The 94741-nt window shown below is 60.6% G+C and carries 80 protein-coding genes and 1 pseudogene (1 of these 81 running past the window's edge); 36 read left to right on the top strand and 45 right to left on the bottom strand.

The genetic code is table 11. The features are described 5' to 3' along the window. Positions 1–211: 211 nt before the first annotated feature. The 7 genes from AC13QY_RS13385 to AC13QY_RS13355 all read right to left on the bottom strand — a co-directional run bounded on the left by AC13QY_RS13385 (position 212) and on the right by AC13QY_RS13355 (position 7382). Positions 212–1639 carry a gamma-aminobutyraldehyde dehydrogenase gene (locus AC13QY_RS13385; protein ID WP_113330573.1) on the bottom strand — a complete coding sequence of 476 codons (1428 nt, stop codon included), beginning with the start codon at positions 1637–1639 and terminating at the stop codon, positions 212–214. Positions 1640–1652: 13 nt separating this feature from the next. Continuing rightward, positions 1653–2468, bottom strand: a complete 816-nt coding sequence (locus AC13QY_RS13380; RefSeq protein WP_113230843.1) for an ABC transporter permease — start codon at positions 2466–2468, stop codon at positions 1653–1655. Then, positions 2458–3432, bottom strand: coding sequence for an ABC transporter permease (locus AC13QY_RS13375; protein WP_269244982.1), 975 nt, complete (start codon positions 3430–3432; stop codon positions 2458–2460). Before AC13QY_RS13375 ends, AC13QY_RS13380 begins: the two co-directional genes overlap by 11 nt. After that, positions 3429–4415 carry an ABC transporter ATP-binding protein gene (locus AC13QY_RS13370; RefSeq protein WP_113330571.1) on the bottom strand — a complete coding sequence of 329 codons (987 nt, stop codon included), beginning with the start codon at positions 4413–4415 and terminating at the stop codon, positions 3429–3431. Before AC13QY_RS13370 ends, AC13QY_RS13375 begins: the two co-directional genes overlap by 4 nt. A gap of 67 nt (positions 4416–4482) precedes the next feature. Beyond that, a complete protein-coding gene (locus AC13QY_RS13365; RefSeq protein ID WP_113330570.1) occupies positions 4483–5643 on the bottom strand; it encodes an ABC transporter substrate-binding protein in 1161 nt (386 codons plus the stop codon). A 135-nt stretch (positions 5644–5778) separates the two neighbouring features. Then, positions 5779–6405 (bottom strand): 3'-5' exonuclease, encoded by a 627-nt coding sequence (locus AC13QY_RS13360; RefSeq protein ID WP_488493580.1) that lies wholly within the window; start codon positions 6403–6405, stop codon positions 5779–5781. Positions 6406–6473: 68 nt separating this feature from the next. Then, positions 6474–7382, bottom strand: a complete 909-nt coding sequence (locus AC13QY_RS13355; RefSeq protein WP_113230838.1) for a LysR family transcriptional regulator — start codon at positions 7380–7382, stop codon at positions 6474–6476. Between the two features lie 195 nt (positions 7383–7577). Between AC13QY_RS13355 and AC13QY_RS13350 the strand changes: the two genes are divergently transcribed. Continuing rightward, entirely contained in the window at positions 7578–8414 is an 837-nt protein-coding gene (locus tag AC13QY_RS13350; protein ID WP_145315959.1) for a hypothetical protein, read from the top strand. Positions 8415–8456: 42 nt separating this feature from the next. On the opposite strand, the gene AC13QY_RS13345 is transcribed toward AC13QY_RS13350, so the two are convergent. From AC13QY_RS13345 to gltX, 3 genes are read right to left on the bottom strand one after another with little or no spacing between them, the layout of a single operon-like run. Next, positions 8457–8741 (bottom strand): hypothetical protein, encoded by a 285-nt coding sequence (locus tag AC13QY_RS13345; RefSeq protein WP_488493579.1) that lies wholly within the window; start codon positions 8739–8741, stop codon positions 8457–8459. Positions 8742–8778: 37 nt separating this feature from the next. Continuing rightward, entirely contained in the window at positions 8779–10275 is a 1497-nt protein-coding gene (lysS, locus tag AC13QY_RS13340; protein WP_488493578.1) for a lysine--tRNA ligase, read from the bottom strand. A gap of 16 nt (positions 10276–10291) precedes the next feature. Beyond that, positions 10292–11749 carry a glutamate--tRNA ligase gene (gene gltX / locus AC13QY_RS13335; protein WP_069615998.1) on the bottom strand — a complete coding sequence of 486 codons (1458 nt, stop codon included), beginning with the start codon at positions 11747–11749 and terminating at the stop codon, positions 10292–10294. A gap of 360 nt (positions 11750–12109) precedes the next feature. Between gltX and AC13QY_RS13330 the strand changes: the two genes are divergently transcribed. Next, positions 12110–12520, top strand: a complete 411-nt coding sequence (locus AC13QY_RS13330) for a hypothetical protein (RefSeq protein WP_113330565.1) — start codon at positions 12110–12112, stop codon at positions 12518–12520. 45 nt (positions 12521–12565) lie between these two features. Here the strand turns inward: AC13QY_RS13330 and AC13QY_RS13325 are convergent, their stop codons facing one another. The 3 genes from AC13QY_RS13325 to AC13QY_RS13315 all read right to left on the bottom strand — a co-directional run bounded on the left by AC13QY_RS13325 (position 12566) and on the right by AC13QY_RS13315 (position 15195). Then, entirely contained in the window at positions 12566–13309 is a 744-nt protein-coding gene (locus AC13QY_RS13325) for a TerC family protein (RefSeq protein ID WP_113330564.1), read from the bottom strand. A gap of 157 nt (positions 13310–13466) precedes the next feature. Beyond that, positions 13467–14306, bottom strand: a complete 840-nt coding sequence (locus AC13QY_RS13320; RefSeq protein WP_488493577.1) for a GyrI-like domain-containing protein — start codon at positions 14304–14306, stop codon at positions 13467–13469. A gap of 208 nt (positions 14307–14514) precedes the next feature. Continuing rightward, a complete protein-coding gene (locus AC13QY_RS13315; protein WP_113354877.1) occupies positions 14515–15195 on the bottom strand; it encodes a TetR/AcrR family transcriptional regulator in 681 nt (226 codons plus the stop codon). A gap of 181 nt (positions 15196–15376) precedes the next feature. On the opposite strand from AC13QY_RS13315, the gene AC13QY_RS13310 reads away from it, so the two are divergent. From AC13QY_RS13310 to xylA, 5 genes are all read left to right on the top strand, one after another. Then, on the top strand, positions 15377–16597 hold the full coding sequence (locus tag AC13QY_RS13310; protein ID WP_113330562.1) for an HlyD family secretion protein: 1221 nt from the start codon (positions 15377–15379) through the stop codon (positions 16595–16597). A gap of 24 nt (positions 16598–16621) precedes the next feature. Continuing rightward, complete coding sequence (locus AC13QY_RS13305; protein WP_488493576.1) at positions 16622–18229, top strand: DHA2 family efflux MFS transporter permease subunit; 1608 nt, start codon at positions 16622–16624, stop codon at positions 18227–18229. Between the two features lie 146 nt (positions 18230–18375). Next, on the top strand, positions 18376–19401 hold the full coding sequence (locus AC13QY_RS13300) for a LacI family DNA-binding transcriptional regulator (protein WP_488493575.1): 1026 nt from the start codon (positions 18376–18378) through the stop codon (positions 19399–19401). Positions 19402–19438: 37 nt separating this feature from the next. Next, positions 19439–20896 carry a xylulokinase gene (xylB, locus tag AC13QY_RS13295; RefSeq protein WP_488493574.1) on the top strand — a complete coding sequence of 486 codons (1458 nt, stop codon included), beginning with the start codon at positions 19439–19441 and terminating at the stop codon, positions 20894–20896. A gap of 166 nt (positions 20897–21062) precedes the next feature. Then, positions 21063–22373 carry a xylose isomerase gene (gene xylA, locus AC13QY_RS13290; RefSeq protein WP_113354892.1) on the top strand — a complete coding sequence of 437 codons (1311 nt, stop codon included), beginning with the start codon at positions 21063–21065 and terminating at the stop codon, positions 22371–22373. Positions 22374–22411: 38 nt separating this feature from the next. Here the strand turns inward: xylA and AC13QY_RS13285 are convergent. Both AC13QY_RS13285 and AC13QY_RS13280 read right to left on the bottom strand, forming a co-directional pair. Further along, positions 22412–22767 (bottom strand): annotated as a pseudogene (locus AC13QY_RS13285) (VOC family protein). A 12-nt stretch (positions 22768–22779) separates the two neighbouring features. Continuing rightward, positions 22780–23805 carry a LacI family DNA-binding transcriptional regulator gene (locus tag AC13QY_RS13280; protein WP_113330556.1) on the bottom strand — a complete coding sequence of 342 codons (1026 nt, stop codon included), beginning with the start codon at positions 23803–23805 and terminating at the stop codon, positions 22780–22782. A 167-nt stretch (positions 23806–23972) separates the two neighbouring features. Here AC13QY_RS13280 and AC13QY_RS13275 point away from each other — a divergent pair, with 167 nt between their 5' ends. The 5 genes from AC13QY_RS13275 to AC13QY_RS13255 all read left to right on the top strand — a co-directional run bounded on the left by AC13QY_RS13275 (position 23973) and on the right by AC13QY_RS13255 (position 30384). Further along, positions 23973–25496 (top strand): sugar ABC transporter ATP-binding protein, encoded by a 1524-nt coding sequence (locus AC13QY_RS13275; protein WP_488493573.1) that lies wholly within the window; start codon positions 23973–23975, stop codon positions 25494–25496. Positions 25497–25557: 61 nt separating this feature from the next. Beyond that, positions 25558–26568: an ABC transporter permease gene (locus tag AC13QY_RS13270; protein ID WP_488493572.1), complete on the top strand. Its 1011-nt coding sequence runs from the start codon at positions 25558–25560 to the stop codon at positions 26566–26568. A 69-nt stretch (positions 26569–26637) separates the two neighbouring features. Beyond that, the gene (locus tag AC13QY_RS13265) at positions 26638–27585 is read left to right on the top strand and encodes a substrate-binding domain-containing protein (protein WP_069616012.1); all 948 of its coding nucleotides are present in this window, start codon (positions 26638–26640) and stop codon (positions 27583–27585) included. A 267-nt stretch (positions 27586–27852) separates the two neighbouring features. Next, the gene (locus tag AC13QY_RS13260; protein ID WP_488493571.1) at positions 27853–28908 is read left to right on the top strand and encodes a sugar phosphate isomerase/epimerase family protein; all 1056 of its coding nucleotides are present in this window, start codon (positions 27853–27855) and stop codon (positions 28906–28908) included. Positions 28909–29196: 288 nt separating this feature from the next. Beyond that, positions 29197–30384 (top strand): Gfo/Idh/MocA family protein, encoded by a 1188-nt coding sequence (locus tag AC13QY_RS13255; protein WP_113354915.1) that lies wholly within the window; start codon positions 29197–29199, stop codon positions 30382–30384. A 45-nt stretch (positions 30385–30429) separates the two neighbouring features. Here the strand turns inward: AC13QY_RS13255 and AC13QY_RS13250 are convergent, their stop codons facing one another. After that, the gene (locus tag AC13QY_RS13250) at positions 30430–30834 is read right to left on the bottom strand and encodes a DoxX family protein (protein WP_488493570.1); all 405 of its coding nucleotides are present in this window, start codon (positions 30832–30834) and stop codon (positions 30430–30432) included. A 258-nt stretch (positions 30835–31092) separates the two neighbouring features. Between AC13QY_RS13250 and AC13QY_RS13245 the strand changes: the two genes are divergently transcribed. The 3 genes from AC13QY_RS13245 (at position 31093) to AC13QY_RS13235 (ending at position 35605) form a co-directional block, all read left to right on the top strand. Beyond that, positions 31093–32466 (top strand): GH1 family beta-glucosidase, encoded by a 1374-nt coding sequence (locus AC13QY_RS13245; protein ID WP_488493569.1) that lies wholly within the window; start codon positions 31093–31095, stop codon positions 32464–32466. A 269-nt stretch (positions 32467–32735) separates the two neighbouring features. Further along, positions 32736–33284 (top strand): NADPH-dependent FMN reductase, encoded by a 549-nt coding sequence (locus tag AC13QY_RS13240; RefSeq protein WP_488493568.1) that lies wholly within the window; start codon positions 32736–32738, stop codon positions 33282–33284. A 110-nt stretch (positions 33285–33394) separates the two neighbouring features. Continuing rightward, positions 33395–35605 carry a putative bifunctional diguanylate cyclase/phosphodiesterase gene (locus AC13QY_RS13235; protein ID WP_488493567.1) on the top strand — a complete coding sequence of 737 codons (2211 nt, stop codon included), beginning with the start codon at positions 33395–33397 and terminating at the stop codon, positions 35603–35605. A gap of 62 nt (positions 35606–35667) precedes the next feature. Here AC13QY_RS13235 and trhO read toward each other — a convergent pair whose 3' ends face one another. Continuing rightward, positions 35668–36609, bottom strand: coding sequence for an oxygen-dependent tRNA uridine(34) hydroxylase TrhO (trhO, locus tag AC13QY_RS13230; protein ID WP_488493566.1), 942 nt, complete (start codon positions 36607–36609; stop codon positions 35668–35670). 170 nt (positions 36610–36779) lie between these two features. Then, complete coding sequence (locus AC13QY_RS13225; protein WP_113330549.1) at positions 36780–37265, bottom strand: MarR family winged helix-turn-helix transcriptional regulator; 486 nt, start codon at positions 37263–37265, stop codon at positions 36780–36782. Between the two features lie 49 nt (positions 37266–37314). Here AC13QY_RS13225 and AC13QY_RS13220 point away from each other — a divergent pair, with 49 nt between their 5' ends. Beyond that, positions 37315–38820: an FAD-dependent oxidoreductase gene (locus tag AC13QY_RS13220; protein ID WP_269245004.1), complete on the top strand. Its 1506-nt coding sequence runs from the start codon at positions 37315–37317 to the stop codon at positions 38818–38820. A 61-nt stretch (positions 38821–38881) separates the two neighbouring features. Here the strand turns inward: AC13QY_RS13220 and AC13QY_RS13215 are convergent, their stop codons facing one another. Together AC13QY_RS13215 and AC13QY_RS13210 are read right to left on the bottom strand one after the other, a co-directional pair. Further along, positions 38882–39793, bottom strand: a complete 912-nt coding sequence (locus tag AC13QY_RS13215) for a CHAD domain-containing protein (RefSeq protein WP_113354927.1) — start codon at positions 39791–39793, stop codon at positions 38882–38884. Next, positions 39771–40256, bottom strand: coding sequence for a CYTH domain-containing protein (locus tag AC13QY_RS13210; RefSeq protein WP_113330585.1), 486 nt, complete (start codon positions 40254–40256; stop codon positions 39771–39773). The genes AC13QY_RS13215 and AC13QY_RS13210 overlap by 23 nt, the downstream gene beginning before the upstream one ends. A 160-nt stretch (positions 40257–40416) precedes the next feature. On the opposite strand from AC13QY_RS13210, the gene AC13QY_RS13205 reads away from it, so the two are divergent. The 3 genes from AC13QY_RS13205 to AC13QY_RS13195 all read left to right on the top strand — a co-directional run bounded on the left by AC13QY_RS13205 (position 40417) and on the right by AC13QY_RS13195 (position 42182). Next, positions 40417–41055, top strand: coding sequence for a 2-dehydro-3-deoxy-phosphogluconate aldolase (locus AC13QY_RS13205; RefSeq protein WP_069613321.1), 639 nt, complete (start codon positions 40417–40419; stop codon positions 41053–41055). A 126-nt stretch (positions 41056–41181) separates the two neighbouring features. Further along, on the top strand, positions 41182–41877 hold the full coding sequence (locus AC13QY_RS13200) for a tellurite resistance TerB family protein (protein ID WP_113330545.1): 696 nt from the start codon (positions 41182–41184) through the stop codon (positions 41875–41877). A gap of 89 nt (positions 41878–41966) precedes the next feature. Next, complete coding sequence (locus AC13QY_RS13195) at positions 41967–42182, top strand: cytochrome c oxidase subunit II (RefSeq protein WP_269245005.1); 216 nt, start codon at positions 41967–41969, stop codon at positions 42180–42182. Between the two features lie 38 nt (positions 42183–42220). Here AC13QY_RS13195 and AC13QY_RS13190 read toward each other — a convergent pair whose 3' ends face one another. From AC13QY_RS13190 to AC13QY_RS13180, 3 genes are all read right to left on the bottom strand, one after another. After that, the gene (locus tag AC13QY_RS13190) at positions 42221–43333 is read right to left on the bottom strand and encodes a nickel/cobalt transporter (RefSeq protein WP_488493565.1); all 1113 of its coding nucleotides are present in this window, start codon (positions 43331–43333) and stop codon (positions 42221–42223) included. Next, the gene (locus AC13QY_RS13185) at positions 43327–43986 is read right to left on the bottom strand and encodes a DUF1007 family protein (RefSeq protein WP_173002426.1); all 660 of its coding nucleotides are present in this window, start codon (positions 43984–43986) and stop codon (positions 43327–43329) included. The genes AC13QY_RS13190 and AC13QY_RS13185 overlap by 7 nt, the downstream gene beginning before the upstream one ends. A gap of 90 nt (positions 43987–44076) precedes the next feature. Further along, positions 44077–44970 (bottom strand): LysR family transcriptional regulator, encoded by an 894-nt coding sequence (locus AC13QY_RS13180; RefSeq protein WP_113330541.1) that lies wholly within the window; start codon positions 44968–44970, stop codon positions 44077–44079. A 529-nt stretch (positions 44971–45499) separates the two neighbouring features. On the opposite strand from AC13QY_RS13180, the gene odc2 reads away from it, so the two are divergent. Further along, positions 45500–46633 (top strand): ornithine/lysine decarboxylase, encoded by a 1134-nt coding sequence (gene odc2, locus AC13QY_RS13175; RefSeq protein ID WP_112421581.1) that lies wholly within the window; start codon positions 45500–45502, stop codon positions 46631–46633. Between the two features lie 113 nt (positions 46634–46746). Further along, a complete protein-coding gene (locus tag AC13QY_RS13170) occupies positions 46747–47337 on the top strand; it encodes a GNAT family N-acetyltransferase (protein WP_145315998.1) in 591 nt (196 codons plus the stop codon). 57 nt (positions 47338–47394) lie between these two features. Here the strand turns inward: AC13QY_RS13170 and AC13QY_RS13165 are convergent, their stop codons facing one another. From AC13QY_RS13165 to AC13QY_RS13140, 6 genes are all read right to left on the bottom strand, one after another. Beyond that, positions 47395–48777, bottom strand: a complete 1383-nt coding sequence (locus AC13QY_RS13165) for a cytochrome-c peroxidase (protein WP_488493564.1) — start codon at positions 48775–48777, stop codon at positions 47395–47397. Positions 48778–48796: 19 nt separating this feature from the next. Further along, on the bottom strand, positions 48797–50425 hold the full coding sequence (locus AC13QY_RS13160; protein WP_113355084.1) for a phospholipase C: 1629 nt from the start codon (positions 50423–50425) through the stop codon (positions 48797–48799). Between the two features lie 331 nt (positions 50426–50756). Continuing rightward, positions 50757–51572 carry a serine O-acetyltransferase gene (gene cysE / locus AC13QY_RS13155; protein WP_488493563.1) on the bottom strand — a complete coding sequence of 272 codons (816 nt, stop codon included), beginning with the start codon at positions 51570–51572 and terminating at the stop codon, positions 50757–50759. Between the two features lie 14 nt (positions 51573–51586). Next, on the bottom strand, positions 51587–52576 hold the full coding sequence (locus tag AC13QY_RS13150; RefSeq protein WP_488493562.1) for a WD40 repeat domain-containing protein: 990 nt from the start codon (positions 52574–52576) through the stop codon (positions 51587–51589). Further along, positions 52576–53694 (bottom strand): CobW family GTP-binding protein, encoded by a 1119-nt coding sequence (locus tag AC13QY_RS13145; RefSeq protein WP_488493561.1) that lies wholly within the window; start codon positions 53692–53694, stop codon positions 52576–52578. Before AC13QY_RS13145 ends, AC13QY_RS13150 begins: the two co-directional genes overlap by 1 nt. Positions 53695–53834: 140 nt before the next feature. Then, positions 53835–54626 (bottom strand): creatininase family protein, encoded by a 792-nt coding sequence (locus AC13QY_RS13140; protein WP_488493560.1) that lies wholly within the window; start codon positions 54624–54626, stop codon positions 53835–53837. 86 nt (positions 54627–54712) lie between these two features. Here AC13QY_RS13140 and AC13QY_RS13135 point away from each other — a divergent pair, with 86 nt between their 5' ends. The 3 genes from AC13QY_RS13135 to AC13QY_RS13125 all read left to right on the top strand — a co-directional run bounded on the left by AC13QY_RS13135 (position 54713) and on the right by AC13QY_RS13125 (position 57373). Then, complete coding sequence (locus AC13QY_RS13135) at positions 54713–55225, top strand: MarR family winged helix-turn-helix transcriptional regulator (protein ID WP_113354942.1); 513 nt, start codon at positions 54713–54715, stop codon at positions 55223–55225. A gap of 118 nt (positions 55226–55343) precedes the next feature. Further along, positions 55344–56363 (top strand): LacI family DNA-binding transcriptional regulator, encoded by a 1020-nt coding sequence (locus tag AC13QY_RS13130; RefSeq protein WP_069613309.1) that lies wholly within the window; start codon positions 55344–55346, stop codon positions 56361–56363. A 41-nt stretch (positions 56364–56404) separates the two neighbouring features. Next, complete coding sequence (locus AC13QY_RS13125; RefSeq protein WP_145631869.1) at positions 56405–57373, top strand: 2-hydroxyacid dehydrogenase; 969 nt, start codon at positions 56405–56407, stop codon at positions 57371–57373. Here AC13QY_RS13125 and AC13QY_RS13120 read toward each other — a convergent pair whose 3' ends face one another. Next, complete coding sequence (locus AC13QY_RS13120; protein ID WP_113330583.1) at positions 57374–58162, bottom strand: gamma-glutamyl-gamma-aminobutyrate hydrolase family protein; 789 nt, start codon at positions 58160–58162, stop codon at positions 57374–57376. A gap of 291 nt (positions 58163–58453) precedes the next feature. Here AC13QY_RS13120 and AC13QY_RS13115 point away from each other — a divergent pair, with 291 nt between their 5' ends. The 6 genes from AC13QY_RS13115 (at position 58454) to AC13QY_RS13090 (ending at position 65638) form a co-directional block, all read left to right on the top strand. After that, positions 58454–59560 (top strand): TRAP transporter substrate-binding protein, encoded by a 1107-nt coding sequence (locus tag AC13QY_RS13115; RefSeq protein ID WP_269245012.1) that lies wholly within the window; start codon positions 58454–58456, stop codon positions 59558–59560. Positions 59561–59790: 230 nt separating this feature from the next. Then, entirely contained in the window at positions 59791–62106 is a 2316-nt protein-coding gene (locus tag AC13QY_RS13110; RefSeq protein WP_269245013.1) for a putative bifunctional diguanylate cyclase/phosphodiesterase, read from the top strand. Positions 62107–62334: 228 nt separating this feature from the next. Next, positions 62335–62559, top strand: a complete 225-nt coding sequence (locus tag AC13QY_RS13105; protein ID WP_041677669.1) for an aa3-type cytochrome c oxidase subunit IV — start codon at positions 62335–62337, stop codon at positions 62557–62559. Positions 62560–62669: 110 nt separating this feature from the next. Beyond that, positions 62670–63833: a Re/Si-specific NAD(P)(+) transhydrogenase subunit alpha gene (locus AC13QY_RS13100; RefSeq protein ID WP_113354955.1), complete on the top strand. Its 1164-nt coding sequence runs from the start codon at positions 62670–62672 to the stop codon at positions 63831–63833. Between the two features lies 1 nt (position 63834). Next, a complete protein-coding gene (locus AC13QY_RS13095) occupies positions 63835–64233 on the top strand; it encodes an NAD(P) transhydrogenase subunit alpha part 2 (RefSeq protein WP_113330529.1) in 399 nt (132 codons plus the stop codon). A gap of 10 nt (positions 64234–64243) precedes the next feature. Beyond that, entirely contained in the window at positions 64244–65638 is a 1395-nt protein-coding gene (locus tag AC13QY_RS13090; protein WP_269245131.1) for an NAD(P)(+) transhydrogenase (Re/Si-specific) subunit beta, read from the top strand. A 36-nt stretch (positions 65639–65674) separates the two neighbouring features. Here AC13QY_RS13090 and AC13QY_RS13085 read toward each other — a convergent pair whose 3' ends face one another. From AC13QY_RS13085 to rpsU, 4 genes are all read right to left on the bottom strand, one after another. After that, positions 65675–67330 carry a sensor histidine kinase gene (locus AC13QY_RS13085; RefSeq protein WP_269245014.1) on the bottom strand — a complete coding sequence of 552 codons (1656 nt, stop codon included), beginning with the start codon at positions 67328–67330 and terminating at the stop codon, positions 65675–65677. 254 nt (positions 67331–67584) lie between these two features. Continuing rightward, positions 67585–68655 carry an NAD(P)/FAD-dependent oxidoreductase gene (locus AC13QY_RS13080; RefSeq protein WP_269245015.1) on the bottom strand — a complete coding sequence of 357 codons (1071 nt, stop codon included), beginning with the start codon at positions 68653–68655 and terminating at the stop codon, positions 67585–67587. A 114-nt stretch (positions 68656–68769) separates the two neighbouring features. Continuing rightward, positions 68770–69645, bottom strand: a complete 876-nt coding sequence (locus tag AC13QY_RS13075; protein ID WP_113354963.1) for a tetratricopeptide repeat protein — start codon at positions 69643–69645, stop codon at positions 68770–68772. A 138-nt stretch (positions 69646–69783) separates the two neighbouring features. Beyond that, on the bottom strand, positions 69784–69996 hold the full coding sequence (rpsU, locus tag AC13QY_RS13070) for a 30S ribosomal protein S21 (RefSeq protein ID WP_004117638.1): 213 nt from the start codon (positions 69994–69996) through the stop codon (positions 69784–69786). Positions 69997–70347: 351 nt separating this feature from the next. On the opposite strand from rpsU, the gene AC13QY_RS13065 reads away from it, so the two are divergent. The 6 genes from AC13QY_RS13065 to AC13QY_RS13040 all read left to right on the top strand — a co-directional run bounded on the left by AC13QY_RS13065 (position 70348) and on the right by AC13QY_RS13040 (position 76376). Beyond that, entirely contained in the window at positions 70348–70626 is a 279-nt protein-coding gene (locus AC13QY_RS13065; protein WP_113330523.1) for a hypothetical protein, read from the top strand. Between the two features lie 162 nt (positions 70627–70788). After that, on the top strand, positions 70789–72042 hold the full coding sequence (locus AC13QY_RS13060) for a sarcosine oxidase subunit beta family protein (protein ID WP_113330522.1): 1254 nt from the start codon (positions 70789–70791) through the stop codon (positions 72040–72042). After that, positions 72042–72461 carry a hypothetical protein gene (locus AC13QY_RS13055; RefSeq protein WP_113330521.1) on the top strand — a complete coding sequence of 140 codons (420 nt, stop codon included), beginning with the start codon at positions 72042–72044 and terminating at the stop codon, positions 72459–72461. Before AC13QY_RS13060 ends, AC13QY_RS13055 begins: the two co-directional genes overlap by 1 nt. 15 nt (positions 72462–72476) lie before the next feature. Then, positions 72477–72842 (top strand): sarcosine oxidase subunit delta, encoded by a 366-nt coding sequence (locus AC13QY_RS13050; protein ID WP_269245016.1) that lies wholly within the window; start codon positions 72477–72479, stop codon positions 72840–72842. Continuing rightward, positions 72839–75835, top strand: a complete 2997-nt coding sequence (locus AC13QY_RS13045) for a sarcosine oxidase subunit alpha (protein WP_269245017.1) — start codon at positions 72839–72841, stop codon at positions 75833–75835. The genes AC13QY_RS13050 and AC13QY_RS13045 overlap by 4 nt, the downstream gene beginning before the upstream one ends. Then, on the top strand, positions 75828–76376 hold the full coding sequence (locus tag AC13QY_RS13040; RefSeq protein WP_113330518.1) for a sarcosine oxidase subunit gamma: 549 nt from the start codon (positions 75828–75830) through the stop codon (positions 76374–76376). The genes AC13QY_RS13045 and AC13QY_RS13040 overlap by 8 nt, the downstream gene beginning before the upstream one ends. On the opposite strand, the gene AC13QY_RS13035 is transcribed toward AC13QY_RS13040, so the two are convergent. The 11 genes from AC13QY_RS13035 to AC13QY_RS12985 all read right to left on the bottom strand — a co-directional run. Then, complete coding sequence (locus tag AC13QY_RS13035; RefSeq protein ID WP_113354973.1) at positions 76373–76861, bottom strand: MaoC family dehydratase; 489 nt, start codon at positions 76859–76861, stop codon at positions 76373–76375. The two genes, AC13QY_RS13040 and AC13QY_RS13035, sit on opposite strands and share 4 nt — an antisense overlap. Positions 76862–76928: 67 nt before the next feature. Then, the gene (gene glgX / locus AC13QY_RS13030; protein ID WP_113354977.1) at positions 76929–78899 is read right to left on the bottom strand and encodes a glycogen debranching protein GlgX; all 1971 of its coding nucleotides are present in this window, start codon (positions 78897–78899) and stop codon (positions 76929–76931) included. Between the two features lie 210 nt (positions 78900–79109). After that, positions 79110–80738, bottom strand: coding sequence for an alpha-D-glucose phosphate-specific phosphoglucomutase (locus tag AC13QY_RS13025; RefSeq protein WP_069613291.1), 1629 nt, complete (start codon positions 80736–80738; stop codon positions 79110–79112). Between the two features lie 4 nt (positions 80739–80742). Further along, entirely contained in the window at positions 80743–82185 is a 1443-nt protein-coding gene (gene glgA / locus AC13QY_RS13020; RefSeq protein WP_113330515.1) for a glycogen synthase GlgA, read from the bottom strand. A 3-nt stretch (positions 82186–82188) separates the two neighbouring features. Further along, complete coding sequence (glgC, locus tag AC13QY_RS13015; RefSeq protein WP_113330514.1) at positions 82189–83451, bottom strand: glucose-1-phosphate adenylyltransferase; 1263 nt, start codon at positions 83449–83451, stop codon at positions 82189–82191. Positions 83452–83477: 26 nt separating this feature from the next. Beyond that, entirely contained in the window at positions 83478–85685 is a 2208-nt protein-coding gene (glgB, locus tag AC13QY_RS13010; protein WP_113420206.1) for a 1,4-alpha-glucan branching protein GlgB, read from the bottom strand. After that, on the bottom strand, positions 85682–88144 hold the full coding sequence (locus AC13QY_RS13005) for a glycogen/starch/alpha-glucan phosphorylase (protein ID WP_113420207.1): 2463 nt from the start codon (positions 88142–88144) through the stop codon (positions 85682–85684). The genes glgB and AC13QY_RS13005 overlap by 4 nt, the downstream gene beginning before the upstream one ends. Before the next feature lie 296 nt (positions 88145–88440). Next, a complete protein-coding gene (locus tag AC13QY_RS13000; RefSeq protein ID WP_269245018.1) occupies positions 88441–89688 on the bottom strand; it encodes a vWA domain-containing protein in 1248 nt (415 codons plus the stop codon). 148 nt (positions 89689–89836) lie between these two features. Further along, positions 89837–90715, bottom strand: a complete 879-nt coding sequence (locus AC13QY_RS12995) for a transglutaminase family protein (RefSeq protein WP_113330511.1) — start codon at positions 90713–90715, stop codon at positions 89837–89839. A 4-nt stretch (positions 90716–90719) separates the two neighbouring features. Next, positions 90720–93137 carry a circularly permuted type 2 ATP-grasp protein gene (locus tag AC13QY_RS12990; protein WP_488493559.1) on the bottom strand — a complete coding sequence of 806 codons (2418 nt, stop codon included), beginning with the start codon at positions 93135–93137 and terminating at the stop codon, positions 90720–90722. A gap of 13 nt (positions 93138–93150) precedes the next feature. Continuing rightward, positions 93151–94741, bottom strand: the end of a protein-coding gene (locus AC13QY_RS12985) for a transglutaminase family protein (protein WP_488493558.1). 1730 nt of this gene lie beyond the right edge of the window; only the last 1591 of its 3321 coding nucleotides appear in the window; its start codon lies off the right edge, out of view; it ends in the stop codon at positions 93151–93153.

Raw genomic sequence — 94741 nt, 5'->3', positions numbered from 1 at the left:
CCCTGCCCACAAGGGGGGAGATTGGTAACCTACGGCACCGTCACCGTAAAATAATAGACCTCGTATCCGCTGAACGATGGTGCCTCATTTTGAGGAGCTGGCGATGTGCCCCAACAATCTCCCCCCTTGTGGGGGAGATGTCACGAAGTGACAGAGGGGGGTACAGCCGGGCGGCAAAATGGAGAATGCCGTTCACGTCGCGAACCCCTTCTCACCCATGATTGATCATCACATGCCGCACGGCGGTATAATCTTCGATAGCGTAGACTGACATATCCTTGCCGTAGCCGGATTGCTTCAGGCCGCCATGCGGCATTTCGTTGACCAGCATGAAATGGGTATTGATCCAGGTGCAGCCATACTGCAGGCGGGCAGCGGTCTGCATGCCGCGACTAATGTCCTTCGTCCAGACCGAGGAAGCCAGGCCGTAGTCGCTGTCGTTGGCCCAGGTGACGGCGTCGTCGGCATTGGTAAAGCGGGTTACGGAGACCACAGGGCCGAAGACTTCGCGGCGGACGATCTCGTCGTCCTGCGTGGCGCCGGCAACGACGGTCGGGGCGTAGAAGAAGCCGTGCTCGCCGGAAATCTTGCCGCCGGTAGTGATTTCCATGTGCTTATGTTCGGCGGCGCGGGTGACGAAGCTTTCGACGCGGTCGCGCTGGCGCTTGGAGATCAGCGGGCCGATTTCGTTCTCCGTGTCGTCGGCAAGGTTGAACTTGATGCTTGACACGGCCGAGGTCAGGTCGGCGACGAAATTGTCGTAGACCTTGGCGTCGGCATAAATGCGGCAGGCGGCGGTGCAATCCTGGCCGGCATTGTAATAGCCGAAGGTGCGGATGCCGGCGACCACGGCGTCGATATCGGCATCGTCGAAGACGATAACGGGGGCCTTGCCGCCAAGTTCGAGATGCGTGCGCTTGACCGTCTTGGCCGCGGCCTGCAAGACCTTCTTGCCGGTGGCAACATCGCCGGTGATGGAGACCATGCTGATCTTCGGATGGTTGATCAGCGCATTGCCGACGCTCTCGCCGCGGCCGAGGATGACGTTGACGACTCCTTCCGGCAGCACATCCGCCAGCAGCTTCGCCATCTTCAGCGCCGTCAGCGGCGTCTGTTCGGAGGGTTTGAAGACGACGGTGTTGCCGCCGGCAATGGCGGGAGCCAGCTTCCAGGCCATCATCATCAGCGGATAGTTCCAGGGCGCGATGGAGCCGACGATGCCGATCGGATCGCGGCGGATCATCGAGGTGTGGCCGGGCAGGTATTCGCCGGCGACCGGGCCGTGCAGGTTACGCACCGCGCCGGCAAAGAAGCGATAGCAGTCGACGATCGCCGGGATTTCGTCATTGAGCACGGCATTGATCGGCTTGCCGCAGTTCAGCGCTTCCAGCGCCGCAAAACCTTCGGCATCGCGCTCTATGGCGTCGGCGATCTTGAGGAGATAGGCCGAACGCTGGCTCGGCGTCGTCTGCGACCAGCTCGTGAAGGCCTTTTCTGCAGCATCGACGGCGGCGTCGATCTGCCCGAGCGAGGCCTCCGGCAAGTTGAGCACCGTCTCGCCTGTCTTCGGGTTGAGGACGCGTTCTTCCGTCTCCGTGCCGGCTTCGAAGCGGGAGCCGATCAGCATTTGGGTATCCATTATTCTCTCCCTTTCATTTGCCGCCGCCGGCGATCTGGTCGCCGTCGCGGGTAAGATAGTAGGCTGCCAGGATCGGCAGGAAGGTGACAAGCACGACGACCATGGCGACGACGTTGGTCACCGGTCGCTGGCGCGGGCGGATGAGTTCCTCCAGCATCCAGATCGGCAGGGTCATCTGCTGGCCGCCGGTGAAGGTGGTGACAATGACTTCATCGAAGGACAGCGCGAAGGCGAGCATGCCGCCGGCCAGCAGCGCCGTGCCAATATTCGGCAGGACGACATGGCGGAAGGTCTGGAAGCCATCGGCGCCAAGATCCATTGAGGCCTCGATCAGCGAGCCGGAGGTGCGGCGGAAGCGGGCGACGGCGTTGTTATAAACAACGACAACGCAGAAGGTGGCATGGCCGAGAACGATCGTCCAGACCGAGAAGGGGATATCGAACAGGCTGAAGGCGGAGCGCAGCGCAATGCCGGTGATGATGCCGGGCAGCGCGATCGGCAGGATGACCAAGAGCGAGATCGCCTCGCGGCCGAAGAACTTCGTCTGGCTGACGGCCGCGGCACAGAGCGTGCCGAGGATCAATGCGATCGCGGTTGCGATGGTCGCGACTTGCACCGAGAGTGCCAGCGCCGACCAGACATCCGGCCTGTTCCACGCGATACCGAACCATTGCAACGTCAGCCCCGGCGGCGGCCATTGATAGCTCTTCTCCTCCGTCGTGAAGGCATAGACGAAGATCAGAAGGATCGGCAGATGCAGGAAGAGCAGACCGCCCGCGGCTGCGATCTTCAGGGGGAAGGAGGCGCGTTGGCCACGATCAGAGCGCATCGAAAGCTCCCTGCTTTTTGGCGATCCAGAGATAGATGGCCATGATGACGATCGGCACGACCGAGAAGGCGGCGGCCAACGGCACGTTGCCGGCGGTTCCCTGCTGCGTATAGACGGCCTGGCCGATGAAGAGGCGCGAGGAGCCGATGATCTGCGGGATGATGTAATCACCCAGGGTCAGCGAGAAGGTAAAGATGGAGCCGGCGACGACGCCGGGCAAAGCGAGCGGCAGCAGCACGGTGCGGAAGGTCTGGTTCGGCGTTGCGCCAAGATCGGATGAGGCTTCCAGCAGATTGGCCGGCACGCGCTCAAGTGCTGCCTGCGTCGGCAGGATCATGTAGGGCAGCCAGATATAGACGAAGACGAGGAAGGTACCGATATAGCTGACCGAGAGCGAGTTGCCGCCGATGACGGGCAAGGCAAGCACGCCGTCGAGCAGCCAGCCGAGATGCAGCCTATCGAAGATCCAGGTGAGAATGCCTTCCTTGGCGAGGATCAGCTTCCAGGCATAAACTTTCACCAGATAGCTCGACCAGAGCGGCAGCATGACGCCGAGATAGAACAGCGCCTTCCATTTTCCCTGCGCATAGCGGGCCGCATAATAGGCGATGGGGAAGGCGACGAAGGCCGAGGCGATGGTGACGAGAGCGGCCATGACGACCGTGCGGACGATGATGTCGAAGTTGGCCGTATTCAGCAGCTGCGCATAGGTCGAGAGGGTAAATTCGTAATTCACCATTCCCGAGAAATCGTCGATCGAGAAGAAGCTCTGCAGCAGCAGCGCGATCAGCGAGCCGATATAAATGATGCCGAGCCAGAGCAGCGGCGGCGTCAGCATCAGGAACAGCAGCAGCTTCGGACGCCGCCAGAAGAGATCCGATAGACGGCCAAAGATGCCGCCGCGGCGCGGCAGGATCGAGGCCGGTGCCTGGCTCGACGAGGCGGGGAAGGCGGCGGCGTTCATGCGGCGTCGTCCATATAATGCACATCCGCCGGCAGCCAGGCGAGGCGGACGGAGGCGCCGGTATCAGGAGCCGACTGGCCGGCCGGCACGGTCACATGCAGGCGGGCGCCATTCGCTTCGACCGAGAGGCGGGTAGCGGCACCGAGAAAGCTCGTCGCTTTCACGGTGGCCGCCACGCCGCTCTCCTCAGTCAACCGGATGGCCTCGGGGCGCAGACTTGCCCACCGCCGTTCGCCGCCGAGCGACGACATGGTTTCGGGGGCGATGACATTGGAGGAGCCGACGAAATCCGCGACGAAACGGGTTTTCGGCCGTTGGTAGATATCGTGTGGCGTGCCTTGCTGCACGATGCGGCCGTCGTTGAAAACGGCGACGCGATCGGCCATGGACAGGGCCTCGCCCTGATCGTGGGTGACGAAGACGAAGGTGATGCCGAGCGCCCGTTGCAGGCTCTTCAACTCCTCCTGCATCTGCTCGCGCAGCTTCAGATCGAGCGCGCCAAGCGGTTCGTCGAGCAGCAGTACCTTCGGTTTGTTGACGAGGGCGCGGGCGAGCGCCACACGCTGCCGCTGGCCGCCGGAGAGCTGGCCCGGACGGCGGGCGCCATAGCCCGGCAACTTTACCAGTTCCAGCGCCTGTTCGGCAGCCCGCAGCCGCTCGGCTTTGCCGACACCCTTGACCATCAGCCCGTAGGCGACGTTGTCGAGGATGTTGAGATGCGGAAAGAGCGCATAATCCTGAAACACCGTATTGACGTTGCGCCTATAGGGTGGAACGCCTTCGGCGGTTTCGCCGAAGATTTCGATATGGCCGCCTGTGGGCTGTTCGAAGCCGGCAATCAATCTGAGGCAGGTGGTCTTGCCGGAGCCGGAAGGGCCGAGCATGGCGAAGAATTCGCCGGGCGCAATCTCCAGATCGACGCGGTCCACAGCGCGGACCTGGCCGAAATGGCGCGACACCTGCTGGAAACGAACGGCGTTCATTGGCTTCTCCAGGGAAGGGTTGTTTTTTCCTTCTCCCCGAGGGGAGAAGGTATGTTTCCCGTGAAGATCACCGCCCGCCGATCACGCCGATATAGTCGGAGACCCAGCGGTGATAGGGCACGCATTCGCCCTGCGTGCTGCATTTCGCGACGGGCGTCTTCCAGAACTTGATCTTGTCGAAGTGATCATAGCCGTTGGTGGCGCAGCCGCTGTCGGTCAGGAGTTCGTTGCCCTTGCAAGCTGCCGGAACCGAAGGCACGGCGCCGAACCAGGCGGCGGCATCGCCCTGAACCTTGGCCTGCAGCGAATGTTCCAGCCACATATAGGCGCAGTTCGGATGCTCGCTGTCGGCATGCAGCATGGTGGTGTCGGCCCAGCCCGTCGTTCCCTCATCCGGGAAGGTGGAGGCGATCTTCTGCTTGTCGGCCTGCAGCAGGTTCACCTGGAACGGCCAGGAGCCGGAGGCGACGACACCTTCGTTCTTGAAGTCGTCGGTCTGGATCATCGCGTCATGCCAGTAACGGCTGACGAGCTTGCGCTGGCCGCGCAGCAGCTCGAGGGCGGCTTTGTATTGGTCTTCGTTGAGCTCGTAGGGGTCCTTGATGCCGAGTTCAGGCTTGTGGGCCATGAGATAAAGGGCGGCATCGGCAATATAGATCGGGCCGTCATAGGCCTGCACTCGACCCTTGTTCGACTTACCATCAGGCAGCGTCGTTTCTTCGAAGACGACGTTCCAGCTTTTCGGCGCCTGACCCTTGAAGGCGTCGGTATTATACATCAGCACATTCGGGCCCCAGAGATAGGGCACGCCATAGTGAACGCCGTTGACCGTGTGCCAGGGGGCATTCTTCAGGCGGTCGTCGAGGTTTTTCCAGCTCGGGATCAGATCAGTATTGATCGGCTGGACGCGCTTGCCGGCAACGAGGCGCAGCGACGCGTCGCCGGATGCGGTCACCAGGTCGAAGCCGCCTTCGTTCATCAGCGCCACCATTTCGTCCGATGTCGCCGCGGTCTTGACGCTGACCTTGCAGCCGGTTTCCTTTTCGAAGCCGGTGACCCAATCGTAATTCTTGTCGCTTTCACCGCGCTCGATATAGCCAGCCCAGGCGACGATGCTGACCGCACCTTCACCCTTACCGAGCGTCTTCAACGGCTCGGCGGCAATGACCTGTGTGGCGAAACTTAAGGATGCGAGTGCGGCTGTGCATGATTTCAGCAGATGCTTCATCGGACTCTCCCGGTTTTTGAGCCTTGATGGCGTGGAGCCAGTGGCTGGCTTCCTGTTCCCGAAAGAAAAGGTGACGCGATTTCGCCGCATTCGCAAATTCATTTATCAGAAAGGTGATATCGGAATTTCCGATTCCTAACTGTGCGTGGCTGAGAGATCGAAAACCTCCGGCCGCAGCTTTTCGGCCCGCATGAGGTGCTGCAGCGTGTAGGAAATGGAAAGGGCATCATCGAGCGCGTCATGGCCCTTAAGCGGCGGATGCTGCACGCCATAGTAGTGGGAAAGCTCGTTGCTTGGCGTCTTCGCCAGATCTTCGACCGGCATTCCCGCCGCAAGCAGCAGCTTGACGGCATTGTCGAAACGATGCGCGGGGATCAGGGGCTGGATACCGGCGACGTAACAGCTGATCGCCATCATATTCAGCTCGTCCTTGCCCCAGGACCAGAGACGGACACCATCCGAGAAGCGATCCAGACTGGCAATGGCGTCCTGCAGGGTCATTCCTTCCGTCTCGATGTTCTCTTCGGTCACACCCGTCAATGCGGTGAAGAACGGATCGAGCGCATATCGTTTGCCAAACCGATTGACCGGGCGAACATAGGCCTTGTAGCTGTCCTGGATCGCGAAATCGTCTTCGAGGCTGAGCTTGACGGCTCCGACTTGCGCAACGACCGGATCGGGATCATGCGGCGCACACCAGGACCGGCGTTGCGACCCTTCGAGGCAAAGAAACTCACAGTCGAATATGATTGCGGTCTTCATACCTGACCCTCCATTTGCGGCAATCTTCGATTGTATTCCCCTCAGTCGGGTCGGAAGAATACTGCGTGCTACCGCTGCCGGCCCGAGCGCATGCTTTCTGCGACACCGACGAAATCGCGGGCCGCTTGCGGCAGGCTGGAGCCCTTGCGCCAGACCATGCCGACCTGCACCACAGGCAGCGAACCGGAGACGTCACGGCTTTCGATGCGATCGCCTTCCAGCGACCATGGACGATAGACGAGATCCGGCAGCAGTGCGACACCGGCGCCGGTGGCAACCAGGCTGCGCACGGCCTCGACAGAGCGGGTGCGGAACGCGACATGCGGACGGGCGCCGAGCGCGGTCAAAAGCTTGCCGGTGTTTTCCTCGATTTCGTCGATGGTCAGCATGATCAGTGGCTCGCGGGTGATGTCCGCAACACTGATGATATCGGCCGAGACGAGGGGGTGGCCCATCGGCAGCCAGAGGCGGTAGGGCGAGGTCTCTAGAATCTCGGCCTGCAGAGCCATGCGATCGCGCAAATTGGAAATGACCATGACGGCGACGTCGAGCTCGCCACCAACCAGAAGGTGTTCGAGATAGCCGCCATTGTCCTCGATGGCACTGACTTCGACCCCGGGGCAGGCGCGGCGATAGCGCGCCAGAAGATCTGACAGAACATAGCCGGCGACAAGCGATGTCACGCCGATATTCAGCGTGCCTCCGGCCTCGTTCTGCTTGCCGGAAAAGCTGGTACGCGCGTCGGAGACCGTCGCCAGGATCTTCGTTGCGTGGCGCAGAAACTGGTGGCCGTTGTGGGTGATCGACAGGCCACGCGGATGGCGCTCGAACAGCTCCACGCCGAGATCGCTTTCTAGTTCCTTGAGAGCTTCGGTGACTGAGGATTGCGAGATGGACAGGTTCTGCGCAGCACGCGTCACGGAGCCCTGTTCCGCAACGGCGACGAAGTATTGCAGCTGTCTCAAGGTGAAGGCCATGCCAAGGTTAGAGCATGTTCGCGCCACGGAAGGCAAGCGCCCGTCATAGGTGTGAAAGTTTGGACCTTTTTTGGTAACGATGTCGAGGACAGCACAAGTTTCACCTCAGTTTTAAGTATTCCGAAACGCCAATTCCCTAACGTGAGGGTTGATCATTTTTGTCGGCTTGGAGTGGTCTATGCTGGAGCAGTTGGCGTGAGCGCCTTACTGCACATTTTCCGGATACCCCGGAAGTTTGTCGTCATGATCGGCGGAGTGGCCTTTCTCATAGGCTGCTCCGGCGTATTGGCGCTTTATGTCGGCAAGGACAGGCTGCTCGGCCTTGCCTCCGCATCTCCTAACGGGCTTCAGTGCACCGACGTCAATCTTGTCACGATCCGCAAGGATAACCGTTTCTGGGTTCGCAAATATATCCGCACGGAGCCGACCGATGGGCTGACGCGTGTCAGGACTGCGCTCCGGGTTGCCAAGGCTGTCTATCAGGAACAGAAACCGGATCTCGTTCAGGTTGTGGTTCTTGACAGAAATGGGCCGACATTGCGGTCTGACTTGCGTGGCCGGGCGCTGGGGGCCGATGTCGTTTACGTGCCGCATCCAGACAAGCTTGTCGATGGCAGTTCCGAGGCACCGCTGACGGCACGCTATTATGATGGCGGTGCGAGCAATGCCGGCCTGTTTTATGGTGAGCAGATTACTATGCTGCCGCAGGATATCGATGCGGCGATCGCCGGGTTGAAGAATCTGACCGACTGCGACAACGCGCTGGCGGCAGACAATGGCGGCGACGCCAAGAAGGACAAGATGAAGGCGGCGATCGCCGCGGAAGAGAAAGCGGCCGCAAATCAAGCGGAGAGCCACGATGCCAAACCGCAGCTGCCGGAACCGAAATCGACCGGCAATGTGCAGCCGGGCTATGATGCGAATGGTGATTTCATCGGCGCCGATGCCGGGGCGAAGGAAAAAAGCCCGTCACCGGGATTGGACCCGACCATGACGGGCGCCGCCGACCGCCGCTCGCCCGTCACCAACTGATCAAAAAACGGATTTGCGCTATCGGGCGGAAAGGCTGATGCTTCATTCCGCCAGATGTTTCTCGCCGATAGCCTGGTAGAGCGCGAAGAGCGCCTCGTGGACTTCGCCGGCAAGACGGTAGAAGTCCGGATTCGCCAGAATGGCGGGGTGCTGCAGCAGCTGGTCGTCGGTCATGTCGAGCATGATCGACGCCGTGTGCATCGCCTCGTGGCAACCGAACGTTCCCGGTGCATATTGCGAGAGATCGATGTCGCCGAGCTCTGCAAGATCGGCCAGCCGCTGATGCTCGCTGTCGGCATCTGCCGCCGATATCTCTTTACCCGTCATAATACGCACCTTTGATGTTCGAGGGACGGAACCGGCCTCAATCGGCCTTGTTGCGGCGGGCCGGGAAAAGGATGATGTCGCGGATCGACGGCGAGTTGGTCAAAAGCATGATGAGGCGGTCCACACCGATGCCGAGACCGCCTGCGGGCGGCATACCCTGATCGATCGCGTCGAGGAATTCTTCGTCGAGTTCCTTCTGCTTTTCGCCGCGCGCATGCGCCTGCTCGAGCTGCTCGACCATGCGGGCGCGCTGTTCTTCCGGATCGTTGAGCTCCGAGAAAGCGTTGCCAAGTTCCCAGGCGTTGCAATAGGTCTCGAAACGTTCGACAAGGCGCGGCTCGCCCGGCACTTCCTTGGCGAAGGGCGAGATATCCTTCGGGAAATGCGTGACGTGCGCCGGCTGGATCAGCGTACCCTCAACCTTCTCCTCGAAGATGAAGGCCAGGCATTCGCCCCAGGTGGCGTCCTTCTCGACGGCAAAGCCGGCGGCCTTGGACGCGGCGCGGGCTTCCTCGTCGGTCTTGATCGCCAGGAAGTCGATGCCGGTCGCTTCCTTGACGGCATCGGGCATCGGCACGCGGCGGAACGGACCCTTGAAGGAAATCTGCTTGTCGCCGAAGGCGAATTCCGTGCTGCCGTGGATCGACATGGCGAGCGTGGAGAACAGCCGCTCGACGAGGTCCATGATGTCCTCGTAGTCGGCATAGGCCCAATAGCACTCCATCATGGTGAATTCGGGATTGTGTCGGGTGGAGACGCCTTCGTTGCGGAAGTTGCGGTTGATCTCGAAGACCTTGTCGGTGAGGCCCGAAACCAGCGTGCGCTTCAGGAACAGTTCCGGCGCGATGCGCAGGTACATGTCGAGTTTCAGCGTGTTGTGATGCGTCTTGAACGGCTCGGCGGTGGCGCCGCCATAAACCGAATGCAGCATCGGCGTCTCGACTTCCATGAAGCCGTCATCTTCCATGAAACGGCGGATGCCCGAGACGATGCGGCTGCGCTGCTGGAAGCGGAGCTTCGATTCCTCGTTGGTCATGATATCGAGATGGCGCTTGCGATAGCGCAGCTCGATATCGGAAAGGCCGTGCCACTTTTCCGGCATCGGCAGCAGCGACTTGGTCAGCATGGTGATCTGCTGAGCATTGATCGTGAGCTCACCGCGCTTGGTGCGGCGCACGACACCGGTGACGCCGATGATGTCGCCGATGTCGATCATTGGCAGCAGGGAGCGGGCCTCTTCCGAGGTCACGTCCTTGTGGCTGAAGATCTGGATCTTGCCGGAGGCGTCGTGGATATCCATGAACATGCCGGAGTTGCGCGAGGAATAGACGCGGCCGGCAACGGTGACGATATCGCCGGTTTCCGTATCCGGCTCCAGGCCCTCGTATTTCGCAGCGAGCTCGGCATTGGTCATGGTCCGGTGGAAATGCGCCGGATAGACGTCGCCGATCTGTTCGCGCAGCAGCTTCAGCTTCTGGCGGCGAACTTCCGTTGCGTCGGAGGAGAGGGCGGATGCTTCGGTCTTGTCGTTCATGGTTTTAAAGTCCGGTTCAGTTCTTTGGGCCGACGAGGGTCGCAACGGTCTGCGCGGCCAGTTTCAGCCGCTGGCGAACGACGGAGCGGCCGAGGATCGCCATGCTATCGAAAAGCGGCAGCGAGCGCGAGGAGCCCGATACGGCGACGAAAAGCGGGGCAACGATGACCTTCAGCTTCTTGCCCATGCGATCGGCAATGGCGCGCAGCTCGGCTTCGATCGTCTCGACGTTCCATTCGAGGATCTTTTCAAGGTCCGGCTGCACCGTGTTGAGGATCTCAAGCAGTTCTTCCGGCGTCGACTTGATCTTGGCGAAGGCCGAAGGATCGAGGTTGAGATCGGACTTGAACAGGAAGCCTGTGAGGTCGGGCAGCTCGCCGAGCTTGGTGATGCGGGACTGCGAGAGCTTCAGACCCTCCTTCAGGCGGTCGTTTTCCATTGCCCAGGTCAGGACGCGGTGCTGGAACTCTTCTTCCGAGAGCTTCTCGCGGATCCAGCGGCCGTTCAGCCAGTCGAGCTTCTGGATGTCGAAGATGGCCCCGGCCTTGGACAGGTTTTCCGGATCGAACTTTTCGGCAAGTTCGTCCATGGTCAAAAGCTCTTCGCCTTCGGCGATCTGGATGAAGAACAGGCCGAGGAAGTTCATCAGCGCCTCGGGGATGTAGCCGAGCGCCGTGTAATAAGAGATCGAGGTCGGGTTCTTGCGCTTCGACAGCTTCGACTTGTCGGCATTGCGCATCAGCGACAGGTGCATGAACACCGGCGGCTCCCAGCCGAGATACTGATAGATCAGAATGTGCTTCGGCACCGAGGCGAGCCATTCTTCGCCGCGCGCGACATGGGTGATCTTCATCAGATGGTCGTCGACCACGTTGGCCATGTGATAGGTCGGCATGCCGTCGGCCTTCAAAAGGACCTGCATGTCGACGGCATCCCACGGGATTTCGACATCGCCGTAAACGCCGTCATGGAACTTGCAGGAGCCTTCGGTCGGGATCTTCATGCGCACGACATGCGGCTCGCCGGCAGCAACGCGTGAGGTCACTTCCTCGGCCGAGAGGTTCAGACAGTGGCCGTCATATTTCGGCGGCAGGCCGGCGGCGCGCTGCGCCTCGCGCATCTTTTCCAGGCGCTCCGGCGTGCAGAAGCAGCGGAAGCCATGGCCGTTTGTGACGATCTGCTCGACATAGGGCTTGTAGAGGTCCTTGCGGTCGCTCTGGCGATAGGGGCCGTAGGGGCCGCCGATATCGGGACCTTCGGACCATTTCAGGCCGCACCATTTCAGAGCGTCGAGCACCTTGGTCTCGAATTCCGGGGTGGAGCGGGTTGCGTCGGTATCCTCGATGCGCAGGATGAACTCGCCGCCGTGTTTCTTGGCGAAGAGATAGTTGAACAGCGCGATATAGGCGGTACCGACATGCGGCTCGCCGGTCGGGGAGGGTGCGATGCGGACGCGAACGCCTGAAGTGGTCATCTTGTTTGCCCGTCATAAAAGGCCGGGCCGCGCTTGGGACAAGCGCCGTCCAGCCGAAAATGTCTATCTGGATCAGGAAACCGGCCGGAAAAGGGCGTCTTGCCGCTTCTATCAGCATTTTCCATAAGGCTGGCCTTAGGCCATATTCAAGGGATGACGTCAAGGGAAACTGCGCCGTAAGAGCAGGCAGAGGCACCGAGGACGCTGTGCTGCATCGAAAAGGGCCGGCCTTCCAATTTCGCTGAGCGTCTTTACTCTTCGTAAGTGTTTCAGAAGAAAAGCCTTACGCTTGCCGAATTTGATTTGCAATTTTCGCGGCAGTGGCAAAATAGGTTTTCAATCGTTCATTCCGGGGATACCATGAAGAAACTGATTTTGTGCTTGCTATTGGCTGTCTCGATGGTCGACGCAGCCGCGGCCCAATCGACTATCACGCGGGACAGTTCCGCCCGACTGATCGAGTCCTACCGCGCCTATATCGGCAATGACGATCTTTACAATTCCAAAGGCGAGCGCCTGACACTGCCCTGGCAGATCATCCGCCAGGACCGCGCCAACTATCACGCCTATCGCCGCCGCGACCGTGGCGACCAGGGCGACAGTTTCTTCTCACAGGCTTCCAATCGTCAGAATCTGGAAGCCATGCTGGCCGATGGCAATATCGCAAACGATGCCGGAAACCTCATCGTGCGCGGCAATGTCTGGATCAAGGTCGATATCTACGGACATGGCGATGTCGGCCAGTGGGTCGACATCCATGTTCAGGATTGACCGATGTGATGAAGCCGCACCTCGTTATTGGCGCGGCTTTCTCGGTCAATGGCCGCCGGATGCCTTCTTGCGGCGGTTGCGCGCCATCATGTTGAGCACTTCGACCAGGGCGGAGAAGGCCATGGCGGCGTAGATGTAGCCCTTGGGAACATGCACGCCCATGCCTTCGGCGATCAGCGTCGTGCCGATCATCAGCAGGAAGGCGAGCGCCAGCATGACGATGCTCGGGTTCTTCTCGATGAAGTTGGCGAGCGGATTTGCCGCGACGAGCATGACCGTGACTGCGGCGATGACGGCGACGAACATGATAGCCAGGTGCGGCGTCATGCCGACGGCGGTGATGATGCTGTCGATCGAGAAGACCAGGTCGAGCAGCAGGATCTGGCCGATCGCCGAGGCGAAGGTCGTGGTCGTCGATTTGGCGATGAAATCCTCGCCCTGTTCCTGCGGGTCGACGTTGTGATGGATCTCCTTCGTCGCTTTCCAGACGAGGAAGAGGCCGCCGCCGATGAGGATCATGTCCTTCCAGGAGAAGCCCTGGCCGAAGATTTCGAAGACGGGCTGGGTCAGCTGGACGATCCAGGCGACGGTTCCGAGCAGCGCAAGGCGCATGATAAGGGCGAGGCCGATGCCGATCTTGCGGGCTCTGTCACGATGCTCCGGCGGCAGCTTGTTGGTGAGGATCGAGATGAAGATCAGGTTGTCGATGCCGAGGACCACCTCCATGACGACAAGCGTGACGAGCGCCACCCACGCTCCCGGGTCCTGTATCAGCCCCATGATATCCATTGAATGTCCCCCTTTGATCAGCATTTGCCGATGCTGACCCCCAGCACGGCCGCTCCAGAATGGCCGTAATGTAAGGAGCACAACCGTCCGTACAAGCGCCGCCGCCAATTTCGTGGCGACGGCCTTGTTTCCAGGGCTCTGTTCCCAGGCTTGGTTTTCAGGCTTTCAGGGGTATCCAGATTTCCGTCACGCCCATGCCGGTGCGCGGATCGAAGCGGTCGTCATAGCGTTCCATCATGTCGGGCGTGCCGGCATGCTGTTGACCCGATTGCGGCAGCCATTCGCCGAAGATCTGATGCACCGTGGCGGAAATGCCGGAGATATGGCCGCGATGCGTGAAGATCGCATAGCGCTGCTGCGGCAGCTTCACCGTCACGAAGCCTTCTGGCAAGCCGTCGGCGGCGGAAACTTCGGCTGCCGACATATAACGGAAGCTTTCGCTACCTTCTTCCGCCTGGGTGCAGACGCCATAGGCGACATTGCCGATCTGGCCGGGAATATGGCCGAAATGCTCGTTGAATTTCTGCCAGAGCGAGGGGATGGCCTCTGTCGCCTCATAGGCATAGGTTTCCGCAAGACCGGCAAGCAGCATCGCGGGATGGGTCTCGAAGCGCGGTGCATCGAGCTTGGGAAGGCGGGTGTCGTCCATTCTGATCGGCTCCTGTAGAGCGAGGTTGCGAACGTGTCCTTGTTTGCGCAGGCTTTCCGGCGTCATGCCGAATTGCTCGCGGAAGGCACGGGTGAAAGCCTCGTGCGAGCCGTAGCCGGCATCGAGGGCAACCTGGAGAATGGAAGAGGAGCCGTCGGTCAGTGCGAGAGCCGCTTCGCTGAGGCGGCGGCTCCGGATATAGCTGCTGATCGAGTGACCGGTCGTCATGCCGAAGACGCGCGAGAGATGAAAGCGCGACAGCCCGGCCGTCTCGGCGATCTCGTCGAGCGAGATGTCGGATTTAAAATGGCTTTCGATAAACCATATCGCTCTGCCGATCGCGCTCATTTTCAACTCCCCTGGTTGCCGGGCCAGTCATAGGCCTGTGGCGGCGGCAATGCTTGATCGCCATTGCGGAGTTGAATGACTACACCGTTGCGGCCGGCGGGAGAGGCCTGTTCATCCCAGAGCAGTTCAGTTTTTCACGGAATCTCCGAACCGCTCTATTCACGCAATTCCGGACGAAAAGCCGCTGCGCACTTTCCCTGGAATTGCTCTAATCCCTGCGATCCGGACCGTAGCCCGCCAGGAAGACGCGGACGGCGCCGCGCACGACATAGTCGATCTCTTCCTTCGACGGCGGCTGCTCCATGTCGCCGAAGAGCCGCAGCTTGAAATAGCCGCCGCTGGCCATTTCCAGGAAATGGCGGGCAGCCATGTCAAAGTCGTCGATCTTGAGATGGCCCGCGGCAACCTGCCGCTCAAGGAAGCCGCGCAGCACCGTGCGCAGATTTTCGGGGCCGGTGAAGAAGCGTTGACAGAGTGAAGGCATGCGTTCGCGCACGCCGATGACCGTGCGCATTGCGCTGATGGTCTTATCCGAGGTGACGTGCGTGACGAAGACGATGCCGAAATCATAAAGCGAGGTCGTGACATCCGCTTCGTCTGAAAGGGCATTGCGCACAAGGTTGACGAAATGGGTGCGCTCGCTCTCCATCATGGCGGCGAACAGATCTTCCTTGTTGGCGAAATAGACGTAAAGAGTGCCCTTGGAAACGCCCGCCTCGCGGGTGACATCGTTCATGCTCGCCGCATCGAAGCCCATTTTCATAAAGACACGCTTGGCGCCTTCGAGAATCTGATGACGCTTGGCAGGGTCCTCGCCGGCTGCCCAGCGCCCTCCGGAGCCCGGCGCAGGCGCGTTCAATACGGCGGCATTTTGGGATTCGTGTTTCATCGGCTCTTTCACTGTCTCCTTTACGCGATACTCGATCACTTTTTCTGAATCTTAAACAGATTCGCGAAATAAATCGAACCGCTCAGTTCGATATCTCTTGATATGGCGTGAGAAAGGCTCTATGTCAATTGAACCGAACCGTTCGGTTCGATTATTTTGCCAGATTTTCGGTGGTAGGGAAATGTCGTCAAGTCATGGAAACAATGTAGCGCGCATCGTGAACGAGCCCGCTGATGCAGAAGTGGAAGCCCGGGAAACCGGTGCGCCTGCCGAGGCTCCAGCGGCCGAAACGCGCAGCAACCCTGCCCCCGCCCAGGCTGCGCCTGCTGCTCCGGCCCCTGCGGCCCCACCGCCATCGGAGAAGAAGCGGCGCAGCCTGGTTTTTCCGATCATCATCGTCGCGGCTCTCGCAGCCGGTGGCTGGTATGGCTATGACTGGTGGACGAACGGCCGCTTCATGGTCTCCACCGATGACGCCTATATCGGCGGCGACATCGCCACCATATCGCCGAAGGTAACGGGCTATGTCGCCAAGGTAAACGTCGTGGCCAACCAGCAGGTCAAGGCCGGCGACGTGCTCGCAACGCTCGACGACGGCGACTACAAGCTTGCGCTCGGCCAGGCTCAGGCCTCGCTCGACACCGAGCAGCTTTCACTCCATACCATCGATGCACAGATCGCTGCCGGCCAGGCAGCCCTTGCCCAGTCGCAGGCGCAGAAGGTTGCCCTGGAAGCCACGGTCCGCGGCGCCCAGATTACCCAGACGCGCGCTGCTGAACTGCAGTCGAAGTCGGTCGGCACCACGGCCGCTTTGGACAGCGCCAATATCGCGCTGGATCAGGCCAAGGCCAATCTGGTCGGCGGCGACGCCGCCATCGCATCCGCACAGGCCAACATCAACCTGCTGCAGGCCCAGCGCCGTCAGGCCGAAAGCACGATCAAGGGTCTCGAAGCCGCCCGTGACAAGGCTGCCCGCGACCTGTCCTTCACCGTGCTGAAGGCGCCTTATGACGGTATCGTCGGCAATCGCTCGGTGCAGGAAGGCGATCTCGTCTCCCCCGGTCAGAAGCTGATGGCGATCGTACCGACCAAGCAGCTCTATATCGATGCGAATTTCAAGGAAACGCAGATCCAGCATCTGGTTCCCGGCTCCAAGGTCAATGTTCACGTCGATGCTTTCAGCGATCATCCGATCGTCGGCACCGTAGAATCGATCTCGCCGGCCTCCGGCTCAGTCTTCTCGCTGCTGCCTCCGGAAAACGCGACAGGTAACTTCACCAAGATCATCCAACGCGTGCCTGTCCGTATCGCATTGCCGCAGGACGCGCTCAATACCGGCCGTCTGCGCGCAGGCCTCAGCGTCGTCGTCGACGTCGATACCCGCACGGCGCCGGACAAGTAAACGATCAAGCTCGGGAGAGACGAAATGTCGTCCGCCAGCACTACAGCCGGGTCGCCCCCACGCGCGGCCGGCCCCGCCGCGCCTACGGCTGATCATATCGAGCCGAGAAAGCTCATCGCCTTCCTGGCGATGGTGCTCGGCATGTTCATGTCGATCCTCGACATTCAGATCGTCTCCGCCTCGCTCAGCGAAATCCAGGCCGGCCTCAGCGCCGGCTCGGATGAAATCGGCTGGGTGCAGACCGCTTACCTGATCGCCGAAGTCATCATGATCCCCCTATCGGGAACGCTGGCGCGCATCATTTCGACGCGCTATCTGTTCGCGATCTCGGCCGCCGGCTTTACCATATCGAGCGCACTTGCCGCGACCGCCACCAATATCGATCAGATGATCATCTACCGCGCCCTGCAGGGCTTCATCGGCGGCGGCATGATCCCCTCGGTCTTTGCGGCAGCTTTCACCATCTTTCCGCCGTCCAAGCGCAACGTCGTCTCGCCGATCATCGGCCTGATCGCCACGCTCGCGCCGACGATCGGCCCGACCGTCGGCGGCTATCTGTCCAATGCCTTCTCCTGGCACTGGCTGTTCCTGGTCAACATTCCGCCGGGCATCATTGTCGCCATCGTCACCTGGAATTTTATCGACTTCGACAAGCCCGAGCTGTCGCTGATGAAGAAGTTCGACTGGTGGGGACTGATTTCGATGGGTGTTTTCCTCGGCGCGCTGGAATATGTGCTTGAGGAAGGCAATACGAATGATTGGTTCAACGACAATTACATCGTTGCGGGTGCCATCGCATCCGCTGTCGGCGCCGTGATTTTCTTTTACCGCGCCTTCACGGTCGAATTCCCCGTGGTCGATCTCAGAGCTTTCACGAACAAGAACTTCTCCTTCGGGTCGATGTTCTCCTTCGTCATGGGCATTGGCCTCTATGGCCTCACCTATATCTATCCGCTCTATCTCGCGCGCATTCGCGGCTACGATTCGCTGCAGATCGGTGAGACGATGTTTGTCTCCGGCCTCACCATGTTCTTCACGGCGCCGCTGGCCGGCTTCCTGTCGAGCAAGGTCGACCTGCGCATCCTGATGATCATCGGCTTCACCAGTTTCTCGGCCGGTACCTACATCATGATGCACCTGACGGTGGACTGGGATTTCTGGGAGTTGCTCATCCCGCAGATCCTGCGCGGTTTCGGTCTGATGCTCTGCATGGTGCCGATCAACAATATCGCGCTCGGAACCATGCCGCCCGCCCGTATGCGCGGTGCATCAGGCCTGTTCAATCTCACGCGTAATCTCGGCGGAGCCGTCGGTCTTGCGATCATCAACACGCTTCTGACGAACCGGCAGGACCAGCATTATTTCAACCTTCGCGACCATGTTCATTGGGGCAGCCATGCCGCCGTTACCCAATTGAACAACATGGCCGCCAGCTTCAATGCAGCGGGCTTGGACGGTGATCAGGCCGCCCTGAAGCAAATGGTCAATATGGCGACGCGGCAGGCGGTCGTGATGTCCTTCGGGGATATTTTCCTGATGCTGACCGTGCTGTTTCTCGCGATGATCCTCGGCGTTCTGATGCTCAGCAAGCCGAATGCGGCGGGCGGCGGCGGTGGTGGCGGAGGCCACTAATCCGGCTCTTGATAATGCTCCCAAGGCATGGCCCCTCCTCGGAGGGGCCTTTTTCATTTGGGGGTCGTTTGGAAAAATTCACCGGCCCGAAATTTTTGATTTACGTACATCAAAAATCGCAGTAAGGGTTTCCGCAGGAGGAACCCATGAGACCGACCGTGCATGACATCGCCGCTGCTGCGGGCGTCAGCCTCGCCACGGTGGACCGAGTCCTCAACCAGCGGCCAGGCGTGCGGCTGGTGACGCGGGAGAAGGTGGAAGCCGCTATCCGGCAGATCGGCTATATCCGCGATGTCGCTGCTGCCAACTTGGCCAAGAGCCGTGTCTATCCTCTTGTTTTTATTGTGCCGACCGGCGATAATTCCTTCATGCATGGGCTGCGATTCGAGGTGCATCAGGCAACCTTGCGGGCCAGCATAGAGCGCACCGATATCCGCATCGTCGAGGTGCCGCCGTTCGATGTGCCGGCGCTGGTTACGGCGCTGGACGCCTTGCAGGGGCAGGATATCGCCGGCGTCGCTCTCGTGGCGACCGATGCGCCGGAAGTGCGAGCCGCCGTCGACCGTCTCGTCTCGGAGCGTATTCCTGTCATTACGCTGGTCTCGGATCTCACTGATTCCTGCAGGCATCACTATGCGGGAATCGACAATATCGCCGCCGGACGGACCGCCGCGCGGCTGCTCGGGCGCTTCCTTGGCGGTCGTGAAGGCGATCTTACCGTTCTCGCCGGCTCGATGCTGGTGCGCGACCATCGCGAGCGCCTGCAGGGCTTTTCTGCCGTGATGGCAGAAGAGTTTCCCAAGCTGCGGCTGCTGCCTGTGCTGGAAGGACGTGACGATCCCGAACAGGCCCGATCGCTCGTTTCAAAGGCGCTCTCCGCAAATAAGAGTATCATCGGCATCTACAGCCTCGGTGCCGGCAACCGTGGTCTGATTGCGGCCCTGAAAGCCGTGCGGCCCGAGCGTGAGCTGACGGTGGTCGTGCATGAGCTGACGCAGCATACCCGGGCGGCGCTGTTGGACGGCACGATCGATGCCGTCCTCAATCAGGATGCCGGCCATGAAGTCCGCAGCGCTATCCGCGTCATGAAGGCAACAGCCGATGGCCAGGCCGTCATTGCCGATCAGGAGCGCATACGGCTCGACATTTTCTTGAAGGATAATCTGCCCTGAGCATTCGAACGCGGCAGAGCATAGGGAGTAATATCTGATGTATTTGGGTCTCGATCTCGGAACCTCCGGCGTCAAAGCGATGCTGATCGACGGCAATCAGAAGATCATCGGCTCCGCCAATGGCGGGCTTGACGTGTCGCGCCCGCATCCCGGCTGGTCCGAGCAGGAGCCGGCCCATTGGATTCGCGCGACGGAAGAAGCAGTTGCGGGGCTGAAGGCTGCGCATCCGAAGGAGCTGGCGGCTGTGCGCGGCATCGGCCTTTCCGGCCAGATGCATGGCGCGACGCTGCTCGACGCCGATGATAAGGTGCTGCGCCCCTGCATCCTCTGGAACGATACCCGTAGCTACCAGGAAGCCGCCGCCCTCGACGCCGATCCACGTTTCCGCGCGCTGACCGGCAATATCGTCTTCCCCGGCTTTACAGCACCGAAGCTCGCCTGGGTCGCCAAGCATGAGCCGGAGATTTTCGCTAGAGTGCGTTGGGTGCTGTTGCCGAAGGATTATCTGCGCCTTTGGCTGACGGGCGAGCACATGTCGGAAATGTCCGACTCCGCCGGCACGTCCTGGCTCGATACCGGCAAACGCAAATGGTCGTCCGAGCTGTTGGCGGCGACCAATCTCGATGAGAAGCAGATGCCGACGCTGGTCGAAGGCACTGAGGTCGCCGGCAAGCTGCGTGGCGAGCTGGCCTCGAAATGGGGCATTGCCGGCGATGTCGTCGTTGCCGGCGGGGCAGGCGACAATGCGGCCTCGGCCTGCGGCATGGGTACGGTGAGCCACGGCGCTGCTTTCGTTTCGCTCGGCACGTCTGGCGTGCTCTTTGCCGCCAACGGTTCCTATCTGCCGAAGCCGGAAAGCGCCGTGCATGCGTTCTGCCACGCACTGCCGAATACCTGGCATCAGATGGGCGTCATCCTCTCGGCAACCGATGCACTGAACTGGCATTCGCATGTGACGGGCAAATCCGCTGCCGAACTCACCACAGAGCTTGGTGAGACGCTGAAGGCGCCGACCAGCGTTACTTTCCTTCCCTATCTCTCGGGCGAGCGCACGCCGCACAACGACGCTACCATCCGCGGCGCCTTCATCGGTCTCGGCCATGAAAGCGGCCGCGCCGTGCTGACGCAAGCCGTGCTCGAAGGCGTGTCCTTCGCCATTCGCGACAATCTGGAAGCGCTGCGTTCGGCCGGCACCGACATCGCGCGCGTGACCGCAATCGGCGGTGGCTCGCGGTCGCGCTACTGGCTGGCCTCGATCGCGACTGCGCTCGGCGTTCCCGTCGACCTGCCGGCGGATGGGGATTTCGGCGCGGCTTTCGGTGCTGCGCGTCTCGGCCTGATTGCCGCCACCGGCGCCGATCCGGTCGCCGTCTGCACCCCACCGCAGACGGCCGGTACGATCGATCCCGTGGCGTCGCTGACGGATGCTTATGCGGATGCCTACAAGCGTTATCGGGCGGTTTATCCGGCGATCAAGCCGCTGAGCGTGGTTTGAAGGCAACCCCCTCACCCTAGCCCTCTCCCCGAGCGGGGAGGGGACGACGAAGTTTATTGCGCTCACCCATACCTTCTCCCCTCGGGGAGAAGGTGGCCCGAAGGGTCGGATGAGGGGCATCAAAGTGACAAAACAATATCGAAACACCAACCCAAGGAGATGAGACATGAGCACCGGATTTTTTGGTGACATCAGCAAGGTAAAATACGAAGGCCCGGACAGCACCAATCCGCTGGCCTTCCGCTATTACAACAAGGACGAAGTCGTTGCCGGCAAGCGCATGGAAGACCATCTGCGTTTCGCCGTCGCCTACTGGCACACCTTCACCTGGCCGGGCGGCGATCCCTTCGGCGGCCAGACCTTCCTGCGCCCCTGGTTCAACGAGACGATGGAAGCCGCCAAGCTGAAGGCCGATGTCGCCTTCGAATTCTTCACGCTGCTCGGCGCTCCCTATTACTGCTTCCACGATGCCGACGTGCGTCCGGAAGGCAAGAATTTCGCCGAGAACACCAGGAACCTCAACGAGATCGTCGACTACTTCGCCAAGAAGCAGGCCGATACCGGCGTAAAGCTGCTCTGGGGCACGGCAAACCTCTTTTCCAACCGCCGCTTCATGTCGGGCGCTGCGACCAATCCGGATCCGGATGTCTTCGCCTTCTCGGCTGCGACCGTGAAGACCTGCATGGACGCCACGCACAAGCTCAATGGCGAAAACTATGTTCTCTGGGGCGGCCGCGAAGGTTATGAGACGCTGCTCAACACCGACCTGAAGCGCGAAATGGACCAGATGGGTCGTTTCCTCAATCTCGTCGTCGAATACAAGCACAAGATCGGCTTCAAGGGCACGATCCTCATCGAGCCGAAGCCGCAGGAGCCGACCAAGCATCAGTATGACTACGATGTCGCCACGGTCTACGGCTTCCTCAAGAAGTACGGCCTGGAAAACGAAGTGAAGGTCAATATCGAGCAGGGTCATGCGATCCTTGCCGGTCATTCCTTCGAGCACGAACTGGCGCTTGCCAATGCGCTCGGCATCTTCGGTTCGATCGACATGAACCGCAACGATTATCAGTCCGGCTGGGATACCGACCAATTCCCGAACAACGTTCCGGAAATGACGCTGGCCTATTACCAGGTTCTGGCAGGCGGCGGGTTCAAGACCGGCGGCACGAACTTCGACGCCAAGCTGCGCCGTCAGTCGCTCGACCCGGAAGATCTGCTCATCGGCCACATCGGCGGCATGGATTGCTGCGCTCGCGGCCTGAAGGCGGCAGCCAAGATGATCGAGGACAAGGCGCTCTCCAAGCCGCTCGCCGACCGTTACGCCGGCTGGGATTCGGCCGAGGGCCAGAAGCTGCTGCGCGGCGAATATTCGCTCGACCAGATCGCCCAGTGGGTCGAAACCAAGGACGTCAACCCGCAGCCGAAGTCCGGCAAGCAGGAACTGCTGGAAAACATCGTCAATCGCTACGTTTGATCGATGCGTCCGGGAGGCGATCTTCATCGCCTCCCGGATTATCGCCTGAAGGCGCGGCTGGAAATGGCTATGGGATTCCCTGAGGGGTCCTTGGCATTGGCGAAAACATAGCCGTCGGCCTGATGCAAGGGGCCGAACTCCAGCCCCTCTTCAGCACACTTAGCGTGGAAAGCTTCGACATGCTCGACGTCGAAGACCAGCTTGACCAGCACCTGGCCCATTTTCTGCGCCTTACCCGCCGGATGGATCATCAGATTGGCACCGCATCCTGCGCGAGCAGTTCAACAATCCGATCGCCCTCCAGGCGGAGTGGCTTGAATCCGAAATGCTTCTCGTAAAAGCTGATCGTCGCTTCGACATCGCGGACATAGAGGGTGATTCTGCCAAGCGGCATCGTTGCGACTGCCTAGCGCCGACTGCGCGGCGGAGCTCCGACCGAGTTCCGCACGATCAGATCCGGCCGCAGCAGGATCTCCGTCTCGGCCGGCTCGCCATCCGAAAGCAGTTCCAGCAGAAGCGCCATCGCATGCTTGCCGATGGCGGTGCGGGGTTGCCGGATCGTCGTCAGCGACGGCGTCATGAAGACGGCCTGCGGCACGTCGTCGAAGCCGGTTACCGAAAAATCCTCGGGGATATCGTAGCCGCGTGCCTTCAGGCCGATCATCACGCCGATCGCGGTCTGGTCGTTGACACACATGAAGGCCGTCGGGAGCGTGTCTCGCATGAAGAGCTGCTCGACGGAGAGTCGCCCGCTCTCGATGGTGCCGTCGCCGTCCAAGACGATGCGCAGGTCCTGTCCGATGCCGGCCGCATCCAGTCCGGCCTCGTAACCCATGCGCCGGCGGCTATAGGCGAGGCGGGTGCGGGAATCGCCGATGAAGGCGATCTTGCGATGGCCCTCGGCAATCAGGAGGTCCACGGCCTTGCGCGCGCCGGCAATATCGTCGACGCCGACATAAGGGATGCCGCCGTTGAAGACCGGTTCGAAGACACCGACGCTCGGCGGCAACCGCGCTGTCATCGTCTGATGTCCGAAGGGCAGGATGCCGGTGAAGAGGATCAATCCCGCCGCCTGGTTGGAGTTCAGGAACTTCAGATATTCCAGGCCGCGCTGGGCATCGTTCTGCGTGTGGCCGATCAGGATGCCATAGCCATGCGCGCGCGCCTCGTTTTCCAGACCGATCAAAATATTCGAGAAATTGGGATCGCCGATATCGGGCGCCACGACGAGAATCATGTTCGAGCGGCCGAGTCTCAGGCTGCGCGCCATGGCATTGGTAGTATAACCGGTAACGGCGATAGCCTGATTGACTTTCAGCCGCGTCGAATTGGCGACTTTCTCCGGAGTATGGATGGCCCGCGAAACCGTTGCTATCGAAACATTGGCAATTCGGGCGACGTCTTCGATAGTTGCGGGCGTGGAATTCGACACTGCGCTCTGCCTTGGGGTCTCGTCTCGGGCTGGAGACTACACAGACTTACGTGGAGGTCAAAGGTAACCGCGAAATTTTGTACGATATCCAATGATGTAAACCTTTACACGATGTATGTAAAGGTTTACATACCGTGGAAAGCGGGTGGGACCGCAGGGAGGATTCAATGAGTTCGGAAGCCGTCGACGGTGCGGTCGTGCTGTCTGCGAGAGGGATTTCCAAGTCCTTTAACGGCGTGCAGGTGCTGTTCAGCGTCAACTTCGATCTTCGGGCCGGCGAAATCCATGCGCTGATGGGCGAAAACGGCGCCGGCAAGTCGACGCTGGTAAAAGTTCTCTCCGGTTTCGAGCAGCCGACCTCGGGCGAAATCCTCCTCGATGGCAAGCCGGTAAAGCTGCCGCCGAACGGCGCCGCGGAGGCGCTCGGCATCGTCATCATCCATCAGGAATTCAATCTTGCGGAACATCTGACCGTCACCGAGAGTCTATTTCTTGGCCGCGAAGTCACGCGCTTCGGCGTGCTCGACCGCAAGCTCATGCGCGCGGAAACGCGGCGCGTGCTCGACCTTCTCGGCTCGCATGTCGACGAGAACGCCATCATCAGCACACTCTCCATCGCCGACAAGCAGATGGTGGAAATTGCCAAGGCGATCAGCCGCGATGCGCGCATCGTCTTCATGGACGAGCCGACAGCTGTTCTCTCGCGCGAGGAGACCAATTTCCTGTTCAAGCAGGTGCGCAAGCTGCGTGACCAGGGAACGAGCTTCGTCTTCGTCTCCCATAAGCTCGATGAGGTCATGGAACTGACGGATCGGGTCACGGTGCTGCGTGACGGCCAATGGGTGAAGACATCGCCGACCTCGCTGCTCGATGGCGAATCGATCGCCCAGCTAATGGTCGGGCGCGAGCTTTCCAGTCTTTATCCGGCCAAGAACGAGCCGGATGTCGACGAGAAGGTGGTGCTCAGCGTCAGCTCGGTTTCGACGGGCTATGTCCACGATGCGAGCTTCGAGCTGCGCAAGGGTGAGATATTGGGCTTTTCCGGCATGATCGGCTCTGGGCGTACCGAGCTGATGGAAGCGATCGTCGGTCTGCGCTCGCGTGTCTCCGGCGAGGTCGTCGCCAACGGCCAAACGGTGCCGCCGCATGACGTGCATACGGCCATCGATGCCGGGCTCGCCTATATGACCAAGGACCGCAAGTCGAAGGGTCTGCTCCTGAATTCGGGCATGATCGTAAATCTAACCCTGCAGTCGCTCGACCGGCATGGCAAGTTCGGCTATCTGAGCGCCTCCAGCGAGGCCGATGCGCTGGCGAGGGCGCGCCGCCGTTTCGATATACGCGTTCGTGACGGAAACATCGTTGCCGGCCGCATGTCCGGCGGCAACCAGCAGAAGCTGCTTCTGGCGAAGATTATGGAGACCGAGCCGCAGATCATCATCATCGACGAGCCGACGCGCGGCATCGATGTGGGTACGAAGCAGCAGATCTATCATTTCATTTCCGCGCTGGCGCGCGACGGTCATTCGATCATCGTGATCTCTTCGGAAATGCCCGAGGTCATCGGGCTTTGCACACGGGTTGCCGTGATGCGCGAGGGCCGGATCGTCGGCGTGCTCGAAGGCGAAGAGATCACCGAGCAGGAAATCATGCGTTATGCGGCGGGCCTGAAGAAAAAGACGGCTGCCTGAAGGGCGGCGGCGGAGCAAGGCGAATTCCCAGCAATCATGGGACGGGAGGTTGGTTTTGGTTATGAGCGTGGGTGAAGACAGCAGCGGCAAGACAGGCCGGCGGGGGCGCTCCTGGCGGGATGTCGATCTTAGGGCCGTGGCGCCGTTTGCAGCCTTGGTGCTGCTTCTGATCGTGGGCGCGCTGGTCAATCCGAACTTCATCGGCATTACCAATCTCACCAATGTTGCGACGAGATGCGCCTTCATCGCCATCATCGCGGTTGGTGCCACCTTCGTCATTTCGGCCGGCGATCTCGATCTGTCTGTCGGCGCGATGGTTGCCTTCGTTGCGAGCCTGATGATCCTCCTGATGAATTCGGGTGTCATCGCCGATCCCGCCCTGATGCTGGCGGCGGCAATATTGTTTTCAGTCGTTACGGGTGTGCTCTGCGGCCTCGCCAACGGGCTGATCACGACCGTTGGCAAGATCGAGCCTTTCATTGCGACGCTCGGCACCATGGGTGTCTATCGCGGTTTGACGACCTGGCTGTCGCAGGGTGGTGCGATCACCTTGCGTCCGGCCAATCTGCAGGCGCTCTACAAGCCCGCCTATTATGGCACCGTGTTTGGTGTGCCGGTGCCGATCGTGGTCATTCTTGTCGTCACCGGCATTGCGGCCTTCATTCTCTACCGCACCCGCTATGGGCGGCATGTTATCGCCGTCGGTTCCAATCGCGACGTTGCGCGCTATTCCGGCGTGGCGGTCAATCGCGTGCGCACCGTCGCCTTTGTCATCCAAGGCCTGTGCGTGTCGATCGCCGTGCTTCTCTATGTGCCGCGGCTTGGTTCGACGTCGGCGACGACGGGCAGTCTCTGGGAGCTGCAGGCGATCACCGCGGTCGTCGTCGGCGGCACGGCGCTGAAGGGCGGAGCGGGCAGGGTATGGGGCACGATCTGTGGCGCCTTCATCCTGGAGCTCGTCGGCAACATCATGCTGCTTTCCAATTTCATCAGCGAGTATCTGCTGAACGCCATCCAGGGCGCGATCATCATCATCGCCATGCTGGTTCAGCGTTCACTCGCCCGCAAATAGCGAATAGCCGGGTCAGGGGGCGCCCGGTTCTTGGTGACAAGGCCCTGTCTCTATCTGGGAGGAAGAAATATGCGAAAGAGACTCATAGGCTTGGCTGTCGTGATGGCGGCTCTGGCCGGCACGGTCCATGCCGAGGACAAGAAGGTGACGATCGGCGTTTCCATTCCGGCCGCCGACCACGGCTGGACCTCGGGCGTGGTCTTCCATGCCGAGCGCGTCGCCAAGCTCTTGATGGCGGAGCATCCGGGGCTGAACGTCATCGTCAAGACCTCGCCTGACGCGGCGAGCCAGGCAAACGCCGTGCAGGACCTTGAAACACAGGGTATCGATGCGCTCGTCATCCTGCCGTCGGATCCCGATCCGCTCGTCAATGCCATCAAGGAAGTCAAGGACAAGGGCAAGTTCGTGGCGCTCGTCGACCGTGCGCCGAGCAACAACGACAATTCCGTACGTGACCTCTATGTCGCCGGCAACAATCCGGCGCTCGGCCAGGTCGCGGGCGAATACATCAAGGCCAACACGCCGGATGCCCAGGTCGTCGTCATCCGCGGCCTGCCGATCCCGATCGATCAGCAGCGCCAGGACGGCTTCGACAAGGGCATTGCCGGCTCGAACGTCAAGGTTCTTGACCGCCAGTATGGCAACTGGAACCGAGACGACGCCTTCAAGGTCATGCAGGACTACCTCACCAAGTTCCCGAAGATCGACGTCGTCTGGTGCCAGGATGACGACATGGCCGTCGGCGTTCTGCAGGCAATCGAGCAGGCCAAGCGTACCGATATCAAGTATATCATCGCCGGCGCCGGCTCGAAGGACATGATCAAGAAGGTCATGGATGGCGACAAGCTGATCCCGGTCGACGTGCTCTATCCGCCGGCAATGGTCGGCACGGCCATGGAGCTGACAGCCGCCAATTTCTACGATCAGGTTCCGGTTCGCGGCAACTACATCCTGGATGCGACGCTCGTCACCAAGGACAATGCCAAGGACTTCTACTTCCCCGATTCACCGTTCTGATCGGTTCCTCGGTTCATCTTCAAGGGCGCCCGCCGGTTTCGGCGGGCGTTTTTTAAGTGTTCCATCAGCCCTCGTTTTGTGGCGGATGGAAATTTTGCGGCACGTACCTCTTGCCGTCCGCGGCGTGCCGTGATTAGGTCGCAAGGCATTCGACTTTCAGCCCGACGACCCTATAGTTTTTGGAGGCTGCGGCACCTCAGCCGCCTCGGATATGGGTCCGAAAGGCATCGGAAACGTTTACAGAACGCGATTAGGGAGGAAATACAGATGAAGACGATCAAGGGACCAGGCCTGTTTCTCGGCCAGTTCGCCAGCGATGCCGCCCCTTTCAACTCGTGGGATTCGATCACGAAATGGGCTGCCGACGCCGGCTATATCGGCGTGCAGGTTCCGACCTGGGCAAGCCAGCTCATCGACCTGAAGAAGGCAGCCTCCTCGAAGGATTACTGCGACGAATTCGCCGGCGTCGCCCGCGCCAACGGCGTCGAGGTCACCGAACTTTCCACCCACCTCCAGGGCCAGCTCGTTGCCGTGCACCCTGCCTATGACGAAGCCTTTGATGGTTTTGCCGCTCCGGAAGTGCGGGGCAATCCGAAGGCTCGGCAGGAATGGGCGGTCGAACAGGTGAAGATGGCGCTGACGGCGTCGAAGCATCTCGGCATCAAGGCGCATGCGACCTTCTCCGGCGCGCTCGCCTGGCCCTTCATCTATCCCTGGCCGCAGCGCCCGGCTGGCCTTGTCGAGACCGCTTTCGAGGAGCTTGCCCGCCGCTGGACGCCGATCCTCAACCATGCTGACGAAAACGGCGTTGATGTCTGCTACGAAATTCATCCCGGCGAAGACCTGCATGATGGCATCACCTTCGAGATGTTCCTGGAGCGCGTGAAAAACCATCCGCGCGCCAACATGCTCTACGATCCCTCGCACTACGTCCTGCAGTGCCTCGATTATCTCGAGAACATCGACATCTACAAGGACCGCATCAAGATGTTCCACGTCAAGGATGCGGAGTTCAATCCAACCGGACGCCAGGGCGTCTATGGCGGCTATCAGGGCTGGGTCGAGCGCGCAGGCCGTTTCCGCTCGCTGGGTGACGGCCAGGTCGATTTCGGCGCCGTCTTCTCCAAGATGACCGCCAATAATTTCGACGGCTGGGCCGTGGTCGAATGGGAATGCGCGCTGAAGCATCCCGAAGACGGAGCTCGCGAAGGCTCCGAATTCGTCAAGGCGCACATCATCCGCGTCACGGAAAAGGCCTTCGATGACTTCGCCGGCAGTGGCACGGACCAGGCGGCGAACCGGCGCATGCTGGGGCTGTCGTAATTTCTCTTCTCCCCAACGGGGAGAGAATGCTGCCCAGGCCGCCTCTTCCTTCGAGGCTTCACTCCTTCGCAGAGCTCAGGAGGCTCCGCACCTCAGGATGAGGGCGGAGCGAGCTCTCGCGAAACTCCACTAGAGCCATCTTAGGCATCGCTAGTTGGAAGGATGTGATGCTGGCGCGGTAGACCAGCCTCACCCTGAGGTGGCCTGCAAGGCCCTCGAAGGGCGAGGCGGGTGGCTTGGAACGACAGGCATCCAAAATGCGAATTCTAGTTCATTCAGGAGGACAAAATGGCAATCGAAGGATCATCGGAACAGACGCGGGAGCCGCGCATCCGGCTCGGCATGGTGGGCGGCGGCGCCGGCGCTTTCATCGGCGCAGTGCATCGTATCGCCGCGCGCATTGACGACCAGTTCGACCTCGTCGCCGGCGCGCTCTCGTCTTCGCCGGAAAAGGCTCAGGCATCCGGCCGCGATCTTGGTCTCGATCCTTCACGCACCTATTCCAGCTACCGTGACATGGCGATCCGCGAAGCGAAGCTGAAGAACGGCATCGAGGCGGTTTCGATCGTCACGCCGAACCATGTCCATTATGACGCCGCCAAGGAATTCCTGCGGCGCGGCATCCATGTCATCTGCGACAAGCCGCTGACATCCAATCTTGCCGACGCCAAGAAGCTCAAGAAGGTGGCCGACGAGAGTGGAGCGCTCTTCATCCTCACGCATAATTACACCGGCTATCCGATGATCCGCCAGGCGCGCGAGATGATCGCCAATGGCGAGCTTGGTGATATCCGCGTTGTGCAGGCGGAATATCCGCAGGATTGGCTGACGGAAAATATCGAGCAGTCCGGCCAGAAGCAGGCGGCCTGGCGTACCGACCCGGCCCAGTCGGGTGTCGGCGGCTCCACCGGCGATATCGGCACGCATGCCTATAATCTCGCTTCCTTCGTGACCGGCCTCGAGCTGGACAGCCTTGCCGCGGATCTCGACAGCTTCGTTGAGGGACGTCGCCTCGATGATAACGGCCATGTGCTGCTGCGCTTCAAGGCGAAGGGCAAGGAAAAACCGGCAAAGGGCATGCTTTGGTGCAGCCAGGTGGCGCCGGGCCATGAGAATGGCCTGAAGCTCCGCGTTTACGGCACCAAGGGCGGGATCGAGTGGACGCAGGCCGATCCGAACTATCTGTGGTACACGCCGTTTGGCGAGCCGAAGCGGCTGATCACCCGCAACGGTGCCGGCTCCGGCGCTGCAGCCGCGCGCGTCTCGCGCATACCCTCGGGCCATCCGGAAGGCTATTTGGAAGCTTTCGCGACAATCTATACCGAGGCTGCGCGTGCCATCAACGCCCGTAAGAAGGGCGTGGCCATCGATCCTGCCGTGATCTATCCGACCGTCGATGACGGTGTGAAAGGTGTGGCTTTCGTCGAAGCCTGCGTCGCGTCCTCGAAGCGCAATGGCGCCTGGGTCAAGCTCTAGGTTTGGGGAGGTTCGAGGCGGTTTTGCCGCCTCGAACCTGCTTATTCAGATGGCGATGTCCTGCCTGCGCTTGGTCAGCGCGTCGACACTCAGCGGGCCACCGCCGGCGCTGGCGAGAAACAGGAAGATGAAGCAGAAGAGGATAGCAGGTGTGCCGCCGTTCTGGGCGGGATAGAAGCTCTGCGGCGCATGACGCAGGAAATAGGCAAAGGCCATCAGGCCTGACAGAATGAACGCTGCAATCCGCGTCTTGAAGCCGATCAGGGCGAGGAAGCCGAGAGTGAGTTCGAGTAGGCCGGCGATCCAGGACAGCGATCCGACAGCGGGCACATTTTCGGCCGCCGGGAAATGCAGCACCTTCTGCGTTCCATAGCTGAAGAGCACGAGCGAGGCGACAATGCGCAGGAGACTCAGCAGATGAGGGTGGAGGGCGTGGATCGCAGGGAGCATTTGTGTCCTTTCACTGTCAAGTTTGGATGCTACCCTCAATTGATCCCATACCGAAAGACAAGTCACGACTGTTGACATTGCTATTATCAAGCCGTGCGAAGAGTGTTGCTGCTGCCGGTGAAGTTTTTTCAGGCGCCTTTCGCCGGCCCGGTTTGTCGGCGCCTGCAACGTTGCAGTTTTCCCGTGCCGGCACTGTACTTTGTCATGCCGCTTGGTTAAACCGCAGCTAACGAAGCCATAACAGACGGGATTTTCACCATGATCGATCCGAAGCTTCTTGCCGATCGCTTCCCCGGCGATTTCACATTCGGTGTTGCCACCGCCGCCTTCCAGATCGAGGGTGCCACCAAGGCCGACGGTCGCAAGCCATCCATCTGGGATGCTTTCGCCAACATGCCGGGCCGCGTCTATCAGCGCAATAATGGCGACATCGCCTGCGACCACTATAACCGTCTGGAGCAGGATCTCGATCTGATCAAGGACATGGGGGTCGAGGCTTATCGCTTCTCGATCGCCTGGCCGCGTATCATCCCCGAAGGCACCGGCCCGGTGAACGAAGCCGGCCTCGATTTCTATGATCGCCTGGTGGATGGCTGCAAGGCGCGCGGCATCAAGACTTTCGCGACCCTCTACCATTGGGATCTGCCGCTGGCGCTTGCCGGCGATGGCGGCTGGACGGCGCGCTCGACGGCGCATGCCTTCCAGCGCTACACCAAGACCGTCATGGCCCGCCTCGGCGACCGCCTGGATTCTGTCGCCACCTTCAACGAGCCTTGGTGTATCGTTTGGCTGAGCCACCTCTATGGCGTCCATGCGCCCGGCGAGCGCAATATGCAGGCGGCGCTCTATGCGATGCACTATATGAACCTTGCCCACGGCCTTGGCGTCGAGGCGATCCGCTCCGTCGCGCCGAAGGTGTCTGTCGGCATCGTGCTGAACGCCGCTTCGATCCTGCCGGGCTCGGATAGCCCGGAAGATGCCGCCGCTGTCGAACGCGCGCATCAGTTCCACAATGGCGCTTTCTTCGATCCGATCTTCAAGGGTGAATATCCAAAGGAATTCGTCGAGGCGCTCGGCGATCGCATGCCCGTCATCGAGGATGGCGATCTCAAGACCATCAACCAAAAGCTCGATTGGTGGGGGCTGAACTATTATATGCCGATGCGCGTCTCCGACGACGCCTCCAAGAGCGGCGATTTCCCCTGGACGAAGGAAGCGCCGCCGGTCAGCGACGTAAGGACCGATATCGGTTGGGAGGTCTATTCGCCGGGTCTGAAGCATGTCGTCGAAGACCTTAACAGGCGCTACGACCTGCCGGAATGCTACATCACCGAAAACGGTGCTTGCTACAATATGGGCGTCGTCAACGGCGAGGTCGATGACCAGCCGCGCCTCGATTATTATATCGAGCATCTCGGTGTCGTCGCCGATCTCATCAAGGACGGCTATCCGATGCGCGGCTACTTCGCCTGGAGCCTGATGGATAATTTCGAATGGGCGGAAGGCTACCGCATGCGCTTCGGCCTCGTGCATGTCGATTACGAGACCCAGGTGCGCACGATCAAGAAGAGCGGCAAGTGGTACAGGGAGCTTGCCTCGCAGTTTCCGAAGGGCAACCACAAAGCGGTCTGACGCGGTTCGGCATTCCCCTTGAGGGGCTCGGGTTGGGTGGAACCCGAGAGTGGGCTTTAGGTCTGCAATGGTCACCCCACCCCGGACCTTCGGTCCGACCCTCCCCCTTGTGGCAGGGGTATCGCATATGAGCGGAGATCGCCGCTGTCCCCCTTCTCCCCAAGGGGAGAAGGAGCTTATGGTGCTCGTCCGCCTCCATATGCGATACCCCTGCCCTCAAGGGGAGGGTGGCTATCGCTCGAATCGGCGAGGCCTGATAGACATCGCGCATGACCCAGCGGCCGATTTTTCTTTATGCGCTTTGCGGCAGCCTGCGGCAAGCTTCGGCCAGCCGCAGGCTGCTGGAGGCGCTGCAGCTCGCCTGTCCACAAGGCATCACCATTGCGATTTGTGATCTGATCGGTGAATTGCCGATCTTCAATCCGGACAATGAAGGTGAGCGAACACCTGTTATCGTCGAGAGATTTGCGGCGGAGATCGGTAAGGCAGATGGTTTGATCGTAGCTTGTCCGGAATATGCTCATGGCATACCCGGCGGCTTGAAGAACGCGCTGGACTGGCTGGTGTCGCGCCACGAGGTGCCGTTCAAGCCGCTGATGTTTGCTCACGCATCGCATCGCGGCGATCTCGTCTTGGCACAGCTCACCGATGTCTTGAAGACCATGTCGCTGCATATTGTTGAAGACGCTTTCTTGCGCCTGCCGGTTGCAGGCAAGAGCGATGAGATGCAGGCCGCGATGCTGCTGGAGGCACGAGAAAGCGGCCTTTTATCCGCAAGTCTAAGCCGTTTCGCGCGAGCGATTGCCACTAAGGCATGAATTCTTCCGGTTTCGGCAGATATACAACTCTTTCCTGTAGGAATCTCCAATTCGCCTTAACCGTTTATTGAAGACCTGACGGCAGACTTCTCCGCCAAGGAGAAAAGGTGTTGGGAGCAATTTCCAAGTCCCTGCGGAAAAATGCACAGATCGGTCGTCATTCCATTGTGACGGCCGTTTTGATTTGCTTCGCCCTGATCGTTGCCGTCGTGACCTTGATGGTTCTTACCGCAATCGGACGCGTTGCCGATTATTCCAACAAGCTGGACGACGAGCGCTCCTGGGAAACGACCGTCGGGGCATTGAAAACCTTTCAGGGACAGCTGGAAGCGACACTGCATGACCATTCCGCCCGCAACGATGCGGCGCGAAGTGTCTATGGGACCGATAATCAAAATTGGATCGTCGGCAATTATGGCGACATTTCCTCCAACGGCGCGTTGTTCGATACTGCCATCATCGTGGACGACAACAACAAGCCGATTGTTGCTTACCACGATGGCCAGCCATTGACCGAGAATATCGAGGATGTCCTCGGTGCGGCCGTCTGGGCGCTCGTCGATCAGGCGCGAACAACGCGTGTGACTGGGGTGCCGGAAGCTGCGGGCTACATCATGACCAGAGATGGTATCGCGGCCGCCGGGGCCGCGACGATCCGCGAAAGATCCGGTCGCATTCCGGTGGCAGAAGGTCATCGGCGCTATCTGATCCTCGTCCGTTACCTTGACGCCGACCGGATCAAGATGCTCGCCAACACCTATGTCATCAGCGGTTTGATGCTGGTGCCGCCGGATACCGTCGCCCGATATGCCGTCTCCATCGTCGATCCGCTCGGCAAGTCGCTGGGACGGTTGGTGTGGAGCTCGCGCCAGCCGGGGGATATGAGCTATCAGCAGGTCCGCCCATTGGTGCTCGGCGCGCTTGGTCTGGTGGGTCTGTTCTTCGTCGTGCTGCTAATCCTGGGATCGATGGCGGGGCGCCGGCTGCGGGCGGAGGAAGTTCAGGCACGGCAGGTCTCGCTTCGCGACCGGTTGAGCGGGCTCCTCAATCGTGAGGGATTGCGGCTCGATGTGGATCGTCTGGTCGATCGGGCGCGCTCCGACGGCACCAACGTCCTACTTCTCTACCTAGATCTCGATGGTTTCAAGGAAATCAACGACGCCTACGGGCATGGCACCGGCGATCAGCTCATCCGCGCGGTAGCCGCTGGGCTCAAGGTTCTCGTGCCACCGCAGGCGGCCTTGGCGCGCCTCGGAGGTGATGAATTCGCCATCGCCTTCCCGACGAAGGAGCTTAATGACGCCCCAGCTTTGCGGTTGGCTGAGCAAATCCTGGATTTCCTTGCCGAGCCTCTGGAGATCGGCCGCCGGGTGGTCGTGGTCGGCGCCAGCATCGGCATCGCAAGCTCGCCCGAAGGCCGCATCGACCGTGAGGAACTGGTGCGCCGCGCCGATCTTGCCATGTACAAGGCCAAGGAAGCCGGCCGCGCCCGCATGACCTGCTACGAGACGGCCATGGATGCGCATCGCGAGGAACGCAATGCGCTGGAGCTCGATCTGCGTCGCGCGATCGAGATGGAGGAACTGACGCTCGCCTACCAGCCTCTGGTTGATGCCTCAAGCTGCGAGATGATCGGAGTCGAAGCGCTGGTGCGCTGGAACCGTCCCGGACATGGACCGATTTCGCCGGAGGCCTTCATTCCGATTGCCGAAACCAGCGGCCTGATCGAGGCATTGGGCCTGCTGGTTCTCCGCAAGGCCTGCCAAGCGGCACGGCACTGGCCGGATCTGCGTGTTGCCGTCAACGTTTCGCCGGGCCAGTTCCGCAATCCCGCCTTCGCCGATTACGTCCGCAGCGTGCTCAACAGTACCGAGATCGAAGCCGAGCGGGTGACGCTGGAAATCACCGAAGGCTACATCATTCAAAATCCCGAGCGCACCCGCCAGTCGATCGAGCGATTGAAGACGCTCGGCGTCAAGGTGGCGCTCGACGATTTCGGCTCCGGTTTCTCCTCCATCGGCTATCTGCGTCAGTTCGGTTTCGACCGCATCAAGATCGATCGCTCGCTGACGATGAATGTGCTGGAGGACAACCGCGCCCGCGAGATGGTGAAGGCGACCGTGGCACTGGCCCGGTCACTCGACATTCCCGTTACGGCCGAAGGTATAGAAACCGAGGAGCAGGGAAGGGCGCTGGAGGGCTTCGGCTGCGACGAGCTGCAGGGCTATTTCTATGGCAAGCCGATGCCGGAAGCCGAGATCAGCAAGCGGCTTGCGGTACAGATGGCAACCGCACTGGATGAAGAACACGCCGCCGCCTGATATGCCTGGAGCATTCGCGCATTCCTGAGGGAGGCCGGAGTGCAGTTCTTCCGAAAATGCCTTTAGCCGATATGCTCGTGACCACGCTTGCGGGCGAGCGCGATCTGCCGCTGCCTTTCGCGGTAACGTTCGCGGTCTTCTTCGCTGCGCTCATGGTAGCAATGGCTGCAGGAGACGCCGGCCTCGTAAAAGGGTGAGGTCACTTCCTCTGATGTAATGGGATTGCGGCAGGCGTGGCAGAGCTTGTGATTGCCTTCCTTCAGGCCGTGTTCGACTGAGACACGCTCGTCGAAGACGAAGCAGGCGCCTTCCCACAGGCTCTCCTCCGGCGGCACTTCCTCGAGATATTTTAGAATGCCACCCTTGAGATGATAGACCTCATCGAAGCCTTGCTGCTTCATGAAGGCGGTCGCCTTCTCGCAGCGGATGCCGCCGGTGCAGTACATGGCGATCTTCGGCTTGTTGTGCAGGCCGGTATTGTCGCGCACCCAATCGGGAAATTCGCGGAAAGTCTTCGTCTTCGGATCGACCGCGCCCTTGAAGACGCCGATGGCGGTCTCATAGTCGTTGCGGGTGTCGATGACGATGGTGTCGGGGTCGGAGATCAGTGCATTCCAATCCTTCGGCGCGACATAGGTGCCGACGACCTTGGTCGGGTCGATGTTCTCGACGCCCATGGTGACGATCTCTTTCTTGAGCTTCACCTTCATGCGCACGAACGGCATTTTCGACGCGCGGCTTTCCTTGTGTTCGAGCCCGGCAAATTCCGGCTGGGCGCGCAGGAAGGCGAGCACGGCGCCGATAGCGGCATCCGTGCCGGCGATCGTGCCGTTGATCCCTTCATGGGCCAGCAGCAGCGTGCCCTTCACGCCATTTTCCTCGCAGAGCGCAAGCAGTGGCTCGCGCAGGCTTTCGAAGCGCGGAAAGGAAACAAAATGATAGAGCGCGGCAACGAGGAATGCGCCGATCGCGTCGCGCCGTGGATCTGAAAGCATGTCGGTCATGCCGGTGAAATACAATTTTGCGGGCTTTCAGGCAATCGGGATTTGCGTCGCAGCCCGCGCCCTTGCGATCCCGCCTCTGTTGGTGCGGCGAAAGATGTGGGTTGTGCTAGCCGACGAGCTGAGATGTCCAGCGCCATACGACTTGAAAGGAAGGCATTTCGAAATGCGGCTTATCGTGCAGCTGGCGCATCATCCTTGATGTCGTCGGCAAACCTGCGCATGAGCCGCACAAGGTCCTCGATATCCTGGTCATCCCATTTGGCGAAAATGGATCGGGCGATCCTCTCGCGCGCCTCATCGATGCGATCGGTCATCGCCTTGCCCTGTTCGGTGATGACGGCCTCGCGCAGGCGTCGGTCGATCGCGTTCTCCCGCCGGCTGATCAGTCCAAGCCCCTCCATCTTCGCAACCTGACGGCTGACGGTGGTGTAGTCGCGCCCGACGCGATCGGCCAGTTCGACGACGCCGATGGGGCCGAGCCGCTCCACCAAAACCAACAGGGAAAACAGTGCGCGGTCGAGGGAGATGCCCGCCTCCTTAATCATCGCCTCATCACGCTGGGGCCGGTTCATGACGCCGACAATTTCGACCAGCGCGCTATGGAGTTCGCGTAGCTGAGCGCTGATATGTGTATTTTGCAAGCTTTTCGTTGACACCGGGCCGCCCTTCTTTTAATATGTGCATATTACACATATGGAGATGCAAATGACAGAGCAATTTACAGCCGATGTGCTGATTTGTGGTGCGGGCGCGGCCGGCCTCGCGCTGGCCATCGATTTGGCAAGGAGAGGAATTTCCTTCCGACTGATCGAAAAGATGGACGGGCCTTTCCGTGGTTCGCGCGGCAAGGGCATCCAGCCGCGAACCCAGGAAATCTTCGAGGATCTCGGCATTCTCGACCGGGTCGTTGCGGCCGGCGGCATGTATCCGCCCGTACGGCGATATCGAGACGACGGCAGTTTTACCGAGTCCGACATCGCCGAACATCAGGACCCGACACCGGCAGAACCGTACCATCTGCCGCTGATGATACCGCAATTCCTGACCGAAAAGGTTATGCGCGAGAGGTTGCTTGAGCTTGGCCATACGCCGCAATTCGGCTGCGAACTGGTTGGTTTCGAGCAAGACCCGAGTGGCGTGACAGCGCGCCTAGCGGGCAAGGCTGAAGAGGAAATTCTTCGGGTGCGCTGGCTCGTAGGCGCCGATGGCGGCCGCAGTTTCGTTCGCCACGCCCTTGGTATCGACTTTCCCGGCAAGACCCTCGGCGTTCGCGCCATCGTGGCCGATGTCATTTTGACCGGTCTCACGCGCGATGCCTGGCATCGCTTCAACGACGGCGACATGTCGCGGCAGATCATGTTCTGCCCGCTTGCCGGGACCGAGATGTTCCAGATACAGGGGCCGATCCCTCTCGACGGTGATATCGACCTCTCTGCCAAAGGGCTGGAAGCCATGGTGGCGGAGCGGACCAGGCGCGACGATATCCATATCCAATCCGTGTCGTGGTCGTCGGCCTACACCATGAATGCGCGACTTGCCGATCGATACCGTGTTGGCCGCGTGTTTCTCATCGGTGATGCCGCCCACATTCATCCGCCGACTGGCGGTCAGGGCCTCAATACCAGCGTGCAGGATGCCTATAATCTCGGATGGAAGCTGGCAGCGGCCGCCAATGGAGCCGACGACAAGCTGCTCGACAGCTATGAAGAGGAGCGTCAGCCCATCGCGGCTGCGATGCTTGGTCTGGCAACAAGGCTTCTCGATGCTCAGAAACAGGGCGACATGCGGCGCGGTCGCGAGGTGCGCCAACTCGATATAGGTTATCCTTCGTCTTCGCTTGCGCTCGAAACGCTTGGACGCAGCGGCCGCCTGTCTGCTGGCGATAGAGCCCCGGATGCGCCGATCCGTGGCGCCGCCGGCCAGCCGAAACGGCTGTTCGATCTGTTCCGAGGTGCGCATTGGACATTGCTCGGCTATGAGGTGCAGCCGGGATCGGTGCAGCCGCGCGCAGGGCTGCATATTCATACTTTCGGCCAGTCAGGCGACATGGTCGACGCCGGGGGGCATCTGCGCGACATCTACGCCCTATCCCCCGGAGAATGGGTGCTCGTGCGGCCGGACGGATATATTGGCGCGATCGCTGCCGCCGACGACATTGCGATGCTGGAAGGCTATTTCGCGCAAGTGGGGCTTGGTTCGGCGGATGCGTAGAGCGCCTAAAGCAACGCTAGGTCATGCCGATTGAACTGCCTGAGGCGGGCGCGTGACCCCGTCAGTTGGCCGCCTCCAGCCAAAGGTGCTTGATAGTCCGTGCTTCGCTCTCCGGTTTGTCGGCGAAGACCCAGCGGCCTCGCTCCAGCGCTTCCCCGCGCGCGGTCTGCTGCCGGGCAATGATCGCTTCCAGCAGGCGGGCGTGATCGTCGCTTCTGTCGAAGAGATGCGGCTCGCGGTCTGCGACATCGGCCAATATCGACATGTCGAGATAGCGGCCGAGCACGTCGACCAAGGCCTTGGCCTCCAGCTGCTTGGCATGCATGGCGGCCGGCCAGACATCGCGCAATAGCATGTGATGCATCCAGTAATCCTGGCTGCGTTTGCGCAGATCATGAAAGCTCTCGACGTGGGCCGCTTCCGCATGGCATTCGGACAGCGCCTGCATCGCCTTGCGGACATTCTTGCGCCAGCTTTTCTGAAAGAGACGGGCCGTGTCGCGTCGGCCGCAGTCGAAGGATATCTCCTTCAACGCCTCGCGCGCCTCGGCACATATCGCGACTGCTGCCTGTGCCTTGTCTTCGAGATCGGTTTGCGCCGCCGCCAAGCGGTCGCGCCGGGTGGTCAGCAGATCGCTGACGCGGGTCAGCGCGTGCAGTTCTTCTGCGGATCTGGCGGTTGCCTGCAGGTAATGACCGATCTCGATCAGTGCGGTCGCATCGCGCACGCCGGAAAGCGTGCGTGCCATATTCCGAAGGCGGTCATTTTCCCGCTGCTGAAATTCGCGCGCGACCGGAGCGATCAGCCGGTAGAGCGCGCGCACGCGCTTGATGTTCTTGCGGGCGTCGTGAACCGCTTCGTGCAGGCCCTGCGGTCTGTCCGTCAGTACGGCCATTGCCTTGCCGAGTTGATGCGCGGCTGCTTTGTGCACCTCGTCATCAAGAGCTCGGTCAGGCCGTATGCGATAGCTCATCGTACTCCTGCTCGAACTGCGTCGCGAGGGCCTGATTGGAATAGCGGTATTCGCCGGTTACCTCGCGTCCGATCCAGTCCGGCAGTTCCGGATTGTCGCTTTCGTCGTCCATTTCCACTTCAGCGATCACGAGGCCGCGATGGGCGCCGCGGAAGACATCGACTTCCCAGGTAAAGCCCTTGAACTGCACTTTGTGGCGGGTCTTCTCGATGACGAGGCCGATCGCCGTTTCCAGCAATTCCTCCGCCTCGTTGACGGGGATCTCATATTCGAATTCGTCCCTCGTCATCGACTTGCCGATCTTGATCGTCAAGGTTGCCTTGGTGTCGTTCGTCAGCCGTATGCGCACGGAACGGTCTGCCATGGAGGCAATATATCCTTGTCGCAGGATCAGCCGCTCCGAAACGGAATCACGCCAGTGATCGCCGCGCACCAGAAACTTTCGCTCGATCTCTTTTGCCATGCGTTTGACATGCTCCACCGGCACAGATTGGAACAGACTATAGCAAGTTGCCGCAATTTCCTACCCGTCGTATTTAAAGCGAGCTTTTGTCTCGACAAGCACCTTCGGGAAGGCTATTCGAAAGCCGGATTTCAATCGTTTTAAAGGGAGTGCACCGACCATGGGCGAGAAAACCGAGAAGCTTCTTTCCATCCTGAAATTGCAGCCCGTCGTTCCTGTGCTGATCGTCGACGATGCGAAATCGGCCGTGCCGCTCGCCCGTGCGCTCGTTGCGGGCGGTCTCAAGGCCATCGAGATCACGCTTCGCACCGCCGGTGCGCTGGATGCGATCCGTGCTGTCGCCGAAGAAGTCGAGGGTGCCGAAGTCGGCGCCGGCACGATCCTCAATGTCAAACAATGGGACGCGGCCGTCGAAGCCGGTTCGAAGTTCATCGTCAGCCCCGGCACGACGCAGGAACTGCTTGATGCTGCGCGCGGCTCGCATGTGCCGCTGCTGCCGGGTGCCGCAACGGCCAGCGAAGTGATGGCGCTGCGGGAAGAGGGCTATACGGTACTGAAGTTCTTCCCGGCCGAGCAGGCCGGCGGTGCTTCCTATCTGAAGGCCCTGTCATCGCCGCTCGCCGGCACGGTCTTTTGCCCGACTGGCGGCATCTCGCTGAAGAACGCCCATGACTATCTGTCGCTGCCGAACGTCATCTGTGTCGGCGGCTCCTGGGTTGCGCCGAAGGAGCTCGTTGCATCGGGCGATTGGGCCGGGATCACCAAGCTTGCCGCCGAGGCCGCCGCGCTCAAGGGCTGAGCGGCTGCCTCCCGTCGGTTTCGAAGGCGCGCAGGCTTCTGCGCGCCTTTTTGCATTCTGCGGATTGGTATTTGCGGTTGCGCTTCCTATCTCCCTGTCACCATCAAAGGACGGAGGACCATCCATATGATCGACGCCCGCAAGCTTCTTGACCAGTTCCTGGGATCGCAGGTTCCGGGAGTGCAGGGGACCGTGAGAGACAGGGCAACCCAGGCCATCAATCTTGCCAGGGACAATCCGATGGCGACGAGCGCCATCGCTGGCGTGCTGCTGGGGACGAAGACCGGACGCCAGGTCGCCGGAAATGCGCTGGCGCTCGGCGGTCTCGCAGCCATCGCAGGCCTCGGCTATCAGGCCTACAAGAACTACCGCGACGGCAATCAGCCGCAGCCAGCCCCGCAGGCCGAGCCGCAGTTCCTGCCGCCGCCGTCGGATTCCGGCTTCAGCACAGCGCCGGCCGTCGCCAGCAATGATTTTACGCTTTCCCTGGTGCGGGCCATGATTGCGGCCGCCCGCGCCGATGGCCATATCGACGATGCGGAGCGTCAGCGCATTCTCGGCAAGGTACAGGAGGCTGGTGTCGGATCGGAGGCGGAAGCCTTTTTCCAGCGAGAGCTTGCCAATCCCGTCGATCTCGATGCCATCGTCGCTTCTGCAAAGACCGAGGAACAGCGGGTGCAGGTCTATACCGCTTCGCGGCTGGCGATCGAGCCGGATTCGCGGGCTGAGCGCGGCTATCTCGATCTGCTTGCCGGCCGCCTCGGTCTGGCCGATGCGCTGGTCGATCATATCGAAGCGACCGTTGCTGGCGCTAAAGTCTGACGCGTGTGACGATAGGGCCGGTTGCCTTTCCTCGGCAGCTGGCCTAAGCCTTCGCCGGAACTCATGTCAGGGCGTCAGGGATGGCTACATTGACGGATAAGAAAAGCGAAACACGCTCGGCGGCAATCGCGGCCGGCGTTATCCTGCTGGTTGCGACAGCCATGCTTTACCTGATGCCGAACGTCATCGTCTGGCTCGGAGACATTTCGCCATGGCTAGGCACCGGTTTCGGCGTGCTCGTCATCCTGGCCTTCTTCTTCGTGTTCTGGATGCGGGCGCGCTACCAACGGCGCAACGGGCCGTAAGCTCCAACGTAAAGCTCTCCCAAACCCTCGGAAATCGCTCAGTTCTGCAGCGAGGCGCCGAGCAGGATGATGCCCGTGCAGATGACGAGCAGCGCGCCGAGGATCTCGATGCCGTTGCCCACCCAAACCGAAAGTCTCGAGCCCTTGCCGGTGAAACGCACGGCGGTGCCTTTCGCGAAGACCGCGATGATGGCAAGCAGCGAGACGGTCAGCGCCGTGCCGATCGACATGGCGAGGACAGATAGCAGGCCGCCAAGATAGAGCCCGTTCAGCATCGAGAAGGTCATGACAAGGAGCGCGCCCGAGCATGGGCGCAGCCCGACGGCGACAATGGCAGACCAGGCCTCGCGAGCACTGAACTTTTCGTTCGACAGCATCTTCGGATCGGGAAGATGGGCGTGGCCGCAGGTCTCGCAGTAAGCGCCATTGCCCGTCGTATGAGCGGGATCGTAGCATTGATAGCCGCCGGCGGCCGGCATGGCGGCGCTGCTGCGCGCAAAACCTCTTGCCGAATCCGTGCCCGTCGCGGCTCCCTCGAACAAAGAAAGGCTGATTGGCCCGGCCGACGTCGCAAGCTGCATGTCTTGATGTTGCGCCCGGCTTTGCATCATCGCCCGCAGCTTGCGGAACAGGAGCCAGCTGCCGAACAGGATGACCATGACGAAGCTTGTGATCTCCATGGCATTAGTCGCCATCGTCATGGTGATGCCAGACCCGCGCAGGACGAAATAGGCGGCGCCGACAACAAGGACGGCGACGAGGCCCTGGATGAGCGCGGAGACGAAGGAGATGCCGATGCCGCGTTTCAGCTCGATCTCATTGGCGACCATGTAGGAGGAAATCACCGCCTTGCCGTGGCCGGGGCCGGCGGCATGGAAAATGCCATAGGCGAAGGAAAGGCCGATTAGCGTCCAGAGCTGCCAGGGGTCCTGGCGCATGGCCTCGATCGACTTGGTGAGCGCACGATAGAAGGCCTGCTGCTCGTAATTCACATAGAGAAAGATTGGCGCCAGCGGGCCGCCCATCGGCTGGAAGCTCGGCTCGGCCGTGCCAATGCCGAGCGGTGAGCCAGCGGCATGGGCAAAACCGGCTGCCGCCAAAAGGGCGATAGCTACGGCTGGCACAAGCGTCCTTAGCCTCGAAATCAGCATTGCACATCTATCCGCGTTGCAAAGAGTTTCGACATGGTCGTTCCCGTCGGATCGTTGAAGAAGGCATCCGTCAATGTCGACCTGTTTTCGGCGATGACTTCATCCGGATTGGGCCGGACGACCTTATGCGTGCAGCTTTTGAAGGCATCGCCCTCCGTCACCAATTCATTGTCGCTCGGGAAATCGATCGAGGTATAGAGTGTCGGGTCGTAGATGCCGAAGCTCAGCTTGTTGCCCTTGGCGAGCGGCATCGGCTCGGCCGGTTTGACGGCGAAGAACATCAGGAGCTGGCCATCGCGGAAGTCGACATTGATGATATCGGGCTTGTCCACCTTGATCGTTTTGCCATTGAGCGTCAGGTTCGCATAATAGTCGTAATCGGCCAATGACTCGCGCACCGTCTTGCCGACTTCTTTCAGCTCGTCAGGGTCGAGCTTCAGATTGGTGTTCTTGTCGAAATCCATGAGGACGGAGGAAGAGAACACCTCGTCGAAGCGCCAGACGTTGCGCAGCTCCTGCACATTGCCATCCGCGCCGGCGAGCACTTCCAGACGGGCTTCCACGAAAATATGCGGATGCGCCGATGCTATGGCCGGCGCAAGCAACAGGCCGCCGGTCATGGCAACGGCGTGGATGATCGTGGATTTTCTCATGCGTCCGATGTGTTTCGTGAGCATTGATTCACTTCGTTTTCTGGTCAGGAAATGAGACGGAATTGGGACCGGGCGGCCAACCTTGCCCGTTCAGCCGTTCTTGCGGAACCAGTTGTGCAGGTAGTCCACAAAGATGCGCACCTTGGCCGGGAGGTAGCGGCGGTGCGGGTAGACGGCATAGATGCCGCGGTCCGTCGGCAGGTAGTCATTGAACAGCGTCAGCAACTGTCCGCTTTCGATCGCCTTACGGCCGATGAAATCCGGGACGATGGCAACGCCGAGATCGGCGAGCGCCGCACGCAGCGTTGCATGCGGGCTATTGACCTCGAGCGTGCCGTTGATGGCGACGTTGAAGGTCGTGCTGTCGGCATCGACGAACCGAATAGTGCCTTGCGAGCGGGTGTTGGTGTCGATGATGAAGGGAATGCGCGCAAGGTCAGTCGGATGTTCCAGCGTCGGATAACGATCGAGAAACGCTTGCGTCGCGCAGAGATGGACGCGGAAATCGGAAATCTTGCGGGCAATCATGCCGGAGTCTTCGAGTTTGGTGATGCGCACGGCGACATCGAAGCCTTCCTCGATCAGGTCCACGAAGCGGTCGTCGGCAGCGATTTCCAGCGCAAGATCGGGATTCTCCTTGGCGAAGTCGATCAGCGACTGCCCGACATCGGCGTCGACAAAGGTGCGCGGCACGGAAACACGCAGCCGACCTTTAAGTTGCTGGTTGTTCTCACGCACGAGGTCGGCGAGATTGTCGATCTCCTTCAGGATGTCGGAGGCGGTACGATAATAGGTATGGCCGGCCTCCGTCATGGAGAATTGACGCGTGGTGCGGTTCAACAGCAGCGCGCCGAGCTCGTCTTCCAATTCGCGGACATATTTCGACAAGAGCGCCTTGGAGCGGCCGGTCTTGCGGGCGGCTGCGGAAAATCCTTCGGCTTCAACCACGTCGATAAAGGCGCGAATCCGGGTCAAAGTGTCCATGGTGAAGCCTCCCGCTAACTGTTTCCGGATGTTGAACAAAATGCTTCGATTTGTTCAATTATTTTTTTCGGGCATGGGAGAAAAATTTTCTTGATTATGTCGGCGAATATTCCTATTTCGAGGTCAGCCCAAAGTCGCACGTGCCCGTGGGTGTCCGCCGATCCTCGATGTGGTGAGAAAATCGGTAAGGTACCTGGAATTAACCCCTCCAGTCGCTATTCCGGCCAACCGGAAAATGCGAGGACATCTGAAGCAACGACGGTGCGGGCCTTTTTGTTCTCTCCCGGCTTTCCATCAGCCGGGGTTACTGAAGAGGCACACCTTCATTGCCGGAAGTGCGGTTGGGATATTCCCTCCAATCCATGGCAGACAAAGCGAATTAGCGCCGCTTGCGGCACTGGTTCATCATCCGCGCTTCGCGCATTTGCACGGTACCGGGGTCTCCACCGGCTGGTTCCTGAGCGAGTGAGCGTCGCCCTTTGTCCTCTGGGTTTTCCCCGGAGCCTTTGGAATTTGAAAGGGAATTGACATGACCACGCAACGTATTCGCGATTTCCTCGCTGCCCGACGTCCGGACGGTCCTTGCCTGGTGGTCGATCTCGATGTCGTCCGCGACAATTTTCACGCCTTCCGTCATGCCATGCCGGACAGCGCCATCTATTATGCCGTCAAGGCCAATCCGGCTCCGGAAGTGCTGCGCCTGCTCGCAAGCCTCGGCTCCAACTTCGATTGCGCGTCCGTCGCCGAAATCGAAATGGCGCTCGATGCAGGCGCGACCGCTCAGCGTATCTCCTACGGCAACACCATCAAAAAGGAGCGCGATATCGCCCGTGCGCATGCACTCGGTATCAACCTCTTCGCCGTTGACAGCCATGAGGAAGTCGAGAAGATCTCGCGTGCCGCACCCGGCGCCCGCGTGTTCTGCCGTGTCCTGACGGATGGCGAAGGCGCGGAATGGCCGCTGTCGCGCAAGTTCGGCTGCGTCCCGCAGATGGCCGTCGACGTTCTTGTCTACGCACATCAGCTGGGCCTGGAATCCTATGGCGTGTCTTTCCACGTCGGCTCGCAGATGACCAAGGTCGATGCTTGGGACGATGCTCTTGCCGATGCCAAGCGGGTTTTCGTTTCGCTCGCCAAGCAGGGCATCCACCTGCAGATGGTCAACATGGGCGGCGGGTTCCCGACCAAGTATCTGCGCGACGTTCCCTCGGCCGAAGCCTATGGCAAGGCGATCTTTGCGTCTCTGCGCGCCCATTTCGGCAATCAGATTCCGCACACGATCATCGAGCCGGGCCGCGGCATGGTCGGCAATGCCGGCGTGATCAAGGCTGAAGTTGTTCTGATTTCGAAGAAGTCGGACAATGACGCCGCTCGCTGGGTCTTCCTCGACATCGGCAAGTTCGGCGGTCTCGCCGAAACCATGGACGAGGCGATCCGCTATCCGATCCGCACGACGCGCGACGGCGACGAGATGGAACCATGCGTCATTGCCGGCCCGACCTGCGATTCGGCCGACGTGCTCTATGAGAAGAACCTCTATCCGCTGCCGGTGTCGCTCACCATCGGTGACGAGGTTCTGATCGAAGGCACCGGCGCCTACACCACGACCTACTCGGCTGTGGCGTTCAACGGCTTCGACCCGCTGAAGGCTTACATTATCTGAGGTCCGGCAGGGATCTGAAGTTCGACAAAGCTGCCCCCGTAGCCAGCCGGGGCGGCACCCTCACAATAGTTCGTCACCACCGCTGATAACGGTATTGGGCACGGGAGGCCGAGATGGCCGCTGTTCTTGATTCTGTCCGCGCATTCTTTGCGCCGTCCACATTCACTCTCGACCTGGAAAACGCAGGCGATGTCGTTGCGCGCGAAAACCTGCTGGATCGCGCCATGGGTCCCGACCGCCGCAAGAAGTCGTCGGAAAGGCTGCGCCAGGGCCGTGTACCGGCCGAAGGTCTGGCACTCGTCGCGCGCGATCGCGCCGGCCATGTCATCGGCACGGTCCGCCTCTGGAACGTCGAAGCCGGCGTCGATCGCGAGACGCGCCCGGTCGATGCGCTGCTGCTCGGCCCGCTGGCAATCGATCCCGCCTATGAAGGCAAGGGCATCGGCTCGGCGCTGATGCGCGCCGCCATCCTGGAAGCCAAGAAGCGCGGCCATGGCGCGATCCTGCTCGTCGGCGATGCGCCTTACTACGAGCGTTTCGGCTTCTTTGCCGCAAAGACGCGCCATCTCGTCATGCCGGGGCCGTTCCAGCGCGAGCGCTTCCTGGCCCTCGAGCTCAAGGAAGGGTGGCTCGACAGCGCCGCCGGCATGATCGTCGCCAGCGGCCGCAAACTGGCCCAGCCGCCGATAGCAAAGGCTGCATAAAGGACTCGAACAGTCTCGACGTATTATAAGGTCTCCGCCGCCCGGTCGGAGGCCTTATTATTTCGCAGCCTTCACGCTGTCCTTCGCCGGATCGTATCCATCCGTCAGCGTTTTCAGGAAGGCGACGACATCGGCGATCTCGGTGTCGTTGAGCGCTGGGGCATCGCCGGGCTTGCGGTTCATCGGGGCGTCGATGACATCGATATTCGCCCGATACTGCGCTGGCAAATCATCATATTTCAGCACCTTGCCGCTTGCGTCCTTCGAATAGATCTCCTCCGGATTGGTGTCGCGCTTGACATAGAAGCGGGTGACATCCTCCAGCGTGTGGTAGACGCCGTTGTGGAAGAAGACATGGCGGGCCGCGACATTGCGCAGCGTCGGCGTCTTGAACAGCCCACAATTCTGCGGCTGGGCGGAATAGGTGTCGTTGCGCAGCGGGCCACAAATGCCGGTGTCGTAGTAATGCGCATCGGCATTGGCCGGAATGGCCGGATTGCGCGGTGCGCCGAGTGCCTCGAACTCGAAATCCGTGAAGTTGGGCATCTGCCCGTCGCCGGTCATCTTATCGAGATGGCAGGAGGCGCAATTGCCCTTGTTCGCATCGTCGAAGAGCTTCAGACCCCGCGCTTCTGCATCCGTCAGCACTGCCTTGCCGCGCAGATAGTAGTCGTACTTGCTGGTATAGGGATGAAAGGAGTTTTCCTCGATCTGATAGCGGGCGAGCGCGAAGCCGATCTCGGAGATCGTCATGTCCTGATCGCTGAGGATATTGTCGCCGAAGAGCGCCGAAATCTCCTTGCCGTAACTCTCTTTCAGCTTGGCATAGACGGTGGCCGCATCGGCATTCGCCATCTCGAAGGGTGAGATCATTGGCTGCAGGGCCTGTTCCTCCAGCGAATCGACACGCCCATCCCAGAACATGCCGCCCTGCGGCACGAGGTTTGCTGCGGCTGCCGCATCGGCCTTGACGACGGCCTGGGCGGTCATCGGGCCGGCGACGGCGGCCGGAGCATTGGCCAGAGCCACGCCCGACGCTTCGGTCATCGGCGATGCTTCCGCCGCTTCGTCGGCAGCGCTCTCTTCTCCGATCGAGAAGGATGGCGTCGACATTTTGTAGGCGAGGCTCGGCACTGCGCGGATACCCGGCTGATCGAGATGCGGGCCACCGAGCTGGACGGCACGGTCATTGGCGGGCGCATAGTGGTTGGCCGGGTTATGGCAGGTGGCGCAGGACATCTGGCCGCTGCCTGAGAGCGACGGATCGAAGAAGAGCTTCTTGCCGAGCTGGGCCACCGCGCTCAGCGGTGCCTGATCGTCATAGCCGTCAGTCGCCGTGGCGTTTATGGCCGGCTCGCTTGCCATGCCGACAGCCGCACCCGCGAGCGAAAGGCCCGCGAGTGCGAGGATCGGCAGGAGACGGCTTTTGATCGAGGGCATTTCCGTCTCCCTTTTAGTCTTACGATGCCTGGTTGCCGGTCTTTGGATCGAGGATCAGCTTCGGCGCGTCACCTTTGGACCAGTCGAACATGGTGTTCAGCGAGCCCGAGAGCACATCGAAGGAGCCGCCGCCGAGGCGGGCGCCGCCCATCCAGTTATCTTCGATGAAGCGCATGACGGAGGTCTGGTCCGTCAGCGTGTGATCGACGAAGTTGACCTTGGCATAAGGCGAGATGACGAGCAGCGGCTGGCGCGTGCCGTAGCCGCACCGTCCCTGCGCCGGCTGGCCGTTGACGCCGGGCAGGGCAGTGCCGGTGGAACAGCCGTCGCCGCTCAGAACGTCATAGCCTTTGACGGGGATTTTCGACGGATTGACGACCGCATGGGCATGATCATACCAGCCGTCGGAATCGTCGTAGAGGATAATGATGGCGGTGTCCTTCCAGTCCGGCGAATTCTGCACGGTGTTGACCACCTGTGTGACGAATTCCTGCTCGTCGAGCGGATCGGAATAGCCGGCGTGGCCATCTTGATAGGCCGGTGCCTTCAGGAAGCTGACGGCGGGCATATTGCCGTTCTTCAGGGCCGCGTAGAAATCCGTCATGTCGTACTGGTGATTTGCCGCATCGGTCGTGCCGATCGTTGCCACCGAAGACGGACGCGCATGTGTCGGGTTGGCCGTTGAGGCGTAATACTGGAACGGCTGGTGATGCGGAATATAATCGGTGTAATTGACCTTGGTGATGGCCGATGTAGTCGCGCGCTTGCAGCCGGTCGTGCCGTCCGGGTTGGTCTGCGAGAGGTCGAAGCCGCCCTCGAAGAAGCCCCAGGTGATCTTGTGCTCGTTCAACATGTCGCCGATGTTCTTGCCGTACATCAGCGCCGTCTGGCCGACCGAACAGACGTCGCCCGTCGGATCGAAATCGCTGATCGCGGTCCAGCCGCCATTGCCGTCGGGCACGATGCGGCCCTTGGAATAGGTGCCGTCGCTTTCCAGCGTATAGCCGGGCGGCAGGATGGCGCCATTGGTCTGGCCGGAGATCAGGTTCAGCGCGCCGGGGGTCGAAGGGCCGAAATTGGTGGAGAAGGAATTGTCGTTCAGCGCATAGTGCTGGGCATAATTCCAAAGGGCCGTGACGGTGTTACCGTCGTAATAGCCCATGACCTGACCCTTGGTGCCGAAGGCGCCGGCAGCACCCTTGGTGCCCTTGCCGGTATTGGCGGGGAAGAGGTCCATGGCGAAGTTGTTGTAGGCGGCCTGTTCGGCGGTATAGCCATGGTTCTGCGACTGGGTTGCGGCCTGCGTGCGGTCGAGCCGGAAGGGGGCTGCCGCATCGGCGCCGTTTGCCGTGTTGGTTTTGTTCGGATTGTTGTCCAGAAGACCGGCATTGGCGAGCGTATTGATATCGGTCGGCGTGTTGTCGGCGGCCTTGAATGCCGGTTCGCCATCGACGTTCGCTGCCTTGGGGTAGGTCGCGAAATAATGGTCGAAGGAGACATTTTCCTGGAAGATAACGACAAGATGCTTGATGGGGGTCGCGGTATTCGGTGCCGGCGCCATATCGGCGGCACCGGCGGCGGAACAGAGCAAAACAAGGGTAAGCGCGCTGCCGGCTTTAAGGGCGGCGCGACGTGAAAAACTGGTCATCGTCATATCCTCTTCGAGTGGGGGCATTGCTCCGGCGCATTTGCGCCACGCCGGGCATAGAGAACCCTTTCGAGCTATCAATGGAGCATGACAGTTCCATGAAGGGTAAGGGGAGCGTTTCCGGTGCTACCTTATGTCACGGACTGGTGGCGGGGCGCTTCCTCACCCGCCCTCGTGCTTCGAGACGGCCCTTCGGGCCTCCTCAGCATGAGGGCTGATCTGCGTGCCTCGTCACGGAACTTGCTCCACCTCATGGTGAGGTGCAGCGGCGTTAAGCGCAGCGAAAACGACGATGCCTCGAACCACGAGGTGGCCACAGTCCCAGGCGAAATCAGATATTCTGATCCATCGTCTCGGCCGGGATCTCGTCGGCGCGATGGATGCGCACGACCGCGGCGGGTACGCCTGCGACCGTGCAATGCGGCGGTACGGTTTTGACCACGACGCTGCCAGCGGCAACCTTGCTGAAGGCGCCCACCTCGATATTGCCGAGGATCTTGGCGCCGGCGCCGATCATCACGCCGTGGCGGATCTTCGGATGACGATCGCCGCTCTCCTTGCCGGTGCCGCCGAGCGTGACGTTCTGCAGGATGGAGACCTCATCCTCTATCACGGCGGTTTCGCCGATGACGATGCCGGAGCCGTGGTCGAGCATGATCGAGGTGCCGATCTTCGCGGCCGGATGGATATCCGGGCCGAAGACGAGCGAGACGAGATTGGAGAGCCAGCTTGCAATTTCCCTGCGGCCTTCCGTCCAGAGCGCATGGGCGATGCGGTGCGTCTGCAGGGCATGGAACCCCTTCAGATTGAGAAGCGCATGCAGGTAGGTGGTGCAGGCGGGGTCGCGGGTTCGCACTGCGACAAGATCCGCTTCGGTCGCCTGCAGGATGGCAGGATATCGCATCAGTACGTCGGACAGCAGCGAAAACATGTCACCGTGCTCGATCCTGACAACGCAGAGCCGGGCGGCCAATACGTTTGCAAGGCTTTCGGCCTCGGAGTTTCCGGCAAGCAATTGCGCCTGCAGCAGGGGCGCAAGCGTCGGCTCGCGCGCCGCCAGTTCGGCGGCTTCGCAACGGATCACATCCCAGACGTTTTCGGCCGGGGCAGGTGCATTTCCGGCGATTGCCGTTCCTGACTGGGGCATGATCCTGTCTTCCTCTAGGCCGAAATGTCGATGACGCCGCAATCACCGGCTTCGGAAGCGAAGGCGAGAAGCTTGCCGGACTTGCTCCAGCTCATCGATGTGATCGCACCCTTGCCAGGCCGGCGCAAGAGCGCTTCCTTGGCGTCGCCGATGCGAACCGCAAGGATCATACCATCGATGAAGCCGATGGCGAGGATATCCTCGGCGGGATGGAATTTCACGGAGGTTGCCATGATATTCGCGCGTGTGCCGAGCTCGAGCGGGGCCTTGCCCATCGGCCCGTCCTTGCCCTGGAAGGGCCAGACGATTGCGGCCGGTGCGCCGGACGAGGCAAGCCATTTGCCCTTGTTGGACCAGGAGAGCGACTTCACCTTGGCGGGATAGCCGGTCATGCGCATGTGGCGGGCTTCGGCGCCGGGCTTCGTATCCAGCTTCCAGCCGTGCAGGGCGTTTTCCTGCATTGTGGTGACGATGAACTGGCCGTCCGGCGAGAAGGTGACGCTCGTATGGGCACCCTTCCATTCCAGGTTGATCGGCTGCGCGCTCATGCCGACCCAGTGCAGGGATACGCCATTATAGCGGGCAACCGCGATGCGCAGGCCCTTGGGTGCAAAGGCTATGCCTTCGACGGTGCGTTCTTCCGGAAACTCTTTCGTCGTCCCATCGGAGAGCCGTACGAAAGTGCTCTTGCCATAGGAATAGGCGACGGAGCCCTGCGGGCCGGCTGCAAGCTGGCTGATCCATTTGCGCGGCGCTTCTGCGAGCACCGTCGTGCTGCCGTCGGCTGCGATCCTCTGAACCTTGCCGTCCTCGCCGCCGGAAATCAGGCTTTCGCTATAGGGATCGCGGATGCAGGTCAGCGTCCCCTGATGGGCTTCGGTAACCTTCTCGCCGCCTTCGAGGCGGTGGATCGCGCCGGCGGCGCTGGCGAAGAAGGGGGTGTCACCTAAAAATTCGACGGCCAGAACGTGGCCGTCGATATCAAGCGGAGCAACAGTCGGCATCAGGCAGACGCCTCGCACGCCTTGAAGCTGGCTTCCAGCTTTTCGCGGTCGAGCTCGCGGCCGATGAAGACGAGGCGGCTTTCATGCTTCTCGCCGTCCTTCCAGGGGCGCTGATGATCGCCTTCGATGATCATGTGCACGCCCTGAACGACGTAGCGCTCCGGATCGTCCTTGAAAGCGATGATCCCCTTGAGGCGCAGGATATTCGGGCCTTGCGTCTGCGTGACCTTCTGGATCCAGGGGAAGAAGCGCTCCGGGTTCATCTCGCCGCCACGCAGCGAAACCGACTGCACGGTGACGTCGTGGATCGGCGACAGGCCGTGGTGATGATGGTCGTGATCGTGGTGGTGATGATCATGATCATGATCGTGGTCATGATCATGATGATGGTGGTGATCGTGATCATGGTCGTGATGGTGATGATCGCAATCCGGGCCGCAGACGTGATCCTCGTGGCCATGCTCGAGGAAGTGCGGGTCGTTTTCCAGCGCGCGCTCCAGATTAAAGGCGCCCTGGTTCAGCACGCGGGCGAGCTCCACCCCGGAACGGGTCGTCTTGTAAACGCGGGCAGCCGGATTGATGGCGCGGACGATGTCCTCGATCTGAGCAAGCTCTTCCGGAGAGACGAGGTCGGACTTGTTGATGACGACGACGTCAGCAAAAGCGATCTGATCTTCCGCTTCGCGGCTGTCCTTCAGGCGCAGCGGCAGGTGCTTGGCATCGACGAGTGCGACGACGGCGTCGAGTTCGGTCTTGGCGCGGACATCGTCATCCATGAAGAAGGTCTGGGCGACCGGAACCGGATCAGCAAGGCCCGTCGTTTCGACGATGATGCCGTCAAAGCGGCCAGGACGGCGCATCAGGCCTTCGACGACGCGGATGAGGTCGCCGCGAACGGTGCAGCAGACGCAGCCATTGTTCATTTCGTAGATTTCTTCGTCCGACTCGACGATGAGATCATTGTCGATGCCGATCTCGCCGAATTCGTTGACGATGACGGCGTATTTCTTGCCGTGGTTTTCCGAAAGGATGCGGTTGAGCAGCGTCGTCTTGCCGGCACCGAGATAGCCGGTGAGAACGGTGACGGGAACGGGCTTTTGCGTGGCTGTTTCGGTCATGGGAGCCTCGAAATATGGAAGGTTGCCCCGGGGAGCAGACATTGGTCGGGTTCCATATAAGGAGTTGGCGACGCCAGTTCAAAGGCTTTTATATGTTATAAGATCACATTGGGTTGCGGGCAGGCGGATTGACCCTGCGCTTAAGTCAGGGTCGTCGCATCGAATTTATTGATATCCTCAAGCAGTTCGACGAGACCTTTGACGGCATGCGCAATCAATCGCTCCCCTTTTTCCGCCGTGGCCACGGCCGCGTTGCCGGCCACACCCTGGCTGCTCAGATCGGCCATTTTCCAGCCGAAGGCGTGAGGTCCATAGGCGCGCAGATGCTTGAAGCCCTTGATGAACTCTGATTGCCGTGACGGGAAGTTTGCCGCCTTCGACATGTCAACCTTCTCCGGATGGAGGGCAAGCATCACCGATGTCTCGATATCGCCGCCGTGAATATCGATGGCTTTGTCGTTGGGCGTGATCAGCCCATCCGGCATGCCGAAACGCGTCCAGCTGGTGGCGACCGCCAGCATGTCGAAGCGCACGCGCGCTTCCGTTGCGACGATGGTCATCAGCGGCGAGTTGCCGCCATGAGCATTCAGCATGACGAATTTGCGGATGCCGAGATTGTTCATCTGCTCAGCAATGCCGAGCCAGCGCCGAACAGCTTCGTCGAAGGTCAATGTCTTTGTGCCGGCGACATCCATATGTTCGATGGAATAGCCAACCGGCTCGACGGGCAGGAAGGTGACGGGTAGATTTGCCGGCAAGGCAACCTTGAGGCGTGAGACGATTCCGTCGGCGATGAGTGCGTCGGTTTCGAATGGCAAATGCGGGCCGTGTTGCTCATAGGCGCCAAGTGGCAGCACCGCGATCCATTTTGTTCGCTCTTCGGGTGTCAATGTTTCATCATTGTCATCGAAACATGGCAAAGGATGCACCATCTGAGGGTGTGCCTCTTGTTTATGTCAGTAACCTGCGCAATGTCATAGCGTGATGACTTCGCGGCGAAAAGGTCAACGGAATCACGATGGGCAAAAAGAACAAGGTCGGGAAGAAAAGTAAGTCAGGTAAGAAGAAGGATCACCGAGACTACACGCTTGCCGATCTGTCGCCGGCATTGACGCAGGCGGCGCGGTCCATGCGCACGGTGATGACGCGCAGCCTGACGGCGAGCGGCCTCTACGCCGGGCAGGACGGTGTCATTCTTGCGCTTGCGGCAAGCGATGGTCTTCCGGCCGGTACGCTGGCGCAAAAGCTCGGTGTCAAGGCGCCGACGATGACGCGCACGATCGGCCGCATGGAGGCGCAAGGCTTCGTCGAACGGCGGCCAGATGCGGACGATGCCCGTCTGACCAAGGTCTATCTGACCGAAGCAGGGCGAAACAGCGTCAGCGAAATCGAAAGTTCGGCTGCCAGCTGCGATGAGCTTGCTACCCGTGGCTTCTCGGAAAAAGATATTCGTTCACTCGTGCGCCTGCTCAAAACGATCGAGCATAATCTCCAGGCGGCCGATGGCGACGAGGATGATGACGAATTCTGAGAATCCTCAAGAATTCGTGTTGCGCGGCGTGATTAAAGCTTTTAATTAAAGATTTTAAATTCCGGAATCGTAAAACGAACGGGATATGTTACGGTTGCGTTTCACGGGGAGGGCGCGCGTGGCGCAAAAGATAAAGCTTTCTACGATTGCGGAAACGCTGGGTATTTCAACGGCAACGGTATCTCTGGCCTTACGCGACAGCCCATTGGTTGCGGTCAACACGCGCGAGAAGATCAAGGATCAGGCCCGCGCGTTGGGCTATATCTACAATCGCCGTGCGGCGAGTCTCAGGACATCGCGATCGGGCATCATCGGTGTCGTTGTTCATGACATCATGAACCCTTTCTATGGAGAAATCCTGAAGGCAATCGAAAGCGAGCTCGATCGCAGCCGTCACACCTTCATCCTTTCCAATCACTATGATTCGGTCGAAAAGCAGCGGACCTTCATCGAGACGCTGCTGCAGCTCGGCGGTGACGGTGTCATCATGTCGCCGGCGATAGGAACGCCGCCGGAGGATTTCGAGCTGGCGGAAGAAAACGGCATGCCGGCCATTCTGGTGGCACGACAGATCGAAGCGCTGGATCTGCCGACCTTTCGTGGCGACGACAGTTACGGCATCTCGCTTGCAACCAACCATCTGATCAGCCTTGGCCACCGCTCCATTGCCATGATCGGGGGCACCGATCAGACCTCGACGGGGCGCGACCGTTACCAGGGCTATGTGAATGCGCTGCGCAAGGCGGGCATCGAGGTCGATCCCAATCTGCGCATTCCCGGCGCACGCTCCAAGCAGGGCGGCTTTGAGGCGGCGGTGCACTTCCTGTCGTTGCCGCAGAAGCCGACGGCGGCCGTCTGCTGGAACGATCTGGTTGCCATCGGTCTCATGAACGGCATTTCGCGCGCCGGCCTCGTCCCGGGGCGGGACATTTCCGTCACCGGCTATGACGATCTGGAGGAGGCGGCGATCGCAACGCCGGCGCTGACCACCGTCTGGAACGGTCAGGCCGAGGTCGGAAGGCTTGCAGCGCGCGCGCTTTTGGATAGGCTGGCGGGAAGCCATGAGCCGGACGGTATTCATCTGATCAAGCCGGAAATGCGCATCCGCCAATCGACGGCGCCTTATAAAGCTCGCTAGCAGCGGTTCGGCGCCGAACTGTCTCTCAAGAGGAAAGATCCATGTCCGATAATCGCATCGCCGTCCTCGTTCCGGGGAAGATACACCCGCGTGTCCTTGAAAGGCTCGGGAAGCAGTTCGATATCGTTTCCGTCGAACGCGATGGCGGTCCGAAGGTCGATGCGGAAACCGCAGCCCGCATCCGCGGCGTTGCCGTTGCAGGCAGCTTCAATGCGAGCTGGATCAATGCCTTTCCGAATGTCGAAATCATTGCCAATTTCGGCGTCGGCTATGATGGCGTCGACGTCAAGCACGCAGCCTCCAAGGGCATCGTCGTCACCAACACGCCTGATGTCCTGAATGATGAGGTCGCCGACACCGCGATCGCCCTGCTGTTGAACACGCTGCGGCAATTTCCGAAGGCGGAGACCTGGCTGCGCGAGGGGCGCTGGGTCAAGGAAGGGGCTTTTCCGCTCTCGCCCTTTTCGATGAAGGGACGCCGCATCGGCATCAACGGTCTCGGTCGCATCGGCCTAGAGATCGCAAGAAGGCTGGAGCCGTTCAAGGTAAAGATCGGCTATCACACCCGCACGCCGCGTGATTCGCTGCCCTATGACTACTATCCGACGCTGAAGGAGATGGCGCAGTCGGTGGATACGCTGATTTCCATCGTGCCGAAGACGCCCGAGACGCACAAGGTCATCAATGCCGAGATCCTGTCGGCGCTCGGGCCGCAGGGCGTGTTCATCAATGTCGGCCGCGGCTGGTCCGTCGATGATGATGCGCTGATAACAGCCCTCGGCAACGGTACGCTGGGCGCTGCCGGCCTGGATGTCTTCTACGACGAACCGAATGTCCCGGCCGGATATCTCTCGCTGCCGAATGTTTCCCTGCTGCCGCATGTGGCCTCGGCCTCGGCGCCGACGCGCGATGCCATGGCCGATCTCGTCGTCGACAATATCATCGAATGGTTCGCCAAGGGTGAGCCTATGACGCCGGTGCCGGAAACCCCGGTTAAGCCGCGCGGCTGATCATATGGCTTTTTGCGGATACGGAGCGACCGCTGGCCGCTCCTTGCCAGCCGCATAATCGCGCACGGCATCGCCGAAGGCGGTGAAGAGCTTCAGCGACGGCGAATCCGTTTCGGCCCAATATTCCGGATGCCATTGTACGCCGACGGCAAAGGCCTTGGCGCCGATGACGGAAACGGCCTCGATCGTACCATCCTCGGCCAGCGCTTCCACCTGCAGTCTCGGCGCGGTATCGGCGATCGCCTGGCGATGCAGCGAATTGACACGCACTTCACCCGGCCCGACGACGCGGGCGATGCAGGAGCCTTCCTTGACGAAGACGCTCTGGCGGATGGAATACATCGTATCGCGATCGACATTCGGCGGCTTGCGATGGTCCCAGATGCCCGGCTGGTCCTGGATTTCGCTGGCCAGCGTGCCGCCAAGCGCGACGTTCAGTTCCTGAATGCCGCGGCAGATGGCGAGCATCGGAATGGCGCGATCGATGGCGCGGCGGATGAGCGGCAGCGAAGTCGCGTCGCGCGCCGGATCGAAAGGACCGTCGCTTTCAAGCGCTTCCTTTCCATAGAGCGATGGATGCACATTGGTCGCGGAGCCGGAAACGAGCAGCCCGTCCACCCGGTCGAGAATGGCGTCCACATCGTTGCCATCCTCAAGCGCGGGAACAATCAGCGCCATCAACCCAGCCGCTTTGACCGCTGCGCGGACATATTGCAGCTGCACCGCATGCCAGCTGGTGCCATCGAACTCGCGGATATCGGCGGGAATGGCGATGATCGGTCTGGGCATGCAAGGCTCCGAAGGCAGCAGACATTTGTTCATTGGACCTCTGGACGATCATGATGTCGATCCGAGGGCGGATTTACGCCTTACGAACTTACGCGAATACGGCCCGGCCGGCAACGCGCAGAGGTTTTCGCAAGGCTTTGTTCAGGCTCGTTACGCCGATGTACAGGAATCGCCATAATGCGGTGCAAGAGCAAACTTGAAAGACCGGGTGCGGCATGGTTAGTTCCATCGCTTGCGCCGTGACGGGGGACACGCCGTTCCCCAGCAATGCCGTCCGTATGGGAGAATTCGATGGATCGCCGTTCCTTCATCAGGCGGGCAGGAGCTGTTGGCGCAGGTGCTGCCGCTTCCGCGCTTGCGAGCCCGGCTCTTGCGCAGGAATATCCGAAGATCACCTGGAGGATGACCTCCTCCTTCCCCAGGAGCCTGGACACGATTTATGGCGGCGCGGAGGATATTGCCGCGCATGTCTCCGACGCGACCAACGGCAATTTCGTCATCCAGACCTATGAGGCCGGTGAGATCGTTTCTGGTGCGCAGGCGGCCGATGCGGTCAGCGCCGGCGCCGTCGATGCCGCGCACACCTGCTCCTATTATTTCTGGCAAAAGGATCCGACCTATGCCATCGGCACGGCGCTGCCGTTCGGCCTCAACGCCCGGCTGACCAATGCCTGGTTCTACCAGGGCGACGGCAACAAGCTGATGAACGAGTTCTACGCGACGCAGGGTATCTTGGGGCTTCCCGCAGGCAATACCGGCGCGCAGATGGGCGGCTGGTTTCGCAAGGAAATCAATACGCTCGACGATCTCAAGGGGCTGAAGATGCGCATCGCCGGCCTGGCCGGCAAGGTGATCGAGAAGATCGGTGTCGTCCCGCAACAGGATATTGCGGTCAACGGTGTCTATGATGCGCTGAGCAAGGGTACGGTCGATGCGGCCGAATGGGTCGGCCCCTATGACGACCTGAAACTCGGGCTGCAGAAGATCGCGAAGTATTATTATTATCCGGGCTGGTGGGAAGGTGGCGCCGTGGTGCATGCCTTCTTCAACCTGGAAAAATGGAATGCCTTGCCGAAGAACTATCAGGCAATCCTTGGCGACGCCTGCGCCTTCGCCAACACCAACATGCTGGCGAAATACGACGTCAAAAATCCCCAGGCGCTGAAGGATATCGTGCAGCAGGGGGTGACGCTCAGACCTTTCAGCCAGGAGATCATGGAGGCCTGCTTCCAGGCAGCCGGCGCGCTTTATGCCGATCTTTCCAAATCAAATGATTATTTCAAGCGCATCTATGAGGATCAAGTCGCCTACAAGAAGGATGCCTATCTTTGGATGCAGCTTTCCGAGTATACTTTTGATACCTTCATGATGATCCAGCAGCGGGCGGGCAAGCTGTAATCGTATTTCATAAGTCTTTTGAGATATATTGTTTTCTTTATTAGTGATTTAAATATTATATCCGCCCTGGGAGGAGCCGGGAATCATTGTGCCAGTGCAGTGCTGATCATGATCCAGCTTCGACTTAAGCTGCCGCTTTGACTGGAAAATCTGTCCGAATGGGCTCTGTTCGGGCAAGTAAATTTTAAAGGGTTTCCACTAGGGTGTCCGCCGCATCAGGGGAAGTCTGAATGAAGCCTCCAAGCCCGGACACCGTGCCGACGGATGTTTATCTGTCGTTCGTCAGTTCGCTTTTCGGAAATCGCAAAACGCTCTTTACGGGCGTGTTCGTTCATATCCTGACATATGTCCTCGTTTTCCTGAGCACGCATGCCGGCATCTATCTGGCCTTTTGCGTGGCGATTGCGGTTGTCTTTGGCTTACGCATCCATTTGTTCCGGCTGTTCGACGCCGCGGATAAGAATGATCTTACGCGCGTCGATATTGCCGGCTGGGAAACGCGCTATGTGATCGGCGCGGCGGCGACGGCGGCCATCCTCGGCATCGGCAGCGGCTATGCCATCCTCATCCTGCAGAATCCGCTGGCGGAATTCATCTGCGTCGCCGTCACGATGGCGTCGATGGTGTCGATCGTCGGCCGCAACTATGGTTCGCCTCGCGCGGTCGATCTTCAGATTCTGTGCTGCTGCGTGCCGATCATCGTTGCCTGCCTGCTGCTGCAGCAGCCTTACAAGGCAATCGCCTCCCTCATGCTCATTCCGTTTGGGCTGACGACACGCGCAATGGCGAATGGCATGCGCGAATTTCTCTACCGGAACATCATCGCTTCGCGCGAGATATCGCTGATGGCCGACAGGTTCGACACCGCGCTGAACAGCATGACGCACGGGCTGTTCATGCTTGATGCCCAGAACCGCATTCTGGTCGTCAATCGCAAGGCATGCGAGCTCCTTAATTTTGCCGATCCGCAGCGGCTCAAGGACTGCGAATTCGATGTCGTTCTGCGCTACGGCGCGCGCCATGCCTTCATCGACGGATCGCTGCCCGGACTTATCCAGCGGCAGCTGGCACAGCTCGTCAGCGGCACGCTGTCGCGAACGCTCATTCAATTCAACGAGGATCAGTTCCTGGAATTTTCGGCCAGCCGTCGCGCCGACGGAATCGTGATCCTGATTTTCGAAGATGTGACGGTGCGCGTTCGGGCAGAGCGCAAGATCCTGCATATGGTGCGCTACGACCCTTTGACGGGGCTGCCGAATCGCGAATATTTCATGGATCTGGTCAAGGAGAGGCTGGCTGCGCGCAAGCGGGAAAGCCGCATCGGCATTCTGGTTCTCGATATCGATGACTTCAAGCACGTCAACGATACCAAGGGGCACGTTGCCGGGGACCGCCTACTGGTCGCCATAGCCGAGCGCCTGAAGCAGCTTGTCGGCGCCGCAGCGATTGCCGCTCGTCTTGTCGGCGATCAATTCGTGCTGTTCTTTCCGAATGAAGACGATGCTCCTGATATCGATGCCCGCATCCGCACCCTGCATGCGGCAATGGCCGGCACCTACAGCGTGGCAGACAGCAGTTTCCGGATTTCCGTCAGCGGCGGATACATGACCGTGTCCAGCCGGGAGTTTCGCCCGGAGGAGTGGCAGATCAAGGTCGATCTCGCGCTTTTCGATGCCAAATCGCGGCTGAAGGGCGGCTGCAGCGCCTTCGAGGAGGAGATGGACACACGCTATGTCGAGCGGCAGAAGCTGAAGGATGATTTGCGCGAGGCGGTGGAAACCGGCAGGCTTCAGGCCGTCTATCAGCCGATGTTCACGCCCGATGGCTCCCGCATCGAATGCTGCGAGGCGCTTGCACGCTGGATTCATCCGGAAAAGGGCTCAGTCCCGCCCGATCTTTTCGTACAGGTTGCCGAGGAAATGGGCATCGTCGCCGGCATCACTCGCTTCATGGTCAACCAAGCCTGCAACGATTGTGCTTCATGGCCTGCGCCGCTCGCGGTTTCCGTCAATCTCTCGGCGCAGGATCTGCGCAATGGCGAGATTGTCAAAATCGTCATGGCGGCGCTTGATGCGTCAGGATTGGAGCCATCCCGCCTGCATCTCGAGATTACTGAAAGCTGCCTGATGGATGAGGTGGCGACCGTTCGCTCCATCCTCGCCGATCTGCGCGCCAAAGGCATCACGATTGCGATCGACGATTTCGGAACGGGATTTTCGAGCCTCAGCTATCTCGATACCCTGCCTGTGGATGTCGTGAAGATCGACAGGTCTTTCGTTCGTGACATCACGACGGATAGCCGCCGTTTCAAGCTGCTATGCGGTATCGTCGATCTTTCCCGCGCGCTCAGCCTTCATATCGTGATCGAAGGCGTCGAGACGCTGGAGCAGCTGGCATTGGTGGTCGAGCGGAACCTGGCGGATATCATCCAAGGCTATGTATTTTCGCCGCCGGTGCCGCAGGAGCAGGTCATCGAGAGAGTGGCCAGTCTCAACCGGCGGCAGCCGGGCGCCGGCAGAATCCTGCCGTCCGATGTCACGACCTAGCCGGCGTCATCGTTTCGATGCGGGCGTCTTCGAAATCCCTGGCGATTCCGTCAGCCAACGCCCGCCTGCGACCTTCTCGTGCATTGCATTTTTCCTCGCTTTGTGTAACCCCTCGGTGGAGGAAATTGGTTGCGGCATCCCGTTGCGGGGTGTTTCAACTTTTGAGGACGAGCTCCAGCTGGCAGTTATATCGTCTGTCGGCGGAGAGGATTGAGGGGAGAATTCTGAATGGCCGAACATCATACTGGACCCGCCGAAGTGGGCGCTCCCATGGACTACAAGGAGCATGAGAAGACCTACAATCTTTTCATCTCGGGCGCCAAGGTCGGATCTGCGATCGTCGCCGCATTGTTGATTGCCATGGCGGCCGGTTTCTTTGGCCATGCCGGTTTCCTCGGCGGCGTCCTGATATTCATTGTTCTGACCATCGCCAGCGTCGTCCTGTTGCGCTGATATTGCAGCGCTGACCGATGCCGGGCCAATCGCCCGCGCTTTCCCATGATTCTGCAGACTACAGCGCCGCCGCATTCGGGAGCGGCGCCGTCTGATGCGAGGTGTCGTCGTTGAGCAATCTGGTTTTCGTGGCCAAGGAAAGCGTGGCGGAGGAGACGCGTGTTGCGGCTTCCGTCGAGACGGTGAAGAAGATGAAGAACCTGGGTTTCGACGTGGTGATCGAAGCCGGTGCGGGGGCTTTATCGCGCATTCCGGATACCGAATATGAAGCCGTCGGCGCCCGGATCGGCTCCATCAAGGATGCGAAGGCGGCGGATGTCATCCTCAAGGTGAGACGCCCGACGAGCAAAGAGATCTCCGGCTACAAGAGCGGCGCGATCGTCATCGCCATCATGGACCCTTATGGCAACGAGGCCGCTCTTGCGGAGATGGCGCGCGCAGGGCTGACAAGCTTCGCCATGGAGCTGATGCCGCGCATCACCCGCGCGCAGTCGATGGACGTCTTGTCGTCGCAGGCCAATCTCGCAGGGTATCAGGCCGTGATCGAGGCTGCTGCCGTCTATGACCGGGCGCTGCCGATGATGATGACGGCAGCGGGCACGGTGCCGGCGGCAAAGGTCTTCGTCATGGGCGCCGGCGTTGCCGGGTTGCAGGCGATTGCCACCGCACGGCGTTTGGGCGCGCTCGTTTCGGCGACGGACGTACGGCCGGCGGCAAAGGAGCAGGTCGCTTCGCTCGGCGCGAAATTCGTCGCCGTTGAGGACGAAGAGTTCAAAGCGGCAGAGACTGCCGGCGGCTATGCCAAGGAAATGTCGAAGGAGTATCAGGCGAAGCAGGCCGCGCTCGTCGCCGATCACATCGCCAAGCAGGATATCGTCATCACCACGGCGCTCATTCCGGGCCGGCCGGCGCCGCGCCTTGTCGGGCGCGACATGCTGAAGGCGATGCGTCCCGGCGCCGTGGCCGTCGATCTCGCGGTCGAACGCGGCGGCAATATCGAGGGGGCCGAATACGGCAAGATCGCCGATGTCGAGGGCGTCAAGGTGGTCGGATATCCCAATATGGCCGGCCGGATCGCGGCCAGCGCCTCGGCCCTCTACGCCAAGAACCTCGTTACCTTCCTGGAGACGATGGTCGACAAGGATACCAAGAGCCTTGCCCTCAACCGCACCGATGAGCTGATCAAGGCGACGATGCTGACCGACGGCGGCGAGGTCGTGAACCCGAATTTCGTCGATCCCGACCAGCCGACGATCAAGAAGGGAGATCTCTGAGATGGCCAGCCAAGCAATGGACCAGGCACTCCAGCAACTGAATGATGCCGTTGCCGCCGTTACGGCCGCCGCAGCACAGGCGCCCGAGGTTGCCAGTGCCGCAGCCGGTGGAGCGATCGATCCTTTCGTCTTTCAACTGGCCATCTTCGTGCTGGCGATCTTCGTCGGCTATTATGTCGTATGGTCGGTGACGCCGGCCCTGCATACGCCGCTGATGGCGGTCACGAACGCCATTTCCTCGGTCATCGTCGTCGGCGCACTGCTGGCCGTGGGCATTTCGGCGAGCGGCCTTGCCACGGGCTTCGGCTTCGTGGCGCTGGTTCTCGTCTCGGTCAATATCGTCGGCGGCTTCCTTGTCACCCAGCGCATGCTGGCGATGTACAAGAAGAAGGACAAGTGAGGGCGGCATGCTGAGCAATATCGCAGCTTTCCTCTATCTCGTCTCCGGCGTTCTGTTCATCCTGGCGCTGCGCGGCCTGTCGCATCCGGCCACCAGCCGGCGCGGCAATCTCTACGGCATGGTCGGCATGGGCATTGCCATTGCCACGACGCTGGTGCTGGCGACGCCGTCTTTCGGCGGCTTCGTGCTCATCATCCTCGGTCTTGCCATCGGCGGCGGGGCAGGTGCTTACATTGCGCGCGTCATTCCGATGACCTCGATGCCTCAGCTCGTGGCAGGTTTCCACTCGCTAGTCGGTCTTGCGGCCGTCCTCGTCGCCGCTTCTGCGCTCTATACGCCGTCGTCCTTTGGCATCGGTGAAATCGGCCACATCCACACCGAAGCCCGCATCGAGATGGCGATCGGCGCCGCGATCGGCGCGCTGACCTTCACCGGTTCGATTATCGCCTTCCTGAAGCTCGACGGACGCATGTCCGGCAAGCCGATCCTGCTGCCGAACCGCCATATCATCAATGCCGCTTTGCTCGTGCTGATCGCGGTCTCCATCATCAGCCTGGCGGCGAACGAGAGTCATCTCGCCTTCTGGGCCATCGTCGCGCTGTCGTTGCTTCTCGGCGTGCTGCTGATCGTGCCGATCGGCGGTGCCGACATGCCGGTCGTCGTGTCGATGCTGAATTCCTATTCCGGCTGGGCCGCCGCCGGCATCGGCTTCACGCTCGGCAATCTCGCGCTCATCATTACCGGCGCGCTCGTCGGGTCCTCGGGTGCGATCCTGTCCTACATCATGTGCAAGGGCATGAACCGCTCCTTCATTTCGGTCATTCTCGGCGGTTTCGGCGGCGAGACGGCCTCGGGCGGGACCGGCAATTCCGACAAGACGGTGAAGCTCGGTTCGGCCGAGGATGCCGCCTATCTGATGGCGAACGCCTCCAAGGTCATCATCGTGCCCGGCTATGGCATGGCGGTGGCACAGGCCCAGCATGCGCTACGCGAAATGGCCGACAGGCTGAAGGCGCATGGTGTCGAGGTGAAATATGCCATTCATCCCGTCGCCGGCCGCATGCCCGGCCATATGAACGTGCTGCTCGCCGAGGCCAATGTGCCCTATGACGAGGTGTTCGAACTCGAGGACATCAATTCGGAATTCGCCCAGGCCGATGTCGCCTATGTCATCGGCGCCAACGACGTCACCAATCCAGCGGCGCGCGATGACAAGACATCGCCGATCTACGGCATGCCGATCCTCGACGTCGACAAGGCGAAAACCTGCCTCTTCGTCAAGCGCTCGCTCGGCTCCGGCTATGCCGGCATCGACAACACGCTGTTCTACAAGGATGGCACGATGATGCTGCTTGGCGATGCGAAGAAAGTAACCGAGGAAATCGTCAAGGCGATGAACGAGTAGGCTGCTGCTGCGCCCGCAAGAGCGGTGTTTCCGCTCTCAGTTCCTTTGACGTTCCATCATGCTGCGCGGTGCGGTCAGTATCCAGACGAGGCCAGCCGGGCGGAAATCGACCTCGACATGGCCGCTGAAGGATGCCGCGGCATGGGTTTTCGTGACGGTGGTGCCGAAGCCGGTGTCGCTCGGCGGCTTGACCGGCGGACCGCCGCTTTCGGTCCAGACGAAGCGAATCTTGGTGCCGGTTTCAGCGGCTTCGTTCGTCCATTCGATGGTGATCTTGCCTTCCGGCGCGGAAAGCGCGCCATATTTGACCGAATTGGTGGCAAGCTCGTGCAGGACTAGGCCGAGATTCTGCACCGCTTCCGGCTTCAGCAGGAAGTCATTGCCGAGAACGTCGAGTTGCTGAGGTCCCTGCAGGAAAGTCGCGAGGTGGATGTCGATCACGCGGCGAAGCGACACGCCGGACCATTGTTCGCTGGTCAGCACCTCGATCGAGCGCGCCAAGCCTTCGAGCCGGTCGGCAACAGCTCGCTGGAAAGTATCGACGCTATCAGTCTGCCGCGCGAGCTGACGCGTCATTGCCTGCGCGAGCGCCAGCAGATTCTTGGTGCGATGGACGAGCTCGTGCATGACGAAATGCAGCCGGTCCTCGGTGACGCTGCGGTCGAAGGAGGCGTTGGAAAGCGCGACAGCCACCTGGTTTGCCTCAATGACGCTCGTGTCGATCGGTGCCACGATCTCGCCGCGGCCCATGCGGTCCGCCATGTCGGCAATATCCTGTATGGTGGTGCGCACCTGACGTGCCAGGGCATAGACGGCAATCAGCGCAACCAGTAGCAGCGTCACACCGCCATAGATCAGAAAGCGCCAGGTGCTCATCAGCGAAGCCTGCGCGGAAGCGATCGGACCCCAGACGACGGCCTTCCAGGACCAGCCTGAGATTTGCGCATAACCGAGCACCGCGTTCGGCAGGACCTTGTCATCCTGATAGACGCCGCTGGATGCGATCAGTTTCGGCAGGATGTTCTTATTGAATGAGTCGCCCGGGGCGAGGGTCGTCGGGCCACCGGCGGCAACGACATGTCCGGATTTGTCCAGAACGGCGGCAGACCAGCCGGGTGGCAAGGCTTCCGTCGTCACGAGCTTGGCGAGCTCGTCGGCATCCTGTGTTACCGCCAAAGCGGCGCCGGCCGGCGAATGTTCGAGGGGCAGGGTGACGTTATAGACCCAGCGGCGGGCGGTTGAGCCTATGAAGACATCGGATGCCTCGATGCGGCCGGAGTTCAGTGCCGATTGAAGCGCGGCGATGTTGCCGGTCTTGCCGAGTGGCTTGCCGAGCGGCCAGCGGGTATTCAGTCGGAGCTGGCCGTCCTTTTCCATAAGCAGCACGAAAAGCGAGTCCGTGCGCAATACCGTTTCCGTGCGGGCGAAGAAAGTGGCGATGTCGTTGCGCTCAAGTTCCGGCGAGGAAGACAGAAGGCGCAGCGTCGTTGCCATGTCCTGCAATTGGCGATCGATGACGCGCGAAAGCGCCTGAGCATCCTGAACCGTGTCGCCCTTCAAAGCATCGCGTTCATTATCCTCGAGTTGGACCAGAAGCAGCGCGACGAAGGCGAGAATAGGCAAGGCGATCGCCAGGGCTATGGCGATCAGATAGGCACCAATCGACGCTTTCGGAAAATGCGGCTTCCTCATGGAGCGATCAACCGATCGTGCCTCCATGAGGGTCCGACGCGCTGGCAAACGCGAAGAGAATGATATTGGTCATCATGCCAAGCGCCCCCGTGCCCAGATCATCGAGCTACATGCTCCTGAAGCGCCATGTTAGGGCTCGGTAATTTTCCTTGCAACATCTGAAAAGTCATTATTGCGAAATCGTAAGCGATCTCGGGTATTTACGACTGTGGCAATGCATCCCTGAAGTTGCGCTGACAGGTCTTGTGTCCGAGCTAGGTAAAGCGTGAGAGGCGGAAGGATGCAAGCTCGGGAGCTTCGCCACCATCGACGATTTCCTGCGCGGCGAGCAGGCCGACGAGCGGCGCAAGCGTGACGCCGGAGTGGAGAACTGCGAGGTAGAGGCCAGGTGCCGCGCCGACACCACCCAGAACCGGAAGGCCGTCTTTCGGTGTCGGGCGATAGCCGATGGTGTAGAAATCAAGCTCCAGCGCCTCGCCGCCTTTCAATGTCGTTTTGACCTTGGCGAAAAGATCGTCGGCTGCCGCTTGTGGATCGCTACCGGGATCGGTGCCGCCGAAGTCGCCGCCGGCGATGATTCGCCCCTCTGCCGTCTGGCGCAAATGCAGTTCCGGCGCCATCACCAGACCATTCAGCATTTTCTGCACGGGGCGGGAATGGACGATAAGCCCTGGAGGCGTTTCCAGCGGCACGAGAACATCCGCCGAGGCCGCAAGTGCTGGCGTGCCCGCACCGGCGGCCAGAACGACATGATCGGCCTGCATCGGCCCTTCACTCGTTTCGATGCCGACAACCTGCTCTCGCTCTCTGAGCAGGCCCGCGACCTCGACGCCGGATAATAGGCTCGCGCCCTGACGGCGAGCGTCCTCCAGCAGCAGCTTGGCGGCGGCAACAGGTTCGACGGCGCCTTCCTCGGCAACATGCAGGGCATAGTCTGGCGGATTGGCGAGGTTCGGTTCGATCATTGCGCTCGTCGCTCGGTTGACCGGCTGTATGCCATAACCCCAGTCATGATGTTGTGCCGCATAGGCATCGAGCTCTGCTTCCGGCAGATCCCAGGAGAGGCCGCCGCACCAGGACAAGGGAAGATCCGGCAGGTTGTCTTGTAGCCGCGACCATTCGGCCATCGATCGGCGACGGACCTGGAAATAGAATTCCGGATTGCCCCAGCTCGCATTGATCCAGGCAAAGGAGTTCGGAGTTGCGACGCCGCCGGTCTTCTGAGCGACCACCGTCACGGATGCGCCCTTGCGACTCAGATGCCAGGCGATGGAGGCACCGATGATTCCGGCGCCGACGACGATGACTTTTTGTGGGGAGGGCATGTCTTTGTCTCGCTTGAACGGGTGAGCCGAGACTAAGCGTTCGACAAGGCAAAGAAAAGCCGCCGAGCGGATGGTCGCTGGCGGCTGAATGTCTTTACTGCAATATGCTCCGTATCAGGAGCCGGCGCCGACGCGAGCCAGGCCATCTCTAGCAGGCTGGTAGTTCGGATCGAGATTGACCGCGTGCTGATAGGAGCGGCGGGCTTTCGCCTTGTCGCCCTTGCGCTCATAGACGAAGGCCTGGTTTGCCCAGGATTCGGCAAGCTTGTTGTTCAGCTCGATCGCATGGTTGAAATCGGCAAAAGCGTTGTCGTCGTCGTTCTGTGCGAGATAGGAGATGCCGCGGCTGTTGTAAGGCTCTGGCGAGTTCGGCGACAGCGAGATCGCCTTGGAGAAATCGTCGATCGCCTTATCCTGCTGATTGCGCTTCTGGTAGATCACGCCGCGGCCATTATAGGCGCGGCCGTCCGTGGTGCCGAGGCTGATGGCCTTCGAATAGTCATTGAAGGCATCGTTGTCGCGGCCGGCCTGGCGGTAGAGATTGCCGCGGCCGATATAGGCGACATCGTAATTGCCGTTGATCTGCAGCGCCGCGTTATAGTCCGCAACTGCTTCCGGCAGCTTGCCCATGTTGCGATAGATGAGCGCGCGGTTGGCATAGGCCTGATAGAACTTCGGATTGAGCTGGATCGCCTGATTGAAGTCGGCAAGGGCGCGGCTGAAATCACCGCCGCGGCCATAGGCCGTGCCACGCACATTGTAGCCTTCCGGATCCTGCGGATTGGCATTGATGACCGACGTCAGTGAGGCGATATTTTCGGACGAACCTTGCGCCTTGTCGATCTGGATCACGTTATCTGTGGTGGCAGTCTGGCAGCCGGAAAGGCTGATTGCGGCAAGTATCGCCAAGGCAGGCAGAGCCGCGGCGCGCTTCGAAACAAATAAGGAGAGGTTCGAAGTGCGGAACTTTACGGAAGTCGTCATTGCCATTATCGGGTTCGCTTTCCCCATGCGTCATATCAGGCTGTTCTGATTTAATCCGATTTGCGTAGAGAATAAATCAAAAAGGCGGCGGCGAACGACTCGCCCCCGCCACACATGCATCTGAAAACGTCGAAAAAACGGCGATTACTTGGCAACAAGGCCTTCGCGCTGAGCGCGCTTGCGAGCAAGCTTGCGAACGCGACGAACAGCTTCAGCCTTCTCGCGAGCACGCTTCTGCGACGGCTTTTCATAGTAGTCGCGCATCTTCATTTCGCGGAAAATACCTTCGCGCTGCATCTTCTTCTTGAGAGCGCGGAGAGCCTGGTCGACATTGTTATCGCGGACAAGTACCTGCACGAGAATCACGTTCCTTTGGTTTGGTTGATGCCAGCGGCGACGGCAGCGCCAGGAGGCAAAAATATAACGTTCGCGCAGCCGCAGCCTTGCGATTGGTTAGGCGAGATAGCAGATCGGTTTGTCAAAGTCTAGCCAGATCGTGAGTTTGCAGAGGAAAAAGCTAGTTGTCGAGTACCGAATTCAGCCGGCCGCGTTTGTGACGCTTCATCGAAGCTGTTGATTAAGCCATCGGCCGACCCCGATCTTTGCGACATTGACATGCTTATGTGAGTATGTCGGATCACAGTCATTCGTGTGCTGCGGCGATTGCATCATCGGAAGCAACCGTTCGGAGCAAGGGGGAATCACCTTATGAAATCGCTCGGCTTTGCTGTCGTCGGAAGGCTGTTTGTGCCAACCATACTGGCGCTCATTGTTCTTGCTGGGGCGCTCGCGCCTGTCGCTGCCGGCGAAGTCCGCTTTGGCAAGAATGTGCGGGTCGGCGGCCACGACTTTTCCAATCAAACCTTTGACAACAAGCACCGGGCGAGAATTTACCTTTACAAGGGAAAGCCGCGGAATGAGGGATGTATCTGGCGCAAGGATAGCCACGGCGCGCGGGTGAAGATCTGCCATCTGCAGCGCAAATAGATCTGCCAAGCAGTCATGGGCAGGCCACTCGGCTGATTGGCAATTTTAACCGTGTCGAAAGACGGTCCTGAATGCGTCGCAAAAGAGCCGTTGTGTCGGTTTTCGATTTGCGATTTGTATGACCCACAAAAAGGGCGTCTTGCCTGAAGGAGTTGAGGGCGAATGCGTAAATACTCGGTTTTTGCCGTGGCACGGGAAGCGATGCGGGCTCACAAGGGCTGGGAGGCTCAATGGACCTCGCCAGAGCCGCGCAAGGAGTATGACGTCATCATCGTCGGCGCCGGCGGTCATGGCCTGGGTGCGGCCTACTATCTCGCCAAGGAGCACGGCATCACCAATGTCGCCGTCATCGAAAAGGGCTGGCTCGGCGGCGGCAATACCGGCCGCAACACGACCATCATCCGCTCGAACTATCTCTATGAAGAGAGCATGCACATCTACGAGCATTCGATGAAGCTCTGGGAGGGGCTGTCTCAGGATCTCAATTATAATGTCATGTATTCGCCGCGCGGCGTGATGATGCTGTCGCATAATGTGCACGACCAGCAGTCCTTCAAGCGGCATATACATGCCAACCGTCTCTATGGCATCGACAATGAATGGCTGACGCCGGAACAGGCCAAGGCTTATTGTCCGCCGCTCGATATTTCGAAGACGGCGCGCTATCCGATCAATGGCGCCGCTCTGCAGCGCCGCGGCGGCACGGCCCGCCACGATGCGGTCGCGTGGGGATATGCCCGCGCGGCTTCCGATCGTGGCGTACACATCATCCAGAATTGCGAAGTCACCGGTATTCGCCGCGGGCCGGATGGCCGCGTGACGGGTGTCGATACCACCAAGGGCTTCATCGGCGCCAAGAAGATCGGCGTTTCCGCAGCCGGCCACACCACGGTCGTGATGCAAATGGCCGGCGTGCGCGTGCCGCTGCAATCGAGCCCGCTGCAGGCGCTTGTCTCCGAGCCGCTGAAGCCGATCTTCCCCTGCGTCGTCATGTCGAACACGGTGCACGCCTATATCTCGCAGTCCGACAAAGGCGAGCTCGTCATCGGCGCTGGTACGGACCAGTACAATTCCTATAGCCAGACCGGCGGCCTGCAGATCATTACCCATACGCTCGACGCGATCTGCGAGCTCTTCCCGATGTTCCGTCGCGTGAAGATGATGCGCTCCTGGGGCGGCATCGTCGACAATACGCCGGACCGTTCGGCGATCCAGTCGAAGACGCCAGTTCCCGGGCTCTATGTCAATTGCGGCTGGGGCACGGGCGGCTTCAAGGCGACGCCGGGTTCGGCCAATCTGTTTGCGCATCTCATCGCACGCGATGAGCCGCATAAGTTCAATGCCGGCCTGACGCTGGATCGCTTCCGCACCGGTCGCCTGATCGATGAGGCGGCAGCCGCCGCCGTAGCGCACTGATGCCGGCGGTGGTCGGGATCGTTCTTGCGGCGGGGCTTTCCTTGCCGGTCGGAGCGATCGCGACCGAAGCCAGCGATCTTATTCCGGGGGCCAAGGATTTTCGCATGCAGGTGATCCACAAGGCAAAGGATGAGGCCGACTGGCCCTTCGTAGCCGAAAGCGGAATGTTGCTCTGCGCCAAGGTGCTGAGCGAGCCAACCGTCTATTTCGTGCCGGACCCGACGTCCGAGGCGGCCAGGGCGTTTGTAATCGATACCGACCTGCTGGGCATGAGCCTGGTCAATCTTGGGATGACCAATGTGCTGAGACCCTATGGATCGCTGGAGGCGCTGCTGAAGCGCATAACACCTTTCGTCATCATGGGACGGCAGCTTTGCGCGCAGCCTCCCGGCACAAGCCTTACAGGCTCCGAGCTTTAACACAGGTAGAAAACGATGCTGCTGATTTACTGCCCCTATTGCGAGGAAGAGCGTTCGGAACTCGAATTCCGCAACGCCGGCGACGCGCATATCGTGCGGCCGGCCAATATTGCCGGGATTTCGGATGAGGAGTTCGAGGAATATTTCTTCCTGCGCGACAATCCGAAGGGGCTGATCTTCGAGCGCTGGCGGCACATCCATGGCTGTGGCCGCTTCTTCAATGCGGCGCGCGACACGGTGAGCGATCACTTCTACCGAACCTACAAGGCCGGCGAACCGAAGCCGGATCCGGCGACGCTCAAGCCCGGCGCGGCCGAACCGGTGGCGCAACAACAGAACGAACAAGAACAGACGGCACAAACAGAGGGATTCGTTGAATGAGCGGCGCCAATCGTATCGCGGGCAAGGGACGTCTGACGCCTGCCAGAACCGCTCGCTTCACTTTTGACGGCAAGACCTATACCGCGCTCGAAGGCGATACCGTCGCATCGGCGCTGCTTGCCAATGGCGTCCACCTTGTCGGCCGGTCCTTCAAATACCACCGTCCACGCGGCATCCTGTCGGCCGGAGCCGAAGAGCCGAACGCGCTGCTCGATATCTCGCGCGATGCGGCGCGGCGACAGCCGAACGTACGTGCCAGCGTGCAGGAAGTCTTCGACGGCATGAAGGCACAGTCGCAGAACCGCTGGCCGTCGCTCGCCTTCGATGTCGGCGGCGTCAACAATCTGATGTCGCCCTTCTTTGCCGCCGGCTTCTACTACAAGACCTTCATGTGGCCGAAGGCGGCCTGGAAGCATGTTTACGAGCCCTTCATCCGCCGTGCCGCTGGTCTCGGCGTCGCGCCGACGGAAGAAGATCCGGATCACTATGCCAGCCGTTATGCGCATTGCGACGTTCTCGTCGTCGGTGCCGGCGTTGCCGGCCTTTCCGCGGCACTCGCCGCGGCTGAAACCGGCGCCAAAGTCATCCTCTGTGACGAGCAGCCGGAGGTTGGCGGCGCGCTCCGCTTCGACACCGGCATCAAGATCGACGGTGTGGAAGGCTACGAGTGGGCGCAGATGACCTTCGCCAAGCTCAAGGCGATGCCGAATGTTCAGGTGCTGACCCGGACGACCGCCTTCGGCTATTACAACCACAATTTCTTCGGCCTCGCTGAACGGGTGACCGACCATCTGGCGAAGCCGGGCCGTAACCTGCCGCGCGAGCGCCTGTGGCAGGTCCGCGCCAAGCGCGCCATTCTGGCAACGGGCGCCATCGAACGCCACATGGTATTCCCGAACAACGACCGTCCGGGCATCATGCTCGCTTCGGCCGCGCGCGCCTATCTCAATCACTACGGCGTCGCCGTTGGGGCGAAGATCGGCGTCTATACGGCGCATGACTCGGCCTATGAGGCCGCTTTCGATCTCAAGCGCGCCGGCGTGTCCGTCGTTGCCATCGTCGATAGCCGCGCGCGGCCGGGCGAGGCTGTGTTGGCCGAGGCAAAACGGCTGGGCATCGAGGTGATGACCGACTATGCCGTCGTCGATACCTCAGGCAAGCTGCGCGTCTCTTCCATGACCGTCTCGCGCAACGGCAGCTCGGCGACCCGCAAGATCCCGGTGGATGCCCTGCTGGTTTCGGCCGGGTGGACGCCTTCAGTTCATCTCTTTTCGCAATCGCGCGGCAAGCTGAAATTCGATGCCGAGAAGCAGCGTTTCCTGCCGGGCACCTATGTTCAGGATTGCCTTTCGGTCGGTGCCTGCAACGGCACGGACGGGCTGCAAGCGGCGATCGAGGAATCGTTGGCCGCTGGTGAGCTGATGGCACGCGCGACCGGCAGCACCAATGGCGGCGAGAAGATCCAGCTTCATGCCGAGCAGGCTTTCGAGTGGACCGGCGGCATGATCGGTGCGGCTGAAGGCGCCGGGCCGGATACGAATGCGAAGGCTTTCGTCGATTTCCAGCACGATGTCTGCGCCAAGGATATTCGTCTCGCCGTGCGCGAAGGCATGCATTCCATCGAGCACATCAAGCGCTTCACCACCAACGGCATGGCGTCCGATCAGGGCAAGCTTTCCAACATGCACGGGCTGGCGATCGCCGCCGAAATGCTCGGCAAGGATATTCCGCAGGTCGGCCTTACCACCTTCCGCGCGCCCTATACGCCGGTGACTTACGGCACGCTCATCAGTCATTCGCGTGGGGCTCTCTTCGATCCCGCTCGCAAGACGCCGATGCATGCCTGGGAAGAGGCGCATGGCGCGATCTTCGAAGACGTCGGCAACTGGAAGCGCGCCTGGTTCTATCCGCGCGCCGGCGAGACCATGCACCAAGCCGTCAATCGCGAGTGCCGCACGGCGCGCGAAGTGGCTGGCGTGTTCGATGCGTCGACGCTCGGCAAGATCGAAGTGGTCGGACCCGACGCGGCCGAGTTCCTGAACCTCATCTACACCAATGCCTGGGATACGTTGAAGCCCGGCCGCTGCCGCTACGGCATCATGACCCGCGAGGACGGCTTCGTCTATGACGACGGCGTCGTCGGGCGTCTGGCCGAGGATCGCTTCCATGTGACGACGACGACAGGCGGCGCGCCGCGCGTGCTGCATCATATGGAAGACTATCTGCAGACAGAGTTCCCGCATCTGAAGGTGTGGCTGACCTCCACCACCGAGCAATGGGCCGTCATCGCCGTGCAAGGTCCGAAGGCACGCGAGATCATCGAGCCGCTCGTCGAAGGACAGGATCTCTCCAACGAGGCCTTCCCGCATATGAGTGTCGCCGAGTGCAAGGTTTGCGGCGTGCCGGCGCGGCTGTTCCGCGTCTCCTTCACTGGCGAAGTCGGCTATGAAATCAACGTGCCGGCCGATTACGGCCAGTCGGTCTGGGAGGCCGTCTGGGCTCGCGCCGAACCGCTGGGCGCTTGTGCCTACGGCACCGAGACCATGCACGTGCTGCGCGCCGAGAAGGGCTACATCATCGTCGGCCAGGATACCGATGGCACCGTCACGCCCGACGATGCCGGCCTTGCCTGGGCCGTGTCCAAGAAGAAGACCGATTTCGTCGGCATTCGCGGCCTGAAGCGGCCGGATCTCGTCAAGGAAGGTCGCAAGCAGCTGGTCGGCCTCGTCACCCGCGATCCGAAGGTGGTGCTGGAGGAAGGCGCGCAGATCGTCGCCGATCCGAATGAGCAGAAGCCGATGACCATGCTCGGCCATGTCACTTCGGCCTACTGGTCGGAAAATCTCGGCCGCTCCATCGCTTTCGCGCTCGTTGCCGGCGGACGTGAGCGCATGGGCAAGACGCTCTATGTGCCGATGCCCGACAAGACGATATCGGTCGAGGTGACGGATCTGGTGTTCTTTGACAAGGAAGGAGGCCGGATCAATGGCTGATCTCGCTACCCGCAAACTGCCGCTCGTTGGTCGCCACGGCGGTTCCTCGACCGTTCGGCTGACGCCTGCTGCTCCCGCAAGCCGCATTTCTCTGCGCGCTCCGGCCGATTCCGTCGGCGCTCTTTCGCAGGCGCTTGGCCTGCAACTGCCGACCCGGCCGAAGACTTCGGTCAGCGCCAATGGGCGTCACGCCCTGTGGCTCGGCCCGGACGAATGGCTCGTCATCGACGAAAACGGTGTCGAGCTGGTCGGCGTGGCTGGATCGTCTGGCGTGTTGCACTCGGCGACCGATGTCTCGCATCGCAATACAGCCATCATCGTGTCCGGCCCCGGCGCGGAAGCGACGCTCGCCGCCGGCTGCCCGCAGGATGTGTCGCTCAGCGCATTTCCGGTCGGCGCCTGCTCGCGCACGCTGCTCGGCAAGGCGGAGGTGGTGATCCTGCGGCTCGACGACGAGACACTCCGTGTCGAAGTCTGGCGTTCCTTCTCCGATTATGCTTTCGGCCTTCTGGCCGAAGGTGCGGAGGATGCGAGCCTTTAACTCTCTTCCGGCCTGTCCTTCGGATCGAACTGCGATATGGTCGTCCATGTCGCAGTCAGTGCCGGCTTGCGTTCGTTTTCGATCTCGACTGTTACGTCATAGGTCAGCATCAGCATGTTGGCGCCGCGCAGCCGGGTTTCGGCGAGCGTGAAACGGCCACGGACCCGCGCGTCGCATTTGACCGGCGACATGAGACGGATCTTCTCGAAGCCGTAATTAATGCCCATGGTCTGTTCGCGGATTTTCGGCAGGGCGCTGTAGTTCATCGCTGAAAGCAGCGAGAGCGTCAGGAAGCCGTGAGCGATGGTGCCGCCATAGGGTGTTTCCGCCTTGGCGCGCTCGGGATCGACATGGATGAACTGATGATCGAGCGTCGCATCGGCAAAAGTGTCGATCATCGTCTGGTCGACGGCAATCCAGTCGGAAACGCCGATTTCCGTTCCCGCAAGCTTCATGATCTCAACAAGCGAAATTTCGCCGGGCATGCCATCCTCGTCAGTCTGTGTCGTCAAAGCCCTTTCTGGCGAATCGGGATTGAAAGTGCAACCGCGATCAGCCTTCCAGAAGGAAGGCGACAGAGCGGGCGGGAATGTCGATCTGCTCTCCGGCTGGCGTTTCGCCTGCTGTCGTCAGCTGGGACCAGCCGCCGCTCTCGGAAGCCGGCAATATGACGGCGCGTTCGTTTGCGGCGCGATTGAAGATTATGGCGAGCCGCGTCGATCGGTGCGTCGCGCGATCCTCTGTTTGTAGCGCCATGCCAAGCACGGCCACTCCTGGCGCCTCCCAATCCGGCACCGTCATTGGCGTCCCTGCGCCTGAAAACCAAAGCACGTCACCATCACCCCGGAAGAAATTCATGTCGCCAAAGGCGGTGAAGCGGCGGCGCAGGCCGGCGAGCCAGGCAGTATGGCCGATCAGTTCCTCGTCCAGCGTCTTCCAGTCCATCCAGGTGATGGCGTTGTCCTGGCAATAGGCATTGTTGTTGCCCTGCTGGCTGCGCCCGCCTTCATCGCCTGCCGTCAGCATGATAGCGCCGCGCGTGGCAAAGAGCGTTGACAGCATAGCTTCAATATCGGCGCGGCGCTTGCGCTGGACCGAGGGATCATCCGTTTTTCCCTCGATGCCGTTGTTCCAGGAGAAGTTCTCGTTGTGACCATCGCGATTGTTCTCGCCATTGGCCTCATTGTGCTTGTTCTCGTAGGACACGAGATCCATCAGGGTGAAGCCGTCATGGGCGGCGAGGAAGTTGACGCTGCGCGTCTGTGTCCGCCCGTCACGGCCAAAGATGGACGAAGAGCCGGCAAGGATCGTTGCCAGATCGCCGATGCCGGCATCGCCGCGCCAGAAGCGGCGCAGGTCGTCGCGAGCGCGGTCGTTCCATTCGAGGAAAGGTGCCGGGAAATTTCCGAGCTGATAACCGCCTGGACCGATGTCCCAGGGTTCTGCGATCATGATTCGATCCTGCAGCACCTCGTCCGCCAGCATGGTGCGCAGCGTCATGCTTTCCGGATCGAAGCCCTTGCCGTTGCGGCCGAGCACGGTGGCGAGATCGAAGCGGAAACCGTCGATCCCGGCATTGCGGACGAAATGCCGTAGGCTGTCGATGATGAGCTTGCGTGTCGCCGGCTGATCGCATGCAACGGTGTTTCCCGTGCCGGTATCGTTGACAAGCGTCCCGGGCTGATCCGGCAGGCTGCGGAAATAAGTGGGGTTATCGAGGCCGCGCAGGGATAGCGTCGGGCCTTGACGGTCGCTCTCGCCGGTATGGTTGAAGACGAGATCGAGGATGACGGCGATGCCTTCGGCGTGAAGGGCGGCGACTGTCTCGCGCAGCTCCTTCATGCCGCCGGGTAGGAGACGTGGGTCGAGCGCCATGAAGGCGACGGGGTTATAGCCCCAGCCATTGGTGAGGCCGAGCGGCGGCAGATGCCGTTCGTCGATCCATGCTGTGATCGGCATGAGCTCGACGGCGCTCACCTGCAGGCGCTTGAGATGGGCGATGATTGAGGGATGGGCGAGGGCGCCGAGCGTGCCTCGCTTCTCAGCCGGCACATCCGGATGCAGCATGGTGAAGGGTTTGACGGCAATTTCATAGATCAGGCCGCCTGGCTGAAACAGAGGTTTGGCGGGCTTCACGGCAACGTCGCGCGAGACGATTGCCTTTGGCATCAGATCCTGAGTGTCTTCGCCGAACGCTGCGAGGCGAGCGTCGTATTGGAACGGCCGATCGATCTCCTTGGCATAGGGATCGACAAGCAGCTTGGATGGGTCGAACCATAGGCCGCGATCAGGATCGTAGGTGCCATGGGCGCGCAGGCCGTAGCGCGTGCCTTCCCCCACATCTTTCACAAAGAGGCGGTGTTCATCGCCGTCGCGGGCGAGCGGCAGACGGGCGATTTCCTTGTGGCCCTCGGCGTCGAACAGGCAAAGCTCTATCCGCTCAGCATGCCTAGAATAGACAGCAAATTCGACACCCGAGTCAGTGAGGGTGGCGCCAAGGCAGCGGGTTGTCGGTTCGGACATGTCTCGCGGGCTTTCCATTTTAGGACGTTGGAACGAACGTGATGCAATTTGCCGTCGTTCCCGGATAACCCCCTCATCCGTCTTTCGGCGATTTCGCTCCGCTCAATCACCGAAATCCACCTTCTCCCCGAGGGGAGGAGGTCCTTATGGCACAATCCCCCTCTCCCCTCGGGGAGAGGGCAGGGTGAGGGGGGTCTGCAAAAATTGCCGTCAGGTAATCACCGTCGGTGCATCGCGGCCGGTGCGGCCCTTGATGTCGGCGATATCCTGAGCGGCCGTGATGAGATCGGCCAGCGCTTCCTGGGTCTCGATATTGTGGCGGGTCGAATCGGGCTCGTAACGCTCGATATAGACGCGCAGTGTCGCGCCCGTCGTGCCGGTGCCGGAGAGGCGGAAGACGACGCGCGAGCCGCCCTCGAACATGATGCGGATGCCCTGATGCTGGCTGACCGACTTGTCGACCGGATCGTGATAGGCAAAATCGTCGGCGGCGGAAACCGTGAGGTCGCCGAACTTCGTGCCCGGCAGGGTCGGCAGCTTTTCGCGCAGCGCTGCAATCAGGCCGTTGGCAGCATCAGTATCGACGCCTTCATAGTCGTGGCGAGAATAATAGTTGCGGCCATAGGCGGCCCAATGCTGCGTCACGATATCGATGACGCTCTCGCCGCGCACGGCAAGGATGTTCAGCCAGAGCAGCACGGCCCAAAGGCCATCCTTTTCGCGAACATGGTTGGAGCCGGTGCCGGAGCTTTCCTCGCCGCAGATCGTCGCCATGCCGGCATCGAGCAGGTTGCCGAAGAATTTCCAGCCGGTGGGCGTTTCGTAGATGCCGACACCGCGCTTTTCGGCAACACGGTCGGCGGCGCCGCTTGTCGGCATCGAACGGGCGATGCCGGCGATGCCATGCGAATAGCCGGGAGCGAGGTTGGCGTTGGCTGCCAGGATCGCCAGGCTGTCGGACGGGGTGACGTAGATGCCCTTGCCGATGATGAGATTGCGGTCGCCGTCGCCGTCCGATGCTGCGCCGAAATCGGGCGCATCGTCGCTCATCATGTCGTCGTAGAGCTCCTTGCAGTAGACGAGGTTCGGGTCCGGATGATGGCCGCCGAAATCCGGCAGCGGCAGGAAGTTGCGCACCGATCCATCCGGGGCGCCAAGACGGATTTCAAAGATTTCCTTGGCATAAGGGCCGGTGACGGCGCTCATCGCATCGAAGCAGATGCGGAAGCCTAGGCTGATCAGGTTGCGGATGGCGCCGAAATCGAACAGCTCTTCCATCAGGGCTGCATAATCTTCGACCGGATCTATGACCGAAACGATCATGCCGTCGATATCTTCGCGGCCGATGCGGTCGAGGTTGATATCCGGGAAATCGGCAATCTTGTAGCTTTCGATCACCTTGGAGCGCTCGTAGATAGCGTCGGTAATCTTTTCAGGCGCGGGGCCGCCATTGCCGATGTTGTACTTGATGCCGAAGTCTTCCGTCGGGCCGCCGGGATTGTGGCTGGCCGACAGGATGATACCGCCGAAGGCCTTGTACTTGCGGATGATGTTGGAGGCTGCGGGCGTCGAGAGGATGCCGCCCTTGCCGACCATCACCTTGCCGAAGCCATTCGCGGCGGCCATCTTGATGGCCTTCTGGATGACTTCGCGATTGTAGTAGCGGCCATCGCCGCCGATGACCAGGCACTTGCCCTGATAGCCTTCGAGCGAATCAAAAATCGACTGGATGAAGTTTTCCGCGTAGTTCGGCTGCTGGAATACCGGAACCTTCTTTCGCAGGCCCGAAGTACCTGGTTTCTGGTCCGCGAAGGGGGTGGTGGGTACTGTTTTAATCATCGGGTTAAGCGCCTCTCGAGACTAGACTGGAGTAGAGAGCGGCGTAGCGTTCTGCGCTCCTGCCCCAGGATACGTCGGATTTCATGCCCTGCTTTTGCATCTGCGTCCAGACCTTTCGATCCGGGAAAAGATGCATGGCACGGCGCACGGCCTGCAAAAGCCCCTCCGCGGTGATGGGCGAAAATTGAATGCCGGTCGCGACTTTTGCCTGCAGCGCGGCATGGTTGGCGTCGATAATCGTATCGTTCAGCCCGCCCGTTCGCGCAACGATGGGTAAGCAGCCATAGCGTAAGCCATAAAGCTGCGTGAGGCCACAGGGTTCGAAGCGCGAGGGAATGATAATCGCATCACAGCCGGCCTGCATCAGATGCGACATGGGTTCGTTGTAGCCGGCCGAAACACCGACGCGACCGCGATGACGGCCGGCTGCGGCAAAAAGCGCGCCCTCCAGCGCCGCATCACCTGCGCCGAGAATTGCGAGCTTGCCGCCCATGTGGACGATCTCGCTGGCAACTTCAGCCAGAATATCCATGCCCTTCTGCCACGTGAGGCGGCTGACGACGCAGAAGATCGGACCGTCATCGTCGTCGAGGCCGAAATGCTCGACGACCCGATGGCGGTTGATGGCGCGATCCTTCAGCGTCGCCGCGCTATAGGTCTGCGCGATCATCGGATCGGTCGCAGGGTTCCAAATGTCATCGTCGATGCCGTTGACGATGCCGTAGAGATTGTAGGCCCTGCTGGCGATGACGCCTTCGAGGCCCATGCCGAATTCCGGCGTTAGGATTTCTTCCGCATAGGATGGGCTGACGGTGGTCAGGGCATGTGCCGTCTGCAGCCCGCCTTTCAGGAAGCCGACATCGCCGTAATATTCGATGCCTTCCATGGAGAAAGCGTGGGCCGGCAGGCGCAGGCCGGGGAAGATGTCGGCGCCGAACTGGCCCTGGAATGCGATGTTGTGGATGGTCAGCACGCTCGGCAGCTCCGGCGTCGGATAGTAGCGCATGTAGACCGGCACCAAAGCCGACTGCCAGTCATGCGCATGCACGAGATCCGGCCGCCAGCCGGGCAGGAGGCCGGCGGCAATTTCCGCACCGGCGAGCGACAGCGCGGCGAAACGACGCCAGTTGTCGGGGTAATCCTTGCCCGTCGCATCCACATAGGGGCCGCCGGTGCGGCTGTAATAGGCCGGCGCATCGAGCACGAGGAAGGAAATTCCCGCGTGCTCGACCTCGAGAATGGTGGCAGCCTCGCCAAGGAGATCCGGAAGCTCCAGACGGGCAACCGGATCGCGGATGGCTTTCATGACCGCAGGGTAGCCCGGGATGAGGGTTTTGGTTTCAACGCCATAGGGCTTCAGTGCAATAGGCAGGGCGCCGGCCACATCGGCAAGGCCCCCTGTCTTGATCAGGGGGAAGACTTCGGACGAAACCGAGAGAACCTTCATAGGTTACAAATCCAGCTTGTCGATCATCGATTGGGTGATGAGGCAGATGCCGCTTTCCGTGCGGCGGAAACGCTTGGCATCGAGTTCCGGATCCTCACCGACTATCAGACCTTCGGGAATGGTGACGCCATGGTCGATGACGACATTCTTCAGCTGCGCGCGGCGGCCGATCTTGACACTCGGCAGCACGACGGCACCTTCCAGCTTGGAGTAGGAATTGGCGCGGACACCGGTGAAGAGCAGGCTGTTGTAGAGGCTCGCGCCGGAAATGATGCAATCGCCGGCAATGACTGAGGAGATGGCGGAGCCACGGCGATCTTCGTCGTCATGAACGAATTTGGCCGGCGGCGTGATTTCGGCATAGGTCCAGATCGGCCAGGATTTGTCGTAGATGTCGAGCTCCGGCACCACGGCGGTCAGGTCGATATTGGCCTGCCAATAGGCGTCCACCGTTCCGACGTCCCGCCAATAGGCCTCGCGCTCGAAATCGGAGCGAACGCAGGATTGCGTGAAGCGGTGAGCGATGGCTTTGCCGTTCTTGACGATATGGGGAATGATGTCCTTGCCGAAGTCGCGGCTGGAATTCGGGTCGGCCGCATCGCGCTTCAGGCATTCGATCAGGAATTTCGTGTGGAAGACGTAGATGCCCATCGAGGCGAGCGCGAAATCCGGATTGCCGGGGATACCTGGCGGATCGGCCGGCTTCTCGACGAAGTCGATGATCTGATCCTTATCGTCGACGTGCATGACGCCAAAGCCGACAGCCTCCATACGCGGCACTTCCAGGCAGCCGATGGTGACGTCAGCGCCGGAATCGACATGTTGCTGCAGCATCCATTCATAGTCCATCTTGTAGATGTGGTCGCCGGCGAGGATGACCATGTATTCCGGACCATAGGGCTCGATGATGTCGATGTTCTGATAGACGGCGTCCGCGGTGCCCTCGTACCACTGCGTTTCGGAAACGCGCTGCGAGGCCGGCAGGATATCGAAGCTTTCGTTTCGTTCGGGACGAAAGAAGTTCCAGCCGCGCTGCATGTGGCGGATCAGCGAATGGGCCTTGTATTGCGTCGCGACGCCGATGCGGCGGATGCCGGAATTGAGCGCGTTTGACAGCGCGAAATCGATGATCCGGGTCTTGCCGCCGAAATAGACGGCTGGCTTGGCACGGCGGTCGGTCAGTTCTTTCAGGCGGCTGCCGCGGCCCCCGGCAAGAACGTAGGCCATGGCATCGCGCGCCAGCGGCTGGAAACGTTTTTCTACCATTTTATTCCTCCCTGTCCGTAGTGATCTCAGAATTCCGGTTCGAGCATGATGGTCGCCAGCGGAGGCAGCGTTATGATCGCATGTACGCCTCCGCCTGCATTGACGGCCTGGACACGCCCGCCATTCCCCTTGCCGCTGCCGCCGTAGATGTCGGCATCGGTATTCAATATCTCGCGCCACCGCCCCTCAGCTGGCAGACGCAAAGTGTAATTCTCTCGATAGACTGGCGTGAAATTGGTGATGACGGCAACCGGCTTTTCGCCCGGCGCCTTGCGCAGCCAGGCGAAGACCGAGTTTTCGAAATCGTCGACGACAAGCCATTCGAAGCCATCGCCCTCGCAGTCGCGGGCGTGGAGTGCCGGCTTGCTGCGATAGGTGAAATTGAGGTCGCGAACGAGGCGGCGCATGCCTTCATGCATGCGGTACTGCAGCAGGTTCCAGTCCAGGGCACGCTCCTCGCTCCATTCGCTCCATTGTGCGAATTCCTGGCCCATGAACAGCAGCTTCTTGCCGGGATAGCCCCACATGAAGGCATAGTAGGCGCGCAGATTGGCGAATTTCTGCCAGTCGTCGCCGGACATCTTGGCGATCAGTGATCCCTTGCCGTGGACGACTTCATCATGCGAGAGCGGCAGGACGAAGTTTTCCGAGAAGGCGTAGATCAGGCCGAAGGTCAGCTCGTTGTGGTGATATTTGCGGTGCACGGGCTCGCGGGCGAGATAGCTCAGCGTGTCGTGCATGAAGCCCATGTTCCACTTGAAGCCGAAGCCGAGGCCGCCTTCATGAACCGGCTGGGATACTTTCGGCCAGGAGGTCGATTCCTCCGCGATGGTCATGACACCGGGATGCGCACCATAGATCCGGGTATTCACCGACTGCAGGAAGCGGACGGCTTCGAGATTTTCGTTGCCGCCATATTCGTTCGGGATCCATTCGCCGTGCTTGCGGGAATAGTCGAGGTAGAGCATGGAGGCGACGGCATCCACGCGCAAACCGTCCAGGTGGTATTTTTCTGCCCAGTAGAGTGCATTGTTCAGCAGATAGGCGAGCACCTCGGTGCGGCCGAAATTGTAGATCGCCGTGTTCCAGTCGGGGTGAAAACCCTTGCGTGGGTCCTCGTGCTCGTAGAGGGCGGTTCCATCGAACCAGCGCAGGCCATGCTCGTCGGTCGGAAAATGCGCCGGCACCCAATCGAGGATAACGCCGATGCCGACCTTGTGGCAGCCGTTGACGAAACGGGCAAAGCCTTCCGGTTCGCCGAAGCGGGCCGTCGGGGCGTAAAGACCCGTGGTCTGATAGCCCCAGGACGGATCGTAGGGGTGTTCGGTGATCGGCAGGAATTCGATATGGGTGAAGCCCATGTCGACGCAATAGGGAATGAGGCGCGAGGCAAGCTCGTCCCACGACAGCATCGAACCGTCGTCGCGGCGCTGCCAGGAACCGGCGTGTACCTCGTAGATGGAGATCGGCTGGCGGCGCTGATCGACGCTTGCCCAATGTTCGCGATGCGCCGAATCGTCCCAGACCTGAAGCAGTTCGTTGGCGGTGACCGAAGCCGTTTTCGGGCGCAGTTCGCTGCGTCGGGCAAAGGGATCGGCTTTCAGCGGCAGCAAGACGCCATCATGGCCACGGATCTCGAACTTGTAGGCGACCCCGGCTGGCACATCCGGAGCGAATATCTCCCAGATGCCGCTGTCGGCACGGAAACGCATGACGTGCCGGCGGCCATCCCAATTGTTGAAATCGCCGACGACGGAAACGCGCTGCGCATTTGGCGCCCAGACGGCGAAATGAAAGCCCTGCACGCCCTCGTGCTTCAGGGGATGGGCGCCCATCTTGTCGAACAGGCGCAGATGCGTGCCCTGGCGGGCAAAATAATCGTCCATCGGCCCGAGAACCGGACCGAAGCTATAGGGATCGGTTACCGCCCATTCTGCATCGCCGCGCCGTGCGCGATAGCGGACCGGCTGCTGCTTGGCGAGCTTGACGTCGCCGGAAAAGAAGCCTGCCGGATCGAGGCATGCGAGCTCGCCGATGACGGAACCGTCGAGTGCCGTGGCGGTGACGGCTTCCGCGCCAAGGATGAAACAGCGGGCCACATAGCCGTCGTCCGTCTTGTGAACGCCGAGAACGGCGAACGGATCGGAATGGGTGCCTGCGAGAATTGCAGCAATATCCTCTGCCGAAATATCGCTCGAGCTCGTAGCGTCAGCGGTTTTTTTCGGCTTTTTCATCCGGCTCTCCAGATTTCCTTGGCGTATTGACGGATCGTTCGGTCGGAGGAGAACCAGCCCATGCGAGCAGTATTGTTGATTGTCTTTGCGTACCACTCCGACGGGTTGGCCCAGAGAATATCGACTTCGCGCTGTGCCGAGGCATAGGCGTCGAAATCGGCAGCGACCATGAACCAGTCGTGGCTATAGATGCCGTCGATCAGGCTGGCGTAGCGGTTGCGATCGTCGGGGGAGAAGACGCCGGAGGCGATGGCCGAAAGGGCTTGAGCCAATTCGCGCGAACGCTCGATGATGGCGCGAGGGTTATGACCGTCGCTGCGCAGGTTCGCGACCTCGTCGGCCCGCAGTCCGAAGATGACGATATTGTCCTCGCCGACATTGTCGCGCATTTCGACATTGGCGCCATCCAGCGTGCCGATGGTCAACGCGCCGTTGAGAGCGAATTTCATGTTGCCGGTGCCGGAGGCTTCCATGCCGGCGGTCGAAATCTGCTCTGAAAGGTCGGCGGCCGGAACCATGACTTCTGCCAGCGACACGTTGTAGTTCGGCACGAAGACGACCTTCAAGAGGCCGCGTACGGACGGATCGTTGTTGATGACGCGGGCGACGTCGTTGATCAGTTTGATGATGAGCTTCGCGTTGTGATAGCTCGGCGCCGCCTTGCCGGCAAAGAGCTTGACGCGCGGCTGCCAATCGAGTTCCGGATGCGAGCGGATCTGGTCGTAAAGTGCCACTGCCTCAATGACGTTCAGAAGCTGGCGCTTGTATTCATGGATGCGCTTGATCTGGATATCGAACATCGCGTTCGGGTCGAGCTTGATGCCCATGCGGCTGGCGACGAGGTTGGAGAGCTGCACCTTGTTGGCACGCTTGACGGCGGCGAACTTCTCCTGGAAGGCGCTGTCGTGGGCGAACTGATCCAGCGGCTTCAGCTGTTCGGCATCGTCGAGGAAGGCGTCGCCGATAGTTTCGCGTACGAGATTGGTCAGCCCGGGATTGCATTGCATAAGCCAGCGCCGCGGTGTGATGCCGTTCGTCTTGTTGTTGATGCGATCGGGATAGAGCTTGTGGAGGTCGGCGAAGACCGTGACCTTCATCAAGTCGGTATGAAGCGCGGAAACGCCGTTGATCGAATGCGAGCCGACGAAGGCGAGATTGCCCATGCGCACGCGGCGATCACCATTCTCGTCGATCAGCGAGATCGAGCGGATTTCGGTGTCGCTGAAATTGCGCAGCTTGCGCGCTTCGACCAGAACCTTGGCGTTGATGGCGTAGACGATCTGCATGTGCCGCGGCAAAAGCCGCTCGAACAGCGGTACGGGCCAGCTTTCGAGCGCTTCCGGCAGCAGGGTGTGGTTGGTGTAGCCAAAGGTGTTTCTGGTGATATCCCAGGCCTTGTCGAAATCGAAGCCGTGGACATCGATCAGCAGGCGCATCATTTCCGTGACGGAGACGGCCGGATGCGTGTCATTCAGCTGGATCGCAACCTTGTCGGCGAGATTGGTCAGGTCGTCATATTGCTGCAGGTGGCGGCGCAGGATGTCCTGCAGCGAGGCCGACGAGAAGAAGAATTCCTGGCGCAGGCGCAGTTCCTGACCGGCCGGCGTCGCATCGGCGGGATAGAGAACGCGGGTCAGGCTTTCGGCCTTGTTGCTTTCGCGTAGCGCGCCGATGTGATCGCCGGCGTTGAAGGCATCAAGCAGGATCGGGTCGATCGGTTGCGCCGACCAGAGGCGCAGCGTGTTGACGCGCTTGCCGCGCCAGCCGACGACGGGCGTGTCGAATGCCGTGGCGATGACGCGCTCGGCCGGCTTCCAGACGTAACGCGGCTGATCGTCGTGACCGCCGATGGTCTCGACAGCACCGCCGAAGCCGATTTCATAGGAGCTTTCCTGGCGTTCGAATTCCCATGGGTTGCCGTGTGCCAGCCAGGTTTCGGGCAATTCCACTTGCCAGCCATCGGCCATCTGCTGACGGAAGAGACCATGCACGTAACGAATGCCATAGCCATAGGCCGGCACATCGACGGTTGCCATGGATTCCATGAAGCAAGCGGCAAGGCGGCCAAGACCGCCATTGCCGAGCGCTGCGTCGGGCTCAAGGCCGGCGATGACACGAATATCGACGCCCAGCGAAGCGAGAGCGTTGGTTATCTCCTCCATCAGGCCCAGATTGGAGATGGCGTCCCGCATCAGGCGGCCGATGAGGAATTCGAGAGACAGATAGTAAACGCGCTTGGCACCCGTCTGATAGGCTTTTCGGGTGGATTCGATCCATTTGTCGATGACGCGGTCGCGGATGACAAGGATCGTTGCCGTCAGCCAGTCGTGCGGCTTGGCGACCTTCGCATCCTTGCCGATGCGGTACGTCAAGCGCTCGATGATTTCTTCGGCAAGGATTTCGGGGCGGGAACTGCGCGGGGCTGGAACGGGGAGATCGGCTTTCGTCAAGTTATTCATACTATCAACTCTCGCCATTTATGATTTATATTCAGCGTGTTACGCTCAATTAAATCGATTTGCCTTTCCGTGTCACTATCAGTTTACGCACCGATGTAAAGCAGTTGCAACAAGCGAGTTGGGCGGATGCGAAAAATGCCGCCAAAGGTCTGCCCTGAGTCGGAAAAGACTTGATTCCGATGATGTTTCGGGCTTTTATTCGCGCATCGATCAAACGAAAAGCCGCGCGATACTCGCATCGCGCGGCTTTTTCTTTGCTGTCTATCTATGGTTGCTTGGCGCTATTGCCAGCGAGATCACTTCGTCAGCAGCGTCATCTGCTTCGATGTTTCCGTGGCGATTGTCGTAAATGCCTTGAAGAGATCCGCAGCGCTTTGGGGCGTAAAGTAGTCGGAGGCTGAAGTAGCGCAATACTTCAGCAAGGCCTGGCCATTCTCCGGTGCCATGAAGGCAATCGTGTACACGTGGATGCCGTTGCTGCGCGCCTTGTCGCATTGTGCTTTGGTATCCGTGTCCGCATTTGTCACGTTGTTTTCTCCGTCGGTCATGAATACGATGTACATGGTCGGGTTCAGGACGCCGCTCTTGTCCTTATGTTGGAGCTGCTCATATGTCAGTCCTGAGGTCGGGGACGATTTCGTCAATGCGTCGACAGCGGCCGTAAACGCGGGGGCCGAATTCGTGGAGCCGCTCGAAGTCAGGTTGTTGACATAAGTCGTGATGCCGCTCGTACCCCAAGCGAGGGCCGTAGGTGTCTGAGCGACATTGTTATACGAGTCCGCGCCTGTTCGAACGTACATCATGTTCGGGTCGGCACTGTTTAGCTGTGCGGCCAGATTGGACGTGGCAATCTTCAGCGATTCCATTTTGGTGTAGTAATTCGTCTTGGTGCCGGTGCAATTACTCCATACCTGCCAGCCGTTCCCATTCGTCTTCAAGCAGCTATAGGTATATGTCGTGGTCGGCTGCTGGGTATTGACCGTGTCCGTGGCTTCATCCATGGATCCGGAGCGGTCCAGAACAAAATACATCGACAGCGCATTCTTCTGGATTTCGGTAGTCTTTCCGCTGGTTGACGTGCTGGACGCAGAAATGTTCAGGGAACTCTGCCCCGTCAGGCGGGTCATGCTGTTCACGGACATCGAATAGGATGCATTTACAACGACCGTGTAACCCGAATTCCCGGAGGAATCGGTCGTTTTTGTTACCGTCGTGCTGGTGCCCGCTTTCAGTGAATTCGTAGCATCCGTATCACCGGCGAGATAGTTCGACATTTGGCCGAGGACAAAATTGTTGGCGAGATCCTTGGCGGTCGTGGTGGTCGCGCTACCATCCGCAAGCGCGGTTGCCGTAGCGAGTGCGGCGGCGTCCGTTGATTCCTGAAGCTGGCTGCGTGTCAGCGACATGTTCGTGACATCGACCGCTACACCTCCCGCCACAGCCAGCACGGGCACGGCAATCGCCGTCAGGATGCCAAAATTTCCGGCTCGATCACGTAGAAGTTGTTTAAATGCCCAAAGTATATCGGAGCCGGCAATCATCATGTCCGCCTATTGGAAAGAGTTAGATTCTCAAGAACGGCGGGACTATCAATTACAAATATGAGTTGAAGGTTTAAACGGTCAGTTGATTTTTAACAAACTACATAATCTGGCGCGATTTGCTTCAAATTTTTACTACCTTAAGTATATTCTATTTTAGTGGAACGACATCTACTGCCTGAACGGCTTTCTGATTGCCATAGCTCTTCAGCACGCCGATAACGGGGGCAACGTCCGAATAATCGCGACCATAGGCAACGACGATGTGATCCGTGCCGGCGGGAATATTGTTGGTCGGATCGAGCTCGATCCAGCCTGCCGTCTCACCGCACCAGACGCGCACCCAGGCGTGCATGGCGTCGGCGCCTTCCAGTCTTTCTTTGCCGGGCGGCGGAATGGTGCGCAAGAAGCCGCTGACATAGCCGGCGGGGATACCGAGGCTGCGGAGCGCGATGATCATCACATGCGAAAAATCCTGGCAGACCCCGCGCTTGAGGCGAAATGCCTCCTTGGGGGTGGTATCGACCGTCGTCGCCTTGGGATCGTAGGTGAAGTCCTTGTGGATCTGCGCGCAGACCGCATGCGCAATCTGCAGGGTCGTCAGTTTGGTCGATTTCCATTGCCTGGCGTAATCGGTGATTTCGCCCGTCTCCGGCAGACGCGGGCTGCTGCCGAGGAAATGGTGGGGTGAAGACGGGTCGATCGACCAGCAGTCTTCGATCTCTTCCGGCAACTTGGCCAGCAGCGGCGAGAAGTCGGCCCCGACGGGCTGGCTTTCCACCTGAACGCGCGCCTGCATGCGGATGTCGAGCCTTTCATGCGGATCGCGCACCAGGATCGAGGTCGCCGGATGCTGGAAGAAATCCGTGAAGTTGGATTGCTCGTCCGGACCCGGGGTTATCTTTACCGAGCCGGCGATCAGCCTCTGCCGATTGGGCAGTGAGAGCGGCATGACGCGCAGGATATGCCGCGCGCCGCTTGCCGGCACGTCGTAGATGTAGCCCATGTGAAGCGAGAGATCGTAGAGCATCACGTCATCCGAGATAGGTGCGTGCCAGCAGGTCGGACAGCCGCTCCAGTTCGCGCGCCAGCTGCTGGTAGACTTCGACCGTCATGGATTCGGGCGTCATGACAGCCAACCCCGAATGCAGACGCATGGCTTCGCGGAAGAAGGGCGACATCTGGCCGTTGACGTAGGCATTCGGCAGTTGTTCGACTTCGCGGTGGATCTCGTTCATCTGGAAAAGGATCGAACGCGGGTTAAGCGGATCGAGCGCGAGCAGGTCCGTCACTGTCAGCCGAGCGGTATTGACGTTGTAGCGGCGACGATGGGTCATGACGCTGTCGCCGATTTCAAGCAGCATGTCGAGCGCGCCGTCGGGCGCATCGGGGCCGGACATATGGCCGAGCAATCGAGTCATGTGCAGGCCGCGCTCGATATAGCGGCCGAGCGACAGGAAGCGCCAGCCGGTGAAGCGGTACATGTTTTCGTGCACGAGACCGGCAAAGCCCGCGAGCTTGCGCAGCAGGATCGTCATGGCATGGCTGGCATCGTCGCCAGGTTTCACCCCTTCCTTGAAGCGGCGTGCCGTCTTGGCGAGATCGTTCAGCGCCAGCCAGCCGTCGGGAGAGAAGCGGTCGCGAATATTGCTTGCCGAATAGACGGCGCTGTCGATGTTGCGCAGCAGGGTTTCCGGTACAGCTTGCTTCGTGTCTATATCGATGGCGGCGAGATAGGCGCTGACATCGGCAAGCAGCGGTTGGTTCGGATCGGCTGCCTCGGCGAAACGGCCATGCCAGGCGCGCAGGATGCGCAACGCACCTTCAGCCCGCTCGATATAGCGGCCGAGCCAGAAAAGGTTGTCGGCCGCCCGGCTCGGCAGGCTGCCCGGCATGTTGCGGGTGAAAGTTTCTTCGGCTGGCAGCAGCGTGTGCGCCTCGACGGGCTTGTCGGAGACGATCCAGACATCGGCGGCCGAACCTCCTGCCTGCATGGCGATCGCCGCGACATCGTCGCCGCTGCCGATACGGGCAAAGCCGCCCGGCATGATCTGCCAGCCGTTTTCCGTGCGGGCGGCGAAGACACGCAGGCTCATCGGCCGCGGCGTCAGCCTGCCGTTGACCCAGGCAGGCGTCGTCGAAAGTGTCACGACCTCCTGGCCAACCAATTTTTGACCTTCGGTTGCCAGCCAATCTGCAATCGAATCGCGGGCAGTGCTGCGCAGGGTCGAGCCCAGCACGGACTGGCCGTTGTCATCGAAGAAAGGCATGCAGGAATAGGCCGGGCCGATGACCATCTTCTCGATGTTGGCGGCGACATGCTCGCGCTCGGCCTTTTGGCCGCACCACCAGGTGGCGATCGACGGCAGCTTCAATTCCTCACCACGCAGATGCCGACAGATGGTCGGCATGAAGGCGAGAAGGGCGCGCGTCTCGAGAATGCCGGAGCCGAGCGCATTGACGATGGTCACCGTCTGCGCCCGCAGAGCCTCGACCATGCCCGGCGTGCCGATATGGGAATGCTGGTTGAGCTCCAATGGATCGGCATAGGAGGCATCGAGGCGGCGCCAGAGGACACTGATCGGTCGCAGCCCCGCGACGGTGCGCACCATCAGCTGATCGTTGACGACCGTGATATCCTCGCCCTCCAGCAGCATGAAGCCGAGATAGCGGGCGATATAGGCGTGCTCGTAATAGGTCTCGTTGGCAGGCCCCGGCGTCAGGACGGCGACACGTCCTTCGGCTCCGCGCTTGCCGCCAAGAAGCGCATCGCGAAAGGCACCGAAGAAGGAGGCAAGACGATGAACCTTGGTTTCGGCATAGATATCGGAAAAGGCACGGGTGGTAGCGACACGAGTTTCGAGAGCGAAGCCGGCGCCGGATGGCGCCTGTGCGCGGTCGGCCAGTACCCACCAGTTGCCATCAGGACCGCGGCCGACCTCGAAAGCCAGGAAATGCAGATAATGGCCGCTTGCAGGCTTCACGCCGACAAGCGGACGCAGGAATTCCGGATTGGCGGCAATCAAGGCTGGCGGCAACAGCCCTTCGCTCACCAGCCGGCTATCTCCATAGATATCGGCGATGATCGATTCCAAGAGATCGGCGCGCTGCTGTAGGCCTTCGGAGAGCGCCTGCCATTCGCGCTCGTCGATGAGCACGGGAATATGGGAGATCGGCCAGTTGCGTTCGCTGACGCCCGCCGTTCCGTAGGCGCGATAGAAGACGCCGGCGTCGCGCAAATAGCGGTCGGCGCGGGCGAAGCGCTCGGTCAATCCCTCTTCCGTCATACGCGTCAGCGCCGAGAGGAAGTTTTGCCAGACTGGGCGGACCGCGCCGGTATTGTCGACCATTTCGTCGGCCACACCGGGCAGGGGACGATAGGCAAAGGCCGGCGCCTTGGCAGTGCCGGTCTTTGCCTCATCCCGCCGTTCCGTCGCCGGTTTTCTACCCATGCTCAGTTCCGTCTCAAATTCCTGCCGGACGCCTGAGGTCGAGCGTCAGCGGGAATTCCACCGATGCAGTCTCCGGTCTTACGGCATAGCCACCTGCTGTATGCCCCCAAGGCTCGAAACGCGCAAGACGTCGCGCTTCCGCCTCATTGCCATTGACGGGGAAGGTGTCGTAGTTGCGGCCGCCCGGATGGGCAACATGGTAGATGCAGCCGCCGATCGAGCGGCGCGACCATGTATCGTAGATATCGAAGGTCAGCGGCGTATCGATGGGCAAAACCGGGTGCAAGCCTGAGGCTGGATGCCATGCCTTGTAACGCACACCGGCGACCGAGACGCCTGCCATTCCCGTCGGCGTCAGCGGTACAGGACGGCCATTGCAGGTTACCGTATAGCGGGAGGGATTGGCGGTTTCGAACCGCACCTGCAGACGCTCAACCGACGAATCGACATAGCGCACGGTGCCGCCGATCGCGCCTTCTTCGCCCATGACGTGCCAGGGTTCCAGCGCCTGGCGCAGTTCCAGCTTGCTGCCCTCGTATTCGACTTCGCCGCAGAAGGGGAAGCGGAATTCGAGCTGCGCCTGGAACCATTCCGGTCTGAGGTCGAAACCGTTTTCGCGCAGATCGGCAAGGACGTCGAGGAAATCCTGCCAGATATAATGCGGCAGCATGAAGCGATCATGCAGCGTCGTACCCCAGCGCACGAACCTTCCGTCGATGGGATTGCGCCAGAAGCGGGCGATCAGCGCGCGCACCAGTAATTGCTGGGCGAGACTCATGCGGGCATTGGGCGGCATTTCGAAGCCGCGGAATTCGACGAGGCCGAGGCGTCCCGTCGGTCCGTCAGGCGAGAACAGTTTGTCGATGCAGATTTCCGAGCGGTGCGTGTTGCCGGTGACGTCGGTGAGAAGATTGCGGAAAAGGCGATCGACCAGCCAGGGAAGCGGCTGGATGCCGCGACCGGGCGCCGGCACCTGCGCCAGCGCGATTTCCAATTCGTAGAGACTGTCGTGACGGGCCTCGTCGATACGCGGCGCCTGGCTGGTCGGGCCGATGAACATGCCGGAGAAGAGGTAGGAGAGCGAGGGATGGCGCTGCCAGTGCAGCACCAGGCTCTTCAAAAGGTCGGGACGGCGCAGGAAGGGGCTATCCATGGTATTGCGGCCGCCGACGACCACATGGTTACCGCCGCCGGTACCGGTGTGGCGGCCGTCGATCATGAACTTGTCGGTGCCGAGCCGGCTGGCGCGTGCCTCCTCGTAAACCGCCGTGGTGATATCGACGGCTTCCTTCCAGCTCGATGCCGGATGGATATTGACTTCGATCACGCCGGGATCGGGCGCAACGCGGATGACGTTGATGCGCTCATCCTGCGGCGGCGGATAGCCTTCGATGTGGACCGGCAGGTTGAGGGCTGCGGCCGCACGTTCGGCCGAGGCAACGAGATCGAGGTAATCCTCGACGCTGACCGTCGGTGGCATGAAGATGCAGAGGCGCCCGTCGCGTGGCTCGACGCTGATAGCGGTGCGCACATAGCCGCCGATCTCATCCAGGGATTGCGGCATGATCGGCTGCTGGCCGGTGAAGGGTTGGAAATGAGCGGCT

The sequence above is a fragment of the Martinezella sp. CNPSo 3795 genome, assembly GCF_057784475.1.
Note: the sequence above shows the minus strand (reverse complement) of the source record. Positions and strands in the feature narration are given on the sequence as shown.

Coding starts and splice junctions, on each gene's coding strand:
- AC13QY_RS12995 (WP_113330511.1), bottom strand. CDS start 90,715: ATGCTCTACGATCTCTCGCTTCACATGGGCTACATCTACGACGTGCCG.
- AC13QY_RS13060 (WP_113330522.1), top strand. CDS start 70,789: ATGCGTAAATACTCGGTTTTTGCCGTGGCACGGGAAGCGATGCGGGCT.
- AC13QY_RS13000 (WP_269245018.1), bottom strand. CDS start 89,688: ATGATGATTGCCGGCTCCGATATACTTTGGGCATTTAAACAACTTCTA.
- AC13QY_RS13360 (WP_488493580.1), bottom strand. CDS start 6,405: ATGAAGACCGCAATCATATTCGACTGTGAGTTTCTTTGCCTCGAAGGG.
- lysS (WP_488493578.1), bottom strand. CDS start 10,275: ATGAACGACAAGACCGAAGCATCCGCCCTCTCCTCCGACGCAACGGAA.
- AC13QY_RS13300 (WP_488493575.1), top strand. CDS start 18,376: ATGAGACCGACCGTGCATGACATCGCCGCTGCTGCGGGCGTCAGCCTC.
- AC13QY_RS13065 (WP_113330523.1), top strand. CDS start 70,348: ATGAAATCGCTCGGCTTTGCTGTCGTCGGAAGGCTGTTTGTGCCAACC.
- AC13QY_RS13220 (WP_269245004.1), top strand. CDS start 37,315: ATGACAGAGCAATTTACAGCCGATGTGCTGATTTGTGGTGCGGGCGCG.
- AC13QY_RS13305 (WP_488493576.1), top strand. CDS start 16,622: ATGTCGTCCGCCAGCACTACAGCCGGGTCGCCCCCACGCGCGGCCGGC.
- AC13QY_RS13095 (WP_113330529.1), top strand. CDS start 63,835: ATGGCCAGCCAAGCAATGGACCAGGCACTCCAGCAACTGAATGATGCC.
- AC13QY_RS13135 (WP_113354942.1), top strand. CDS start 54,713: ATGGGCAAAAAGAACAAGGTCGGGAAGAAAAGTAAGTCAGGTAAGAAG.
- AC13QY_RS13055 (WP_113330521.1), top strand. CDS start 72,042: ATGCCGGCGGTGGTCGGGATCGTTCTTGCGGCGGGGCTTTCCTTGCCG.
- AC13QY_RS13105 (WP_041677669.1), top strand. CDS start 62,335: ATGGCCGAACATCATACTGGACCCGCCGAAGTGGGCGCTCCCATGGAC.
- AC13QY_RS13080 (WP_269245015.1), bottom strand. CDS start 68,655: ATGCCCTCCCCACAAAAAGTCATCGTCGTCGGCGCCGGAATCATCGGT.
- AC13QY_RS13260 (WP_488493571.1), top strand. CDS start 27,853: ATGAAGACGATCAAGGGACCAGGCCTGTTTCTCGGCCAGTTCGCCAGC.
- AC13QY_RS13110 (WP_269245013.1), top strand. CDS start 59,791: ATGAAGCCTCCAAGCCCGGACACCGTGCCGACGGATGTTTATCTGTCG.
- AC13QY_RS13265 (WP_069616012.1), top strand. CDS start 26,638: ATGCGAAAGAGACTCATAGGCTTGGCTGTCGTGATGGCGGCTCTGGCC.
- cysE (WP_488493563.1), bottom strand. CDS start 51,572: ATGCCCCAGTCAGGAACGGCAATCGCCGGAAATGCACCTGCCCCGGCC.
- AC13QY_RS13245 (WP_488493569.1), top strand. CDS start 31,093: ATGATCGATCCGAAGCTTCTTGCCGATCGCTTCCCCGGCGATTTCACA.
- AC13QY_RS13215 (WP_113354927.1), bottom strand. CDS start 39,793: ATGAGCTATCGCATACGGCCTGACCGAGCTCTTGATGACGAGGTGCAC.
- glgA (WP_113330515.1), bottom strand. CDS start 82,185: ATGAAGGTTCTCTCGGTTTCGTCCGAAGTCTTCCCCCTGATCAAGACA.
- AC13QY_RS13385 (WP_113330573.1), bottom strand. CDS start 1,639: ATGGATACCCAAATGCTGATCGGCTCCCGCTTCGAAGCCGGCACGGAG.
- AC13QY_RS12990 (WP_488493559.1), bottom strand. CDS start 93,137: ATGGGTAGAAAACCGGCGACGGAACGGCGGGATGAGGCAAAGACCGGC.
- AC13QY_RS13150 (WP_488493562.1), bottom strand. CDS start 52,576: ATGCCGACTGTTGCTCCGCTTGATATCGACGGCCACGTTCTGGCCGTC.
- AC13QY_RS13355 (WP_113230838.1), bottom strand. CDS start 7,382: ATGGCCTTCACCTTGAGACAGCTGCAATACTTCGTCGCCGTTGCGGAA.
- glgC (WP_113330514.1), bottom strand. CDS start 83,451: ATGGTAGAAAAACGTTTCCAGCCGCTGGCGCGCGATGCCATGGCCTAC.
- xylA (WP_113354892.1), top strand. CDS start 21,063: ATGAGCACCGGATTTTTTGGTGACATCAGCAAGGTAAAATACGAAGGC.
- xylB (WP_488493574.1), top strand. CDS start 19,439: ATGTATTTGGGTCTCGATCTCGGAACCTCCGGCGTCAAAGCGATGCTG.
- AC13QY_RS13275 (WP_488493573.1), top strand. CDS start 23,973: ATGAGTTCGGAAGCCGTCGACGGTGCGGTCGTGCTGTCTGCGAGAGGG.
- glgB (WP_113420206.1), bottom strand. CDS start 85,685: ATGAAAAAGCCGAAAAAAACCGCTGACGCTACGAGCTCGAGCGATATT.
- AC13QY_RS13345 (WP_488493579.1), bottom strand. CDS start 8,741: ATGACGGGTAAAGAGATATCGGCGGCAGATGCCGACAGCGAGCATCAG.
- AC13QY_RS13120 (WP_113330583.1), bottom strand. CDS start 58,162: ATGCCCAGACCGATCATCGCCATTCCCGCCGATATCCGCGAGTTCGAT.
- AC13QY_RS13325 (WP_113330564.1), bottom strand. CDS start 13,309: ATGGATATCATGGGGCTGATACAGGACCCGGGAGCGTGGGTGGCGCTC.
- AC13QY_RS13045 (WP_269245017.1), top strand. CDS start 72,839: ATGAGCGGCGCCAATCGTATCGCGGGCAAGGGACGTCTGACGCCTGCC.
- AC13QY_RS13125 (WP_145631869.1), top strand. CDS start 56,405: ATGTCCGATAATCGCATCGCCGTCCTCGTTCCGGGGAAGATACACCCG.
- trhO (WP_488493566.1), bottom strand. CDS start 36,609: ATGACCGACATGCTTTCAGATCCACGGCGCGACGCGATCGGCGCATTC.
- AC13QY_RS13330 (WP_113330565.1), top strand. CDS start 12,110: ATGAAGAAACTGATTTTGTGCTTGCTATTGGCTGTCTCGATGGTCGAC.
- AC13QY_RS13240 (WP_488493568.1), top strand. CDS start 32,736: ATGACCCAGCGGCCGATTTTTCTTTATGCGCTTTGCGGCAGCCTGCGG.
- AC13QY_RS13255 (WP_113354915.1), top strand. CDS start 29,197: ATGGCAATCGAAGGATCATCGGAACAGACGCGGGAGCCGCGCATCCGG.
- AC13QY_RS13375 (WP_269244982.1), bottom strand. CDS start 3,432: ATGAACGCCGCCGCCTTCCCCGCCTCGTCGAGCCAGGCACCGGCCTCG.
- AC13QY_RS13205 (WP_069613321.1), top strand. CDS start 40,417: ATGGGCGAGAAAACCGAGAAGCTTCTTTCCATCCTGAAATTGCAGCCC.
- AC13QY_RS13315 (WP_113354877.1), bottom strand. CDS start 15,195: ATGAAACACGAATCCCAAAATGCCGCCGTATTGAACGCGCCTGCGCCG.
- AC13QY_RS13085 (WP_269245014.1), bottom strand. CDS start 67,330: ATGAGGAAGCCGCATTTTCCGAAAGCGTCGATTGGTGCCTATCTGATC.
- gltX (WP_069615998.1), bottom strand. CDS start 11,749: ATGACCACTTCAGGCGTTCGCGTCCGCATCGCACCCTCCCCGACCGGC.
- AC13QY_RS13200 (WP_113330545.1), top strand. CDS start 41,182: ATGATCGACGCCCGCAAGCTTCTTGACCAGTTCCTGGGATCGCAGGTT.
- AC13QY_RS13160 (WP_113355084.1), bottom strand. CDS start 50,425: ATGACCAGTTTTTCACGTCGCGCCGCCCTTAAAGCCGGCAGCGCGCTT.
- AC13QY_RS13250 (WP_488493570.1), bottom strand. CDS start 30,834: ATGCTCCCTGCGATCCACGCCCTCCACCCTCATCTGCTGAGTCTCCTG.
- AC13QY_RS13190 (WP_488493565.1), bottom strand. CDS start 43,333: ATGCTGATTTCGAGGCTAAGGACGCTTGTGCCAGCCGTAGCTATCGCC.
- AC13QY_RS13005 (WP_113420207.1), bottom strand. CDS start 88,144: ATGAATAACTTGACGAAAGCCGATCTCCCCGTTCCAGCCCCGCGCAGT.
- AC13QY_RS13365 (WP_113330570.1), bottom strand. CDS start 5,643: ATGAAGCATCTGCTGAAATCATGCACAGCCGCACTCGCATCCTTAAGT.
- AC13QY_RS13140 (WP_488493560.1), bottom strand. CDS start 54,626: ATGGTGCATCCTTTGCCATGTTTCGATGACAATGATGAAACATTGACA.
- AC13QY_RS13040 (WP_113330518.1), top strand. CDS start 75,828: ATGGCTGATCTCGCTACCCGCAAACTGCCGCTCGTTGGTCGCCACGGC.
- AC13QY_RS13170 (WP_145315998.1), top strand. CDS start 46,747: ATGGCCGCTGTTCTTGATTCTGTCCGCGCATTCTTTGCGCCGTCCACA.
- AC13QY_RS13270 (WP_488493572.1), top strand. CDS start 25,558: ATGAGCGTGGGTGAAGACAGCAGCGGCAAGACAGGCCGGCGGGGGCGC.
- AC13QY_RS13210 (WP_113330585.1), bottom strand. CDS start 40,256: ATGGCAAAAGAGATCGAGCGAAAGTTTCTGGTGCGCGGCGATCACTGG.
- AC13QY_RS13310 (WP_113330562.1), top strand. CDS start 15,377: ATGTCGTCAAGTCATGGAAACAATGTAGCGCGCATCGTGAACGAGCCC.
- AC13QY_RS13370 (WP_113330571.1), bottom strand. CDS start 4,415: ATGAACGCCGTTCGTTTCCAGCAGGTGTCGCGCCATTTCGGCCAGGTC.
- AC13QY_RS13115 (WP_269245012.1), top strand. CDS start 58,454: ATGGATCGCCGTTCCTTCATCAGGCGGGCAGGAGCTGTTGGCGCAGGT.
- AC13QY_RS13180 (WP_113330541.1), bottom strand. CDS start 44,970: ATGGACACTTTGACCCGGATTCGCGCCTTTATCGACGTGGTTGAAGCC.
- AC13QY_RS13185 (WP_173002426.1), bottom strand. CDS start 43,986: ATGAGAAAATCCACGATCATCCACGCCGTTGCCATGACCGGCGGCCTG.
- AC13QY_RS13050 (WP_269245016.1), top strand. CDS start 72,477: ATGCTGCTGATTTACTGCCCCTATTGCGAGGAAGAGCGTTCGGAACTC.
- AC13QY_RS13165 (WP_488493564.1), bottom strand. CDS start 48,777: ATGCCCTCGATCAAAAGCCGTCTCCTGCCGATCCTCGCACTCGCGGGC.
- AC13QY_RS13035 (WP_113354973.1), bottom strand. CDS start 76,861: ATGCCCGGCGAAATTTCGCTTGTTGAGATCATGAAGCTTGCGGGAACG.
- AC13QY_RS13075 (WP_113354963.1), bottom strand. CDS start 69,645: ATGGCAATGACGACTTCCGTAAAGTTCCGCACTTCGAACCTCTCCTTA.
- odc2 (WP_112421581.1), top strand. CDS start 45,500: ATGACCACGCAACGTATTCGCGATTTCCTCGCTGCCCGACGTCCGGAC.
- AC13QY_RS13145 (WP_488493561.1), bottom strand. CDS start 53,694: ATGACCGAAACAGCCACGCAAAAGCCCGTTCCCGTCACCGTTCTCACC.
- glgX (WP_113354977.1), bottom strand. CDS start 78,899: ATGTCCGAACCGACAACCCGCTGCCTTGGCGCCACCCTCACTGACTCG.
- AC13QY_RS13025 (WP_069613291.1), bottom strand. CDS start 80,738: ATGATTAAAACAGTACCCACCACCCCCTTCGCGGACCAGAAACCAGGT.
- AC13QY_RS13320 (WP_488493577.1), bottom strand. CDS start 14,306: ATGAGCGCGATCGGCAGAGCGATATGGTTTATCGAAAGCCATTTTAAA.
- AC13QY_RS13380 (WP_113230843.1), bottom strand. CDS start 2,468: ATGCGCTCTGATCGTGGCCAACGCGCCTCCTTCCCCCTGAAGATCGCA.